At 59.2% G+C, this 115,343-nt stretch carries 101 protein-coding genes, 1 tRNA gene and 1 riboswitch (2 of these 103 cut by a window edge); of the genes, 77 read left to right on the top strand and 25 right to left on the bottom strand.

From position 1 onward, the window contains the following. From metF to BLP65_RS10880, 4 genes are all read right to left on the bottom strand, one after another. Positions 1-683, bottom strand: partial view of a methylenetetrahydrofolate reductase [NAD(P)H] gene (metF, locus tag BLP65_RS10895; RefSeq protein ID WP_092996791.1) — the 5' portion only. It extends 166 nt beyond the left edge of the window; 683 of the gene's 849 nt are visible here — the first part of the coding sequence; the start codon lies at positions 681-683; the stop codon falls past the left edge of the window. Between the two features lie 101 nt (positions 684-784). Next, positions 785-2,221 carry an adenosylhomocysteinase gene (gene ahcY / locus BLP65_RS10890; protein WP_092996788.1) on the bottom strand — a complete coding sequence of 479 codons (1,437 nt, stop codon included), beginning with the start codon at positions 2,219-2,221 and terminating at the stop codon, positions 785-787. 16 nt (positions 2,222-2,237) lie between these two features. Continuing rightward, positions 2,238-2,317: riboswitch (S-adenosyl-L-homocysteine riboswitch) on the bottom strand. Positions 2,318-2,421: 104 nt separating this feature from the next. Further along, positions 2,422-3,582, bottom strand: coding sequence for a methionine adenosyltransferase (gene metK / locus BLP65_RS10885; protein WP_092996785.1), 1,161 nt, complete (start codon positions 3,580-3,582; stop codon positions 2,422-2,424). Between the two features lie 396 nt (positions 3,583-3,978). After that, entirely contained in the window at positions 3,979-4,803 is an 825-nt protein-coding gene (locus tag BLP65_RS10880) for a phosphate/phosphite/phosphonate ABC transporter substrate-binding protein (protein WP_092996782.1), read from the bottom strand. 505 nt (positions 4,804-5,308) lie between these two features. On the opposite strand from BLP65_RS10880, the gene tkt reads away from it, so the two are divergent. The 5 genes from tkt to fba all read left to right on the top strand — a co-directional run bounded on the left by tkt (position 5,309) and on the right by fba (position 12,736). Beyond that, entirely contained in the window at positions 5,309-7,303 is a 1,995-nt protein-coding gene (gene tkt, locus BLP65_RS10875; protein WP_092996779.1) for a transketolase, read from the top strand. A gap of 72 nt (positions 7,304-7,375) precedes the next feature. After that, entirely contained in the window at positions 7,376-8,380 is a 1,005-nt protein-coding gene (gap, locus tag BLP65_RS10870) for a type I glyceraldehyde-3-phosphate dehydrogenase (RefSeq protein WP_092996776.1), read from the top strand. A gap of 167 nt (positions 8,381-8,547) precedes the next feature. Continuing rightward, a complete protein-coding gene (locus tag BLP65_RS10865) occupies positions 8,548-9,732 on the top strand; it encodes a phosphoglycerate kinase (protein WP_092996773.1) in 1,185 nt (394 codons plus the stop codon). A gap of 338 nt (positions 9,733-10,070) precedes the next feature. Next, a complete protein-coding gene (gene pyk / locus BLP65_RS10860) occupies positions 10,071-11,504 on the top strand; it encodes a pyruvate kinase (RefSeq protein ID WP_092996770.1) in 1,434 nt (477 codons plus the stop codon). Between the two features lie 167 nt (positions 11,505-11,671). Continuing rightward, positions 11,672-12,736: a class II fructose-bisphosphate aldolase gene (fba, locus tag BLP65_RS10855; protein WP_092996767.1), complete on the top strand. Its 1,065-nt coding sequence runs from the start codon at positions 11,672-11,674 to the stop codon at positions 12,734-12,736. Between the two features lie 291 nt (positions 12,737-13,027). Here the strand turns inward: fba and BLP65_RS10850 are convergent, their stop codons facing one another. After that, positions 13,028-13,993, bottom strand: a complete 966-nt coding sequence (locus tag BLP65_RS10850; RefSeq protein WP_092996764.1) for a LysR family transcriptional regulator — start codon at positions 13,991-13,993, stop codon at positions 13,028-13,030. Positions 13,994-14,182: 189 nt separating this feature from the next. Here BLP65_RS10850 and BLP65_RS10845 point away from each other — a divergent pair, with 189 nt between their 5' ends. The 11 genes from BLP65_RS10845 (at position 14,183) to BLP65_RS10795 (ending at position 27,161) form a co-directional block, all read left to right on the top strand. Then, positions 14,183-14,593 carry a hypothetical protein gene (locus tag BLP65_RS10845; RefSeq protein WP_092996761.1) on the top strand — a complete coding sequence of 137 codons (411 nt, stop codon included), beginning with the start codon at positions 14,183-14,185 and terminating at the stop codon, positions 14,591-14,593. A 210-nt stretch (positions 14,594-14,803) separates the two neighbouring features. Continuing rightward, positions 14,804-16,222 carry a form I ribulose bisphosphate carboxylase large subunit gene (locus tag BLP65_RS10840; RefSeq protein ID WP_092996758.1) on the top strand — a complete coding sequence of 473 codons (1,419 nt, stop codon included), beginning with the start codon at positions 14,804-14,806 and terminating at the stop codon, positions 16,220-16,222. A 145-nt stretch (positions 16,223-16,367) separates the two neighbouring features. Beyond that, positions 16,368-16,724 (top strand): ribulose bisphosphate carboxylase small subunit, encoded by a 357-nt coding sequence (locus BLP65_RS10835; RefSeq protein WP_092996755.1) that lies wholly within the window; start codon positions 16,368-16,370, stop codon positions 16,722-16,724. 96 nt (positions 16,725-16,820) lie between these two features. Then, positions 16,821-17,633 carry a CbbQ/NirQ/NorQ/GpvN family protein gene (locus BLP65_RS10830; protein WP_092996752.1) on the top strand — a complete coding sequence of 271 codons (813 nt, stop codon included), beginning with the start codon at positions 16,821-16,823 and terminating at the stop codon, positions 17,631-17,633. A gap of 194 nt (positions 17,634-17,827) precedes the next feature. Next, positions 17,828-20,170 (top strand): nitric oxide reductase activation protein NorD, encoded by a 2,343-nt coding sequence (locus BLP65_RS10825; RefSeq protein WP_092996749.1) that lies wholly within the window; start codon positions 17,828-17,830, stop codon positions 20,168-20,170. 485 nt (positions 20,171-20,655) lie between these two features. Then, a complete protein-coding gene (locus BLP65_RS10820; RefSeq protein WP_092996746.1) occupies positions 20,656-20,967 on the top strand; it encodes a hypothetical protein in 312 nt (103 codons plus the stop codon). 53 nt (positions 20,968-21,020) lie between these two features. After that, positions 21,021-21,419, top strand: a complete 399-nt coding sequence (locus BLP65_RS10815) for a hypothetical protein (RefSeq protein ID WP_092996743.1) — start codon at positions 21,021-21,023, stop codon at positions 21,417-21,419. 169 nt (positions 21,420-21,588) lie between these two features. Then, positions 21,589-21,990, top strand: a complete 402-nt coding sequence (locus BLP65_RS10810; RefSeq protein WP_092996740.1) for a hypothetical protein — start codon at positions 21,589-21,591, stop codon at positions 21,988-21,990. 169 nt (positions 21,991-22,159) lie between these two features. Beyond that, positions 22,160-23,554: a ribulose-bisphosphate carboxylase gene (locus BLP65_RS10805; RefSeq protein ID WP_092996737.1), complete on the top strand. Its 1,395-nt coding sequence runs from the start codon at positions 22,160-22,162 to the stop codon at positions 23,552-23,554. 319 nt (positions 23,555-23,873) lie between these two features. Beyond that, entirely contained in the window at positions 23,874-24,677 is an 804-nt protein-coding gene (locus BLP65_RS10800) for a CbbQ/NirQ/NorQ/GpvN family protein (RefSeq protein WP_092997122.1), read from the top strand. 258 nt (positions 24,678-24,935) lie between these two features. Beyond that, positions 24,936-27,161 carry a nitric oxide reductase activation protein NorD gene (locus BLP65_RS10795; protein WP_092996734.1) on the top strand — a complete coding sequence of 742 codons (2,226 nt, stop codon included), beginning with the start codon at positions 24,936-24,938 and terminating at the stop codon, positions 27,159-27,161. Positions 27,162-27,247: 86 nt separating this feature from the next. Here the strand turns inward: BLP65_RS10795 and BLP65_RS10790 are convergent, their stop codons facing one another. Continuing rightward, complete coding sequence (locus BLP65_RS10790; protein ID WP_092996731.1) at positions 27,248-27,997, bottom strand: rhodanese-like domain-containing protein; 750 nt, start codon at positions 27,995-27,997, stop codon at positions 27,248-27,250. Positions 27,998-28,018: 21 nt separating this feature from the next. Then, positions 28,019-28,396, bottom strand: coding sequence for a hypothetical protein (locus BLP65_RS10785; RefSeq protein ID WP_092996728.1), 378 nt, complete (start codon positions 28,394-28,396; stop codon positions 28,019-28,021). Between the two features lie 406 nt (positions 28,397-28,802). On the opposite strand from BLP65_RS10785, the gene BLP65_RS10780 reads away from it, so the two are divergent. Next, positions 28,803-29,207 (top strand): hypothetical protein, encoded by a 405-nt coding sequence (locus BLP65_RS10780; protein WP_092996726.1) that lies wholly within the window; start codon positions 28,803-28,805, stop codon positions 29,205-29,207. 8 nt (positions 29,208-29,215) lie between these two features. Here the strand turns inward: BLP65_RS10780 and BLP65_RS10775 are convergent, their stop codons facing one another. Beyond that, positions 29,216-29,776 carry an acyloxyacyl hydrolase gene (locus BLP65_RS10775; RefSeq protein ID WP_092996723.1) on the bottom strand — a complete coding sequence of 187 codons (561 nt, stop codon included), beginning with the start codon at positions 29,774-29,776 and terminating at the stop codon, positions 29,216-29,218. 567 nt (positions 29,777-30,343) lie between these two features. Here BLP65_RS10775 and BLP65_RS10770 point away from each other — a divergent pair. From BLP65_RS10770 to BLP65_RS10740, 7 genes are all read left to right on the top strand, one after another. Next, the gene (locus BLP65_RS10770; RefSeq protein WP_092996720.1) at positions 30,344-30,817 is read left to right on the top strand and encodes a c-type cytochrome; all 474 of its coding nucleotides are present in this window, start codon (positions 30,344-30,346) and stop codon (positions 30,815-30,817) included. 105 nt (positions 30,818-30,922) lie between these two features. Next, positions 30,923-31,309, top strand: a complete 387-nt coding sequence (locus BLP65_RS10765) for a DUF302 domain-containing protein (protein ID WP_092996717.1) — start codon at positions 30,923-30,925, stop codon at positions 31,307-31,309. Positions 31,310-31,334: 25 nt separating this feature from the next. Further along, a complete protein-coding gene (locus BLP65_RS10760) occupies positions 31,335-31,868 on the top strand; it encodes a Spy/CpxP family protein refolding chaperone (RefSeq protein ID WP_092996714.1) in 534 nt (177 codons plus the stop codon). A gap of 140 nt (positions 31,869-32,008) precedes the next feature. After that, on the top strand, positions 32,009-32,911 hold the full coding sequence (locus BLP65_RS10755; protein ID WP_092996711.1) for a TauD/TfdA family dioxygenase: 903 nt from the start codon (positions 32,009-32,011) through the stop codon (positions 32,909-32,911). Between the two features lie 206 nt (positions 32,912-33,117). After that, positions 33,118-33,561 (top strand): hemerythrin domain-containing protein, encoded by a 444-nt coding sequence (locus BLP65_RS10750; protein WP_092996707.1) that lies wholly within the window; start codon positions 33,118-33,120, stop codon positions 33,559-33,561. Then, positions 33,561-33,845 carry a DUF2249 domain-containing protein gene (locus BLP65_RS10745; RefSeq protein ID WP_092996704.1) on the top strand — a complete coding sequence of 95 codons (285 nt, stop codon included), beginning with the start codon at positions 33,561-33,563 and terminating at the stop codon, positions 33,843-33,845. The genes BLP65_RS10750 and BLP65_RS10745 overlap by 1 nt, the downstream gene beginning before the upstream one ends. Beyond that, positions 33,833-35,116: a hypothetical protein gene (locus BLP65_RS10740; protein WP_217631967.1), complete on the top strand. Its 1,284-nt coding sequence runs from the start codon at positions 33,833-33,835 to the stop codon at positions 35,114-35,116. The genes BLP65_RS10745 and BLP65_RS10740 overlap by 13 nt, the downstream gene beginning before the upstream one ends. 103 nt (positions 35,117-35,219) lie before the next feature. On the opposite strand, the gene BLP65_RS10735 is transcribed toward BLP65_RS10740, so the two are convergent. Continuing rightward, positions 35,220-36,401, bottom strand: coding sequence for an NAD(P)H-dependent flavin oxidoreductase (locus tag BLP65_RS10735; RefSeq protein ID WP_092996698.1), 1,182 nt, complete (start codon positions 36,399-36,401; stop codon positions 35,220-35,222). Between the two features lie 131 nt (positions 36,402-36,532). On the opposite strand from BLP65_RS10735, the gene BLP65_RS10730 reads away from it, so the two are divergent. From BLP65_RS10730 to BLP65_RS10715, 4 genes are all read left to right on the top strand, one after another. After that, positions 36,533-37,162, top strand: a complete 630-nt coding sequence (locus tag BLP65_RS10730) for a TatD family nuclease-associated radical SAM protein (RefSeq protein ID WP_092996695.1) — start codon at positions 36,533-36,535, stop codon at positions 37,160-37,162. Positions 37,163-37,400: 238 nt separating this feature from the next. Continuing rightward, positions 37,401-38,348: a tRNA modification radical SAM protein MnmL/YtqA gene (locus BLP65_RS10725; protein WP_092996692.1), complete on the top strand. Its 948-nt coding sequence runs from the start codon at positions 37,401-37,403 to the stop codon at positions 38,346-38,348. A gap of 173 nt (positions 38,349-38,521) precedes the next feature. Continuing rightward, complete coding sequence (gene ubiU / locus BLP65_RS10720; RefSeq protein ID WP_092996689.1) at positions 38,522-39,529, top strand: ubiquinone anaerobic biosynthesis protein UbiU; 1,008 nt, start codon at positions 38,522-38,524, stop codon at positions 39,527-39,529. Positions 39,530-39,692: 163 nt separating this feature from the next. Continuing rightward, positions 39,693-40,607 carry a U32 family peptidase gene (locus BLP65_RS10715; protein ID WP_092996686.1) on the top strand — a complete coding sequence of 305 codons (915 nt, stop codon included), beginning with the start codon at positions 39,693-39,695 and terminating at the stop codon, positions 40,605-40,607. A 226-nt stretch (positions 40,608-40,833) separates the two neighbouring features. Here BLP65_RS10715 and ubiT read toward each other — a convergent pair whose 3' ends face one another. After that, positions 40,834-41,352 carry a ubiquinone anaerobic biosynthesis accessory factor UbiT gene (gene ubiT / locus BLP65_RS10710; RefSeq protein WP_245688305.1) on the bottom strand — a complete coding sequence of 173 codons (519 nt, stop codon included), beginning with the start codon at positions 41,350-41,352 and terminating at the stop codon, positions 40,834-40,836. A gap of 411 nt (positions 41,353-41,763) precedes the next feature. Between ubiT and BLP65_RS10705 the strand changes: the two genes are divergently transcribed. Further along, positions 41,764-43,989, top strand: a complete 2,226-nt coding sequence (locus BLP65_RS10705) for a heavy metal translocating P-type ATPase (protein WP_092997119.1) — start codon at positions 41,764-41,766, stop codon at positions 43,987-43,989. Between the two features lie 515 nt (positions 43,990-44,504). Here the strand turns inward: BLP65_RS10705 and BLP65_RS10700 are convergent. Continuing rightward, positions 44,505-45,116, bottom strand: coding sequence for a 2OG-Fe(II) oxygenase (locus tag BLP65_RS10700; protein WP_175452536.1), 612 nt, complete (start codon positions 45,114-45,116; stop codon positions 44,505-44,507). A 164-nt stretch (positions 45,117-45,280) separates the two neighbouring features. Here BLP65_RS10700 and djlA point away from each other — a divergent pair, with 164 nt between their 5' ends. Next, a complete protein-coding gene (gene djlA / locus BLP65_RS10695; protein WP_092996680.1) occupies positions 45,281-46,087 on the top strand; it encodes a co-chaperone DjlA in 807 nt (268 codons plus the stop codon). A gap of 31 nt (positions 46,088-46,118) precedes the next feature. Here djlA and BLP65_RS10690 read toward each other — a convergent pair whose 3' ends face one another. Next, the gene (locus BLP65_RS10690) at positions 46,119-47,501 is read right to left on the bottom strand and encodes an alanine/glycine:cation symporter family protein (RefSeq protein ID WP_092996675.1); all 1,383 of its coding nucleotides are present in this window, start codon (positions 47,499-47,501) and stop codon (positions 46,119-46,121) included. 162 nt (positions 47,502-47,663) lie between these two features. On the opposite strand from BLP65_RS10690, the gene BLP65_RS10685 reads away from it, so the two are divergent. Both BLP65_RS10685 and BLP65_RS10680 read left to right on the top strand, forming a co-directional pair. Continuing rightward, the gene (locus BLP65_RS10685; RefSeq protein WP_092996671.1) at positions 47,664-47,945 is read left to right on the top strand and encodes an Lrp/AsnC family transcriptional regulator; all 282 of its coding nucleotides are present in this window, start codon (positions 47,664-47,666) and stop codon (positions 47,943-47,945) included. Positions 47,946-48,025: 80 nt separating this feature from the next. Further along, on the top strand, positions 48,026-48,307 hold the full coding sequence (locus tag BLP65_RS10680) for an Lrp/AsnC family transcriptional regulator (RefSeq protein ID WP_092996668.1): 282 nt from the start codon (positions 48,026-48,028) through the stop codon (positions 48,305-48,307). A gap of 104 nt (positions 48,308-48,411) precedes the next feature. Here BLP65_RS10680 and BLP65_RS10675 read toward each other — a convergent pair whose 3' ends face one another. After that, on the bottom strand, positions 48,412-48,867 hold the full coding sequence (locus tag BLP65_RS10675) for a CopD family protein (protein WP_092996665.1): 456 nt from the start codon (positions 48,865-48,867) through the stop codon (positions 48,412-48,414). A 239-nt stretch (positions 48,868-49,106) separates the two neighbouring features. Here BLP65_RS10675 and rpe point away from each other — a divergent pair, with 239 nt between their 5' ends. The 19 genes from rpe (at position 49,107) to BLP65_RS10580 (ending at position 73,347) form a co-directional block, all read left to right on the top strand. Next, complete coding sequence (gene rpe, locus BLP65_RS10670) at positions 49,107-49,799, top strand: ribulose-phosphate 3-epimerase (protein WP_092996662.1); 693 nt, start codon at positions 49,107-49,109, stop codon at positions 49,797-49,799. Positions 49,800-49,895: 96 nt separating this feature from the next. Continuing rightward, entirely contained in the window at positions 49,896-50,564 is a 669-nt protein-coding gene (locus tag BLP65_RS10665; protein WP_092996659.1) for a phosphoglycolate phosphatase, read from the top strand. 226 nt (positions 50,565-50,790) lie between these two features. Next, positions 50,791-52,263, top strand: coding sequence for an anthranilate synthase component I (gene trpE, locus BLP65_RS10660; protein ID WP_092996656.1), 1,473 nt, complete (start codon positions 50,791-50,793; stop codon positions 52,261-52,263). 371 nt (positions 52,264-52,634) lie between these two features. Further along, complete coding sequence (locus BLP65_RS10655; protein ID WP_092996653.1) at positions 52,635-54,830, top strand: polysaccharide biosynthesis tyrosine autokinase; 2,196 nt, start codon at positions 52,635-52,637, stop codon at positions 54,828-54,830. A 95-nt stretch (positions 54,831-54,925) separates the two neighbouring features. Next, positions 54,926-56,869: a polysaccharide biosynthesis protein gene (locus BLP65_RS10650; RefSeq protein WP_092996650.1), complete on the top strand. Its 1,944-nt coding sequence runs from the start codon at positions 54,926-54,928 to the stop codon at positions 56,867-56,869. 114 nt (positions 56,870-56,983) lie between these two features. Next, a complete protein-coding gene (locus BLP65_RS10645; RefSeq protein WP_092996647.1) occupies positions 56,984-58,036 on the top strand; it encodes a Gfo/Idh/MocA family protein in 1,053 nt (350 codons plus the stop codon). A 9-nt stretch (positions 58,037-58,045) separates the two neighbouring features. Continuing rightward, positions 58,046-58,609 (top strand): acyltransferase, encoded by a 564-nt coding sequence (locus BLP65_RS10640; protein ID WP_092996644.1) that lies wholly within the window; start codon positions 58,046-58,048, stop codon positions 58,607-58,609. Next, positions 58,606-59,673: a glycerol-3-phosphate dehydrogenase/oxidase gene (locus BLP65_RS10635; RefSeq protein WP_092996641.1), complete on the top strand. Its 1,068-nt coding sequence runs from the start codon at positions 58,606-58,608 to the stop codon at positions 59,671-59,673. Before BLP65_RS10640 ends, BLP65_RS10635 begins: the two co-directional genes overlap by 4 nt. A gap of 79 nt (positions 59,674-59,752) precedes the next feature. Beyond that, positions 59,753-60,862, top strand: a complete 1,110-nt coding sequence (locus tag BLP65_RS10630; protein WP_092996638.1) for a DegT/DnrJ/EryC1/StrS family aminotransferase — start codon at positions 59,753-59,755, stop codon at positions 60,860-60,862. 137 nt (positions 60,863-60,999) lie between these two features. Further along, positions 61,000-62,439, top strand: a complete 1,440-nt coding sequence (locus BLP65_RS10625) for a lipopolysaccharide biosynthesis protein (protein ID WP_175452535.1) — start codon at positions 61,000-61,002, stop codon at positions 62,437-62,439. Then, positions 62,436-63,587, top strand: a complete 1,152-nt coding sequence (locus BLP65_RS16745) for a hypothetical protein (protein WP_139181486.1) — start codon at positions 62,436-62,438, stop codon at positions 63,585-63,587. The genes BLP65_RS10625 and BLP65_RS16745 overlap by 4 nt, the downstream gene beginning before the upstream one ends. Before the next feature lie 231 nt (positions 63,588-63,818). Further along, entirely contained in the window at positions 63,819-65,237 is a 1,419-nt protein-coding gene (locus BLP65_RS10615) for a polysaccharide deacetylase family protein (RefSeq protein WP_092996629.1), read from the top strand. Positions 65,238-65,537: 300 nt separating this feature from the next. Further along, positions 65,538-66,848 (top strand): hypothetical protein, encoded by a 1,311-nt coding sequence (locus BLP65_RS10610; protein ID WP_092996626.1) that lies wholly within the window; start codon positions 65,538-65,540, stop codon positions 66,846-66,848. 65 nt (positions 66,849-66,913) lie between these two features. Then, positions 66,914-68,035, top strand: coding sequence for a glycosyltransferase family 4 protein (locus BLP65_RS10605; protein ID WP_092996623.1), 1,122 nt, complete (start codon positions 66,914-66,916; stop codon positions 68,033-68,035). Then, on the top strand, positions 68,032-69,405 hold the full coding sequence (locus BLP65_RS10600) for a glycosyltransferase family 4 protein (RefSeq protein ID WP_245688303.1): 1,374 nt from the start codon (positions 68,032-68,034) through the stop codon (positions 69,403-69,405). The genes BLP65_RS10605 and BLP65_RS10600 overlap by 4 nt, the downstream gene beginning before the upstream one ends. A gap of 184 nt (positions 69,406-69,589) precedes the next feature. Continuing rightward, on the top strand, positions 69,590-70,912 hold the full coding sequence (locus tag BLP65_RS10595) for a PKD domain-containing protein (protein ID WP_092996617.1): 1,323 nt from the start codon (positions 69,590-69,592) through the stop codon (positions 70,910-70,912). Between the two features lie 335 nt (positions 70,913-71,247). Beyond that, positions 71,248-71,496 carry a hypothetical protein gene (locus BLP65_RS10590; protein WP_092996614.1) on the top strand — a complete coding sequence of 83 codons (249 nt, stop codon included), beginning with the start codon at positions 71,248-71,250 and terminating at the stop codon, positions 71,494-71,496. Positions 71,497-71,545: 49 nt separating this feature from the next. Next, positions 71,546-72,708 (top strand): IS3 family transposase gene (locus tag BLP65_RS10585; RefSeq protein WP_139181485.1). Its coding sequence is split into 2 segments (ribosomal slippage): positions 71,546-71,795 and positions 71,795-72,708, totalling 1,164 coding nucleotides; the frame shifts between segments, so codons are not numbered across the junction. 15 nt (positions 72,709-72,723) lie between these two features. Next, positions 72,724-73,347: a TylF/MycF/NovP-related O-methyltransferase gene (locus tag BLP65_RS10580; protein WP_175452534.1), complete on the top strand. Its 624-nt coding sequence runs from the start codon at positions 72,724-72,726 to the stop codon at positions 73,345-73,347. A gap of 70 nt (positions 73,348-73,417) precedes the next feature. On the opposite strand, the gene BLP65_RS10575 is transcribed toward BLP65_RS10580, so the two are convergent. Both BLP65_RS10575 and BLP65_RS10570 read right to left on the bottom strand, forming a co-directional pair. After that, positions 73,418-74,110, bottom strand: coding sequence for a NeuD/PglB/VioB family sugar acetyltransferase (locus BLP65_RS10575; protein WP_092996605.1), 693 nt, complete (start codon positions 74,108-74,110; stop codon positions 73,418-73,420). An 11-nt stretch (positions 74,111-74,121) separates the two neighbouring features. Then, positions 74,122-74,775, bottom strand: coding sequence for a sugar transferase (locus tag BLP65_RS10570; protein ID WP_092996602.1), 654 nt, complete (start codon positions 74,773-74,775; stop codon positions 74,122-74,124). A gap of 188 nt (positions 74,776-74,963) precedes the next feature. Here BLP65_RS10570 and BLP65_RS10565 point away from each other — a divergent pair, with 188 nt between their 5' ends. The 6 genes from BLP65_RS10565 (at position 74,964) to trpC (ending at position 80,827) form a co-directional block, all read left to right on the top strand. Then, positions 74,964-76,190: a DegT/DnrJ/EryC1/StrS family aminotransferase gene (locus BLP65_RS10565; RefSeq protein ID WP_092996599.1), complete on the top strand. Its 1,227-nt coding sequence runs from the start codon at positions 74,964-74,966 to the stop codon at positions 76,188-76,190. Between the two features lie 440 nt (positions 76,191-76,630). Continuing rightward, on the top strand, positions 76,631-76,921 hold the full coding sequence (locus BLP65_RS16735; protein WP_139181483.1) for a hypothetical protein: 291 nt from the start codon (positions 76,631-76,633) through the stop codon (positions 76,919-76,921). Further along, positions 76,918-77,511, top strand: coding sequence for an anthranilate synthase component II (locus BLP65_RS10555; protein ID WP_092996593.1), 594 nt, complete (start codon positions 76,918-76,920; stop codon positions 77,509-77,511). The genes BLP65_RS16735 and BLP65_RS10555 overlap by 4 nt, the downstream gene beginning before the upstream one ends. Before the next feature lie 80 nt (positions 77,512-77,591). After that, complete coding sequence (locus BLP65_RS10550; RefSeq protein WP_092996590.1) at positions 77,592-78,806, top strand: multidrug effflux MFS transporter; 1,215 nt, start codon at positions 77,592-77,594, stop codon at positions 78,804-78,806. A gap of 117 nt (positions 78,807-78,923) precedes the next feature. After that, complete coding sequence (gene trpD, locus BLP65_RS10545) at positions 78,924-79,946, top strand: anthranilate phosphoribosyltransferase (RefSeq protein WP_092997113.1); 1,023 nt, start codon at positions 78,924-78,926, stop codon at positions 79,944-79,946. 89 nt (positions 79,947-80,035) lie between these two features. Then, the gene (gene trpC / locus BLP65_RS10540) at positions 80,036-80,827 is read left to right on the top strand and encodes an indole-3-glycerol phosphate synthase TrpC (protein WP_092997110.1); all 792 of its coding nucleotides are present in this window, start codon (positions 80,036-80,038) and stop codon (positions 80,825-80,827) included. A 206-nt stretch (positions 80,828-81,033) separates the two neighbouring features. Here the strand turns inward: trpC and crp are convergent, their stop codons facing one another. Continuing rightward, complete coding sequence (crp, locus tag BLP65_RS10535; RefSeq protein WP_092996587.1) at positions 81,034-81,672, bottom strand: cAMP-activated global transcriptional regulator CRP; 639 nt, start codon at positions 81,670-81,672, stop codon at positions 81,034-81,036. 127 nt (positions 81,673-81,799) lie between these two features. On the opposite strand from crp, the gene BLP65_RS10530 reads away from it, so the two are divergent. The 3 genes from BLP65_RS10530 to speD all read left to right on the top strand — a co-directional run bounded on the left by BLP65_RS10530 (position 81,800) and on the right by speD (position 83,685). Then, positions 81,800-82,216, top strand: a complete 417-nt coding sequence (locus BLP65_RS10530; RefSeq protein ID WP_092996584.1) for an OsmC family protein — start codon at positions 81,800-81,802, stop codon at positions 82,214-82,216. Between the two features lie 123 nt (positions 82,217-82,339). Further along, positions 82,340-82,738 (top strand): VOC family protein, encoded by a 399-nt coding sequence (locus tag BLP65_RS10525; protein ID WP_092996581.1) that lies wholly within the window; start codon positions 82,340-82,342, stop codon positions 82,736-82,738. 137 nt (positions 82,739-82,875) lie between these two features. Continuing rightward, positions 82,876-83,685 carry an adenosylmethionine decarboxylase gene (gene speD / locus BLP65_RS10520; RefSeq protein ID WP_092996578.1) on the top strand — a complete coding sequence of 270 codons (810 nt, stop codon included), beginning with the start codon at positions 82,876-82,878 and terminating at the stop codon, positions 83,683-83,685. 212 nt (positions 83,686-83,897) lie between these two features. Here the strand turns inward: speD and coq7 are convergent, their stop codons facing one another. Beyond that, positions 83,898-84,536 (bottom strand): 2-polyprenyl-3-methyl-6-methoxy-1,4-benzoquinone monooxygenase, encoded by a 639-nt coding sequence (coq7, locus tag BLP65_RS10515; protein WP_092996575.1) that lies wholly within the window; start codon positions 84,534-84,536, stop codon positions 83,898-83,900. 319 nt (positions 84,537-84,855) lie between these two features. Then, on the bottom strand, positions 84,856-86,091 hold the full coding sequence (locus tag BLP65_RS10510; RefSeq protein ID WP_139181482.1) for a (Fe-S)-binding protein: 1,236 nt from the start codon (positions 86,089-86,091) through the stop codon (positions 84,856-84,858). A 304-nt stretch (positions 86,092-86,395) separates the two neighbouring features. On the opposite strand from BLP65_RS10510, the gene BLP65_RS10505 reads away from it, so the two are divergent. The 13 genes from BLP65_RS10505 to BLP65_RS10445 all read left to right on the top strand — a co-directional run bounded on the left by BLP65_RS10505 (position 86,396) and on the right by BLP65_RS10445 (position 98,611). After that, complete coding sequence (locus BLP65_RS10505) at positions 86,396-86,710, top strand: (2Fe-2S) ferredoxin domain-containing protein (RefSeq protein WP_092996569.1); 315 nt, start codon at positions 86,396-86,398, stop codon at positions 86,708-86,710. Positions 86,711-86,809: 99 nt separating this feature from the next. Continuing rightward, positions 86,810-87,553 (top strand): alpha/beta hydrolase, encoded by a 744-nt coding sequence (locus BLP65_RS10500; protein WP_139181481.1) that lies wholly within the window; start codon positions 86,810-86,812, stop codon positions 87,551-87,553. Between the two features lie 230 nt (positions 87,554-87,783). Further along, complete coding sequence (gene rplM, locus BLP65_RS10495) at positions 87,784-88,212, top strand: 50S ribosomal protein L13 (protein ID WP_092996566.1); 429 nt, start codon at positions 87,784-87,786, stop codon at positions 88,210-88,212. A 24-nt stretch (positions 88,213-88,236) separates the two neighbouring features. Beyond that, complete coding sequence (gene rpsI / locus BLP65_RS10490; RefSeq protein ID WP_092996563.1) at positions 88,237-88,632, top strand: 30S ribosomal protein S9; 396 nt, start codon at positions 88,237-88,239, stop codon at positions 88,630-88,632. A 44-nt stretch (positions 88,633-88,676) separates the two neighbouring features. After that, on the top strand, positions 88,677-88,955 hold the full coding sequence (locus BLP65_RS10485) for a four helix bundle protein (protein WP_245688301.1): 279 nt from the start codon (positions 88,677-88,679) through the stop codon (positions 88,953-88,955). After that, positions 88,918-89,040 carry a four helix bundle protein gene (locus BLP65_RS17205; RefSeq protein ID WP_245688300.1) on the top strand — a complete coding sequence of 41 codons (123 nt, stop codon included), beginning with the start codon at positions 88,918-88,920 and terminating at the stop codon, positions 89,038-89,040. Before BLP65_RS10485 ends, BLP65_RS17205 begins: the two co-directional genes overlap by 38 nt. A 24-nt stretch (positions 89,041-89,064) precedes the next feature. Then, positions 89,065-89,138, top strand: a tRNA-Gln gene (locus BLP65_RS10480). Positions 89,139-90,036: 898 nt separating this feature from the next. Then, on the top strand, positions 90,037-90,999 hold the full coding sequence (locus BLP65_RS10470) for a porin (RefSeq protein WP_092996557.1): 963 nt from the start codon (positions 90,037-90,039) through the stop codon (positions 90,997-90,999). A gap of 962 nt (positions 91,000-91,961) precedes the next feature. After that, on the top strand, positions 91,962-92,327 hold the full coding sequence (locus BLP65_RS10465) for a hypothetical protein (protein WP_139181480.1): 366 nt from the start codon (positions 91,962-91,964) through the stop codon (positions 92,325-92,327). Between the two features lie 360 nt (positions 92,328-92,687). Continuing rightward, complete coding sequence (locus BLP65_RS10460) at positions 92,688-93,200, top strand: penta-EF hand family protein (protein ID WP_092996551.1); 513 nt, start codon at positions 92,688-92,690, stop codon at positions 93,198-93,200. 333 nt (positions 93,201-93,533) lie between these two features. Next, positions 93,534-97,385: a DUF3683 domain-containing protein gene (locus BLP65_RS10455; RefSeq protein WP_092996548.1), complete on the top strand. Its 3,852-nt coding sequence runs from the start codon at positions 93,534-93,536 to the stop codon at positions 97,383-97,385. Positions 97,386-97,584: 199 nt separating this feature from the next. Next, positions 97,585-98,103, top strand: a complete 519-nt coding sequence (locus BLP65_RS10450; RefSeq protein ID WP_092996545.1) for a GlcG/HbpS family heme-binding protein — start codon at positions 97,585-97,587, stop codon at positions 98,101-98,103. A gap of 301 nt (positions 98,104-98,404) precedes the next feature. After that, positions 98,405-98,611: an acetyltransferase gene (locus tag BLP65_RS10445; protein WP_092996542.1), complete on the top strand. Its 207-nt coding sequence runs from the start codon at positions 98,405-98,407 to the stop codon at positions 98,609-98,611. A 136-nt stretch (positions 98,612-98,747) separates the two neighbouring features. Here BLP65_RS10445 and glcF read toward each other — a convergent pair whose 3' ends face one another. The 5 genes from glcF to BLP65_RS10420 all read right to left on the bottom strand — a co-directional run bounded on the left by glcF (position 98,748) and on the right by BLP65_RS10420 (position 106,197). Continuing rightward, on the bottom strand, positions 98,748-99,965 hold the full coding sequence (gene glcF, locus BLP65_RS10440) for a glycolate oxidase subunit GlcF (RefSeq protein ID WP_092996539.1): 1,218 nt from the start codon (positions 99,963-99,965) through the stop codon (positions 98,748-98,750). A 20-nt stretch (positions 99,966-99,985) separates the two neighbouring features. Continuing rightward, positions 99,986-101,035: a glycolate oxidase subunit GlcE gene (gene glcE / locus BLP65_RS10435; RefSeq protein ID WP_092996536.1), complete on the bottom strand. Its 1,050-nt coding sequence runs from the start codon at positions 101,033-101,035 to the stop codon at positions 99,986-99,988. Further along, positions 101,035-102,516, bottom strand: coding sequence for an FAD-linked oxidase C-terminal domain-containing protein (locus tag BLP65_RS10430; RefSeq protein ID WP_092996533.1), 1,482 nt, complete (start codon positions 102,514-102,516; stop codon positions 101,035-101,037). Before BLP65_RS10430 ends, glcE begins: the two co-directional genes overlap by 1 nt. 107 nt (positions 102,517-102,623) lie before the next feature. Next, entirely contained in the window at positions 102,624-103,973 is a 1,350-nt protein-coding gene (locus BLP65_RS10425; RefSeq protein WP_092996530.1) for a four-carbon acid sugar kinase family protein, read from the bottom strand. Between the two features lie 4 nt (positions 103,974-103,977). Continuing rightward, entirely contained in the window at positions 103,978-106,197 is a 2,220-nt protein-coding gene (locus BLP65_RS10420) for a phosphoketolase family protein (RefSeq protein WP_092996528.1), read from the bottom strand. A 392-nt stretch (positions 106,198-106,589) separates the two neighbouring features. Here BLP65_RS10420 and BLP65_RS10415 point away from each other — a divergent pair, with 392 nt between their 5' ends. Further along, positions 106,590-107,348, top strand: coding sequence for an IclR family transcriptional regulator (locus BLP65_RS10415; RefSeq protein WP_092996525.1), 759 nt, complete (start codon positions 106,590-106,592; stop codon positions 107,346-107,348). Positions 107,349-107,789: 441 nt separating this feature from the next. Further along, on the top strand, positions 107,790-109,061 hold the full coding sequence (locus tag BLP65_RS10410; RefSeq protein WP_092996522.1) for a TlpA family protein disulfide reductase: 1,272 nt from the start codon (positions 107,790-107,792) through the stop codon (positions 109,059-109,061). Positions 109,062-109,115: 54 nt separating this feature from the next. Here BLP65_RS10410 and BLP65_RS10405 read toward each other — a convergent pair whose 3' ends face one another. Continuing rightward, positions 109,116-110,219, bottom strand: a complete 1,104-nt coding sequence (locus tag BLP65_RS10405) for a PstS family phosphate ABC transporter substrate-binding protein (RefSeq protein ID WP_092996519.1) — start codon at positions 110,217-110,219, stop codon at positions 109,116-109,118. Between the two features lie 229 nt (positions 110,220-110,448). Between BLP65_RS10405 and BLP65_RS10400 the strand changes: the two genes are divergently transcribed. Beyond that, entirely contained in the window at positions 110,449-111,210 is a 762-nt protein-coding gene (locus tag BLP65_RS10400) for an ion transporter (RefSeq protein ID WP_092997104.1), read from the top strand. Positions 111,211-111,440: 230 nt separating this feature from the next. On the opposite strand, the gene BLP65_RS10395 is transcribed toward BLP65_RS10400, so the two are convergent. Beyond that, positions 111,441-112,235 carry a M48 family metallopeptidase gene (locus BLP65_RS10395; protein ID WP_092996516.1) on the bottom strand — a complete coding sequence of 265 codons (795 nt, stop codon included), beginning with the start codon at positions 112,233-112,235 and terminating at the stop codon, positions 111,441-111,443. 221 nt (positions 112,236-112,456) lie between these two features. On the opposite strand from BLP65_RS10395, the gene BLP65_RS10390 reads away from it, so the two are divergent. After that, on the top strand, positions 112,457-115,343 hold the 5' portion of the coding sequence (locus BLP65_RS10390; protein ID WP_092996513.1) for an EAL domain-containing protein. It continues 641 nt past the right edge of the window; 2,887 of the gene's 3,528 nt are visible here — the first part of the coding sequence; its start codon is at positions 112,457-112,459; the stop codon falls past the right edge of the window.

The following is a 115,343-nucleotide window of genomic DNA, read 5'->3' as shown; positions in this document are numbered from 1 at the left end:
AGCCGCCATCGCAGCCAGCGCGGTATTTCGGCCCCACAGGCATCGGAAAAACGGGCCAACTGCGTAAAATTGACGATGGGCATTATGCCCGGGACGATCGGTAGTTCCAGTCCCCGCTTCTGGCAGTCTTCCACGAATCGCAGGTACGCATCCACGTTGTAGAAATACTGGGTAATCGCCGCATTGGCGCCTGCGTCGCACTTGCGCTTGAAATTGGCGAGATCATCCTCGGCGCTCTTTGCCTGGGGATGGAATTCCGGGTAGGCGGCGACTTCCAGGTGAAAGCGATCGCCTGTTTCCTGCCGGATGAATTCGACCAGTTCATTGGCGTATTGAAAGTCACCAGGCTCGCGCATTCCTGAAGGCATGTCCCCGCGCAGCGCAACGATGCGCTTGACTCCCATGTCGACGTAGCCTTGCAGCAGTTCGCGTATACTTTTGCGAGTCGCCCCGATACAGGAGAGGTGGGGAGCCGCATCCAGGCCGCGCTCCATCAGGTCGCGTACCGTTTCAATGGTGCCCTGTTGCGTACTGCCCCCCGCCCCGAAGGTGACCGACACGTAGCGAGGCTTGAGCACCTTCAGTTCGTCGACTGCATCGGCAAGCTTCGCCTTGCCCTGGTCGGTCTTGGGAGGAAAAAATTCGAATGAAAAGTGCCCGGGATTCTGATTCTGGGATTCCATGGCTCCAAACCCTCAAGTGATGCGTCAGCAGTTGCGAGCAGGGCCAGGAAAGTGGAAGCCGTTCCACCTCCCTGACCACTCGCTACCCGCTACTCGCCACTTCAATACCGGTAGTGATCCGGCTTGTAAGGACCTTCGGTAGGTACGCCGATGTAGTCCGCCTGTTCCTTGCTGAGCTGGGTAAGATGTACGCCGATCCGGTTCAGGTGCAGGCGAGCCACCTTTTCATCCAGGATCTTCGGTAGCACGTAAACCTTTTTCCCGTACTGGTCGCCCCGGCCAAACAGCTCCATTTGCGCCAGCACCTGATTGGTAAAGGAGGCGGACATGACGAAGCTCGGGTGACCCGTGGCGCAGCCGAGATTCACCAGACGCCCTTCAGCAAGGATGGTGATCTTCTTGCCGTTCGGCTCGTCCCCGGTAGGGGGGAAAATGATGTGGTCGACCTGCGGCTTGATATTCTCCCATTCGTACTTGCGTACCCCGGCAATATCGATTTCCGAATCGAAATGCCCGATGTTGCAGACGATGGCCTCGTTCTTCATGGCTGCCATGTGATCGTGGGTGATCACGGCCTCATTGCCGGTGGCGGTCACGAAAATATCACCGTGTGGGGCCGCTTCGTCCATGGTCACCACCCGGAAGCCCTCCATTGCCGCCTGCAGCGCGCAGATGGGATCGATTTCCGTTACCCACACCGTGGCCCCCAGTCCCCGAAAAGCCTGTGCACAGCCCTTGCCGACATCACCGTAGCCGAGCACCACGCAGGTCTTGCCGGCGATCATGACGTCGGTGGCGCGCTTGATGCCGTCCATCACCGACTCGCGGCAGCCGTAGAGATTGTCGAATTTGGACTTGGTGACCGAGTCGTTGACGTTCATGGCCGGGAACAGCAGGGTGCCGTCCTTTTCCATGTGATAGAGCCGGTGCACTCCTGTGGTGGTCTCTTCGGTGACGCCGCGAATGCCGGCGGCCATCTCGGTCCATTTGCTGGTGCTGTTGGCAAAGTGACGCTTGAGGACGCCCAGAACGGCGGTGTACTCCTCGTTGTCACCGGCCTGGGGCTCGGGCACCGCGCCCGCCTTTTCGAACTCGACGCCTTTGTGCAGCAGCAGGGTGGCATCGCCGCCGTCATCGAGGATCATGTTGGGTCCTTTGCCGTCGGGCCAGGCAAGCGCCTGTTCCGTGCACCACCAGTACTCCTCGATGGTTTCACCTTTCCAGGCGTAGACAGGGATGCCCTCGGCAGCGATAGCGGCAGCGGCGTGATCCTGGGTGGAGAAAATGTTGCATGAAGCCCAGCGTACCTCGGCTCCCAACTCCACCAGGGTTTCGATCAGTACTGCCGTCTGGATGGTCATGTGCAGCGAGCCGGTGACGCGTGCGCCCTGTAGCGGCTTGGCGGCACCATACTCCTCACGCAGCGCCATCAGACCCGGCATCTCGGTCTCGGCAATGGCAATCTCCTTGCGGCCCCAATCGGCCAGGGAGATATCGGCAACTTTATAATCCGAGAACTCGGAAGGAACAGCGTTCATGAAGCAAGCTCCATTGATTCGCTGAGCGCCGTTGTTCCAAGGAAAACCGCGAAAACCTGAGCCTGACGGAAAACCGCTGCAGCGCTCCTCAGGGTTACGGTGAATAGTTGCGAGTTGCGAGTGGCGAGTTGCTAGCCAGGAGAGGCAGTCCCACGCCCAGGTGGCAGTCACCGCCTCGCAACTAGCTACTAGCTACTGATTTAGAATCCGGCCGCTTCGCGGAGGGCGTCGGCCTTGTCGGTCCGCTCCCAGGTGAACTCCTCTTCCTCACGGCCGAAGTGGCCGTAAGCGGCCGTCTTGGCGTAGATGGGGCGCAGCAGATCGAGCATCGCCACCATGCCCCGCGGGCGCAGGTCGAAGAACTCACGCACCAGATTGACCAGCCGTTCATGGGTGACCTTTCCGGTACCGAAGGTCTCTACGGAGATGGAGGTGGGTTCCGCCACGCCGATGGCATAGGAAACCTGGACCTCGCAGCGGTCGGCGAGACCGGCAGCTACCATGTTTTTCGCCACGTAGCGGCAGGCGTAGGCGGCGGAACGGTCCACCTTCGAGGGATCCTTCCCCGAGAACGCGCCCCCGCCGTGGCGGGCCATACCGCCGTAGGTGTCGACGATGATCTTGCGTCCGGTAAGGCCGCAATCCCCCATCGGACCGCCGACCACGAAGCGGCCGGTGGGGTTGATATAAAAGCGGGTATCCTTGTCGAGCCACTCCTTCGGGAGCGTAGGCAGGATGATTTCGTCCATCACCGCCTCGTGGACGGTCTTTTCGGCGATGTCCGCGCTGTGCTGCGTCGACAGGACCACCGCATCGATACCGACCGGCTTGCCGTCGTCGTAGCGGAAGGTGACCTGGCTCTTGGCATCGGGGCGCAGCCACGGCAGGGTACCGTTCTTGCGGATCTCGGACTGGCGCTTGACCAGCCGGTGCGCAAAGGTGATGGGCGCCGGCATCAGCACGTCGGTTTCGTTGGTCGCATAACCGAACATCAGCCCCTGGTCGCCCGCGCCCTGTTCACGAGCTTCGGTCTCGTCCACGCCCATGGCGATATCCGGCGATTGTTTGCCCACCGCATTGAGGACCGCACTGGATTCCCAGTCAAAACCCATCTCGGAGCTGTTGTAGCCCACTTCCCGAACCGTGTTGCGTGCCACTTGCTCGAAATCCACCACTGCATGGGTCGTGATTTCACCGGCCACAAGCACCATGCCGGTCTTCACCAGTGTTTCGCATGCGACACGTGCCTGGCGATCCTGCGCCAGGATGGCGTCGAGCACGGCGTCAGAAATCTGGTCCGCAATCTTGTCCGGGTGTCCCTCGGATACCGACTCGGAGGTAAACAGATGCCTGTTCGACATGGCTTTCCTCAATGCTCCAATTAGGTGGGTTCAGATGAATGCGCGGATCTTACACGACCATCAGCGCAAATGCCCGTCACCGACTGACCATTCAATGGTAGAAAAGTTAAGGGCACTTCTATTAATCCAACACGGTTCTGCTCGCGGCCGTTTTGTCCGCTGGCAAGGCGCAGCGAGTGATGTGTGGCAGCTTCACATGAGCAAGCTGTAACGCAGTCCAGCGGCAAAACGGCCCCGAGCCCGAAGGGTTGGTCCAAAATCGCCGATCCCGGCGTTGCGCTGCTTGACAAGGGAGCCACCCTTGCCTGCGCAGCGCGCCTTGGCCTCGGCGATTTTGGACCCAACAGAATCCGCGTTGGATTAATAGAAGTGCCCTAAAGTCGTCCACAGGGGATCTCAGTAGCCCCAGGTATCCTTGAGGAGTTCAGCCTGCCCCTCGTAGTCCGCGTTTCCGGCGGGTTCGAAGGTCGGGATATTCAACGACTCCAGCGCGGCGAGTCCGTCTGTATGTTTGCCGGCATCGAGTAGCGCCTGACGAAGTGCATTGGCAACGATCTCATCCACATCGGGACCGACTGAGACGGCGGGTGAGGGCACCTGAGTGGTGGTAGTCACCGTGATGAGCGAAGGAAAGTTTCCCACCATTCCCGCAGGGATAATGGCACCAGCAGTCTCCCCCTCAACCGTCATCCGTGCAGCGGTCAATGAGTCTCCCGTCTCCACGATTTGTGGTTGGCGAAGGGGATTGGGGTAGAGTTGCGAAAGACGTAACGCCCCCAGTGCCGGTGACGGAGTGGTGGCAATACGCTCACCGACCAGTTCGGCCGGTTCCAGAATGAAGGAATCCGGACTCCCAACCAGCGTATAGCTTACTGCAGCCGGGAATTTGGCCAGTACCTGGTATCCCATCTTCTGCACGCGGTAATCGGTGAAGTGTGGGCCATCAAGGATGATGTCGTACTCCCCGCGTCTGAGCATCTGCCAGTGGACGAGGAAATTGCTGTTTACCACCAGTTCCAGCTCGTGTCCGGTGTTTTTCTCGAGGTACCTCAAGAGCGGCTGATAGGCCGTTCGGGTCTGTTCGGCTGGCAGGACCGGATGTACCGCAAAGGTCAGTTTGGCGGCCATGGCCGGCAGACCTGTCGTGAGCAGCACCAGGAAGGTCAGTATTCGGAAGCCTGGAACGGCACTCGTAAGCCTGTCCATCGATGAGTGTCCCATCTTTTTTCCCCACCTTATTTATGATTGTCCGAAACGCCAGGGAGCCTGCCGCTTCGGCGGGGCTTATCGTGGTATCCAGCTGAGTGTATTTGGCCGTCGTCAATCGATCAAGAAATGACTTTTCATTTCCTGCCCAATGGCTATTCTTAGTCAGATTGTTAGGTCTCCGACGCATCCTGGGAAACCGCTGCTTTCCCCATAAGTATCCTTTGTGGATATATAAGTAGCTGATTTGAAAGCGTTGTGTAAGGCTTTTATTATCTCGCCTATTGCCCCGGAGCTGTGAATCGGTGACAATCGGCGGTCCGGTTTACATCCTTGTCCCGGGCCGCGTGAATCCGGTTGGCTGTCTATCCCCCGTCCGGGCGCCGGTCATAGCGACGCATAATGAAAGGCAACCGCCTGCCGCAGGCGGGATAAACCGCCGAAACGAACAAGAACATCCGTGGTGCGCCGGGCGTGCCGCGATTACTTCAGCTTCGCAATACGTTTTAGGAGTACGCACATGCCAAGCCGCAAAGACTTAGCGAACGCTATCCGTGCATTGAGTATGGATGCTGTACAGAAGGCCAATTCCGGTCATCCGGGTGCCCCGATGGGGATGGCGGATATCGCCGAGGTCCTCTGGAACGACCATCTCAAGCACAACCCGACCAATCCCGACTGGCACGACCGTGACCGTTTCATTCTGTCCAATGGCCACGGCTCCATGCTGACCTACTCGCTCCTCCACCTGACCGGCTACGACTTGTCGATGGAGGACCTGAAGAACTTCCGCCAGCTGCACTCGAAGACCCCGGGACATCCGGAGTACGGCTACGCGCCCGGCGTTGAGACCACCACCGGTCCGCTGGGGCAAGGCATCACCAACGGTGTCGGTATGGCCCTGGCCGAGCGTACCCTCGGTGCCCAGTTCAATCGCGGTACCCACAAGATCGTCGACCATTACACCTACGTGTTTATGGGTGACGGTTGCATGATGGAGGGCATCTCCCACGAGTCCTGTGCCCTCGCCGGCACCTGGGGTCTGGGTAAACTCATCGCGTTCTGGGACGACAACGGTATCTCCATCGACGGCCACGTCGAAAACTGGTTCACCGACGATACGCCCAAACGGTTTGAAGCCTACGGCTGGCATGTGGTTCGCGATGTCGACGGCCATGACGCCGATGCCATCAACAAGGCGATTCACGAAGCCAAGTCGGTCAACGACAAGCCGACGCTGATCTGCTGCAAGACGGTCATCGGTTACGGTGCTCCGAATCTGTGCGGCAGTCATGACTGCCATGGCGCTCCCCTCGGTGGTGACGAGATTCAGGCCACCCGCGAAAACCTGGGCTGGAACCACGGCCCCTTCGAGATCCCGGACGACATCTACGGCGGCTGGAATGCGAAGGAGAAAGGTGCCTCCGCCGAATCCCACTGGCAGGAAAAGTTCGACGCCTACAAGAAGGAATTTCCCGAACTGGCGGCCGAATTCGAACGCCGCATGAAGGGCGAACTTCCGGCGAACTGGAAAGAGACCGTCAATGGCTGGATCCAGACCGCCAACGAAAAGGCCGAGAAGGTTGCCTCCCGCAAGGCTTCCGGCAACACCATTGCCGCCTTCGCCAAGGCGCTGCCGGAACTGCTCGGCGGCTCCGCGGACCTGACGCCGTCCAACAACACCTCCTGGCCGGAAGCCACTGCGATTACCCGCACCGTGGCCGACGGCAACTACATCTCCTACGGCGTGCGTGAGTTCGGCATGTCCGCCATCCTCAACGGCGTCGCTCTGCACGGCGGCTTCGTAGCGTTCGGCGGCACCTTCCTGATGTTCTCGGAATATGCCCGCAACGCCCTGCGCATGGCGGCGCTGATGAAGCAGCGCTCGATCTTTGTCTATACCCACGACTCCATCGGTCTGGGCGAAGACGGCCCCACCCACCAGCCGGTGGAGCAGATTGCGACCCTGCGCCTTATCCCCAACATGACGCTGTGGCGTCCTTGTGATCAGGTTGAAACCGCTATCGCCTGGCAGTCGGCGGTCGAGCGGATGGACGGCCCCTCCTGCCTGATCTTCTCGCGTCAGGGCCTTCCGCATATGGAGCGCTCCAACGAGCAGATCGCCGATATCGCCAGGGGCGGCTATGTTCTTCGTGACTGCGAAGGCACGCCGGAGGCCATCATCATCGCCACGGGCTCCGAAGTGGAGCTGGCAGTCCAGGCTTTTGATGAGCTCTCCGGCAAGGGCAAGAAGGTGCGTGTGGTCTCCATGCCCTCCACCAACCTGTTTGATAGCCAGGATCCGGCGTACCGCGAATCGGTTCTGCCGGCGGCCGTTACGGCTCGCGTGGCCGTCGAGGCCGGCGTCACCGACTTCTGGCGCAAGTATGTGGGCCTGAACGGTGATGTGATCGGTGTGGACCGTTTCGGCGAGTCCGCACCGGCCGACCAACTCTTCAAGGAGTTCGGTATAACGGCTGAGAACGTGGTCAAGGCCGTCGAAAACGTGCTCTAAAGCTGTTTCGGTTCGGGGAGGTCACCTCCCCGTGGCCCCGATTTGTTTTAAACGTACTTAGGGAGAACAACAATGGCTGTTAAAGTCGGTATTAATGGTTTTGGCCGCATCGGGCGCATGGTTTTCCGCGCTGTGGCGAAAGAATTCGGCGACGACCTCGAGATCGTCGGCATCAATGACCTGCTGGATCCGGAATACCTGGCGTACATGCTCAAGTATGATTCAGTGCATGGTCGCTTTGAGGGTGATGTGGCCGTCGACGGAAACAACCTCGTCGTCAATGGCAAAAAGATCCGTCTGACCGCCGAGAAAGATCCGGCCAACCTGAAGTGGAATGAGATCGGTGCTGAGCTGGTGATCGAATCTACCGGCCTGTTCCTCACCGAAGAGACCTGCCAGAAACACATCCAGGCAGGCGCCAAGAAGGTGGTCCAGAGCGCGCCCTCCAAGGACGCCACGCCGATGTTCGTCTATGGCGTCAACCACAAGGACTATGCCGGTCAGGCAATCGTCTCCGCTGCCTCCTGCACCACCAACTGTCTGGCGCCGGTCGCCAAGGTGCTGAACGACAAGTGGGGCATCAAGCGCGGCCTGATGACCACGGTCCACGCTGCCACCGCCACCCAGAAGACGGTTGATGGTCCCTCCATGAAGGACTGGCGCGGCGGCCGCGGCATCCTGGAGAACATCATTCCCTCCTCCACCGGCGCCGCCAAGGCCGTCGGCAAGGTGCTGCCCGAGTTGAACGGCAAGCTCACCGGCATGGCCTTCCGCGTCCCGACCTCCGACGTCTCCGTGGTCGATCTGACCGTTGAACTGAACAGCGACGCCGACTATAACGACATCTGCGACGCCATGAAGGCCGCCTCCGAAGGTGAAATGAAAGGCGTGCTCGGCTACACCGACGAAAAGGTGGTATCCACCGACTTCCGCGGCATGAGCGCTCCCTCCGTATTCGATTCCGGCGCCGGCATCGCCCTCGACGGTACCTTCGTCAAGGTCGTCTCCTGGTACGACAACGAGTACGGCTACACCTGCAATATGCTGCGCTTCGCCAAGCACGTTGCAGCTAGCTGAGTGGCTAGTAGCTAGCAGCTAGTAGCGAGGATGTGCCGGCGGCTTCAGCCGCCGGTACTCCTTTCCTAGCCACTCGTTACTCGCAACTAGCAACTGAATAAAGAGTCATCCGCCAAGGCGGTCCCTTGGCCGATGATTTTTCCGTAATACCTCAGGGAGCACTGACAATGGCTTTTATCAAGCTGACCGATTTGGATCTGGCCGGCAAGCGGGTGCTGATTCGCGCGGACCTCAATGTTCCGGTGAAGAATGGCAAAGTGACGTCCGATGCCCGCATTTCCGCCTCCATGCCCACCATCGAGCACTGCGTCAAAGCCGGTGCCAAGGTGATGGTGATGTCCCACCGGGGCCGTCCCGAAGAGGGTGTGGTGGATGAGGAGAACTCCATGCAGCCTATCGCTGACGACATGTCAGCGAAGCTCGGCAAAGAGGTGGCTCTGGTCAAGGACTACCTCGAGAAGGCACCTGAACTTGCTGACGGTGCGGTGGTTCTGCTTGAGAACGTGCGCTTCAACAAGGGCGAGAAGAAGGACGACGAGACGCTGGCGAAGAAATATGCCGCGCTGTGCGATGTCTATGTGATGGATGCCTTCGGCACCGCGCACCGTGCCCAGGCTTCGACCCATGGGGCCGGGAAATTCGCACCGACCGCCTGCGCCGGCCTGCTCCTGAGCAGGGAGCTGGAGGCACTGGGCAAGGCGCTGAAGGAGCCGAAGCGGCCGATGTCGGCGATCGTGGGCGGCTCGAAGGTCTCCACCAAACTGACCGTTCTCGAGTCTCTCTCCACCATTGTGGACCAGCTGATTGTGGGTGGGGGGATTGCCAACACCTTCATCGCCGCGGCCGGGCACAACGTGGGGAAATCACTCTACGAGAAGGACCTGGTTGCCGAGGCGAAGCGCTTGATGGAAGCGGCCAAGGCAAAGGGCGGCGAGATTCCGGTCCCGGTCGATGTCGTGGTCGGAAAGGAATTCTCCGAAACGGCCGAGGCCACCACCAAGAAGGTGGATGAGGTGGCTGACGACGATATGATTTTCGATATCGGGCCGGAAACCGCCAAACAGTATGCCGGGATGATGAAAGAGGCTGGAACCATCGTTTGGAACGGACCGGTCGGTGTCTTCGAGTTCGACCAGTTCGGCGGGGGCACCAGGGAACTGGGCCTGGCTATTGCTGAATCCAACGGCTTTTCGATTGCTGGCGGCGGCGACACGATCGCGGCCATCCAGAAATACGGCATTTATGACCAGGTGTCCTACATTTCGACCGCTGGTGGCGCTTTTCTCGAGTACCTCGAAGGCAAAACCCTGCCGGCCGTGGCGATGCTCGAAGCGCGCGCCAGCGAAAAATAATAATCATGATGGGGCGCACGGCGGGAGTCTCCGCGCCCTATCGAGTACACTGGAGCCCCCGGGTCCCGAATGCGAGACAGGCAGGAGTATTGATGACTGCCAAGTCGTGGCATGCAAGGACCGGGCAGGCTTCCGGCAGCGGCGAAAGAGCCGTGACGGGCGGGGCCCGTCGTGACGTGCGCTTGGGCGCCACGTCAAGGGCAGGATGGATAATTGGCGAACAGTGGCGGTGGTGCCCTGACCGGCCAGGGTAGCAGGCGTAGGAGCTCCGGTTGTGAAAGCATCGGGCCCCAGGCGCACCCGGACCAGGAGCAGTACCGCTCGAAGACAAAAAATTTATGCAAAGACGTACCAAGATCGTTGCGACCCTGGGTCCGGCGACGGACGACCCCAAGATTCTCGACAAGATCATCGAGGCGGGCGTCGACGTGGTCCGAATCAATTTTTCACATGGTACCCCGGAAGAGCATCTGGAACGGGCCGAGCGGCTCCGCAACCGTGCCCGGGCTCATGGCCGGCAGGTCGGCGTCCTCGCTGATCTGCAGGGGCCTAAAATCCGCATCGACCAGTTCAGAAACGGCCAGGTCACGCTTGCCGAAGGCGATACGTTTATTCTCGATGCCGCCTGTGGTCCACAGGACGGCGACCAGGAACGCGTCGGTATCACCTACAAACAGCTGCCCGATGATCTCAGCCGGGGCGACACCCTGCTGCTCGATGACGGGCGGATTGTGCTTTGGGTCGATCAGGTTGAGGGCCAGCAGATCATTTGCCGGGTCGTGGTAGGTGGGGACCTGAAGGATCGAAAAGGCATCAACCGTCAGGGCGGCGGCCTCTCCGCGCCGGCTCTGACCGAAAAGGATCGGCACGACATCAAGCTGGCGGCACGCATGCAGGCGGATTATCTGGCCGTGTCTTTCCCGCGTACCGCTGATGACATGGATCAGGCCCGTGCATTGCTTCATGCCGCCGGCGGGCGTGGTGGTCTGGTTGCCAAGATTGAGCGCGCCGAGGCATTGGATGTGGTCGACGAAATCATCGCTGCCTCCGACGCCATCATGATTGCCCGTGGTGACTTGGGGGTGGAGATCGGGGACGCGGCATTGCCGCCGGTGCAGAAGCGCCTGATTACCCGGGCTCGTGACATGAACCGGGTCGTGATTACCGCGACCCAGATGATGGAGTCGATGATCGAAAACCAGATCCCCACGCGGGCCGAGGTCTTCGATGTGGCGAACTCCGTGCTGGATGGTACTGATGCGGTCATGCTTTCGGCCGAAACCGCAGCGGGCAAGTATCCGGACAAGGCGATTGCTGCCATGGACCGGGTATGCCGCGAGGCTGAAAAACAGCGTGAGGCCACCACCTCCGCGCATCGCATCCACAGTGAATTCACCCACATCGATGAAGCCATCGCCATGGCTTCGATGTACACCGCGAATCATCTGAATGTAAAGGCCATCGCCTCCCTTACAGAGTCGGGTTCCACCCCCCTGTGGATGTCACGTATCAGCTCCGGCATCCCTATTTATGCGATGACGCGGCACGTGGATACCCGTCGCAAGGTGACCCTGTTCCGCGGCGTCTACCCGGTGAGTTTCGACGTGACCACCGCCGACCATGTGCAGGTCAACCGGGAGGCCATCGACGAGTTGCTGCGCCGGGGCGCCGTGCGCGACGGTGATTTGGTGATTATCACCAAGGGTGACCTGATGGGGGTCCATGGCGGAACCAATGCCATCAAGATCGTCAAGGTCGGTGAACTGGTTTGAACGAGCGATCGGGCGAATGCATGCTCGTTTGTTTCTGCATGCGAAAGTCCCGATCCGTTTTATGGCGGGGCACGCTACATCAGGGATCAACTACGATTGATGAATCCCCCGGTGTCCCGAAGGTCTGTTTGATTATCTGAAACCCGAGAACTTCAAGGAGCTTGAAAATGGCCCTGACTTCTATGCGTCAACTTCTGGATCACGCCGCCGAAAACGGCTACGGTCTGCCCGCTTTCAACGTCAACAACATGGAGCAGGTAAAGGCCATCATGGAGGCTGCCGACGCGACCGACAGCCCGGTCATCCTGCAGGGCTCCGCCGGTGCCCGTAAATATGCGGGCGAGCCTTTCCTGCGCCACCTGATCGAAGCGGCCGCCGAGGCTTATCCGCACATTCCCATTGCCATGCATCAGGACCACGGCGCCAGCCCGGCGGTCTGTGCCCGTGCTATCCAGTCCGGCTTCACCTCGGTGATGATGGACGGATCTCTGCATGAAGACGGCAAGACCCCGGCCTCTTATGACTACAACGCTGAAGTGACCCGCAAGGTCGTCGAGATCGCTCACGCCTGCGGCGTTTCTGTAGAGGGCGAATTGGGTTGCCTGGGCTCACTGGAAACCGGTGAAGCCGGTGAAGAGGACGGCGTTGGGGCGGAAGGCAAGCTGTCTGAAGATCAGCTGCTGACCCACCCCGATGAGGCGGCTGACTTCGTGAAGGCGACCGGAGTTGATGCCCTGGCCATCGCCATCGGAACGTCTCATGGTGCCTACAAGTTCACCCAGGCACCGACCGGCAAGGTCCTGCGCATCGATCGCGTCAAGGAGATCCACGAGCGCATCCCGACTGTCCACCTGGTCATGCACGGTTCCTCTTCGGTGCCCCAGGAGTGGCTTGAGATTATCAATAACTACGGCGGTGACATGGGCCAGACCTACGGCGTGCCGGTCGATGAAATCGTGCAGGGCATCAAGCATGGGGTTCGCAAGGTCAATATCGATACCGACCTGCGCATGGCCTCCACCGGCGCTACCCGCAAACACCTGAGCGAGAACACCGCCAACTTCGACCCGCGCAAATACTACAAAGCGGCCGAAGATGCGATGAAGCAGATCTGCAAGGACCGCTACGAAGCGTTTGGTGCCGCTGGTCAGGCCTCCAAAATCAAGACGATCTCCCTGGAAGGCATGATGGCCCGCTATGCCGCCGGCGAGCTGGCCCCGAAGGTCAAATAGTCCGGTTTTTCAATCGGAAGGGAAAGGGCGGCTTCGGCCGCCCTTTTTCGTTTCGCCTCGAGGTGTTAACCACGGGGGGCACGGGGATCACGGGGATCACGGGGTAAATAAAACCACAGAGAACGTTGCGAACGCAGAGAAAACAATGGACCTTGTCCAATACCGGTATACCAGTCGGGAAGCACGCAATGCCCCACCGGTACTCTTCACCATAAAACTCATTCCTCTGTGCTCTCTGTGTCCTCTGTGGCTAAAAACCAGAAAGAAACGTGCCCCCGTGGTTAGTTGCTCTCAGGCGCGGCGCCGTGCGCGAGACTGCCTGGTATTCGCCGGCGGGAATTCCACATCGCTACGCTGTCGGCCGAGCAGGTGCGCTGCCTCGGTCAGCAGGAAGGTCTTGAAGGATTCGGATACGGAAGAGAGCCGTTTGCCGCGCCGGTAGACCACGTACCAGTGACGCAGGATCGGGAATTCCTGGACATCCAGAATCACCAGCCGATCGAGTTCCAGCTCCATCTGGACGGTATCCCTTGACAGTAGTCCGAGGCCCAGGCCCGCCTGCACACTCTGTTTGATCGCCTCGTTGCTGCCGACCTCCATGCCGGTTGCGATGCGGACGTTGTATTCGTTGAAGAAGCGCTCCATGGCGATGCGCGTCCCCGAACCCGGCTCACGCACCAGGAAGATCTCCTTCTCGAGTCGTGCCAGCGGGATCCGCTGCTGTTGGGCCAGAGGGTGGTCGGGGGGAGCGACAATCACCAGGGGATTTTCCATGATCGCCGAGGCCTCCAGATCCATCTCGGCCGGGGGCTGGCCCATGATCACCAGGTCGACCTCATTGTCCGCCAGTTGCGTCAGCAGCTCCTCCCGATTGGTTACATCCAGGCTCACGGTAACATCCGGGAAACGACGACAGAACGTCCCAAGCAGGGTCGGAACAAAATAGTTTGCGGTACTGGCGACCGCTATTCGCAGGCGCCCGTGCCCCACGCCCCTGAGGTTCTGCAGGACGGTCTGCAGTTCGTCGAGTTGCTGCGTAATAAGGCGGCTGTATTGATAGACCTCCTGGCCGGCCTCGGTCAGATAGATCTTTTTGCCAAGCTGTTCGAAGAGTGCCACCTCCAGCTGCGTTTCCAGCTGCTTGACCTGCATTGAAACCGCCGGCTGGGTCAGACACAGCTCCTCGGCTGCCCGGGTGAAGCTAAGATTACGGGCAACAGCGGCGAAAACCTTGAGCTGTCGGAGTGTAATGTTCATACCAATATAAGTATTGCCTGATTATTTAGATACTGGATTATAGAGGAAATCTTATCGAAATCGCAGGATGTTGTCGGTATTTGACGCAGTTGTCAGCCGGAGATCGACCGGCTATTGATTACCTTGACTTATCGACTCTCTCGCAGACGAAGGGAATCGTCAGAACCCTCCAAGGACGGGAGCCTGGCCATGCGCTCGAAACTGCCCGATGCACCAGTTCTGAAGTCGATACCGACGCGGATTACCGCTGGTCACTACAACCGCGTTCAGATCGCACTGAAAAAACTGGGGCACCCACTCCACCTGATGTTACCCGGGATGCGGGGCTTTCAGGTCTATATAGAAGACGATGCGTGGATTTGCGCGGATCGCAACCTGAATAACCTGCCGATCCTCGCCTGGACCGATTTTCGCCCGGGGACTCGTGGTGGTCTGGATGATCCGGTGTCCTGCCAACTTCTTTATTATCACCCTTATGCCAACGTGGTGATACGTACCGTGCTGGATGACTCCGTAAAGATTCTGAACGCCCGGATGCGCCGGGCCCAAAGGGGCGTCAAAGGTCGCATCGTTGCATTTCCCGGCATTCATCGCCCGTAAACGGGCGGTCGAAATATCAACCCGGAAAAAGCCCGGGTTTTTTTACGTTCGATAATATATAGCTTATGCTTTAACAACATATTATAAATCCTTATGGATTTAATCAAAATTACTGAGTGGTATTTATAGCTGGGTCGGCTAGATTAACCAACACGGGGCATGGCGCAGCCCCTACCGAACCTAAACCAATCCCTGTGAGGAGACAAAAACATGGCCAAGAGCTACAGCGCGGGCGTAAAAGAGTACCGCGAAACATACTGGATGCCCGAATACACGCCGAAGGACACTGATTTCCTGGCCTGTTTCAAAGTGGTGGCCCAGGCGGGCGTGCCCCGTGAAGAAGCGGCTGCGGCGGTTGCAGCCGAGTCGTCCACCGGCACCTGGACTACGGTCTGGACCGATTTGCTGACCGACCTGGACTACTACAAGGGCCGTGCCTACGCCATCGAAGATGTACCCGGCGACGACGAGGCCTTCTACGCCTTCATCGCCTACCCGCTGGATCTGTTCGAAGAGGGTTCGGTGGTCAACGTCCTGACCTCTCTGGTGGGCAACGTGTTCGGCTTCAAGGCGGTTCGCTCGCTGCGCCTGGAGGACATCCGTGTACCGGTCGCTTTCGTCGTCACCTGCGGTGGTCCTCCCCACGGTATTCAGGTCGAGCGTGACAAGATGAACAAGTACGGTCGTCCGATGCTCGGCTGCACCATCAAGCCGAAGCTGGGACTGTCGGCCAAGAATTATGGCCGTGCCTGTTACGAGGGTCTGCGCGGTGGTCTGGATTTCACCAAGGACGACGAGAACGTCAATTCGCAGCCGTTCATGCGCTGGCGCCAGCGTTTCGAATTCGTCGCCGAGGCGATTCACAAGGCCGAGGCCGAAACCGGCGAGCGCAAGGGTCACTACCTGAACGTCACCGCCCCGACCCCGGAAGAGATGTACAAGCGCGCCGAGTTTGCCAAGGAACTGGGCATGCCGATCATCATGCACGACTACCTGACCGGCGGTTTCACCGCCAATACGGGTTTGGCCAACTGGTGCCGCGATAACGGGATCCTGCTGCACATCCATCGCGCCATGCACGCCGTGCTCGATCGCAACCCGCGCCACGGTATCCACTTCCGCGTGCTGACCAAGATGCTGCGTCTCTCCGGCGGTGATCACCTGCACTCCGGCACCGTGGTCGGCAAGCTTGAGGGCGATCGCGAGGCCACCCTGGGCTGGATCGACCTGATGCGTGACTCCTACATCAAAGAGGACCGCAGCCGCGGTATCTTCTTCGACCAGGACTGGGCACACATGCCCGGTGTGATTCCGGTTGCGTCCGGCGGCATCCACGTCTGGCACATGCCGGCACTGGTCTCCATCTTTGGTGATGACTCCGTGCTGCAGTTCGGTGGCGGCACCCTGGGCCACCCGTGGGGCAACGCCGCCGGCGCCGCTGCCAACCGCGTCGCCGTCGAAGCCTGTGTGCAGGCCCGCAACGAAGGCCGCGAACTGGAGAAGGAGGGCAAGGAGATCCTCACCGCCGCCGCCAAGCACAGCCCCGAGCTGAACATGGCGATGGAGACCTGGAAAGAGATCAAGTTCGAGTTCGACACCGTCGACAAGATCGACGCCGCCCACCGTTGATCAGTGGTGAGTAGCTAGTAGCGAGTGGCTAGGTCCTTTTTTCCTAGCTACTCGCAACTCGCCACTAGCTACTTGCCTGCTGAGGGCAGCGCACCGAACGATTACGACAGAGCTATTCGAAGCCAACTATTTGGAGCCCAATATCATGAGCGCAATGCAGGATTACACCTCGAGCCTGAGCGACCCGTCGAGCCGGAAGTTCGAGACTTTCTCTTACCTGCCGGAGATGACCTCGGAACAGGTCCGCAAGCAGGTGGAGTACATCGTCAGCAAGGGCTGGAACCCGGCAGTGGAGCACACCGAGCCGGAGAATGCCTTCGATCATTACTGGTACATGTGGAAACTGCCGCTGTTCGGCGAGACCGACGTCGACACCATCCTGGCCGAGGCCGAGGCGTGTCACAAGGCTCACCCGAACAATCACGTGCGTCTGGTGGGCTACGACAATTTCGCCCAGTCCAAGGGTACGGAGATGGTTATCTATCGCGGAATCGCCGTATAGCCGGGCAGACGTAGAACAAGGGTGCTCCCGGCCACGGAGGCTGGGGGCATCTTCCAACCGAATTTGAATGGTTGACCGAAAACCAGGTGACTACCCATGACCGATATCAGCAACGAGCAATACAAGATCAGTCAAGAGCCGTACTATCGGGCGGTCGGCAGAGAAGTGGAACTCTACGATGCGGCCTACGCACGCCGCATGCCGATGATGCTCAAGGGACCGACCGGTTGCGGTAAATCCCGATTCGTCGAATACATGGCATGGAAATTGGGCCGTCCCCTGATTACGGTTGCCTGTAATGAGGACATGACCGCCTCGGACCTGGTCGGTCGTTTCCTGCTCGACAAGGACGGCACCAAATGGCAGGACGGTCCGCTGACCACGGCTGCCCGAATCGGTGCCATCTGCTATCTCGATGAGGTCGTGGAGGCCCGCCAGGACACCACGGTGGTGATTCACCCGCTCACCGATCATCGCCGGACGCTGCCCCTGGACAAGAAGGGGGAGCTGGTGCATGCCCATCCCGATTTCCAGTTGGTGATCTCCTACAACCCCGGTTACCAGAGCCTGATGAAGGATCTGAAAGAGTCGACCAAACAACGCTTTGGGGCGCTGAATTTCGACTATCCGGAAGCGGAACTCGAGAGCGAAATTGTTGCCCGGGAGACCGGCGTCGACAGCGAGATCGCTTCGAAACTGGTCCAGATCGCCCACCGGGCCCGTAACCTCAAGGGACACGGTCTCGACGAAGGGATCTCTACGCGTCTTCTGGTTTACGCGGGGGAGCTGATCAACGAAGGCGTCGACCCGGCCTATGCCTGCCAGATGACCATGGTCACGCCATTGACCGACGACCCCGACATGCGCGAGACACTGGAGGCCGCCGTCGAGACTTTCTTCGTCAGCTGAGAGTTTGCGGACAGGTGGACGTCTGTACAGATATCTGAACAAGGGTAGGTCTGCCCCAGGGCGATTCGATATCGGGGAATTGCAGCGAGGGGCGCCCCCTGTTCCTGTTCCGACCGGGGGCCGACTCATCCGAGCCATGAGTCCATCCCCTGCGAGCTCTGCGCCTTTGCGGTGCAAAATGAAATAGGTGACCGATGAGCATCGATCTCGAAGAATATACCCAGTGCCTGAGCAAGGCGTCGCCCGAGGTGCGTGATACCCTGGCAGGCAGCTTTCATGAGGCCTCGCGGGTGATGTCCCCGGTCGGCCTGCAGGCTTACCTGGAAGGGGCCAAAGCACTCTGTGAGCTCGGGCGCGGAACCGACCTGGTGGTGACTTATCTTCAGGAGATGCCGCTGGTGGTCAAGGAGTGTGGCGAAGACGTTATTCGCGACTGCGTGAATGCGGCCTTGAAGCTCTCGTCGATGACCTCCGGTGAAGTGATCACCCTGCTGTTCGCCAGCCTGCCGACGGCCGCCCGCCGCCTGGGAGACCCGGAGCTGCTACGCGGCTACCTGCAGCTGATCCATCAGCTCTCCGCACGTGCGGCGCGGGGGCTGCGGCCGATGCTGCGTCACATCGACGAGCTGCTCACCAAGCTCACCCTGTCGGGTCTCAAACGCTGGGCCAATTTCGGGGCCGAGGCCTATCGGCGTGATTTCGACAACCTGGTGAAGTACTTTTCGCTGGAGAGTCCGGATAGCCGGAAGGTTCTGCAAAAGGAGCGTCGCGGGACCCTGTTTGTGGATACCCAGCGCAAGTTGAACTTCTATCTCCGTGCCTTGTGGGGCAGGGATTTCTTCCTGCGCCCCGCCGCCGCCGATCATGAGGGCTTCAAGCCCTACGTGGAGCACCTCGTGCTGCACCTGCCGGACGCGGTGGACAGTATCGGTGAAGTCACCGGGGCAGAGCTCTACCGAGCCCAGGCCGCCCATATGGCGGCGCACGTGAGCTACACCACATCGGCGATATCGGCCGAACAGCTTTCGCCGGCGCAGATGTTCTTCATCGGGCTGGCCGAGGACGCTCGTGTCGAATATCAGGCCATGAGGGATTTCCCGGGACTGCGCAAGCTCTGGCGTACTTTGATGACTACCGAGTATGCCGGAAGAGTCGAACATCCCAGTGTGGAGAAACTGGAGCACTTTGCCTTGATGCTCCTGGACCCCGCCGTGCACAGCGAAGATCAGCAGCTCAACGAGTTGGCGACCCGCTTTCACACCAACATCGAGGTGAATCAGCACGACAACGGGTTCTCCTGGCACTTCGGACTCGAGCTGTTCAACGTATTTGCTGCGCGGCGCGAGGTGCCGAGCCTGCGTATCCTCGAGTCCATTCGAATCCCGTATCGCGATGACAACCGCTTCGTCTGGGAGTTCGAGGAGTTCGACTGGGCACAGCATGGTGTCGAGTATATCCCGGCCAGCCAGCGCCAGGTGCGCAAGTACGTCAGTGCCATCGAAATAGCCAACGAGGTCGATTGCGAATTGGCCGGCGATGATGCTCAGGAAGTGTGGATCTGCGAAACCGAGTTTTTCCCCTATGAGGATGCCGGTGAAGCCACGCTCAGTTATAACCAGATGTGGGGCAAGGAGCCGATCTCCGATCCATTTCACTACAAGGAATGGGACTACCAGGTCCAGCTGTTCCGTCCCGACTGGGCGACGGTCTACGAAAGACGCCAGGCGAAGGGCGACCCGGAACTGGTGGACGATATCCTCAAGGAATACAAACCGATCGCCTATCAAATCAAGCGCATCATCGACATGCTGGCGCCCGAGGGGGTGCAGCGGGTGCGCAACATGGAAGATGGCGATGAGATCGATATCAATGCCGCCGTTGACGCGATGATCGCCATCCGCATGGGTGAGCACCCGAATCCGCGCATCACCATGCGCAATGTCATCAAAAAACGGGATGTGGCGGTCAGTGTCCTGCTCGACCTCTCCGAGTCGACCAACGACCCGGTGGAAGGAGCCGACAAGACCGTTCTGGAGCTGACCCGTGAGGCGGCAACGCTGCTGGCGACGGCCATCAACGGCATCGGCGACCCCTTTGCGATCCACGGGTTCGCCTCCGACGGGCGCCATGATGTTCAGTACTACCGCTTCAAGGACTTCAACCAGTCGTTCGATGATACCGTGAAGGCGAGGCTGGCCGGCATGAAAGGGGGGCTCTCCACTCGCATGGGCGCTGCCATGCGCCACGCCGGCAGCCACCTGCTGCGCCAGCCCGAGCAGCGCAAGCTGCTGTTGCTGGTGACCGACGGTGAGCCGTCGGACGTGGACGAGCGCGACCCGCAGCACTTGCGTTGGGATACCCGCAAGGCGGTCGAGGAGCTGGCCACCCGGGGAGTGCTCAGCTACTGCCTGACCCTCGACCCCAATGCGGACAGTTATGTGAAAAGAATCTTCGGGGCCAGCAACTATACTGTCGTCGACCACGTGCAGCGGCTGCCGGAGAAGCTTCCGACGCTGTTCGCCAGTCTCACGCGGTAGAACGGCATTAACCGCAAAGCTTCCGCTCCTGCTCACGCCCCTCACCTACATCCCTGTAGGCGAAGACGCAAAGAGCGCAAAGGAAACCGAACAGATACTCTCGATCTTCGGTGGGGGGAGATTACGGATCGGTAGGAGCCCACATGTGGGCGAAACGGCAAAGCCGTCATTTGAAATATTCGCCCGAAGGCTGGGCGGCGCTTGCGAGCGGGTTTTAGGTGTTGATTGACCGAGCAGAGGGCACCTTGAGCTCTAGCAGCCTGTCGGACTTAACCGATCGTAGCGAGGGTAAGCCGGTTTGGGACAGATTTTTCGATCTTTTGAGGCGAATACGACTGCATGGACGCAGTCGTTAGAGCGAAGCAGGATGCTCGAGCCGAGTAGATCAGCGTTAAGTCCGACAGGCTGCTAGAGTGCCAAGACGCACAAACACGCACTGCTTTGCGGCCTTCGCGCCCTTTGCGGTTAAAGCGAGGTAGGTACTGATGAATAGGGCTGACAAACGCTACGTTGGGATCCACAACGACCTCAACGGTGGCATGACCGATACCGCCAAGATCATCCGGGATGCCTGGGTATTCGGCCTGATTCCCGAAAAAGAGACCTGTGAAGGTTGGAATGCACAGGCCCTGGAGGGATTGTGGGCAAAAGTCGATGCCGAATGGGAAAAGTACGGATTTCGGGTTGGTAACCTGCCGCCGGATCTCCGGGCACGTTTCATGAGCATCCAGCAGAAGGCTTTTGACGAGGCCAGGGCGGCCGGGTGGGATGCCGAGAGAGACATTCAGGACGACTAGTGCATGGTGGCTTCTGCCGATGTACAGCCCCATAGAGTTGTGAGGAGTACTACATGTATACCCGTCACGAGGAGGTTCCGGTCCTCACCACTCGAGCGGGAAAAGTGGATGGGGCAGACTACAACCTTGTCCACCGGGCCCTGAGCCGCGACGGGCCGAGTATCCGGCTTGGCCTTCCCGGCCTGAAGACACTTGAGATGATCCTCCAGCACGATGCCTGGGTCGTCGTGGATGTCGCCTTTAACGATCTCCCTGTTCTGGCCTGGACTGATTTTGAAGCCAAGGGCCGGAGCACACTGCATGAGCCTGTTCCATGTCGGATAAGGCTTTACCACGGCCACGCCTCAATGGTCCTGAAACGGGCGCTGCAGATTGTCCGAAACGAGCTGAGTGAACGATACGGAGCTTCCGGAGCTCAGCCCGCTGTGCTTCCTTTCAAAAAGCGCGACTGAAGCGCACGCCTGACCCTGAAATGCCGGCAAGGTTGGAGGGGACCGGCAAACTTGCCTCCGTCACCTCTGGATGAGGGTCCATCCGTCTGAATACGCAACGAGCCGACGTACGCCTTGAAAGTTGACTATATTACTGGGTTAGAATGACTCCAAAAGAGGAGGAGTGCGAATGCCGATGAAACCGAGTCTGCCGTCCGAGCCAGCCATGGACGAACTCGCAGTCACCATTGAGCCGGAGGTGTTCAACCCGATCCGTTTGGCGCTCCTGCGTTTTGACCTGCCGATTCAACTGGTGCTCGGTGGGCGCGGGGTCGAACTGCATCTCTTCGAAGATGCCTGGCTCTGCTTCGACCTGCGGCTGGGCTACAAGCCGGTGCTGGCCTGGACCGGATTTGAAACAGCCCGTGCGGAAATTGCACGGCCGGTCAGGGCGCGGGCGCTTCTCTACAATTCCAATGCACAGTGGTTCGTCCATTCGGTGCTCCCCGAGCTTGCCCTTCGGATGCAGGGACAGCTTAAAGCGGCCTATCCGCCGGGGGCACGGATTGTGGCCTTTCCGGGGAGACGCTGATATTTGATGGTATCCCACCCGTTTATAACATCTATAAGGTAGACCTTATCTCTAAAATTTAACAGCAAGGTCTTTTCTTATGATATCGACTGGTGTATTGTGCCTCCATCGTGAGATGGCGGGCTGCCGCCGCACGCATATAAAAACCTAACAGCAAGGGTGTTCATCAATGGACCAGTCCAATCGCTACGCACGTCTTGATCTGAATGAAGACGAACTCATCAAGGGCGGCCGCCACGTACTTTGCGCCTACCTGATGAAACCGAAGGCCGGCTACTACGATTTCCTCGGTACTGCGGCGCACTTCGCTGCCGAGTCCTCTACCGGCACCAACGTTGAAGTCTCCACCACCGACGATTTCACCAAGGGCGTTGACGCTCTGGTTTACGAAATCGATGAAGCCAACGAGCTCATGAAGATCGCCTATCCGATCGAGCTCTTTGACCGCAACATCAAGGACGGTCGGGCGATGATCGTCAGCTTCCTGACCCTGGCTATCGGTAACAACCAGGGCATGGGCGACGTCGAATACGCCAAGATGCTCGATTTCTACGTACCGCCCGCTTACCTGCGCCTGTTCGATGGCCCCGCCATGAACATCCAGGACATGTGGCGCGTGCTGGGCCGTGACATCAATAACGGCGGCATGGTGGTCGGCACCATCATCAAGCCGAAGCTCGGCCTGCGCCCGCAGCCGTTCGCCGATGCCTGCTACCAGTTCTGGCTCGGCGGCGACTTCATCAAGAACGACGAGCCCCAGGGTAATCAGGTCTTCGCTCCGTTGAAGAAGACCATCCCGCTGGTGGCTGACGCGATGAAGCGCGCCCAGGATGAGACCGGCGAGGCGAAGATCTTCTCCGCCAACATCACCTCCGACGACCCGTTCGAGATGATTGCGCGCGGCGAGTTCATCCTGGAAACCTTCGGCGAGAATGCCGACCACGTCGCCTTCCTGGTGGACGGCTTTGTTGGTGGACCGATGGCGGTGACCACCTGCCGTCGCTATTTCGCCAATCAGTTCCTGCACTACCATCGTGCCGGCCATGGCATGGTGACCAGCCCGCAGACCCAGCGTGGCTACAACGCCCTGGTCCACATGAAGATGTCCCGCATGCAGGGTGCCTCCGGTATCCACACCGGCACCATGGGCTTCGGCAAGATGGAAGGTGACCCCACCGACAAGCTGCTGGCGTACATGCTGGAGAACGAAGAGGCCGAAGGCCTGTACTACCCGCAGAAGTGGTATGGCATGAAGCCGACCACCCCGATCATCTCGGGCGGCATGAATGCCCTGCGTCTGCCGGGCTTCTTCGACAACCTGGGCCACTCCAACGTCATCCAGACTTCTGGCGGTGGTGCATTCGGCCACAAGGACGGCGGTACCGCTGGTGCCAAATCCCTGCAGCAGGCTCGTGACGCCTGGATGAAGGGCGTCGATCTGGTCGAATACGCCAAGGAGCACCCGGAGCTGAAGGGCGCCTTCGAGACCTTCCACTGGGATGCTGATAATCTGTTCCCGGGTTGGCGCGAGAGCCTGGGCGTTTCTGCGGCTGCTCACAAGTAAGTCCGATAGACTGCCAGGGCAACCTGGAAGCCGTGAAAAACCCCTGCCGTTCGCGGCAGGGGTTTTTTAGGTTTGGGGTGATAGGTACGGTTCATACGGCTCTGGCGTATGCCGAGTAGGTGCATTCAAAGGGAGTGCGCCCGGCATCGCCCGCCGCCAGCCGTCCGGCCCGAGGGACCGGGTACCCCCAGTTGATAAAAAATTCCCTATCCAATTGATAAATAATATCTTCTTTACTTATACTCGCTCGGCCGGTAGGGTTTTGTCCCGAACCGAGAAGCCCACCTGAAGCGGGAAAATGAAACAAGAGGCGAGCACCATGAGCATCGATCGTGACCAGTACCTCATTCAGGACGAGCCGTTCTATCGTGAGTCCGGCGGCGAGGTGAAGCTGTTCGAGGCGGCCTATGCAGCGCGCCTGCCGGTGATGATCAAGGGCCCGACCGGTTGTGGCAAGTCCCGCTTTGTGGAGTACATGGCCTGGAAGCTGGGCAAGCCGGTGGTGACCGTGGCCTGTAACGAGGATATGACCGCTGCCGACCTGGTGGGACGCTATCTGCTCGATGCGCAGGGTACACGCTGGCAGGACGGACCCTTGACCATTGCTGCGCGTATCGGGGCTATCTGCTATCTGGACGAAGTCGTCGAAGCACGTCAGGACACCACGGTGGTCATTCACCCGCTGACCGACTACCGGCGCGCCCTGCCGCTGGACAAGAAAGGCGAGGTGCTTCACGCCCACGAGGACTTCCAACTGGTGATCTCCTACAACCCCGGTTACCAGAGCCTGATGAAGGATCTCAAGCAATCCACCAAACAGCGCTTCACCGCCCTCGAATTCGAATATCCCGAGTCCGATACCGAAACCGAGATCGTCAGCAGGGAGACGGGCATCGACGGTGCCATGGCACGCAAGCTGGTGGATATTGGCTGCCGCGGCCGTAATCTAAAGGGGCACGGCCTCGATGAAGGCATCTCCACCCGTCTGCTGGTCTATGCGGCTCATCTGATCCAGCACGGCGTTGAGCCGCGCCAGGCCTGCCGTATGGCGCTGATCCAGCCGATTACCGACGATACCGACATCCGCGACAACCTGGAAAGCGCGTTTGATCTGATTTTCTGATTTTGGGCTAACCGCAAAGAGCGCAAAGGATGGAATTAAAGTTGGTGGTGGGAGGCGCGCCCCCGCGGCGATTCTCCGGACGGTTGTATCGCGCCGAGGGCGGCCCTTCTACTGCAGATATCGACGGTTGTATCGTTCCTAAAAACTCCGCGCCCTCTGCGCCTCTGCAGTTAAATCAAACTTTCCTTTGCGCTCTTTGCGCTCTTTGCGCTCTTTGCGTCTTTGCGGTTAATCACCCCCTCTAAAGGGCACCCGACCATGGCTAATACCGAACTTCAGAACGCCCGCGCCCGGCTGCGCTGCCCGGTAGAGGCGGTTGATGACATCTTTCCCGCCTGTTTCGCCGAGGCGAAGGCGAACATGTCGGAGCAGGTGCTGGACGCCTGGCTGGATGGCGCCTTCAACTTCTGCATACGCGGACCTCGTGGCCAGGATCGGATCCTGACCTATCTCGAGACCCTGCCCCAAGTTGCCCGTATGGTCGGAGAGGGGGCCGTGACCTCCTGCATCGAGACCGGCACGATACTGCAGCTCGAGGTCCATGCCGCCCAGGTGGGGCCCTTCTTCACGGTGCTCCCCACAGTGGCCCGGCGTCTGCCCGAGCGGCCGCTGTTCGAGCAGTGGCTGGCGCTGGTCACCAGGGTAGCCAGGGAGGGGCGCTACGGACTGAAGCCGCTGATTGAGAAGACACCCGATCTATTATCTCAGGTGGACATCGGTGGCCTGGTGCGGTGGGCCGAGTCAGGCTTCCTGGCCCACGCCAGCCAGCCCAATAAGCTCGCCGACTGGTTCGCACTAACTGGCGCCGATGCCAAGGCCGCCCTGCAGCGAGAGCGTCGTGGCACACTGTTCGTCGATTATGAGCGCCGCATCGAGACCTTCGTGCGCGCCCTTTGGGACGATGAGGTCCCTTTTCATATCTACTCCGAGCGTTTTCACGAACTGCGCAAACCGGTGCCCTATCTGGACAGCCTCGGCTTCCATATTCCGGACATCTACACGGATGATAACGAGGTAAGCGGTCTGGACCGTTATCGCGCCGTCATTGCGCACATGATGGGGCATCGGCTCTACTCCGAGCCGTTCATCGCGGACAACTTCAATCGCTACCAGCATATCTTCATCGAGGTGTTCGAGGATGCCCGTGTCGAATACCTGCTGATGCAGCAATTCCCGGGACTGCGGCGCATCTGGAAGGCCCTTCACCCGGTCCCTGGACCGGACGATTGTCCCGAAGGCTGGGCGTGTATCCGCCACCTGGCCACCATGCTCTCCCGCGCCCTGCTGGACCCAGAAGACCACCCCTACCGGGACCCCACGCTGCTGGACTTTGTACAGCGCTTCCTGGAGCGGATGAAGACGGATCCGCACGACCGCAAGATCCCGACCGAGCTTGGAGTGCAGTATCTGGTGAAAGTCCACTCCGTGGATTTCCGATCGCCCAAAATTTACTTTGAAAACACCTTCATCAGTTATCGGGACGATAACCGCAATATCTGGATGTTCATGGAGGACACGGACGATGAGGATGAATTCCACTCCGAGCACCAGGCGGCCAATCCACGCACCGATGACGAGGAGGAACAGGTCCAGTTCGCCCGTCACCATCGCGAGTGGGATTATCACCAGGGGCGCTATCAGGCCGATTGGGCGACGGTATACGAGGCCATCCACCCGGCGGGCGATGCCGGTATCATCGATTCACTGTTGGAGGAGCACCGTCCGCTTGCCAAGAAGATCAAGCGCATGGTGGAATTTCTGAAGCCCCAGCAGCATGTGCGGGTGCGTTACCAGGAGGAGGGTGACGAGCTGGATCTGGATGTCGCCGTACGCGCCATGATCGACTACCGCTCCGGCAGCACCCCCGACTCGCGGATCCACCAGTTCTACAAACACGATGGCCGCGATATTGCCGTGCTGTTGCTGGTCGATCTCTCCAACTCGCTCAACGAAACCCCGCAGGGGGCCGATCGTTCCATCCTGCGACTCTCCCAGGAGGCCGTTTCGCTGCTCGGTACTGCGGTGGAAGCCCTGGGCGACAAGTTCGCCATCGCCGGCTTCGCCTCCAATACCCGTCACGAAGTGCGTTATCTGCACTTCAAGGGGTTCAGTGATGCCTGGGATGATCAGGTGAAGAGTCGGCTGGGAGCCATGGAGGGTGCCCTGTCCACGCGAATGGGCGCTGCCCTGCGCCATGGAGGCCAATATCTCGCCAGGCAAAAGGCCGAAAAACGCCTGCTGCTGCTGCTCTCCGATGGAGAGCCCCATGACGTGGACGAAGACGACCCGCTCTACCTCATCGAAGATACCAAAAAGGCGGTGGAAGAGCTGGGGGCCAAGGGTGTCGACACCTATTGCGTCACCCTCGACCCCCACGCCGACGAATATGTCGATCACATCTTCGGTTACCGCTACACGGTCATCGACCGGGTGCAGCGGCTTCCCGAACGCCTGCCGCAGTTGTTCATGGCCCTGACCCGCTGATTGCCAAAAGCCGGGTCGGGGGTCAGTAGCTGCCCTTCCGTGATTTATTATCCCGCATCGGCGACCGCCACAGGTTGGCGAGTGGCTTATTCGCCGCCCTGTTCGTTGAAAAAGAGCACTTCTTCCATCTCGGGGACAATGGTGCTTAGCCCCAGGAGCTGCCACATTTGCATACCGCCCCGGTAATACTTGATCTTGTCCACCGGGTAACCGAGTTTCGCCAGAGCACGAATCGCGTGGGGTGATTGGCCACACCAAGGACCGTTACACCATAAGACGACTTCTTTGGCCTTCGAGAAGTCCCAGTGCCCCGATTTCTTGTTGCTGTCACCAAAAACGCTATCGATCAGTCGGGTTATCGTGCCGTCTTCGCCTTTGGCTCCGACTCCCAGGAGATTCAGCGCCTCGATCAGATTCGGGTGATCGGTTTCGCGCTGGAAGACCGTGAAGGGAATATTGATCGACCCTGGAATCGTACCCCGCAGATACCAGTCCGGCAGTCGGGCATCGATGAGGAATCCATCTCCTGAATTGACCTTTTGCTCCATGAAGTTAAACAGATCGATTTCCGTAAACAGCTCTACCCCGGCGACCGGTGTAGAAGGCTGGATGCAAAATGGCGGGCAGTTCCGCGAGGTCTTTGCCCACATGGCATCCACCAGGTTGTCCCCGTCCTGGTCACGCTGGACATCGATCATCTTGTTGTGGTGGTTGACCCTGAGCGAAGCCTTGTCTTCGGTCAGGTTAACGTCCAGGGCGTTGGCTTGCGTGGCCATCACCAGACTACCGAACAGAATAAAAACACCGACAAGCCGGCTTGTGAGCGGCTGATACATGACTAATCCCCCTTTTGACAGTTACTGCTTAAGTAACTCGTTGATCTTTTCACGAATTTTGGTGATTTCCGCACCAGAGCGATAGAGCCGGTAAACGGCTCTTTTCTTGGGATCACTCAATTTCTGGTAAAACATGTAGCTCCCGACGTAGTTTGCCTTCAGCCAGCTTTCCATCTGCGGTTGATCGTCGGTACGCGGTGTTGGCCGTCCATCGTCATTCTCTTTTCCCTGGATGGTGGGCGTGATGGTCGGATTATCGCTGTTGGCTTCAGCTTTCAGCGCATTCAGGTACCCCCCGTCGGATGCCCGTGCCTGGGTCGCCGACGCGAGCAACAACACAGCGACCAGTGAGGTTAAAAGCAGCCCCTTGAAAGGGAGAGAATCGTTTTTCTCGCCCATACCAATCCCCCCTACACATCGAGTGTGTATCTGTTTTTCGGAAAAAAGTTTATCACCACCCTTTATCAGGACAATACCTCCATAACCAGCGGTAGATGCTCTGTAAAATAGCACGGTGCAGCGGAAGCGGATACCTCGCGCCGTTTGGAGCGTTGCCGCTATGGTTTTTTGGGCCAGGCGACCGTCAGCCCCGCAAAACGGGAGCAGTGGCTCGAGCCCGATGTGACCCCCGGAGCAACCGGGGATTAGGACGAAGGCTGCCGGCTGCCTCGGCCGTGACCAGCCTGCCAGCCTGTGTTTCACCGATGTACCCGGCGGGGAACGGATGCGCCACGGCTCAGTCAGAGTGGGTTGGAAGCACACTGTCCGTGTAGACTAGTGAAAAATCGGCCATGCATATCTGCCCATGATCACCAAGCTGCTCTTTACCGCCCTGATTGTGGCGGGCGTTATCTTCTGGACGCGCCATCGTGGTGAGGCCCGGCAGCGACGGTCGCGCAGGCCTGAATCGCGCGCCGCGCGCTCTCCGTGGTACTGGCGTATGGCTCCGGCAGGAGCCCTGCTTGCCGTTTTGGGAGTGAGTGCGTTTGTCTTCTGGCTCGAATGGGAGGCCGAGCACCAGGTGTTCACCGTGCGTGTCATCGATACCCGGAGCGGTGAGGTTCGTCAGTACCCCGTCTACCGTGACGCGGTCAGCAATCGCAGCTTCCAGACCATCGATGGCCGGCGGGTGACCTTGGCCGACGTGGAGCGCATGGAGCTGGTGGAGGGTGCGCCATCGGCACCCGAAACCTCGCTGCGTGAGCCCTGACGGTGAACTCAGTAACGATAAGCCAAATGCAGCAGGTGGTAGTTGAGGCCCGGGTTGGGTGTTTCGATGCCCGCATTCGACAGGTGCATGATCCGATAGCCGATTTCGAATCGGCCGTTTCTGCCGAAGCGTGATCCTAAGCCGGCAATGGACTGGAACTGAAAGTGGGTGGCGAGCCTTACGCCGTCCAGCTGTTTGTCGGAGAGATAGTGTGGTCCGACTCCGAGTTCGACATATGGGCCGCCTGCGTTCTGCCGATAGCGCGCCAGACGGAACATCCCGACCACGCCGCCTTCTATCACCTCGGTGATCCGCGCATTGTTGTCATCATCCTCCATTAGCGTCCCGGCGGTCACTTCCCACTGTCCGGACAGCTTCCAGTCGCCATCCTCGAACCATTGCCAGGGCCAGTCCCATGTCAGGCCGAGCCGGGTGGCGGTCCCCTCGTTGCCGGGTCCGAAGCCGGAGGCCCCCTTGCCGCCATCCAGCACCCATCCATCAACGGCCGCCGCCGAGCCCGTTCCCAAAAACAGCATGGCACCGACGAGCAGCCACTGGCCTCTTCTCATTGCTGAACTCCCTGTTTGGTTTCCTTTTTCCAATCCTAGCCTGAAGATCCCGGCAGGCCTACGGTTGCGGGTGGACGGTATCCCTTAACGAAACTGGCCGGAAGCGGGTCGTTGCCACCCCCGTACTTCGATGCATGCGTCAGTGCGTGCTCCGCCAGCCAGGCAATGCTAGACTTGGTCCAACTTCCATTGCCGGGAACCTGCGTGCGCGCACTGCCGCTCATTCTTTGTCTGTTGATACTGATGCTGATCTCGCCTGCGCCGGCCATGGCACATCCGGCCGATGGCGGTGGGATGGCCTGTCCCATGTGTGACGAGGTCGCCGGCTCGGTAGCCGCGCATCCTTGCGGTGGAGAGTGCCAGGGCTGCGAAACCTGGCACGTCAGTGCCGCGACTATTCTGCAGGGTGCATCCCCTGTCGTTCGTCTTGTGAATTTCTCCTCCGGCTATCGGGACACTCTCAGGGCGCCCCCGTTGCAACCGCCTCGATCCTGAATCTTTCCGCCCAACGGCGGTTATTTCCTGTTTCCAGGACTTACGATTCGGACTCAAATGAGAGGTGGCTCCATGCACTATCCTTATTCCATTGCGATCGTCTCGCTTGCCCTGCTGCTTTCCGCGTGCAGCAGCGAGACCGAAACCGGCACTTCCTTAGCTTCGGGAGAGGCGGTAGACGCTCCCGTCCGCGATATCGACTTCTCCCGTGTCGCCCGCGGCGGCAATCTGTATCAGCAAAATTGCGCCTCTTGTCACGGGGTGGATGGCGAAGGTGCCCCCAATTGGCGGGAGCGCGATGTACAGGGCTTCTTCCCGGCACCCCCGTTGAATGGCACCGGGCACACCTGGCATCACCCGCGCCGGATGCTTCAGCATGTGATCAAAAACGGCAGTCCCGGGGGCGGCCAAATGCCTGCATGGCAGGGGCGACTGAGTGATGAGGAAATCGATTCGATCATCGATTGGTTCCAGTCGCGCTGGCCTGACGAGGTCTATGCGGCCTGGCAGGAAATGGAGACCCGCTCCAGACAGGCTGCACGCTGAATCTCGGAGGGAGTGGTGCCGCCAAAGGCGCTGCTCCCCTTGGCGTTTAGAGAATTTTCCGCATGGCCCAGTAGGCTTTTACTATCCCTTGACCAGGAGAAAACGATGTACGGATTCACCATAAAAGTTCAGGGCAGCTTCGATGATGTCGTCCAGCGCACTACAGAAGCTCTGAAAGAGGAGGGATTCGGGGTACTGACCGAGATCGATGTGCAAGGCACTCTCAAGAAAAAGCTCGAAATTGATCGTGCCCCCTACAAAATCCTCGGAGCCTGCAATCCGCAACTGGCGAACCAGGCGATCGAGCTCGAGCCGGATATCGGCTTGCTGCTACCTTGTAATGTAATCGTTCGTGAGGAAAAGGACGGCATGGTGGTCGGGTTTATGGACCCGATGACGGTTTTGGGATTGGTGGAACGCCCCGAACTCGAGGAGTTGGGCCGCGAAGTTCGCTCTCGCATGGAACGGGTCCGGGATAGCCTGACGACCTGAAGAAACAAAAGGGAAAGGAGGCATCATGAAACAGCGAAATCTTTGGGCTTTGGCCCTGTCGGGGCTGATGGGAGTCCTTGCGGTAACCGGCGCATCGGCGCAGCAGCCCCAGCAACAGCGGCCCGGCCCCGGAATGATGCAGGGACAGGGGGCCGGCCCCGCAATGCGCGGCGGCCCAGGCATGATGCAGGGCGGACCCGGAATGGGTCCGGGTATGATGGGGCCCGGCATGATGCAAGGCTACGGCTACGGCACGGGCATCTGGTCGCTGAATCTCACTGATCAGCAACGCCAGCAGCTGGGCGAGATCATGCAGCAGCAGCAGAAGCAGCAATGGGAGCGTCGCAGTCAGATGCAGGAGGCGATGAACCAGCTGAATCAACTGTACGCCAAGGAGACCCCCGATGCGGAAAAAGTCGGTGAGGTCTACACCAGGATGGGAAAGATCCAGCGCGAGATCGCCGAGTCGCAGGTGCGGGCTCACAACCGTATGTGGGAGCTCTTGACCGAAGAGCAGCGTCAGCAGTTGCGCGGACAGGGCTGGAGGGGGCAGCCGTAGATTGAGCTGGTAGCCTGTCGGACTTGACAAGTCATGGTGGGTTGGCGTTAAGTCCGAAGGCTGCCAGGGCCCGCCCCAAACCCGGCGATGAGTCCACCTCCTCGGGGAGTGGAGGCGCGGGTCGCCATGATGGAGAAAGCATGTCTGAACTTGTCAGGTCCGCCGCGGCCTCTCCTTTTCTGCTCCAGAACCAGGCCGCCTACCGGAACTGGCGTGTGGCCAAGCTTGCCGACTACCCGCAAGGTGCAACCGATCTCGTGGTCGAGATCCGCGATCCCCGACACCTGAGTCGGGCCGAGCACGATGAACTCCTGCGCCGGATACGGAAAACGAATATGGCGGTGTACGCCAGCGATGTCGGTGGCGAAGCCGACAAGGGCATTGTGCTGGCACTCGGTGCTGCGCTTGGCCTCAATCGCCTGGATGCGAATTGGCTGGCCGATGATGACGGCATCACATCGCTGACCATCAATCCGGCCGGGCCGCGACCACAGTACATTCCCTACACCAACCGCCCGATCAGCTGGCATACGGATGGCTACTATAATCCCCCGCAGCGGCAGATCCACGGCCTGCTGCTGCACTGCGTCGAACCTGCGGCACGGGGAGGCGATAACGCGCTGCTGGATCCGGAAATCGCCTATCTGCTGCTTCGCGATGAAGATCCCGAATTGATCCGTGCGCTCATGCAGGATGATGCCATGACCATTCCTCCCGGCACCAATTCCGAGGGTGGATATCGTGCCTCGGCCGTGGGCCCGGTCTTCTCCATTCGACCCGACGGTAATCTCCACATGCGCTACACGGCCCGCAAGCGCAACATCGAATGGAAAAACGAGCCGGCAGTCCACGCAGCCGTCTCCCGATTGCGGGCGATTTGCGAGCGCGATTCGCCCTATATCTTCCGCGCCCGCCTGGAGTCCGGAATGGGGCTCGTTTCCAACAACGTGCTGCACGATCGCTGCGGTTTCGACGACCTGCCCGATGCCCCCCGGCGCCTGATTTACCGCGCCCGCTATTACGACCGCGTCAGCCGCACCTGAGCACTGGCGGTTCCCCGACGTGCAGTGCCTGACGCGCGCTGCCTGGCGCTTGCGCAGCACACACTGTTGACCAAGGTCAAGGGCATTTCGGCGACGCTCGGCTAGAGTATCTGCCACCCTGAATAGTCAGGGTGAACGCATACTTGCGCCTTTGGGTCTCCCGTATGCGGTTGCCCTATGAAGAACCAGTGTGCAGAGGTGAAGTCATGAGCAGTTTTTCCGATTTTATGGGCGGTGACCACAATGCCTGCGATGCCCTGTATGCCGAGGCCGAACGGGCGGTGGCGAACGGTGACTGGAGTGTCGCGGCGAAGGCCAACGACGACTTTCTGAGTGCAATGGAGCGTCACTTTGGCATGGAGGAGCAGGTACTGTTTGCCGCTTTCGAGGCGGCCCAGGGTTCGACCATGGGACCGACGCAGGTGATGCGCCATGAGCATAGTCAGATGCGCCAGCTGTTTCAGCAGATGCGTGATGCCGTGGCCGAAAAGGATGTGGACGCCTACCTGGGGGCCGGCGAAACACTGCTGATCCTCATGCAGCAGCATAATGCCAAAGAGGAGCAGATCCTCTATCCAATGACGGACCAGGTGCTGGCTGCGCAGCGCGAGGAGTTGTTCAGGCAGATGGAATCTGTTATCGCCGAGTGATGGCGAACGCGGTCGTACTCGATGTCAGTGAACTGGAGCCTCCGGAGCCCCTGGTACTGACCCTGGAGGGCGCGGCGCGCCTGCAACCGGGGGAATACCTGCGTATGCGGCACAGGCGGGTTCCTTACCCGCTATTCGATACTCTTGACCAGCAGGGCTTCGGTTACCTCAGCCGCGGCGGGCGGGATGTGGCGTGTGAAGTCCTGATCTGGCGGGAAGGCGATAGCGAGGCGGCCCGGGCCGCTGAAGCAATGGCAAGGGAGCTTCCAGAATGGCGAGAATGAACGCTGCCGCATTGTCCCTCGAACAGGCTCCGCCCATCTCGGTTCCCGTGCGCTTCTTTCTCACCGCTCCGGTGTTCGGGGCGGCAGCGGCATTGATCCTGTTGGTTTCCGGTGGTGAAGTACTGTCCAGCCGTTGGGCCCCTCTAACCCTGGCCGTAACCCACCTGCTGACCCTTGGATTTCTGGCCATGGTCATGATCGGTGCTGTCCAGCAGTTACTGCCGGTTCTGGTCGGATCACCGGTACCACGGGCAAAATGGGTGAGTCGCATACTGCACCCGTTGCTGACGTTGGGCGTTGTGTCACTGGTGGCGGGATTCGCGGGCGGTGGTACGGTGCTGATGCATGGCGCCACCGTCCTGCTCGGGAGCGGATTTCTGGTTTTCCTGGCGGTGACCGCCTTCAGCCTGCTGCGCGCCCGCTCCGGACACTTCACGGTTGCGGCCATGGCCCTGTCGACTTTCGCACTTGCGATTACGGTGGCGCTGGGGCTCTATCTGGCCCTTGGCTATGCGGGTGCGGTACCGATGGCGCGGCAGTATACCAATTTGCATCTTGGCTGGGGGCTGATCGGCTGGGTGGTGCTGCTGCTGGCCGGTGTGGCCTATCAGGTGGTGCCGATGTTCCAGATCACTCCCGACTATCCCCGGCCGCTGATGCGGCTCCTCGCACCCGGACTTTTTGTTCTTTTGGGCGTCTGGTCGCTGGGCCGGGCGATGTCGATGGTCCCCGACGCGATTGCCACCATCGCCGCCGGGCTGATTGCAGCGGGAGTCCTGCTGTTTGCCTTGGCGACGGTCTGCCTGCAGGTTCGCCGCAAGCGTCGCCTGCCTGACGTGACCCTGGATTTCTGGCGAATGGCGATGGCGAGCCTGGTGGTGGTGGTACTGGTCTGGGCGGTGGGTCAGGCCCTCGACAACATACCCGAACTGTTGCTGGGGGTGCTGTTTATTGCCGGGTTTGCGATGTCAGCCGTGAACGGCATGCTCTACAAGATCGTCCCCTTTCTGGTCTGGCTGCACCTCAACAATCAGCGCCAGAGCGCCGGCCTTTCGCTGGTTGGTGTTCCCAATATGCGCAAGATCATCCCCGAGCCGGCCATGCGCTGGCAGTTTCGCGTACAGGCGGGGGCTCTGGTGTTACTGGCGGCGGCGGCGGTATGGCCCGTGCTGACGTCGCCGGCAGGGTTGTTGCTGTTTATTTCGATGGTATGGCTGGGGTGGAATCTGCTGGGTGCCATGCGCCTTTATCGGCGGACCCTGCGGGCCTAAACCCAAACCCTTCGGGGGTCGGTTTTGTAGGTTGGGGTGAGTTATGCGAACTCCAACGCTGATTTGTTGGGCTTCGTTCCTCACCTACATTTTGGAGCCCAGGCTATCCTCGGACAGGATCCGAGGCCAAAGTCCTCGGATCGTTGCCGGTTAGCAGATAGGTCAGCAGGTCGTGCACCGAGCGCACCTGGTCGCCGAACGGCAGTGGCTCGGAGCCGCGGAAGAACAGGCCTTTGTCCACATTGCCCTGAACTGCCGCCTGTAACTGGGTATCGATACAGAACTGACCGGAACTCCCGTCGCCGTCCTTCAGGCCACAGTGGGTCAGGCATTCGAACCAGACCGCGCAGGTGCCTTTCTCGGGTGTGGCGCGGGATCGGACCTTCTCCTCACGGGCCAGATACTTCTTGAGCCAGGGCGTGAGTACCGCACGCGCCGGAAGGCCGGCGGTGCTCATGAAGGTGACGATATCCTTCGGTTTGGCCTCGAGCAGGACCTTCTTGAAGTTGTCGTGGGCATCGCCCTCTTCGGTAACCGCAAAGGGAGTGCCGATCTGCACACCACTGGCACCGAGGTGCAGAAGTTCCCTGATCTTCTGAAACGAGTTGACGCCTCCGGCTGGTAGCAGCGGTATGGCATCGAGTTTGAGTTGTTCGAAGACCTTGGGGATCTCGCCGAGCACCCGCTTGAAGTCGAAACGCGGGTCTTTGATGTTCTCGGGCCTGGGTGCCCCCAGGTGGCCGCCGGCAAATGCGGGATGCTCGAGGACGATGGCATCGGGCAGCACGCCCTTGCGTAACCAGCGCTTGAGTACCGCACGTACGCCCCGCTCTTCCGAAAGGATGGGAATGAGGGCAACCTGGTCTTCATAGCCCTTGATCATCTCCGGCAGATCAAATGGCAGGCCGGCCCCCATAATGATGGCATTGGCGCCGCTTTCACAGGCTTGGCGTACCAGATCCTGGTGGCGATCCACGGCTTTCATCACGTTGACGGCGATAAAGCCGTCGGGGCCCGAGATTTCCCGGGCTGAGCGGATCTCACGGTCCAGGGCCTCGAGGTTGGCTTCCTCGATGACATTGCGGTCGCGTACCCGGCGGGTCCGCTCCATGAGATCGGGATGGTGGACACGCAGGTCGATACTGGCAATCGTGCCTACAGCTCCCTCCCGGGCGACGGTGCCTGCCAGTCGATGGGCCGAGACGCCTACGCCCATCCCCCCCTGTATTACGGGCAGCAGCTCCTTGTCGCGGATCTTCAGGAGTGGAACGGGAATGTCAAACATGAAACACCTGCTTCAAGCCTTGGGAGGGAAACCGTATATGATACAGGACAGGTCGGAATTGATCTGCATCATTCGAGATTTCGAGTCAATTCGCCTACACTAATACGCCTTATTTCCGTGGGAATTCGGCAATGCAGGCTACCCCGCAGTATAGAGAAGAGCCGCACGACATCATAGCCTATGAGCTGCACGGTAACGGCTATCTGAATATCACCAGCCGCTGCACGCTGCGTTGCTCCTTCTGCCCCAAACACCAGAAGACCTGGGAAGTGCAGGAGTATGACCTGCGCCTGCACCGTGAGCCCTCGGTGGAAGAGGTTCTGGAGGCGGTCGGCAATCCGGCGAAGTACAAAAGCGTTGTCTTCTGCGGGCTTGGCGAGCCGACCCAGCGCCTTGATGCCTTGCTGGAGATCGCCCGGACACTCAAGCGTCAGGGGGCCCTGATACGGGTCAATACGGACGGATTGGCCAGTCTGATCAATGGTCGTGACGTCACCCCGGAGATGGCCGAGGCGGTGGACTCCGTTTCCATCTCCATGAATGCACAGGACGCAGAACTCTACGAACGGCACTGCCGTCCCAAGCGCCAGGGTACCTTCGGGGCGATGCTGGATTTCGCCCTTCGTGCCCGGGAGAGTGGCATTGATGTCACCATGACCGCCATTGACGGGTTGCCGGGCGTCGATATTGGCGCCTGTGAACGCCTCGCCCGTCAGCTCGAGGTCAAATTCCGCCGCCGCGTCCTCGACGTGGTTGGTTGATAAAGAAAGCTCACCGCAGCGCAAAGAAAAACAACAGACATATTGCACCGCAGAGACGCAGAGTACGCTGAGACTCGCGGAGCGGTGTGAATCGTTTCAGCGCAAGAGCCGTAACAGCTCTTGGTTTTTTTCTGCGAACCTCCGCGTACTCTGCGTCTCCGCGGTGCAATTCTTTTTGGCGTTCTTTGCGTTCTTTGCGTTCTTTGCGTTCTTTGCGGTTTGATCTAAAAAGGGTGATATGGCACTTTCGGATTACGTCAACATGTTCGGCCAGTGGCTCATCGCCCGCTATGGCGAACGCGTCCACAAGGTGTCGGTGGATGCGGACTTCACCTGTCCCAACCGTGACGGTTCCAAGGGTATCGGTGGCTGTACCTTCTGTAACAACAGCTCTTTCAGTCCCAACAGCCGGCGGCAATCCGTGCCGGTTGCCGAGCAGATCGCCGCTGGACAGGAGGTCATCGGCCGGAGGACCCGCGCCAAAAAGTTTCTCGCCTATTTCCAGGCCTATACCAACACGTATGCCGAGCTCGAGTATCTCAAAGGCCTCTATGACGAGGCCCTTCATCAGCCCGGGGTCATCGGCCTTTCGGTAGGAACGCGGCCCGATTGCGTGCCGGAGGATGTGCTCGACCTGTTGGCCGATTATCAGGCTCAGGGGAAGGAGGTTTGGCTGGAACTGGGCCTCCAGTCCGCCTTCGACAGCAGTCTGGAGCGGGTCAATCGTGGTCACGGCTTCGCCGAATATCGCGAAACGCTGCACGCCGCGCGTGCGCGCGGTCTGCCGGTCTGCACCCACCTGATCCTCGGACTCCCGGGTGAAACCGCCTGGCACAGCCGGGTGACACTGGAACGGGTGCTGGAGGAGGGCGTCGATGGACTCAAGCTCCACCCCCTGCATGTGGTCAAAGGTACCGCCCTGGCAAACGAGTGGCGGCGGGGTGAGTACCGGCCCTGGGGGTTCGAGCAGTACATCGAGACTGCAGCGGACCTCATCGAGATGACCCCGCCTGAGGTGGTGTATCATCGCGTCACCGGCACTGCATCAAAGAAAATCCTGCTAGCGCCCGAGTGGTGCAACTGGAAATGGCGGGTACTGAATGCAATCGAACATGAACTGGCGCGTCGGGGGACGGGCCAGGGCCAGGACGGGCCGAAGCAAACCGCGGGGGCGGAAAGGGCTTAGAAAATCCACGGATCCACCGCAAAGACGCAAAGAGCACAAAGGTAACTACGAAGACATGAAACCGCCGAATACGCCGATGGGTTCTTCGACGCCTTCGGTGTCTTCGGTTCCCTGTTTTTTCTTTGCGCTCTTTGCGTCTTTGCGGTGAATACTTTCATTTCAGGTGGCTGACAATGAACAACAAGGTCGAACTGGTCTGCCCGGCAGGCAGTTTCCCGGCCCTGCGCGCAGCGGTCGACAACGGTGCCGACGCGGTGTACATGGGCTTTCGTGACGGAACAAACGCCCGTAATTTTCCCGGGCTGAACTTCGACGAGCGTCAGGCCCGCCGTGGCATTGAGTACGCACGAAGCAAGGGCGCCAAGGTGTTGCTGGCGCTGAACACCTATCCCCAGCCGCAGACCTGGGGTACCTGGACCCATGCCGTGGATATGGCTGCGGATCTGGGGGTCGATGCCCTCATTCTGGCTGATGCCGGGTTGATGCGCTATGCCGCCACCACCCATCCCGACCTGCGTCTGCACCTTTCCGTACAGGGTTCCGCTACCAGTTACGAGGCCATCGAATTCTATCGGGAACAGTTCAATATCCAGCGGGTGGTGCTGCCCCGGGTGCTGTCGATGCCCCAGGTGCGCCGGGTTCTCCAAAACACCAGTGCGGAGATCGAGGTTTTCGCCTTCGGGTCGCTCTGCGTCATGGTGGAGGGGCGCTGTTACCTCTCCTCCTATGCCACCGGCGAATCCCCCAATACCTGTGGTGCATGCTCTCCGGCCAAATCGGTCGAGTGGTCCGAAACGTCCCGGGGGCGCGAAGTCCGGCTTGGCGGCGTGCTGATCGATACCTATAAGCCTGAAGAAAGCGCCGGCTATCCGGTGCTCTGCAAGGGCCGCTATCTGATTAATGACGATCTGCGCTACGCCATGGAGGAGCCCACCTCGCTGTCGGTGCTCGACATTCTTCCGGAACTGGTACGGATGGGGGTCTCCGCAGTGAAGATCGAGGGCCGCCAGCGCAGCCCCGCCTACGTGGCGCAGGTCACGCGGGTAATGCGTCAGGCACTCGATGCCTGTCAGGCGGACCCTGACAGTTTCGTTCCCCGCAACGACTGGGTTGCCGCCCTGGACAAAATGGCCGAAGGCAGTACCCATACCCTGGGCGCCCTCGAGCGTCAGTGGCAGTAATCCGGTGCGGGAAAAGAGCGGGATAACCACGGGGGGCACGGGGCGCACGGGGCAAAAAGTGTTGTTCGAGCCTCTCTCCCCCCGTGTGCCCCGTGATTGGAATTTAAAGGGTGGGCACGAGTCACCGATTGTGAACTCTGCGTTTTCCAGGAGTCATTGAACAATGAAGCTTTCCTTGGGTCCTCTGTTGTATTTCTGGCCGCTGGAGGATGTGCGGGCCTTTTACCGGGAAGCCGCCGGCTGGCCGGTGGATACGGTCTATCTGGGTGAGGTGGTCTGCTCCAAGCGGCGACCGCCGAAGCTCGAGGACTGGCTGGCCATCGGTGAGGAACTGGCTGATGCAGGCAAGGAGGTGGTGCTGTCGACGCTGGCACTCATCGAGGCAGAGTCTGAACTCATCACGCTTCGCAAGATCGTGGAAAATGGCCGCTTCAGCGTGGAAGCCAACGACTGGGGCGCGGTACGCCTGTGTGCCAAACACGAAATCCCTTTCACCGCCGGGCCGCACCTGAACGTCTACAACCAGGAAACCCTCGTACTGCTTGCCGGGCTCGGCGCGCAGCGCTGGGTCATGCCGGTGGAGTTGCCGAGGGAGACGCTGGCAGCGATGCAGGCCGGTCGTCCGGAAGGCATGGAGACCGAGGTTTTTGCCTTTGGCCGTATGCCGCTCGCCTTTTCGGCGCGCTGTTTCACCGCCCGGGCCCACAATCTTCCCAAGGATGACTGCCAGCTGCGCTGCATCGACTACGAAGACGGTCTGGTAATGCGCTCCCAGGACGAGCAGCCGTTCCTGACCATCAACGGCATACAGACCCAGTCCGATACCACCGCAGACCTGATCGCCGAAATCCCGGACATGCAGTCGCTGGATGTCGATGTGGTGCGACTCTCCCCCCAGGCGCACCACATGGGCCACATCGCCACTGTTTTCCACGCGGTGATGGCCGGCGAGCTCTCTCCGGAAGCGGCGGTACAAAAAACCACCCGGTTGACCGCCGGCACCCCCTGCAACGGCTACTGGCACGGCAAGGCGGGCATGAACTGGACCGCCCCGGATCTCGAAACGGTCGGGGAGTAACACAGCGGCGCAGGGTGCATACCCGGCGCACGCGCATTAGGGATGCTCGTCACAGCAAAATTACCGCCACCCGGCGCCGAATCAATGAACAACTGTAACCACGGGGTACACGGGGGCCACGGGGTAAAACAGGTTGTTCGGGTTTTTCCTCCCCGTGCGCCCCGTGTTCCCCGTGGTTCGAAATTCAAGGGGTGAGGTTCTTCCTCTGTGTCTCTGCGACGCAGTCTTAGATCTGCGGCTGGCCCGTAAGGCGGCGGATGCGTCGGTCGATGCCGGTGGTCTGCAGCAGGCGCTGGAGACGCGGGGCAAGGCGGGGGCCGAGCACGGCTTGCAGGTGGGCGTCCCAGTCGAAGTCGAGTGCGTCGAGCATGTTCTTGATGTAGAGCCCGGTTTCGGTCTCGCCTTCGATGGCGAGGCGGCGGCCGAAGAAGAGGGTATCGGGGTCTTCGGCGCGCGTGGCGAGCAGCCAGAAATCGGCCAGGTTGCCGCTGATGCGGACATCCCAGTTTTCGTTGATGTCCGGACCCGGCTGGCGCCTGAAACGCCGGTCCTGGATTCGGAACCGGAGCCGGGTGCCGGTGTCGGTAATGGCAATACAGACCCGTTTGCCCTGCAGCTCTTCGAGTTGTTCGGCCATCCACTGCCCCTTGAGCAGGTGGTTGAACAAGTGTCCCAGTACTTCACTGTGGAGTGTATTCGGCACGGCCTTGAGGAAAAGGCTGAGCGGCAGCATCGGTGGTTTCACGATCAGTCTCCTGCGGGTACGGCCTTGAACCATCGGGTTTGGGCCATACTTTAACATCTGGAAGATGCACCCGATTATAACCCGAATTCCCGCGGCAAACGTCTGGAACGACTCTAACTGTGATGAATCGTAGGGAAACCGAGAGTCGTCAGGCAACTGGTTTTCACCAGAGGGGTACAGAGGGCTTTGAATTGATCCTGGGCGGCCTTCCCGCAGGTTGTCCTACCAAAGGTCGCTGACGGGCTGAAGCCCGACCTATAGCTTTCGTCGTAGGTCGGGCTTCAGCCCGTCAATAAAAAGCTTTTTGAGATTCCAACTTTCAGCGAAGTTTGCGCCGCTGTGTCATTGGCCTGAAGCTCTGTGTCCTCTGTGGTTGTACGCTTTTTAAGAATAGGAGCATCTGTGAACAAGATTCAGGAACATCGCCTTTCGGTGGGCGGTATGAGTTGCGCCGGTTGCGTCGCCTCGGTCGAGAAGGCCCTGAATGCGGTCCCGGGCGTGGAGACGGCCTCCGTCAGTTTCGCCGAGCATGCCGCCCAGGTGAGCGGGAGGGTGGATGCCGACACCTTGATCAAGGCTGTGGTCGACGCAGGCTATGAAGCGGCCGAGGTCAAGGACCTGGATCGGGAACAGGAGGAGCGCGAGGCTGCGGAACGCGAAGCCTATCGCGGCCGGTTCCGTAAAGCTGGAGTAGCGGCGCTGGTAGGTACCCCGCTGATGGTGGGGGAGATGGCCGGCTGGTTTCCCGCGATCGCCGATGCGCCCCTGTTCTGGCTGCTGATTGCGGCAGTGGCAGGGGCCACCATGTACTATGCGGGACGGCACTTCTTTATTGGTGCCTGGAAGCAGTTCCGCCACCACAATGCCAACATGGACACCCTCATCGCCATGGGCACCGGGGCGGCGTGGCTCTACTCGCTGGCGATTACGCTGTTTCCAGACAGTGTCCCTTCCATAGCCCAGCACGCCTACTACGAAGCAGCAGTATTTATCATCGCCTTCATCAACTTCGGGCAGGCGCTGGAGATGCGGGCGCGAAGCCGCACCTCGGAGGCCATCAAACGGCTCATTGGCCTGCAACCGAAAACGGCCCGGGTGGTCCGTGAGGGGAAAGAGCTGGATGTGCCCATCATCGAGGTGGGGGTGGAAGAGTCTGTCCGGGTTCGCCCTGGCGAGCGCATCCCGGTCGATGGGGTGGTAATCGATGGCCAATCGAGCGTCGATGAGGCCATGCTCACCGGTGAGCCGTTGCCGGTGGAAAAGCGAATCGGGGATGAGGTGGTGGGTGGCACCATCAACAAGACCGGCTCCTTCCTCTATCAGGCCAAACGCATCGGCAAGGATACCGTTCTGGCGTGTATCATCGATATGGTGCGCCAGGCGCAGGCCAGTAAACCGGCCATCGGGCGGCTGGTGGACCGGGTGGCTGGGGTATTTGTCCCCTCGGTCATGATCGTTGCTGTGTTCACCTTCCTGGCCTGGCTGAACTGGGGTCCGGATCCGCGGATCTCGTTCGCCATCGTCGCTACCGTGACGGTGTTGATTATCGCCTGTCCCTGTGCGCTGGGGCTCGCCACCCCGATTTCCATCATGATCGGGGTCGGCAAGGCGGCCCAGTACGGAGTCCTGATTCGAAACGGCGAGGCGCTGCAGCAGGCCGGGAAACTCACCACGATCGTCCTTGACAAGACCGGTACCGTGACCGAAGGGCGCCCCACGGTGACCTCGGTAGTACCAACAGAGGGCTGGGAGGAGGATGAGCTGCTGCACGCGGCCGCCTCCGTGGAAGCCGGTTCCGAGCATCCGCTTGCCCAGGCCATCGTCGAGGCCGCCAAGGAGCGCGGCATGCAACCGGAAGCGGTCGAAGGTTTTGCGGCCCTCTCCGGGCGTGGTGTTAGCGCCGAATGGCGCGGTCAAACCGTACTGTTTGGCAACCTGCGCCTGATGGGAGAGCAGGGAGTGGGTTTGGGCGGACTTGAAAGCCGTTTCGGCGAACTGGCGGCCGAGGCACAGACGCCGATGCTGCTGGCGGTCGCCGGTCGGGCGGCCGGTATCATCACCGTCGCCGACCCCGTCAAGAGTGACTCGGCCGGGGCGGTAAGCCGCCTCAAACGCGAGGGTCTGAAGGTCGTGATGATTACCGGCGATTACCAGGCAGCGGCCGATGCGGTGGGTCGCCAGGTGGGCATCGATCAGGTGATTGCCGAGGTCCTGCCCGAGCACAAGTCCGATGCCGTTGCAAAGCTTCAGGCGGAGGGTGAAATTGTCGGCATGGTGGGTGACGGCATCAATGATGCCCCGGCCCTGGCCCGTGCCAACGTGGGCTTCGCCATCGGTTCGGGCACCGATGTGGCCATCGAAAGCGCCGACGTCACCCTGATGCGCGGCTCCCTCCACGGCGTCGCCGATGCCATTGCAATCTCCCAGGCCACAGTGCGAAATATCAAACAGAACCTGTTCGGGGCGTTTATCTACAATACTCTGGGTATTCCCGTGGCCGCCGGTGTGCTCTACCCCTTCATCGGTCTGCTGCTCAACCCGATGATTGCCGGTGCTGCCATGGCCGCCTCCTCGGTTACCGTGGTCACCAACGCCAATCGGCTGCGCTTTTTCCGCGCCGGGGAGGACTCGAAATGATGTGGGTCAATCTTGCGGGTCTGGTCGTGATCGGATTGATCATCTGGTGGTTCTGGCTGAGCGACTGAGTGAATCTTTGAACCGTAAAGAGGAAACGATTGCACCGCAGAGGTGCGGAGTTCGCTGAGGATTGAAGCAGGCAGCGCACGATATGCGGGGACCATGGGATAAACCGGGTAGGTCGGTCCCCCGGCGCCCCGTCCCGTGGGTCGGAGTAATCACCTGGTAGGGTGGATAAGCGAAGCGCATCCACCCAGCGACTCGAGAGAACGCGGACGTCATTGCGAACCGTACCACCTGCTGTGCAGGCCCGAATCAAGGGAGAACTGGTAACCACGGGGTACACGGTGACCCCGGGGTAAAACAAGCTATCGGGTTTTTTCCTCCCCCGTGCGCCCCGTGTTCCCCGTGGTTCAAAATTCAATGGTTCGTTAAGTTCTTCGGAGGCTCTGCGCCCTCGCGCCTCTGCGGTTTAAATATCTGTTCGAAGCAGAGGATATCCGCGCAGTAGCTCCCTATATCCGTTTTCGGTACCACCCGGTCAGGCTCATTCGTTGGCGTCCGGCCGGGAGGACTTCGTGGAGGAATGTGCCTGAGAGGAAGCTGACCAGTGTACCGGCCTCGGGCAGGATATCGACGTAGGGGCTCTCTTCGCCGGACTGCAGATAGAGGCGTAGTTGGCCCCCATCGTCCAATCTCCAGTCCTCGTTGAGGTAGAGAATGGTAGTGATGGTGCGCAGCTCGTTCTCCCTGAACTGGTCCCGGTGGCGCCTGTAGAAACTGCCAGGCGGATAGATCGCGAAGTGTCCCTCGTAATCGGCGAGCCCAAGATAGAGGTCGCGGTTGATGGCCAGCCTCAGCTTCTCCAGACGCCCATGCCAGCGAAGCTGGGCCGGGGTGGCGAATTCAGGATCGAGCCACATGATGTGATCCGTGCGCACATCAGCGTTGACATGAAGGACCTCGCCCCGCCCGACTCCGGCATGGCGAAAACCTCCGGCATCCCACTGGGTTCGGCACTCCCTCGCCAGTTCCCGCACCTCTTCTCGCTCCACGAAACCGGGAAAGGTGCCCCACCCCCGATCTGCCAGGGCATCCACTACCGCCTGACAGGGTTCAAGGTCCAAATCGTCGCTCCCAACCGTTCATCGACCAGCTTCTCCTTAAGGATGGTCGATATATACCCGCTTTCGACCTCGCTGTAACCGGAAGGATCGTTTTTCATGCTCTCGCGCCGGCGCCGGCGGCACGCTACCATGGTCCGGTCACGAGCCGAATGGCGGAGAATTCGATGAGTTGGTGGGGTAAGGTGCTCGGCACGGCCTTTGGTTTTGCCCTTGGCGGCCCTCTGGGTGCGCTGCTGGGCACCGTGGTGGGGCACCAGTTCGACAAGGGACTGAAGCTGGTCACCGGTCAGACCATGGATCGCGAGCAGATCCAGATGGCGTTCTTTACGGCGACCTTTTCCGTCATGGGGCGCCTTGCCAAGGCCGATGGCCGGGTCAGCAGGCAGGAGATCAGTTTCGCCCAGGCAGTGATGCAGCAGATGGCGCTGCAGCCCGAACAGAAGCAGGTGGCCATCGATCTGTTCCGGCAGGGCAAGGAGGATGATTTCGACCTGGAAGGTGTGCTGGAACAGTTCCGGTCAGTGGTCGGGCGTCGCTCCACGCTGATGCGCATGTTTCTCGAGATCCAGCTTCAGGCCGCCTATGCCGACGGTGCACTGCATGCCGCGGAACGGGAATTGTTGATCGAGATCTTCCGCTTGCTGGGCTTTTCCCGGGCCGAATTCGCGCATCTCGACGCCATGACGCGGGCTGCCCGCGATTTCGCCGGGCGTGGCCCCGGTGCCGCCGGCGGAATGGGACGGGCGCCTCGCAAGGACCTCGTAAAAGAGGCGTACGAAGTGCTGGGCGTCAAAGCCGACGCATCCGATGCCGAGATCAAACGCGCCTACCGTCGCCTGATGAGCCAGCACCATCCGGACAAGCTGGTCTCCCGCGGACTGCCCGAAGAGATGATGAAGATCGCCACAGAGAAGACGCAGGAGATTAAAAACGCCTACGAAATGATCAAGGAGACGCGGGGCACCCGTTGAAGCAGTGGTTTGGAACTGCAACCGCGTGCCGTCAATCGAGGGCTCTCCTCTCTCTGGGGTGGCGGGCAAAATAGTCAGCTGTGGCGGCCCTGACCCTGGGCGCAAGTAACAGCGCTGAGGTCATGGTCGGAATGGCCATCAGCCCGTACATGCCGTCGATCAGGCTGATTACCAGTTCGAGCGACCCCACCGCACCGAGCAGCACCAGTCCCGTATAGATCCAGACGTAGTGGTGCTGGCGCTCGGCACCCGCCAGAAAGCCCAGGCACTTGCTGCCGTAGTACCAGAAGCTGAATATGGTCGAGAGCGACAGGAATAGCACCATGATGGTCAACAGATAGGCGCCAGTCCCTGGAAGGGCATGTTCGAAGGCGCTGGCCGTGAGGCTCACGCCGTCCGCCTCGCTACCCTGCCAGACGCCGGTGGTAAGAATGGCCAGTGCAGTGCAGGTGCAGACGATCAGGGTATCGATGACCGGCCCCAGCATCGCCACGAGCCCCTCGCGGATCGGCTCATTGGTCTTCGCGGCGCCGTGGGCCATGGACTCGGTGCCGATGCCCGCCTCGTTGGAGAAGGCGCCGCGCCGCACCCCCATCAGGATCACCGTCCCGACCGCGCCGCCCGCCACCGACTGGCCGCTGAAGGCATCCTCCAGGATCAGCGCAAAGGCACCGGGAATCGCGCCGGCATTATCGAAGAGCACCCATACCGTCAGGGCCATGTAGAACAGTACCATTGCGGGCACCAGCCGTGAGGTGACCCTCCCCACCCGCTGGATGTTGCCCAGAATTACGGCGAGCACCACCGCTGCGATCAGCACCCCGAGGGTGAGGTCAAAGCCGAAGTGGTCCGCCTCGGAGGTCCAGCCGTTCGGTATCGCCACCACCTCGCGGACGATCTGCACCAGCTGATTGACCTGAAAGACCGGTAGTGTCCCGAACAGCCCCGCCAGTGCGAAGAGTCCGGCCAGTGGCAGCCAGCGCCGCCCCAGCCCCTCGCGGACTACATACATGGGGCCACCCTGGAGGTGGCCGAGACTGTCCCGCCCCCGGTACATGATGGCCAGCGAGGCGGTGAAGAACTTGGTGGCGATCCCGACCACGGCCGTGATCCACATCCAGAAGATGGCGCCCGGCCCTCCCATGGTGATTGCCACGGCAACCCCGGCAATGTTGCCCATCCCGAGGGTGCCGGAGAGGGCGGTGGTGAGCGCCTGGAAGTGTACGATGTGACCCGGGTCGCCGGGGTCGTCGTAGCGGCCGCGCAGGATGGCGATGGCGTGCCGAAAGTGCCGGTAGGGCAGCAGGCGGGAGTAGAGCAGAAAGAACACGCCGCCCCCGACCAGCAGAATAACCAGCGGCATGCCCCAGACAAACCCGGCGAATGCGACCAGGGCGTTTTCCAGTGATTCCATCGGTAAAGGGGGGCTTTTGGACTCCGTGTCACCTTAACACAGCAAACAACAGCGACCATGCTTACAGCGCCGTCTCGACCCCCGACGCGCCAGGTGCGCTCTTTGCGTTTTGCGGTGAATATCCCAACCTATGAAAGACACAGCAACCGGAGAGTGAAAGCCATGGTTACGGCAATCGTACTGGTCAAGGCGGAGCGCATGCGGGTCAACGATGTGGCCGCCGAACTGGCGGAGATTGAGGGTATCAGCGAGGTCTACTCCGTCGGCGGCCGTTATGACCTGGTGGTGATGATTCGCGTTCGCAGCAATGAAGCCATGGCCGACGTGGTGACCAATCACATGCTCAAGGTCGACGGCATCATCGAAACGGAAACCATGCCCGCCTTCCGTACCCAGTCCCGGCATGACCTTGAAACCATGTTTTCCATCGGCATGGACGAGTAGGATCGCCCGGAAAGGCGAGGGCGTTTTGACCGCACAGCTGGCGTCTATCCTTTGAGAAGGACGTCACACGGAGGCTCGTCATGGAAAACGCAGTCGTATTGTTGAAGGTGGACCAGAATCGCATCGATGCCATTGCCGATCGTATTTCGCGACTGCCGGGGGTCGACCAGGTCCATGCCGTCGCGGGCATCTACGACCTGGTCGCGCTCATCAAAGCCACCACGGCAGAGGGCGTGGACAACCTCGTGAACAGGCACATGGCGAAGATATCCGGAGTTCACGAGGCCCATACCCTGGCTGCCGAACGGACCTTTACTCGACGGGATGTGGACCCGCTCTATTCAGGTGGGCTCGGGCCTTAGAGACTGAATTCACCATGGAGGACACGGAGATGTAATGCCTAAGCCCGATCGCGTGTCTCTCTGTGTCCTCCGTGGTTGGAAGCTGTAGTTACATCAGTTCCCGCCTAGAAAAGGCGTCCCCCGCTGCCGATCGCAGCGGTGATGAGGCCCAGCAGGAGGTTGATGCCGACGATGGCGCGGATACGGTCCAGATGCTGTTTGCCGTCGGGCCAGCGGCGTTCGGCCACCGCCTGCCTGAAGCCGCGGTACGGGACGAAAAACAGAAAGACGAACAGCGCGATCATCACCAGGCCGATGCCGTTCATGATGTGGACGTATACGCCCACGTTCGCCATGCCTCCATAGACGGCAAAAATAAGCCAGTATCCCGTCACCAGAATCAGGATGACCGCCGCCCAGACCCAGGCGAAGAAGCGCCGGAATACACCATTCCAGAGAACCTGCCGTTCGGGTGGCTCAAGCTCCACTGCGGCCACCGGGCGCAAGACCTGGTGGGCAAAAAACATCCCGCCCACCCAAACGATAACGGCCAGGACGTGTAGTGCGAGCATAATGCTCATGGTGTCTTCTCCTGCTTCTGCAACTGGTCAAGGTAGGCTGCCGCTTCGGCTGAAGGGCATTCACAAACCATTGGTATGGGACTCTAACAGGTCGAAATCAAGAGGTTAGGGTGATTTCGCGCTATTCTATCCGCTCCCGAGTCGCATTCGGCCGGGACAGCGGGTAAAATTCCGGGTTCTTTTTTCGGGCGCTTCGCCGAATGCGGGCGTGCAACGGACATAATCAGAGGCAAAGAACTATGGCGGACTATTTGATTGCTCCCTCGATCCTGTCGGCGGATTTTGCCCGGCTGGGCGACGAGGTCAAGAAGGTCCTCGATTCCGGTGCCGATATCGTGCACTTCGACGTCATGGACAACCACTACGTCCCCAACCTGACCATCGGCCCGCTGGTATGCCAGGCATTGCGCGATTACGGTATCACCGCCCCGGTCGACGTGCACCTGATGGTCAAGCCGGTGGATCGGATCATTCCTGACTTTGCGGCAGCCGGCGCCACCTACATTACCTTCCATCCGGAGGCCTCCGAGCATGTCGATCGGACCTTGCAGCTGATCCACGACGAGGGCTGCAAGGCGGGTCTGGTGTTCAACCCGGCGACTCCGCTCTCCTATCTGGACTACGTGATGGACAAGGTCGACATGATCCTGCTCATGTCCGTGAACCCCGGCTTCGGCGGCCAGAGCTTCATTCCGGCGACCCTGGACAAGCTGCGTGAGGCGCGCAAGCGCATCGATGCAAGCGGTCGCGACATCCGTCTTGAGATCGATGGTGGCGTGAAGGCCGACAACATCCGCGAGATCGCCGAAGCGGGCGCCGATACTTTCGTCGCCGGCTCGGGCATCTTCGGCAAGGCCGAGGCCTCCGATCCGAACAAGTATGATTCCATCCTGGAGACCTTCCGCGCCGAGCTGGCCAAGGCTGGTAAATAGAGAAAAAACCACGGAGAGCACGGGGACACGGGGGCTTGTTGATTGGGGTCCCCGTGCTCCCCGTGTCCGCCGTGGTTGATAACCGAGGCCGGAGAAATGAAACTACCCCGGATGGTCCTGATTGACCTTGACGGCACCCTGGTGGACAGCGTGCCGGATTTGGCCTTCTGCGCCGACGAGATGAACAAGGTGCTCGGTCTCCCGGTGCGTGGTGAAAATCGTGCCCGCAACTGGGTGGGTAATGGTGTAGAACGGTTCGTCAAACGAGCACTGACCGATTCGCTGCATGACGAGCCTGAGCCGGCGCTGTTTGAAAAGGCGCTGCCGATCTTCATGGCGCTTTATGCAGAGAACACCAGTGCCCGCAGCCGGCTCTATCCAGGTGTGCGTGAGGGGATCGACTATCTGCAAGCGGAAGGAATTGCCCTCGGGTGCGTAACCAACAAGGCAGCGCGTTTTACCGAGCCGCTCCTGCAGGAGCTCGGCATCTACGACTGTTTCGGCATCGTGGTCAGTGGCGATACGCTGCCGCAAAAGAAGCCCGACCCCGCGCCCTTGCGGCATGCTGCTGATTTCTTTAAAGTTCCTGCAGAGGCATCATTGATGATCGGCGATTCCATGCACGACGTGGAAGCCGCCCGCAATGCCGGGTTTTCGGTAATCGCCGTGACCTACGGCTACAATCACGGCCACGACATCCGCGAGGCAAACCCGGACGCCGTGGTGGACTCCCTGGCGGAGTTGCCTCGAGTGTTGGAAGACTGAAAAGACATCAACCACAGAGGACACGGAGCTCACAGAGATTTTTAAATTGTCCTCTCTGTGTACTCTGTGCTCTCTGTGGTTAATAACTGGATCCAGTAAATAGCAATGACCCCGACGTTGAACAAGGCATGGCCCGGGAAACGATGGCGCAGCTAGGTCGCCATTGAGCCCGAATGATAAACATCCGGGCTAAGCCATCGCCTTTTTCATCTGACAGGGGAATGCCATGACACCCGAATACTTCGCCCGGCTTGCCGCTGAGGGCTACAACCGAATCCCGGTGATGCGCGAGGTCCTCGCCGACCTCGACACGCCGCTCTCCACCTATCTCAAGCTGGCCGACGGACCCTACACCTATCTGTTCGAGTCGGTTCAGGGCGGGGAAAAATGGGGCCGCTACTCCATCATCGGCCTGCCGTGTCGCACCGTCCTCAAGGTGTTCGGCCACGACATCGTGGTGGAGGAGGGCGGCCGGCCGGTCGAGCAGGCCACGGCCGACGATCCGCTCGCCTGGATCGAGGATTTCCAGGGCCGCTACCACATGGCAGAGGTGCCCGGATTGCCCCGCTTCACGGGCGGTCTGGTGGGTTATTTTGGCTACGACACGGTGCGTTATGTCGAGCCCCGCCTCGGGGACAGCCCCAATTCGGACCCGCTGGGCAATCCCGACATCCTGCTGATGGTTTCCGATGAGGTGGTCGTATTCGACAATCTTTCGGGCAAGCTCTACGTCATCGTCCACGCCGATCCAACCGCCGGCGGTGCGCTGGAGCGGGCGCAGCAGCGGCTGGACCGGCTAGTCGAGCGCATGCGGGCCATCACGCCCGTGCAGCGGTCCGGCATCTCGACGGAAGTGACCGAAAAGGATTTCGTCTCCGGCTTTACACAAGAGGGTTTCGAGGCCGCAGTTGCCCGGGCCAGGGAGTACATCGCCGCCGGCGACATCATGCAGGTAGTGCTCTCGCAGCGGCTCTCGATCCCCTACCATGCCCGACCGCTGGACCTCTATCGCGCGCTGCGCAGCCTCAACCCCTCGCCTTACATGTACTATCTCGATCTCGAGGGATTTCAGGTGGTCGGCTCCTCGCCGGAGATCCTGGTTCGCGCGGAGGATGGCAAGGTAACCGTGCGGCCCATCGCCGGCACCCGTCCGCGCGGCAAGAGCGAAGAGGAGGACCGTGCGCTGGAGCAGGAGCTGCTGGCTGATCCCAAGGAACTCGCCGAGCACCTGATGCTTATCGACCTGGGGCGCAACGACGTTGGCCGCATCGCCGAGACCGGCTCGGTGCAACTGACCGATAAAATGGTCATCGAGCGCTACTCCCATGTGATGCACATTGTTTCCAACGTTGTCGCGGACCTGCGGGACGGCCTCACCGCCATGGATGCCCTGCGCGCCACCTTTCCTGCAGGTACCGTGTCCGGTGCGCCCAAGATCCGGGCCATGGAGATCATCGACGAACTGGAGCCAGTCAAGCGCGGTGTCTACTCGGGAGCCGTCGGCTATCTCGGCTGGAACGGCAACATGGATACTGCCATTGCCATCCGCACCGCGGTCATCAAGGATGAAAAGCTGCACATCCAGGCCGGTGCCGGCATTGTCTACGACTCCGTCCCGAGCAAAGAATGGGAAGAGACCATGAACAAGGGTCGCGCGATCTTCCGCGCCGTCGCCATGGCGGAGGCGGGCCTGACTTAGGAGCCAGCCGCAGGCCCTCTCCCTGGTATGACAGCCGGGAAATTTCACCGTTGGCCCTGGAAACTAGCGGTGTTATCCACTACTGATTAGCTAACGTAGCGACCTTTGCAATTACAAGGACGGCGGAGGATGGCTCCTGGTTTAGCCGAACTCAAGCATGGACGTTTGCGTTGGGTCATCTGACGGTACGAAGCCACAATGGCACTATACTGACTCGCATGCGACACGCGGTCCGACCGGGCGCCTGCTTTCAATCAAATGCCTCGGCTCTAGACTCGAAGATGCCAATCCGCCCGGGTATGACGCATGGGCGGGCAGCCTTGTCGCTGCCGATATCCTCTTAAATCATTCACGCGCCAACGGAAGGTAAGATGAGTGACTTCAAACAAAGCCCGCCATTCAACGCAAGCGAAAACGTTGTCGATTTGAGGGAGTATGTTGTTGAACTCTGGCGCGCGAAACACGTTGTGTTCGGTATTGCGCTGCTCGTCCTGACCGTGGTCGGTCTCTATACGTTCACTGCACGACCAATTTATCAAAGCGATGTCCTCATCCAGATAGACCCGGCGCAAGCTGATTCCGAAAGCACCCGGGAGCTTTCTTCGATTTCGGCAGGCGATAGTCCGGTGGAAGCCGAGATGCAGCTCTTTCGTTCCCGGTCCGTGGTGGGCGCAGCGGTTGACGAGCTGAATCTTGCGATCGTTGCCGAACCGACGTACTTGCCGGTTGCCGGCAGAGCAATAGCAAAGATGAGTCTCCCTGTGCAGGAATTATCGGCTGCCTGGGAGTATCTGAAGCCTTACGCATGGGGAAAAGAGAAAATTACCGTCGACCGGCTGGAGGTACCCGACTACCTGACAGGCCAGGCCATGTCCCTGGTTGCGATGGGTAATGACTCTTACGAGATTCACGACGACTTGGGTAACAAACTCGCGGAGGGGCGAGTCGGCGAACTGCTAAGTCAGGACCTTGGCGATGAAGACTCGCTGGAAATTCTCGTTTCCGAATTGAGAGCACATCGGGGGGCACAGTTTTCGGTCACCAGAAGCTACCGCTGGCACGCCGTGAACAAGTTGCGCAACGCCCTCCATGTATCGCAACAGGGGGAGGAAACAGGAATCATAAGGCTGGCTTTGGAGGGCCCCGATCCTGAACTTCTGCAGCGCATCCTCACCACCATCACAAGTGCCTATCTTCAGCACAATGTCGCACGTCGAGCCCAGGAAGCCGAGAAGACCCTCGAGGTGCTCAATAAACATCTGCCTGCGTTGAGAAAGAACCTGACGGAGGCCGAAAATCGCCTGAATGACTACCGCTCCAGTGTGGGCAGTGTGAACGTTACGCTGGAAGCGGAAGCCCTGCTGGAGCGTGCAACGTCACTGGAAACGCAACTCTCCGAGTTGAAGATCCGGCGTGATGATATTGAAAACAAGTTTACTCCGGAGCACCCCCTGTTCAGCGAAATCAATCAGCAAATCCGATCGCTTGAAAATGAGCGGGCCAGCCTCAATGCAGAGATGCGTAAGTTGCCAGACGAGCAGGAAAAGTCCATCCGACTGGAACGCGATGTGACGGTGGCTAATGAGCTTTACCTGCTTTTGTTGAACAGGGCACAGGAAATGCGTGTGATGCGCGCGGGTACTGTAACCAATGCCCGGGTGATCGACCCGGCCGACCTCCCGATAGAGCCGACAAAACCAAAGCCATCACTGATGCTGTCCCTGGGCGCTATTCTCGGGACAACACTCGGGATCTTTGGCGTCGTGCTGCGGAATGGCTTTCGTCAAGGCATCGACGATCCCGAGGTTGTTGAAAAAAACCTCAGTCTTCCGGTGTATGCCTCCATATTACACAGCACCAGTCAGGCCAAACTGGAGAAGTCGAGAAAGTTCAAAGGGAGGGAGCGGCTCCTCGCGATCCTCGACAGGGATAGTCCGACAGTAGAAGCCTTGCGAAGTCTTCGAACCAACGTCTATTTTGCCGCCCAGCATGTCGAACATCCGATTGTCGCCATCACCGGCCCGGCTCCGAATATTGGCAAGTCATTCGTGGCTTCCAACCTCGCCGTGGTGCTTGCTGACAGTGGCAAACGCACCCTGCTGATCGATGCCGACATGCGCAAGGGACATCTGCATGATGCGTTTGCGATTCAGCGCGGATACGGTCTTTCCGGGGTGCTGCGGGGGCAGGTTCTGCCCGGAGATGCAATTCACCAAACCAGACAACAGGGACTGGATTTTCTTCCTTGTGGGGATATGCCTCGGAACCCTTCCGAATTGCTTCTTCACGAGCGTTTCGCCGCACTTCTGGAGCGGCTACGGCAGCACTACGACATGATCATTGTAGATAGTCCACCAACCCTTGCCGTCACAGATGCTGTTGTCATCGCTCGACACTCTGATGTGAACCTGATGGTCCTGCGCGCAGGTCAACATCCGATGGGAGAAATCAGGGCGGCGATGCGAGGATTTCAACAGAGTGATTTGAGTATCGATGGCTTTATTGTCAACGACGTGTCAGCCACGAACTCCTATTACGTGCGCTACTATCACCAGTACGCCAGTTGAGCTCCGGAGGCTGAAACGACGTACAGGCAGGGTTCTGAATCAAGGCCGTTTGGGTGATCCGGCCAGGACGTCATGCAACATAGCAAGGATGCTAAATGAAACTGCCGCAGACATTGGCAAGGAGCGCTGGACGCGCCCCTTTATTGATTGTCGACATGTGGCTGATTCCTGTTTTGTTGTGGTGTGCGTTTGCACTTCGATCCGGCACTCTTCCGCCGGATCTGACCGACGACAGGAAGTGGCTTTTACTCTTTTCAGTAGTCGCAAGCGTTGTCCCTTTTATCCGCCTGGGACTCTATCGTGCGGTCACGCGCTACATCGGCCAGGAAGCCGCGTTTGTAATCATCCAGGGAGTGACCACTGCCGCACTGCTGCTGTTTGGTTTGGCCTGGCTATTTCAACTCGAAGCCGATCCGGCCGTGTTCATTATTTTTTGGGCAATAGTGTTGATTTATGTGGGCGGAAGTCGCTTTGCGATTCGGGCCTATTATCGCCACAGAGCGGCCAGAAGAGCGAAGGCGGTGGGGATTTATGGCGCCGGTGATGCAGGACGCCAACTCGCTGCGGCGATTAACAGCGGAAATCAGTGCCACGTAAGGGCATTTTTTGATGATGATCCATCTTTGGACGGAGTGATTATCGATGGCACTCCGGTCTTCAATACCCATGATATTCAGCATGTTGTCCAGCAAAGGGGATTGCACGAGATCTTCCTCGCTCTGCCTTCAGCCAGCCGACACCAGAGGCAGCAGGCACTCCGCCGCGTTGAATTTCTTCCTGTTCGAATCCGCACCGTGCCTCATCTGGGGGAGTTGGTCGTCGGTCTGGCCCGCGTCGATGAACTGCGAGATATCGACCTGGAGGACCTGCTGGAGCGAGCGCCCGTCGAGGCGAAGATGGCCCTGCTGACCAGTTCCGCCAACAAAAAAAATGTCATGGTGACGGGTGCCGGTGGCACGATCGGATCAGAACTCTGCCGGAAAATCATCGACCTCAACCCGGTTCGGGTCGTGCTCTATGAAATGTCCGAATATGCGCTTTACGCCATAGAGAAAGAGTTGAGAGAGGCCAACAAATACGCGAAAACGACCATCGCTATTCATCCAGTCTTGAGCTCGGTCAGAGACAGCCAGCGGGTTGCGGCTGTCATGGCAGAGTATGGAATCGACCTTGTCTTTCATGCTGCGGCATACAAGCACGTTCCCATGCTGGAGGAAAACATTGCGGAGGGTGTGCTCAATAATGTGATCGGGACGTGGAACGTCGCCGAAGCGGCTGTGGCTGCACAGGCAGCCACCTTCGTGCTGGTATCAACGGACAAAGCCGTGCGGCCGACAAACTTGATGGGGGCGACCAAGCGCATGTCTGAACTGGTGGTTCAGGCAATTCAGGAGCGGGAACGGCAGGGAGAGAGCAAGACGGACCTCTGTATCGTTCGTTTTGGCAATGTCCTCGGAAGCTCCGGATCGGTGGTTCCCCACTTTAAAGAGCAGATTCGCAGGGGCGGTCCGATCACTGTGACTCATCCCGAGGTGATCCGGTATTTCATGACAGTCCCCGAGGCGGCCCAGTTGGTGCTGCAGGCCAGTGCCATGTCACGCGGAGGAGACGTGTTCCTTCTGGACATGGGCGCACCGGTCAAGATTCATGACCTGGCAAAGAAGATGATCCACCTGATGGGATTTATCGAGAAAACCGACAACAACCAAAGCGGGGACATTGCCATCGAGTTTACCGGTCTTCGTCCGGGTGAAAAACTCTATGAAGAACTCCTGGTCGACAGCGAGGCGTACGCTACAGAGCATCCGAAGATCATGCGTGCACAGGAAGGGGGTGTTGCCTGGAACGAGATTGAAGAGCCTCTGCATGACCTGTGGCGGGCAGCCGATGAGAACCGGATTGAAGAGGTGATCGAAATTCTGAAGGCTTGCGTCCCCGAGTATACGCCGGGAGAAGGTGTTTGCTCCCAATGCAGCGCGGAACAGGAGTATACCGGTGGCCTGGATCGCTCGTTTGCAGCAGGAAACGGTATTGAGTAGAACTTACCCAGGGCGTCGGACCTGGTTTGCAGGAGATCTCCTTACGCAAACGTTGAACGCAAGCACATCCGGCGACAGACCTTACACGAAAACTGACCCAGGGATGGGATTGAAATGGCATCAAAAATCAACAATCGAAAATTGCGTATCGGGATCGTGGGGTGCGGGCGGATCTCCCGGAATCACTTCGATTCGATTGACGTCCACAGCGAACACATGGAGCTGGTATCCGTTTGCGATGTGGACGAGGATATTCTCGGAAATCATACCGAAAAGTATAAAGTGCCCGGCTATAGCAATATGGAGGCGATGCTCAAAAATGAATCGATGGATCTGGTGGCACTATGTACTCCCAGCGGGCTCCATCCCGACCAAACCGTTCGAGCGGCGCAACACGGGGTCAATGTGGTCACCGAAAAACCGATGGCCACACGGTGGCAAGATGGTCTGCGTATGGTCCGGGCCTGCGACCAGGAGGGTGTGCGACTTTTCGTTGTAAAGCAGAACCGAAAGAATACCACCCTTCAGTTGTTGAAACAGGCCATCACCGAAAAGCGGTTCGGGAAAATTTATATGGTCCATATCAACGTATTCTGGAATCGCCCGCAGGAGTACTACGATTCGGCCAAGTGGCGCGGGACCTGGGAACTCGATGGCGGCGCTTTCATGAATCAGGCGAGCCACTATGTGGACTTGCTCGACTGGCTGATCGGTCCCGTAGAGAGCATTCAGGCGATGAACGGCACCCTGGACCGGGATGTCGAGGTCGAGACCAGCGGAGTCCTTAATGTTCGCTGGCGGAGCGGATCGCTTGGATCCATGAGTGTGACGATGCTCACTTATCCCAAGAACTTCGAAGGTTCGATAACGATACTCGGTGAGAAGGGAACCGTGCGCGTGGGTGGCGTCGCCGTAAACGAGATCCAGCATTGGCAATTTTCCGATGAGCGGGAGTACGACAGCCAGGTACAGGCCGCAAACTACGAAACCACATCGGTTTACGGCTTTGGGCACCCGGGGTACTACAAGAATGTCATCGACGTGATGCGTGGTGAGGCGGAACCGGAGACCGACGGACGTGAGGGATTGAAGTCGCTGGAGGTACTGATAGCCGCCTATCTCTCTGCACGTGACGGACGCACGGTGTCACTCCCATTGGAGTATTGAAGGTGAGCCATGACGTTTAGTGTACATGCGACTGCGATTGTTGATGAGGGGGCGACCATCGGCGAGCACACGAGGATTTGGCATTGGGTACACGTCTGCGCCGGGGCGCGTATTGGCCGTGACTGTTCACTGGGGCAGAACGTTTTCGTGGGCAACAGGGTAACGATCGGAAACAGCGTAAAGGTACAAAACAATGTTTCCATTTACGACGAGGTTCACCTCGAGGATCACGTGTTTTGCGGGCCCAGCATGGTGTTCACCAATGTGGTAAACCCACGCTCTCACGTGGCCAGAAAACTGGAGTACCAGAAGACCCTCGTGCGAACTGGCGCCACCATCGGGGCGAATGCGACCATCATCTGCGGGCATACCATCGGGAAGTACGCCTTCATCGGTGCAGGCGCAGTAGTGACGAAGGATGTGCCCGATTATGCACTTCTGTTGGGAAATCCCGCTGTTCGCGTCGGCTGGATGTGTCAGTGCGGTGTGCGGTTGCCCAATGAGGGCCAGGTCTCCTGCGATGCGTGTGGCCAAGCCTATGCGATCGACGAGGAGGCGTGTCGCCCTTTATGAAACGGGTTGCAGTGATTGGCGGTGGCATTAACGGTGTAATGACGGCCTGGGAACTGTCGAAAAAGGGACATACCGTCCAGTTGTTCGAAAAGGGCACGCTCATGTCGGCCACCAGCAGTGCCTCAACCAAGTTGCTGCACGGGGGGCTGCGTTATCTGGAGCATGGTCAGTTTTCCCTGGTTCGTGAAGCGCTGGCGGAACGGGCCTGGTGGATAGAGCAGGCGCCACATCTGGCACGCCCGCTGCCGATCCTGTTGCCGATTTATCGAAAGAGCAGCCGATCGCCTTTGAAGATGAAGATCGGATTGACGATCTATGACGGACTTGCCGGAAAAGCTTGCCTGGGTCGACACCAAAAGTTGATGCCGTCTGAGCTGCTGGCCTTGCTGCCGGAGTTGAAACCGGAAGGGCTCGTTGGCGGATATCGGTTTTTTGACGGACAGATGGATGATCGGGCGCTCGGTCTGTGGGCCGCGGAACAGGCCAGCAAAGCGGGAGTAACGATTCGAGAGAATGCCGCCGTCGACAGGGTGACGAGTTCGGGTCAGGTGATCGCCGGTGGCGATTGGGAGCGCTATGATCTGGTATACAACGTTACCGGTCCCTGGGCAGAGCAGTTGCTGATCCAAAGTGGTATCGAAAGCAGCGTTCGACTCCGCCTTGTAAAGGGGAGTCATCTGGTTTTCGACTTCCCGATCGCTCATGGCGCGATTCTTGAAGTACCGGGGCAGCGCCGGGTGGCATTCATTCTTCCCTATCAAGGCCATACCCTGGTGGGGACCACCGAAGTGGCCCAGCGGCTAAACGAGCCGGTCGAGTGTTCTGCAGAGGAGACTTCATACCTGATCGGATTTTGCCGGAGCTATCTGCATCGCAACATCGGCGAAGCAAACATTAAAACGCATTTCGCAGGATTGCGGCCGTTAGTGCAGTCCGCACGGGATGCCGGCAGCAACAGCCGGGAATCGGCTTTCGAGCAAACAGATAGGGTAATCACTGTTTTCGGGGGCAAATGGACTGCATCAAGGGTACTGGCATCCCGCGCCGCAGCCATGAGTATGTAACTGTACTGTGTATTCCTGTTCCCCTACATAGTCATGCGGACGGAAGCGCAAGGATAATGATAATTCTCAGGAAGAGCCCATGCAATTTATCGATCTTGAATCCCAGCAAAAGAGCATTCGCCCCCGATTGGAGGCGCGTATCCGGCGAGTGCTGGACCACGGCCGGTACATCATGGGGCCGGAAGTGGCCGAACTCGAAGAGCGCTTGGCTGAATATGCAGGCGTAAAGCACTGTGTTGCCGTGTCCAGTGGTACCGATTCACTTCTCATTGCCATGATGGCGTTGGGCATCGGTCCGGGCGATGAAGTGATCACGACTCCATTTACCTTTATTGCGACCGGCGAGGTAATTGCCTTGCTGGGTGCGATGCCTGTCTTCGTCGACATAGACTTCCGCACCTATAATATCGATCCGGAAAAAATAGAGACGAAGATCACGTCGAAGACCCGGGCCATTATGCCTGTCAGTCTTTATGGCCAGTGCGCCGATTTTGACACCATCAATGCTATCGCCGCCCGATATGGACTCCCGGTGATAGAGGACGGTGCACAATCCTTTGGCGCCACTTACAAGGGGCGCAAGTCCTGTGGGCTTTCCACCGTCGGTTCGACGAGCTTTTTTCCGAGCAAGCCGTTAGGGGGCTATGGAGATAGCGGGGCGCTGTTTACCGACGAAGATGAACTCGCGCAGGCAATGCGGGAGATCCGGGTGCATGGGCAGGATCGGCGCTATCACCATCCGGTGATCGGCATCAACGGGCGCATAAATACGATCCAGGCCGCGATCCTGCTGGAAAAACTCGAAATCTTCCCGCAAGAAGTGGTGAACCGGGCCAGAATCGGGGCGGAATACGGGCGGCAATTGGCTGCGCTCAGCGGCATAGCCCCGCTCTATATCGAGCCCTATCACACCAGTGTATATGCACAATATACGGTACAGGTGGAGGACCGCGATCAAATTGCTAGGCAACTGAAATCGCGCGGTATACCCACCGCCGTGCATTATCCCGTTTCCCTTTGCCGGCAGCCGGTGTTTTCCGGACTTAACCTCGATCCCTCTGCATGCCCCCAGGCGGAACAGGCGAGTGCGCGTGTTTTGAGTCTGCCCATGCACCCGTATCTGGACCCAAAAGAGCAGCATTCGGTGGTCGATGCATTGGCTAGCGCAACACAGCTGTCCGTGAGCTAGTGCCGGCGCGATGCTGTGGCCCAGGCGCACCATTCGGCGGCTACTCCCAAGAAATGAGATGTCAGACATAGTCGTGAGATTGCCATTCCACGCATACATGTTCGGCAAAGACACAGTCACGGCCGTGGGTGCACACAGTGCTAAGTAAAGCCAAAATACTTCTCCCAACTAGTCCGTTTGCTCGCGGTGTCAGTATTCTGGTCAGCGGTACGGCCGGGGCTCAAACGTTAGTCATTCTATCTGTGCCTTTGCTGACTCGCCTTTATACACCGGACGATTTTGGGCTTCTCGCAGTCTATGGAGGCGTATTAACCTTGTTTGCGGGCGTCGCAAGCCTTCGTTATGAGCTCGCCATACCTTTACCCAAAAACCAGCACGAATCGGCCAATGTGCTGGTACTCAGCTTGCTGCTCGTATTATTTATGACTGGTGTTTCAGCCGTAATAGTGCTGATGGCCGGACATCAGATCGCCGACCATTTGGGCGTACCCACACTAGCAAGCCACTTCTGGTTGCTACCTGTTGGTATTTTTTTTTCCGGTTGCTATAAGGTGTTTAGCTACTGGGCGGTACGCAACAAAGCCTTCTCAGTTATTGCTAAAACCCGCATAAGCCAAACCTTTGTGACACTGGCTGTTCAGATGATGGGCTTTAATTTGGGGGGGATAACACTCGTCCTAGGGCAGGTCGCCGGACAAGTTGTTGGGATGGTCCGACTGACTAAAACCGCCCTTATGCACTCTGATGCCTTGCAATGGAGCTGGTTAGGTGTATGGGAAGCAGCCCGACGCTATAAACAGTTCCCGATCTTCTCAACTTGGTCCGGTCTGTTCCGTACTGCGGGCTCACAACTCCCCCCGGTCATGTTTGCTGCGTTGTTTAATGCCAGTGCCGCAGGCTTGTATTCTTTGGCTCACCGAGTTCTGGCCCTCCCTATGTCAATGGTCGGTGGCGCCATCGGCCAGGTATTTTTTTCCAATGCTGCCGAAGCCTACAGAGAAGACCGTTTAGCGCCGCTAGTAGCGCGAGTGCATGAAATACTGGCAAAAATTGCTATGCCGCCGGTGTTAATGCTTATTATTGCCGGACCAGAGCTCTTTGCGCTGGTTTTTGGTGAGCAATGGCGTCAAGCGGGTGACATGGCTCGCTGGATGGCCCCTTGGCTGTATTTTGCATTCATTACATCACCCCTGGATAATCTTTTTTCCATTTTGGAAAAGCAACGGCAGGGAGTGGTAATTAACGGAATTTCATTAGCATTACGAGTCTTATCTATTGGGGCAGGCGCGTGGTATGACGATCTAATGACAGCGGTGATCTTGTTTGCTGCATCAAGCGCGCTTTGCCGTGCCGGTTTACTGTTGTGGATAGCAGTAGTTACTAAAAATTCCGCTAGCGTCATCTTAATGGCCACATTGAAACCTGTGGTTTTTAGCATGCTTTCCTTGCTTCCCATCACTCTGGCATTTAGCTCACAAACTACTACGATAACGTGGTGGCTTTTAGCCGCGACTCTGAGCGCTGTTTTGTTGGCGGGCTATTACTGGCCTCTTGTTCGCAATGTTTATGCACAATGAATATCGGTTTTGGTAATCGGAGGCATGAAGTGACTAATTTATTGTTATTTGGTGATGCTAATTCGCGCGCTTGTATTGCAAGCATCAGAGCGTTAAAAGGCAAGAACTGCCGAATACATATTGCGGTGCAAGGTGGCGGATTGAGTTGGATGTATCGTGTTTTGCCTTATGCGTATTATTGGCTCACCAGAAAAGTTCGAGTGTTTAGTTACTCATCAACAACAGAGGCGTGTTTTCTCGCGTCTCTTGACTCCTTGAGGCGTCTTATTGGTGCTTTTTCCGTGCTTCCAATGGGGGAAAGTCTGGTTCGTACTATGCTAAAAAACCACGAAAAGCTAAGTAAAAAAGGTATTTTTCTTATTAGTCCGGCAATCACTTACAATGAGTATTGTCAGCTTTCCAATAAAGAAAGCTTCTGTAGACTATGTGAGTCTTACGGGATTGCTGCCCCTAAAATAATTAAAATGCCTAGCAGGTTTGCGCAATCATACCTATGTAAACCAAAAGAATATGGTGTACACAAAACTGTATTAACTGCGCCAATGCTTGTAAGGAACGGCGCCGAACATGACTGCCTGATAAATTCCGAAATTGATTTTAACAGGCACTTTTTTCAAGAGTATATCGAAGGCGAAAGTTATTATTACTGTGCGTTATTCAGAAAAGGCGCTAAGCAATTACATTTTTCTCAGAAAAACCTTATACAGCAGCCTAAAGGGAAATCTATAATCAAAGCAATACCTTATGATCTTGATGCTGGTGTAATTGATAAAATTGATAGTATGATGAGAGGTATTTCTTATGATGGCGTAATGATGTTTGAATTGCGAAAGACAAATAACACAGGTCAGTTTGTCGCGATTGAATGTAACCCAAGGTTGTGGGGCCCACTTCAGCTTCCGTTGGATAACAACGTTAATTTCGTAACCGGGTTAGTGTTTGGGAAGTTTGATGAGCCGGCTGAACGTTATAAGTATGGCTACGTATGGAGTGGAGGGCTCCCTATATTTAAGAATAGCTTTGATCAATACGGATATCAGGTATGGGTTGGCGGCGCGAATGGTTTAAGATTCTTAGATATATGGAAGCGTTTCGATACATTAATTTATTATTTAATAGATAGGATTCATGGCCTAATAAAAAAATAAAATCGAGCAAAAGCAGATTTACCGACGGGTGAGTTTAACAAAACGCCGCTCTATTATGGCTTAGATTTATTCGCATGTTTTAGTAGAGTAGATTGTTTACTGATTAATTTTTTTACCAATCAACATGTTGTGAGCATCCTTAGGCAAAAATTATAAAACCATAATCTATGAAAGCTGATAGCAAGATTTTCGGTAATACAAAATGCAAGCAACTGTCGGAAATGCCAGCTTATGACTGTGATTGTTGAAGCTCCTGGAATACGCAGAGCTGAGCGAGAATATATTATAAGTACCGTATTGGGTGATTTTCTCGGACTTGATTGGAAGCTCCAGGTTCACGGTCGCGCGGATGTGCGTATTACGTTATCGGATCAGCCAGGGAAGGAGCTCAGTTTTCCGGATTGTCTATTAGGCATCGATCCTGAATCTTGGCTAACCGCAGCCTCTTTACCAGAGCAGCCATTGGGTGCTTGGGATGTCAATGAGCTAAGGCTGGAGATTCCGCTTACAGAACCTGTGGTACCGATTATATACGGAGATGCTGCATCTGTAGCGTTGTGTAAACATAATCTAATTAAACTGCCCGTCGATATTTTTGGATCGGCGTTCTTTATGATTACACGTTATGAAGAATTGGTAACTCCAGACCGAGACGATCATGATCGCTTTCCCGCTTGGGCTTCGCTTGCATATAAAGAGGGATTTCTTGAACGCCCGATAGTTGATGAGTATGTTGAGATTCTGTGGTCCGCAATGAACTCGCTGTGGCCTGGATTGTTTCGAAAAACAAGGAGTTTCGAGATCAAGGTGTCACATGATGTGGATCGGCCAAGTCGCTATTTATTTGGGTCCGTAAATAGATTTATGCGTAGCATCGTTGGCGATCTCATCAAACGTGGTGATATTCGGCGAATGATGTATGCGCCGTTGGTTCGATGGGGGACTCCTGAAAATCTCCATCCTGCAGACCCGTTCAATACTTTCGAGTGGATTATGGATGTCTCGGAAGATTACGGCTTGCAAAGCGCCTTTTATTTCATTTGCGGCCGGACCGATCAAACCATGGACGCTGACTACGACGTGGAGCACCCGGCGATCCGAGCTCTGATTCGCCGTATTCATGAGCGGGGCCACGAGATCGGTCTGCATCCAAGCTATAACACCTACTTGGATCCCGCTGCCCTCGAAGCCGAGGCTAAGCGCTTGTGGGCTGTCTGTGAAGACGAAGGAATTCAGCAGCAAGCCTGGGGCGGACGTATGCATTATTTGCGTTGGCGTCAGCCAACCACGTTAGCTGCCTGGGAATCTGCCGGAATGGCCTACGATTCTACTATGGGCTATGCCGATCATGTTGGATTCAGGTCTGGTGTATGCCGGGAGTACCCGGCTTTCGATCTTATTGCACGGAATAAGCTAAGACTAAGAATAAGACCCCTAATCGTTATGGAGTGCACAGTACTTTCGCCTAAGTATATGGCTACTGTTTCGCCTGAAGCTGCTGCTCAGCGTATCGTTCGTTTAAAAGAAATATGCGAAAGATTTTCGGGAGAGTTTACGATGCTTTGGCACAATTCGGAACTGGTTACTCCGCGAAGGAAAGGCGTCTATCGACAATGTTTGCGCGGCATAAGCGGGACAGTGGAAGAATGAACGACTATTCTTCCTCAGTGCCGGGTAAAAAGTTGATATTGGATGGCAGTCACGGTGCAATCGGGATCGCTATTTAGCTACTATTGTTTTGGAAGCTTCCTGTAAGGCGTACGTGAACGCCACATTGGCTGATACAGCACCAAGCTGAGGGAATATGCTAGAACTGGCTTTTTGCAATTGAATGCGATTTGCTCAGAAAAATTGCTTTTGGGGATCCTGCTCCGATCTCCACCATAAGTGCAGAAAATTTCAGGATCTTGCCGCGCCTCGTGTGACGCGGGGCAAAGGCTAGGGAATAAAATGGCATCGCCAGTAGAGAACATTTACAGCACGCATGTCGACGACGATGCTGATTTGTTCAGACGTCAGTCTATGAGGGATATGCCGACGCAGAGATTCGACCCTTGGCGTGTGGCCCAGTTCGTATCGGTGGGTGGGTTGATTGTTCTTTTTCCCGGCTTCGTGTTTGTTCACTACTCTGTGGCGGCGTTCGGCGTCACTCTTCCCGCTATTCTGGATGGGCTGTTCGGATTCTCATCTGCATTGCTGGTGGTGATCTTTGCCGCCTTGTTTCCACTAATCCTACGGGGATATGCCAATGTCATCAGCCCCTATATACTGGCCGTTTTCGGGTTTATCACCTTTACTCTTATCTGGGCTTTTACACACACCATTGTTCTGGACGGTGCTTATGTAAAAGTGGCTTTCATTCAGTCGGTTGAGACTGCAGTTCTGTGGTCAGCGCTGTTTTTTGTGGGAATGTTTTTGCCTGAATATTCATCAACGCTATACCGCACTCTCGCGGGTTCCTTTCTACTTATTCTCGGATTCCTGCTGCTCTATGTCGTCCAGACGGGCGAACTGACGTTCAACGCCAGTCGCATGTATAACGCAGATCATGTTGCGAGCTATCAGGGGTTTGCGCGAAGCACCCTTGTAATTCTGATTATCCTCCTAACCGTCGCCAGCACTATCAAACAGCGTACTGTGCTCCTGTTGGGGGGCCTTTTCATCCTGTTCCTGCTCGGAGCTCGCTCGGAGTTTTACGCATTTGTGGCTACCGCCTTGTTGATGGTCTCCATGCTGATGCTAAAGGATGGACGTTACGCGCTGCTCATGATCGCAACCATTGGTGGTACTTCGGTTACGATTTCCCTCGGGTACGAATCCTTGATCCAGAGCCGACAGTTGGAAATTCTTGATTTGCCTTCCTCTAGCTCGTGGCAAAGTAGGCAGTGGTTAAACGAAATTGCGATCCGACAGGTGTTGGATACACCGGTGTTCGGCTACTTCGGAGGACATGTGGTTGAAGGTGGGGGCACTGGTAGCTATGCCCACAATATGCTTTCCGGTTGGGTTAATTACGGCGTGCTCGGGTTCTTCTGGTACTTGTTGCTATCCCTGTCGCCTTTGCTGATTTCTATTAAGCGCCTGGTCGCCATAAAAACACAAGACCCTGTGTGGATGTTGGCGTTCACCACAAACTTCTGCTCTCTGCTACTAATGACTGCCGCCAAGCCGGTATTTTGGCCAATAGCAGCACTCGGATGGGGTTTCTGCGCGAGAGCAATATTGCTCTCTTCGAGAAGAGTTCACGTAACAAATACGTAGCAGCAGTTTGACGATGAATATTGGTTTCGGTCCGCTCCTTACGACCGGCGCCGTGGGACACACATATGCAGCACGACTTCAAAATTTGCCATCTTACATCGGTTCATGCCCGTTATGACACTCGCATTTTTATAAAAGAAGCGCAGTCCCTTGCCAGGGCGGGTTATTGTGTGGCACTGGTGGTGGCCGATGGAAAGGGGGATGTGACGAAAAACGGGGTTTTGGTCTACGACGTTGGATTACCGCAGGGGCGCAGGGACCGGTTTACCCTCACGACGCGAAAAATGCTGAAAAAGGCCAAGGAAATAGATGCGGATGTCTATCACCTGCATGATCCTGAGCTGCTTCCTGCCGGACTGAAGTTGAAGCGAATGGGCAAAAAAGTGATCTTCGATTCACATGAAGATGTGCCCATGCAAATCCGGGGGAAGTCGTATCTGAACAGACCAGCCAGATGGCTTTTTTCGAATGCGTTCAGGAGGTACGAAGCCTGGGTTTGCAGACAACTCGATGCTGTCGTCGCGGCGACGCCATTTATCCGCGACAAGTTTCTGGCGATAAATGCAAATTCTGTCGATATCAACAACTTTCCGATACTCGGAGAGTTGGCTGAAGACGAGGTAAATTGGTCGCTGAAGCAACATCAGATATGTTATGTCGGCGATATCACGGCTAGTCGTGGCATAAAAGAAATGGTGCGTGCAGTCGGGCATGTGAAAAGTGGAGCTCGTTTGCAGTTGGGTGGGCGGTTTTCCGACCGGCAAACCGAACTGGAGGTGAAATCTTACGCAGGTTGGGAAGGTGTCGACCAATTGGGATGGCTCAACCGGGATCAAATTCGTCAGGTTCTGGCAAGGTCCATGGCAGGCCTGGTGACACTGCATTCGACGATCAACTATGTGGACGCACTACCGGTAAAGATGTTTGAGTACATGAGCGCAGGTTTGCCGGTAATCGCTTCCAGATTTCCTCTGTGGCAGGAAATCATCGAGGGAAACCAATGTGGAATCTGCGTTGATCCCAGCAGCTCGCAGCAGATCGCGGCTGCCATAGATTCGCTGATTGACGATCCCGAGTGGGCCCGACAAATGGGCGATAACGGACAGCGTGCGGTTCGGGATCACTACAACTGGCCGAATGAAGAGAAAAAATTGCTCGGCCTCTACGGAGGTCTGTTCGGCGGTTGAAACCCGGAAGTGGATTCAGAGGTTTTAACTTCATATTCGATAAATGCGGGCTTTTCAATGGATTGGGTGAGCTTATGCGAATTACCTACATACACCAGTACTTCAATACTCCTGACATGTCCGGTGGCACCCGGTCCTACGAGATGGCACGCCGTCTGGTGGATAAGGGGCATCAGGTCAACATGATTACCTCGTGGCGCCACAATGATGTTAAAACAAGCCCATTTGAAACCGTCGAAGATGGAATTACCGTGCACTGGGCCCCTGTTCCCTATTCCAATTACATGAGCTACCGGCAGCGTATCAATTCATTTTTGCAATTTGTGGTTAGCGCGGGCCGGAAAGCAGCTTCACTTCCCAGTGATTTGATACTGGCCACCAGCACACCGCTCACCATCGCTTTACCGGCTGTATATGCCGCCCGCCGACACTCTGTGCCGATGGTATTCGAAGTCAGGGATCTATGGCCGGAACTACCGATAGCCATAGGCGCGCTGAAAAACCCCGTGTGGCAGCATTCAGCCCGCTGGCTGGAACGTTGGGCGTACAGGAACTCTGAAGCAGTTATTGCGCTATCTCCGGGCATGCGTGACGGAGTATGCAGAACCGGATATCCGTCTGACCGCGTGGCCGTAATACCGAATAGCAGCGACAACGATTTGTTTCACGCGGCAACGAGATCCGGAGCGGCCTTCCGGCGTGCCCGAGCGTGGTTGGGTGAACGGCCGCTTATCGTCTACGCGGGCAGTTTCGGTCGAATAAACGGGGCGGGCTACTTGGTGGATATTGCCGCCCGACTGCTGAAAACTGCCCCTGATATCAGGATCCTTCTGGTTGGGGATGGACAGGAGCGGACCAAAATCATTGAAAAGGCAAAGGCCCTCGGTGTCTACGAAACGAATCTGTTCCTGGAGGACCCGGTCACCAAGAGAGAAATGCCTGATGTCCTCGCAGCAGCGGACTTGGCTTGCAGCCTTTTCGTTGACCTGCCCGAAATGCAGGCCAATTCGGCGAACAAGTTCTTCGATGCACTGGCATCGGGCACTCCCGTCTTGCTGAACTATGGAGGCTGGCATGCAGAGTTGGTGACCAGGGAACAGGCCGGGCTCGTCGTGTGGGGTAAGTCGACCGAAGAAGCCGTCGCTCAGATTGTGAGTTCACTGCGTGATCAGGTCTGGATGCGAGAGGCAGGCGAGAATGCACGAGCCACCGCGGAACGTCTGTTCGACCGAGACGTGCTCGCAAACCAGCTGGAGCATGTGCTTGTGATGGCCTATGAGAGACAGGGAAACCGCGTCGCAACCATCAAGGCACCGTCCGAGACGTCCGCTCCGGCTCCCATGTCAACTGCCGGCCCGCGGCAAGCGTGACACAGGTACGCTCATTGCAAGTACGCCGAGGCGCATTCACAAACTTGCTCCGGGTTGCGACGAGGGCCAAATCAATCTTGCAACACGGCTCACAGCGCTCGCAGGCAAGCCCCATTTAAGCTACACGACATCTCCGGCCGCAGATGCCGGAAGCTCGAAATAACTTTCAAGTGGGGTTAGGCGCATGCAAGGCAGACATATATTGTCGGCTATCCTGGGACTTGGTCTTGCGATAGGCGGTATTGCAACAGTCGTTGCAGCAGAAGCAACCATCTACGTGGGGAAGCAGCAACAGAGTGGGGCAACCATCTCATTCGACGGAACACAGTCCACGGGTCGGAATCCCATGGGCGATGAAGGGGATAAGTTTGGTATCGAACACTATGCTTGGGATTTTGGTGACGGAACATCATCTTCCGGCACATACCTGAGTTCTACTACACATATCTATGAGCAGCCAGGCACCTACACAGTAGCCCTGACGGTCACGGCGTACGACGGTACCACCGGTAAGACGAGCACGAGTGTTGATGTGGGAACACTGCCAATGGTTACTGTATCCGGAACCACAGGGTCTGCTATTCAGACGGCGATCGATTCATTACAAGGTGCTGCCGGCATCGTCGATATTCCAGCAGGAGACTACGCGGTTTCCCAACAGATAGACATTCCGTCGGGCGTTATTTTGAAAGGACAAGGCCCGAGTAAGACAATCCTCAAGAACACCTCTAGCTCCGATCAGTATATTCTTAAAGCTGCCGGAAATAACGCACGTATTTCTGCACTTGCGATAGTCGGGCCCGGAGAGAGTAATTATGGTGTTAGGAATTCCGGATATAAAAATCTTTACATCGATAATTCGGACATTTCCGGATTTAAATACGCAACTTCGGTCTCTGGCGGCTCAACGACCTACGAAAACAACATAATTCACCATAATATTCGTTCTGGGTCTGGGTACGGTATTATAGTGACGAATGCTGCGTATGCGGTGGTTCGAAACAACGAATTTTCCCACAACCGACACAATGTTGCAGCAAACGGCGACGGGAGCGTTATCGCAAACACTGGTTATGATTTTGTGGGTAATCATGTTCAGTATGATTACGATGCTGCAGTGGGAGCGGAACTTGACGCGCACGCCTCGGCTAATGGCCGCTTCAGGATTGTCGACAATGTGATTGAAGATATTAGTTATGGCGGACAATTCATGGATGGATGGGGTGAAATACGCGGCAATACCTTCCGGAATGTCAGCGGTTACATCTGGCGGCTCGGGACGCCGGTGAGAAGTGGTGTGGCCGTGGCGGGTGCAGGAGTTCGCCATCTGGATATTTCTCACAATGAAATCATAGACAGCAGCCCGAGATTTTGGCTTCAGTACGGGACGGACATCCAGATCAACTGCCGTAAAGTTGATGATCTAATCCCAATCGATGATCTCCAGCTGAACTGGGATGATTGTGCGGCGGCACCCAATCCCCCCACGGGACTAACTGTCGATTAGCGAATAGTGTCAGCGGCTTCCCGGCTTGAAAAGCCTGGAAGCCGCTGACGTTCCGTCTAAATGTCTCCTGCTGCGGTTTGCTCCCTCACCTTGGACCAAAATTGAAGCTGCATTGTTTTTGTGGTGTTCTCCGTTCCGGTAGCCATGTCCGTCGTCTTTTTTTTGCGCCGGGAAACGGGTCCTGTGCGAAGTGGAAGAAGACACAATTCTCACCGGAAATTCCCGGCTATGCCGGCGCGTAATAGACCTTCGCGATTCTTACCGCTGCGTCTTTTAAACACCACAATACCGCCTACCCTTTACCTTAAGCGTTCAGGTAAGACAGGGAGAGTCGTGTGGAGCGTGCGAACATTCCGAAGCTAGGGAAGATCGCAAGGAAACCCTGGTATGGCCTCTGGAGGTGGATCGAATCGCATATCTACGCCGGGAAAGAGTACACACTGCAAGTGCCTTTTGGACGTCGGGTGTTTACACCCTGGTTCATCGGCCAGGGCGAAGATGAGTTCGCGACACTATTGAAGTCGATGCGCCAGAACGGTGCGTTGATGGCATCTCCCGATCGGACCTACCTTGAAGTGGTCTAATGATTCTGGACACCGCGTTAAGGCGTAAAATGCCATGACGAGGTGAACGATGACAGAGAAGAACACAAGGCGTCGTTATAGCGACGATTTCAAGCGCGAAGCCGTAGCGCTGGTAACTGAGCAGGGGTACAGCGTCAGTTCGGCAGCAAGAAGCCTGGACATCAATGCCAATATGCTGGGGCGCTGGAAAAAGGATTTTCAGGCACAGGCCAGCGGAGAGGCCCTGAGCAGCGATGAACACGAGGAGCTGAGAAAGCTTCGGCGCGAAAATCAGCAGCTGAAGATGGAGAAGGAAATCCTAAAAAAGGCCAGTGCCTTCTTCGCGAAAGAAATGAAGTGAAATACCGCTTCGTGCGGGATCATGCCGCTCGTTATCCGGTCACGATTCTATGCCGGGTGATGGGCGTACAGCGCAGCGGCTATTACGGCTGGAAAGCCCGAGGGGCCGAGGTGGTCTGCGCCACCGAACTGCGCCTGAGACAGCGAATGAAGGCGCTGTTTGCGGCCTCCAGGCAGAGCCTGGGCAGCCGAGGCATGGTCCATAAGCTCCGTGAAGAAGGCTTCAAGATTGGTCGCTACCGCGTCCGTAAGCTAATGAAATCGATGAACCTGGTCGTGAAGGCAAAGCGTCGATTCAAGGCCACGACTGACAGCAAGCACCGGTATCCGGTTGCGGACAATATTCTGAACCGGCAGTTTGCTCCGGAAGCGCCCAACCGGATTTGGGGCACCGACATCACCTACCTGTGGACGCAGGAGGGTTGGCTGTACTTGGCCGTGGTCATCGACCTGTACTCGCGCCGGGTCGTCGGCTGGGCCATCGACAAGCGTATGACCACGGCGCTGGTCACACGGGCATTATTGATGGCCATGAACTTGCGGCGACCACCGAAGGGGCTGATTCATCACTCCGACCGAGGCAGCCAGTATGCGAGCCACTGCTACCAGAAGTTGCTAAAGCAGCATGAGATGGTTTGCAGCATGAGCCGCAAAGGGAACTGCTGGGACAATGCGCCGGTGGAACGCTTTTTCAGTAGCCTGAAGCGGGAATGGACGGGCGACCGCCTGTATCGCACTCGGCAGGAGGCGATAGCTGACGTCCGTGAATACATCTCGGTGTATTACAACTCAGTGCGATTACATTCGACGCTGGGTTACCGGACGCCGCTCGATTTCGAGAAAGGCCTTAACAAAGTGTCCGGAATCGGTTGACCACAACACTACCTGTTGCATCAGCTGGTACGGCGGGCATCTCGCCTGGCCGGGGGTGTAGCTGAATGTGGAGTCTATCAGGGGGGCTCTGCACATGTGATCGCATCGACGTTGGCAAGGAACGCTTCGCCGGCGCGCCTCGATCTTTTCGATACCTTCGAGGGGGTTCCTTCCATTGCGGTTGCCGAGCGCGATTATTGTTCCCCGGGCAGTTTCTCGAATACCTCCCTGAAGAGGGTCAAAAAGCGCCTAAGCGAACATCTGCCTCGGTGTCGGTTTTACGCGGGACTGATCCCGGATACCTTTGCCCAGGTTCGGGAAGATGCGCAGTATTCACTGGTGAATATCGATGTGGATCTCTATCCCACCAATCGGGCTTGCTGCGAGTGGTTCTGGCCGCGAATGGTTCCGGGCGGAGTCATGCTGTTCAATGATTATGGATTCTATCCCTATCGTCATTCGACTCGACGCGCAGTGGATGAATTTTTTGCGGAAATTGATGAACAGTCGCTGGTGTTGCCGAACGGGCAAGCACTGGTTATAAAGGCCACTGCCGCAAACGTGACCATTCCTCCTCTCGCCGCGCAGGGTGATTCGATCATCGCGGCCGATTCCCTGTTTACGCCGCTCGATGACTGAGTGCCTCGCACGAGGGGTGCTATCCAGACGGATCGATTTCTTGTGAAGAACTGACGAAAAGGGCTACCGGTTATTTTTCGAAACGGCGGAAGATTCGGGAACCTGGACTCATAATATAGTGCCGCTCGGGGGCGGAACGGTTTGCAACACTGCCGGCACTTACTATCGAATCCTGCCCTATTGCAACGTTCGGCAACACGCATCCACCAATGCCGATCAGGCAGCGCTCACCCAGGTTGACGCCCCCGGCCAATACGGCATTTCCACTGACGTGAGAATAGTCCCCAACGACCGAACCATGTCCAACCACGGCCCCGTTATTGATGATGCAATGGGCACCCACCCTTGCACCGTTTTCGATGATGGCACGTGGCATGACGACCGTCCCTTCACCCAACGAGACGTTCGTACCGATGTGCGCGGTCGGGTGGACCAGCACCGGAAATTCCCGGCCTCCCAAAGACCGGGCAATCCGGGCCCGCGTAAGGTTATCCCCGATTCCGAGGAATATCGCCATCGTATCCAGGCCATTCATGTAAAGCTGCTGGCGGCCACCGATAACCGTGCTCCCGAAAAGACACTTGCCCTGCAGCGATGGTGAATCATCGATCACCCCCGAGATGTTGAAATCTTCAATGTCCCTGATGACATCCGATACGGCAGCTGCGTGCCCGCCGGCTCCGAACATGAGTATGTCGGTAACTGTTTTTATGCCGGTCACGGCCTTTGCCCGGTAAACATTGCCGGTTGCCTGAATATGCATGATGTCCTCTCCTAGCTGCCGGTCGCTTCATCACTCGCAAGAGAGCGACGGTGGAGTCGAGAGCGTCGCTCCTCATCCAGATCGGGCAGTCCCGCCATTGTCGGGTCGGCCAATGAATCCTCCTTGGTGATCACCTTGAACGCGGTGCGCCAGAGGATTTTGAAATCCAGCATTATCGACCAGTTTTCCACGTACCATACGTCCAGTTGAAGCCGGTGATCCCAACCGAGCAAATGCCGGCCATTGATCTGCGCCAGTCCGGTAATACCGGGACGGAAATCGTGGCGTTTGTTTTCCAGCGGGGTGTAGTAGGGGAGATAACGGATCAACAAAGGTCTGGGGCCGACCAGGCTCATATCCCCCTTCAATACATTATAAAGCTCCGGTAATTCGTCCAGGCTGGTGGTCCTCAGAAAGGCACCGATTCTGGTCATACGTTCTGAGTCGGACAGCACATTCCCGTTGGCATCACGCGCGTCGGTCATCGTGCGGAATTTGTAAAGCGTGAAAGGTTGGCCGTGCAACCCCGGGCGGATGTGAGAGAACAGAATCGGCCGTCCGATCGACATGCGTATGGATAGTGCGATGAAGGCCAGCAGGGGCAGGAGTAGTAAGAGAAATAAAGTCGCCAGCAGAACATCCAAGATTCGCTTCCGTGCGAGCATCCCGGCTCTCCAATATGGTGGTTTTGACAACAGGAACAATAGACCCGCATCAACCGTAAGGCAAAGGGTGGTCGATGCGTGCAGGCCGGGTCGTGTCCCAGTGAAGTCTGAAATCCATTTGATAGCGATTGGCCGCTTCACTATGCTCGTGCAGAGGGACCGCGTAGTTAACTCAAGGAGCGAGTTAGATGCTGAATACCCCTTTCGCTGATTGGCCCAGCTTTACCCTGGAGGAGGCTGCGGCCATCAAGGAAGTATTGCTTTCCAATAAAGTCAACTACTGGACGGGGCAGGAGTGTAGGCGATTCGAGCAGGAGTTCGCGGCGTGGTCGGAGAGTCGATACGCCGTCGCCCTGGCTAACGGAACCATGGCGCTGGAAGTGGCACTGCAAGCCGTCGGTATCGGCCCTGGAGACGAAGTGGTGGTCTCGCCCCGCAGCTTTATCGCATCTGCCAGTGCCATTATCAGGAACGGCGGCACGCCTGTTTTCGCCGACGTGAATCGCAACTCCCAGAACATAACGGCCGAGAGCATCGAAAAGGCCATTACCTCCCGGACCCGGGGGATTGTCTGTGTGCACCTGGCTGGCTGGCCGTGCGATATGGAATCGATCATGGCAGTGGCGGACCGGTATGGACTCTATGTGATTGAGGATTGTGCCCAGGCCCATGGCGCCCGCTACAAGGGCAGGTCCGTAGGCAGTTGGGGACATGCCGCGGCGTGGTCGTTTTGCCAGGACAAGATCATGACCACCGCAGGTGAAGGTGGAATGCTGACCACGCAGAGCGAGGAAATCTGGTCCAGGGTCTGGTCCTATAAAGACCACGGGAAAAGCTTCGACGCGGTGTACAACAAAGAACATCCACCGGGGTTTCGCTGGTTGCATGATTCGTTTGGGACAAATGGCCGCATGACCGAAATACAATCGGCGGTTGGCCGCATCCAGCTGACCAGGATGGAACAGTGGCATCAGTCACGTGACCGAAATGCGCGGACTATTCTCGAAGCAGCAGGGGAGTGTCCGGCACTGCGTGTTCCGGACATTCCGGACGAGATAGAGCATGGCTGGTACAAGTGCTATGTCTTTGTCGAACCCGAACTGTTGGCCTATGGATGGAATCGGGATCGCATAATGAGCGAGATGAATCGCCTCAGTGTTCCCTGCGGTTCGGGATCATGTTCCGAGATCTATCGGGAAAAAGCTTTTGAACAAATCGACTGGGAACCTGGAAAGTCGTTGCCGAATTCAAAAGAGCTCGGTGAGACGAGCTTGATGTTCATGGTTCATCCCACGCTAACCGAATCACAGATAAGCCTGACCTGTGATGCACTGCAGGACGTAATGGCGCGTGCCGCAATAAAAATGCTGGCAACCCCGTACGACCGGCAGCACCATCACCCCGGCCTGTTGTAACCAGTGTACTGTTGCATGCTTGGCGGTGCTTTCAGCGAGTCCGCTGGCCAGCCAGACCGCTCCTGCGCATCCATGCGACCGCGGCATTTGTGCATCCATGCACATCATGCAAGGCGCGTTTCGCAGGGAATGGCGCGCCCTTTGCAAGAAACGCAACGCCGCAGATGGCCGGTCAGCGGCTCGCCCGAAGGGAGCCCCCCAAAAACGCCATGACGGCATTGCAGAGCGTGACAAGGGAATAACCATTGCTTGGGCGCTGCGCCTTGTCCTGACGCTTTTGGGGGACTTTGAAAGTATCGCCAAGCATGCAATAGTACACGAGACCTGTCCGATTCATCCGGTCCAAGCCAATTCCTGAGTGCTCGTGGATGGAAGGGGGAGAAATGTGAGCCCCGGGTTGATTGTGGAAGGTACTAATCCGGGACTCGGAAAACAGCCCAGTGGCAAGCGGCCCCATTGGAATGGGGCAAAGTACTTTCCTCACGGGGCGGCTGAGCTGGAAAATCAATCGTTGGACTCCACGTCATGCCAACGATGGCATTCCGGAGAACGGTTCCTGCCGTCACAGAGCCAAACGCGTTATCATTGCCCATCGGCGTGCCGCGAAAGGCGGCATGCCGAACCACTGGCAGGCCGCTGAAAACATCCATCCCCTCAGGGAGAAGGGAAAAGAATCTTTTTCAACAGCCTGCCAGCGCTCGATGCATTTGAAACAGTGGGTTCCGTCATGATCCTGATGATCGACAACTACGATTCCTTTACCTACAACCTAGTGCAGTATTTCGGCGAGTTGGGGGCGCAGGTGGAGGTGCACCGCAATGACCAGATCTCGATCGAGGCGATTGAGCGTCTGGTGCCCGATCACCTGGTGATCTCGCCGGGACCCTGTACGCCAACGGAGGCGGGGATTTCGGTCGAGGCGATTCGGCACTTTGCCGGGAAGTTGCCCATCCTCGGTGTCTGCCTGGGACATCAGTCGATTGGACAGGCATTCGGCGGCCGCATCGTCCGCGCCGGGGAGATCATGCACGGCAAGACCTCTCTGGTGTATCACAAGGACATCGGCGTTTTTGCCGGACTGGACAACCCTTTTGTGGCAACCCGCTATCATTCGCTGGTGATCGAACAGGCCTCACTGCCGGCGGTGCTGGAAGTTACCGCATGGACCGGTGACGCCGGCGGTAACATGGAGGAGATCATGGGTATACGTCACGTCGAGTACAATCTCGAAGGGGTCCAGTTCCACCCCGAGTCGATTCTCACCTGCCACGGCCACGACCTGTTGGCCAATTTCCTCAAACAGTCCGGCGGCGTGCGATAGCCCGAGGCGAAGATATCGAACGTTTTCCCCTTCGCTTGTGAAGCCGGAAACGAGTACCTCCGTCCAGGCAGAAAAACTCCATGCCCTTCGTCCACCCTGAAAAAGGCCCTTACGCGCGCCGACTGGCCCTGATCGTTGCGGCCGTCTCGATGGTGGCGCCGTTTTCCATCGATGCCTATCTGCCTTCGTTCCCGGATATCCAGCGGGACCTCGGTGTCAGCGCCGCCGCGATGCAGCAGACGCTGAGCTTCTATCTGCTCGCTTTCGCCGTGGGAACACTGGTGCACGGCCCCTTATCGGACAAATTCGGCCGCCGCCCGGTGATTCTGTCGGGACTCGGGCTCTATGTGCTCTGTTCGGCGGCCAGTGCGCTGGTTGCCGACTTTTCCACACTGTTGCTCCTGCGCATTGGCCAAGGCCTGACCGCGAGCGCGGGACTGGTCGTGGGACGTGCGGTGGTGCGCGATGCCTTTGGCGGTGCCGAGGCGCAGCGGGTGATGTCGCGGGTGATGCTGATTTTCGCTCTGGCCCCGGCCGTTGCACCGATCGTCGGCGGCATCCTCCAGGAGGTCAGCGGGTGGCGTTCCGTCTTCTGGTTCCTGACGGCAATGGGGGCAGTGGTGTGGCTGCTCGCCTGGCGCAATCTGCCCGAGACGCTTGCACCGGAAGCGCGTCGCTCCATCCGCCCGGTCAACGTTACCCGCGCCTACCGGCGAGCCTTTTTCCACCCGGGCTTCATGGCCGTGGTGCTCTGCTTCACTTTTGCATTTGCGGGAATGTTTCTCTACGTGGTCGGGGCGCCCCGACTGGTTTTCGTGCACCTGGGGCTGGGCGCCGCTGACTTTGCCTATGTCTTCGTGCCGATGGTGAGCGGGGTGATGCTGGGTTCATGGCTGTCCGGACAGCTAGCGCAGCGGCTCGGGGCGGTGCGCACTGTAAACGCCGGGTTCATCGTCATGACCGTTGCCGCACTGCTGAATGCGGGAAGCCTCCAGTTATGGCCGCCCACCGTGATTGGCGTGGTAACCCCGGTGTCCCTCTACGCGACCGGCATGGCGCTGGCTTTGCCGGCCATGCTGGTCGTGGCCCTGGATTATTTCCCTCGCAACCGGGGCACGGCTGCAGCTGTTCAAAGCTTCATGCAGACCACCGGCAATGCCCTGGTTGCCGGTCTTGGCGTGCCGTTACTGGGTGGGACCGCCCTGATAATGGCCTTCGGGCAACTGGGCTTTGCGCTGGTAGGGTTGGCCATCTGGTGGGGCTGGCGACGTTTTGCCGCCATCGCCGCGCCTTGACCACTTATCCCATCAACGCGACAATCCGATTCCACCGATGAGCGGCGGAAGCCGGGAAAAGGTGTGGCAGGAGCGGTGAAAGCCGCAAAAAAACACTCGAAAAAGGTTTATCCCACCATGGATATGCAGGCGGCCATCCGTGCAGTGACCGAACGGCGGGACCTCTCCGAGGCCGAGATGCACGAAGTAATGCGCATCGTCATGACCGGAGAGGCGACACCGGCCCAGATCGGCGGTTTTCTCGTGGGACTCCGCATGAAAGGCGAGACCATCGACGAGATCACTGCCGCCGCTGCAGTCATGCGCGAGTTGGCAACCGGCGTCGAGGTGGGCGGTCCTCACCTGGTGGACACCTGCGGCACCGGGGGTGATGCCATCGGCACCTTCAATATCTCCACCACGGCAGCCTTTGTGGTTGCCGCAGCCGGCGGTCGGGTAGCCAAGCATGGTAACCGCTCGATCTCCGGCAAGTCGGGTAGTGCCGATGTGCTGGAGGCCGCGGGGGTCAATCTCGATCTCACCCCTGCCGAGGTCGCGCAGTGCGTCGAGGATGTCGGGGTCGGTTTCATGTTTGCTCCGCATCATCACAGTGCGATGAAGCACGCGATCGCTCCGCGCCGCGAGATGGGTGTGCGCACGATTTTCAATGTACTCGGTCCGCTCACCAATCCTGCCGCCGCGCCTCATCAGGTGATCGGCGTCTTTTCCAACAACTGGGTCGAACCCCTGGCCGAAGTGCTTGGCAAGCTCGGCAGCCGCCATGTTCTAGTGGTGCACGCCGAAGACGGCATGGACGAGATCAGCATCGGCGCACCGACCCTGGTTGCCGAGTTGAAGGATGGCGTGGTCAGCACCTATCGCATCACGCCCGAAATGTTCGGAATCGAGCAGTGCGGTATCACCGCACTCGCGGTCGAGGGACCGGAACAGTCGGTGGTGGTAATGCGCAGCGTCCTGGATGGTGTGCCGGGACCGGCACAGGACATCGTGCGCCTGAATGCCGGCGCCGCCATATACGCGGCCGATCTGGTCGACAGCCTCCAGGCCGGCGTCGACAGGGCCACCGAAGTGATCGCCTCCGGTGCCGCCCGTGAAAAGCTCGATGCGCTGGTGACCTTTACCCGTGGTCTGAAGAGGTAGCGCCTGACGCTTGCCCGTCCCGCCTGATCGCTTCGTGGCTGCTGCCGCTCCCACCCATTCGACAGACGTATGGAACCAAGATGGCTGAAGTGCCGGATATTCTGAAAAAGATCATCGCCCGCAAGGCTGAAGAGGTCGCCGAGCGGGTCCGTCAGGTGCCGCTGGGGCTGCTGGCCGAAAGAATCGAGAGCACGGCCCCCGAACGGCGCGATTTCGTCGCGGCGATCGAGGCACGCCTCGCCGCAGGGGGCCCGGCGGTCATCGCCGAGGTGAAGAAGGCCTCTCCCAGCCAGGGCGTCATTCGCGAGGATTTCCACCCCGACATCATTGCCGCCTCCTACGAGCGGGGCGGGGCGGCTTGTCTCTCCATCCTGACCGATATCGATTTCTTCCAGGGCGCCGATGAGTATCTGCGTCAGGCCCGGGCGGCCTGTTCGCTGCCGGTGCTGCGAAAGGATTTCATCATCGACCCCTATCAGGTCTACGAAGCCAGGAGCATCGGCGCCGACTGCATTCTGCTCATCGCCGCCGCCCTCGGTGACGATCAGATGAGCGAGCTGGCCGGTACCGCGCGGGAACGGGGTATGGATGTGCTGGTCGAGGTGCACGATGCCGAAGAGCTGGCGCGCACCCTGCCGCTGCAACTGCCGCTGGTGGGGATCAACAACCGCGACCTGCGCACCTTCGAGACCCGCCTGGAGACCACCCTGGAACTCCTCGACACCATCCCGGACGACCGCATCGTCGTGACCGAAAGCGGCATTCACACCGGGGAGGATGTCCGGCTCATGCGCAACCACGGCGTCAACACCTTCCTGGTCGGTGAGGCCTTCATGCGCGCAGAGGATCCGGGGAAGAAGCTGGCAGAGCTGTTCGGGTAAGGCGAGGGCGAGTGGCTAGTAGCGAGTGGCGAGTTGCTAGGCAGTGCCTCTAAAACAGCCTGCCGGCTTCACTGACCTATTTGGCTCGGGAATCCTCGAGAATAGGTTCCAGACATTCTCTACTACCGCCATACTGGCGGCATGCTTCAAATGGTCCTAGCCACTAGCCACTCGCTACTCGCCACTTGTCGCCACTAGCCACTGAACTATCGCGTGCCGTAGACGACGATGGTCTTGCCCTTGACCCAGACCAGCCCCTGCTCCTCGAGGGCCTTCAGCACCCGGCCGGCCATTTCGCGGGAGCAGCCGACGATTCGGCCCAGTTCCTGACGGGTGACACGGATCTGCATGCCGTCGGGGTGTGTCATGGCATCGGGCTGCTTGGTCAGGTCCAGCAGGGTTCGGGCGATGCGGCCGGTAACGTCCAGGAATGCCAGATCGCCCACCTTGCGGCTGGTGGCCCGCAGGCGGGTAGCCATCTGGGCGGCGAGGGCGAAGAGGATTTCGGTGTCTTCAGCTGCCAGCTGCCGATAGCGGGCGTAACTGATTTCAGCCAGTTCGCATTCGGTCCGGGCCCGAACCCAGGCGCTGCGGCCCTGCTGTTCGTCGAACAGGCCCATTTCGCCGAAGAATTCCCCTTTGTTCAGGTACGACAACACGATTTCGCGACCCTCATCATCCTCGATGAGAACCGAAACGGAGCCCTCCAGGATGTAATAGAGCACGTCCGGTTTGTCGCCGGCACAGATGATCGTGCTTTTGGCCGGATAGCGGCGGCGATGACAATGCTGGAGGAAACGATCGATTGAGGGGTTGCCCGTCCCTTTTGTAGGGGTAACCTTCATGACTTTCCTTTACTTTTTAACAGAGTATTCTCATACGTATACCAGCCTGCCTATGGCCAGGCAAGCGCATGGGTTAATATAGATCGCTTATACGTAAGCGTAGACCGTCACAAACGGGGGCAGTTCAATGAAGGCGCGCATCAAATGGGTCGAGCAGGCGACGTTCCTTGGCGAGGCGGACAGCGGCCATGCCGTTGTCATGGATGGCCCGCCGGAGCACGGTGGCCGCAATCTGGGCGTACGCCCCATGGAGATGCTACTCCTCGGTATGGGCGGATGTACCGCATTTGACGTGGTTCACATTTTGAAGAAAAGCCGTCAGCCGGTGAGTGATTGCGTCGCCGAAATCGAGGCCGAGCGGGCCGACAGCGACCCGAAGGTCTTTACGCGAATCCACGTTCACTTCGTGGTGACGGGACAGGATCTGGACCCCGGACGCGTCAAGCGGGCCGTCGATCTCTCGGCCGACAAGTACTGTTCCGCTTCCATCATGCTCGGCAAAGTTGCCGAAATCACCCACGGATTCGAGATCGTGGAAGGATAATTGCAGGTCTTTCGGTGCCGCAGGCTGGAGCGGCAGAAGTCGCGAGGCCGGCTGATCCGCTCTGCTAACCTTCAGGTTCGACGCAACTGAACCCGCAAGTCGTACGCAAGGTCGAATCCCCACATGCAAAAACCCGCTCCGACCATCGGTATGCACCATATTGCCCTGTTTGTGGCTGATCTGGCCGCGTGCGAGCGTTTTTATACTGAGCTGATGGGCATGGAGGTGGAGTGGCGGCCTGATGAGAACAGCGTCTATCTCTCCTCCGGCAGCGATAACCTGGCGCTCCACCGGTTGGACAAGACCTTCGACGGGCCTCAACGGCTGGACCACCTCGGTTTTGTGCTCGGGTGCGCAGAAGATGTGGATGCCTGGTTCGGCTGGCTCAAGGGTCACGGTGTCCCGATCAAGACGGAACCGCGAACCCATCGTGACGGCGCCCGCAGCTTCTACTGTCTCGACCCCGCGGGCAGCACCGTACAGTTGATTTTTCATCCCCCTCTGGCTGGAAATCTGGGATAATCGCCGCCCGCCGCGACCGTAAGGGGAGGGGTGTGGTCGCCCGTGGCTCGGCCTTCAGGCCGAGTGTCAGTCGGGCTCAAGCCCGTCTTGAAACGGGTGCTAATTTCGAGAAGTGCATTCAAGTACTGGAGTCGTCGATGAAGCGAATCAAGCTGCATGGGTTCAATAATCTCACCAAGACCCTGAGCTTCAACATCTATGATGTCTGCTTTGCGCAGAATGAGGCGCAACGCAAGGAGTACATCGAGTACATCGACGAGGAGTACAACGCCGAGCGTCTGACCAAGATCCTCACCGATGTCTCCAACATTATCGGCGCCAATATTCTCAACATCGCCCATCAGGACTACGAGCCGCAGGGTGCGAGTGTCACCATCCTCATCTCGGAGGAGCCGGTGATGTCGGAGGAGCTGCTTAACAATGAAGGCCCCGGTCCCTTGCCGGATGCGGTCGTCGCGCACCTCGACAAGAGCCATATCACCGTGCATACCTACCCGGAGAGCCATCCGGCGAACGGCATCAGCACCTTCAGGGCCGATATCGACGTGTCCACCTGCGGCCGTATTTCACCGCTGAAGGCACTCAACTACCTCATCCACAGTTTCGAATCCGACATCGTAACCATGGATTACCGGGTGCGTGGCTTTACCCGGGACGTGCGCGGCAAAAAGCACTTCATCGACCACAAGATCAGCTCGATACAGAATTATCTCTCCAAGGACACCATCGACAGCTATCAGATGATCGACGTCAATGTCTATCAGGAGAACATCTTCCATACCAAGATGATGCTCAGGGAATTCGAGTTGAACAATTACCTGTTCGGGGTCGACGAAAAAGAGCTCTCCCCACAAGAGGCGAAGAAGATCCGCCGCCGCCTGCAGCGCGAGATGCTGGAGATCTTCTATGGCCGCAATATCGCCAAGATGCCGGGAGCTAGTTCTTAGTGGCTAGTAGCGAGTGGCTAGTTTTCAGTGGCTAGTAGCGAGTGGCTAGTAGCGAGTGGCTAGTTGCTAGGACAACTCCGGGGCACTTTTGGGATCGGGCTAAACCCGCTCGCCCTTGCCACTCGTCTTTCGCCTTTCGCCTTTCGTCTCTCGTCTCTCGTCTCTCGTCTTTCGTCCCTCGCCACTAGCCACTAGCCACTAGCCACTGCCCTTCAGATCCAATACGCCGCCTGCGTCATCACCTTCGACGTGAACTGCATGAGCGTTCTGACCGGGAGGGGCAACTCGGTACCGCCGGCGCGTTTGGCCATGCCGGCGTGGCGGGATTCGTCCGCCTTCATCTGTTCGAGGATGGCGCGGCTTTTTCGGTCGTGTTCGGGCAATCTCTGGAGATGCCCCTCCAGATGGCTCACCACCTGCCGTTCGGTCTCCGCGACAAAACCGAGACTCCACCGGTCCCCGGCGGCGCCGGCAATCGCCCCGATGGTTACCGAACCGGCGTACCAGAGCGGATTCAGGTAGCTGACATGGCTCCCCACCTCCCGGGCGCGGCGCTCGCACCACTCCAGGTGGTCGTTCTCCTCGAGGGCCGCCCGTTCCATCTCCTCGCGTACCTTCGGCAAACGAGCGGTCAGCGACTGCCCCTGATAGAGGCCCTGGGCCGAGACCTCTCCCGCATGATTGACCCGCATCAGACGTCCGGCCAGCTCACGTTCGGGCCGGCTTAGCTCACCCTCCGACTCGGACTCGGAGGGATTGGGGCGTTCGGTGACGATCGGCTTGCCAAAGAGGGTCCGCACGCCGACATCCACGTTCATGAGAACACGATCCAGAGGAGTGTAATTGCGCATGGTCGCTGGTATCCGTAGAGATTCAGAAAATGGGTCGCTATCCGATTAGGATAAGCCACTGCACGCCCGTGAGCACCACCCCGGCCCCGCGGGGCGGCCTTCTTAGCCGTACAGCGGAGACAGAGACCCGGTAGGAGGCGCGCCCCCGCGGCGATTTCCGTCACAACGGCATCGCGCCGAGGGCGGCCCTCCTACCAGGTACAGCAGAGGCACAGACCCCGGTAGGAGGCGCGCCCCCGCGGCGATTTCGTCGGATATCATCGCCTGTGGCGGCCTTCCTGCCGGAAGAGAGGGTCGCTGTCTCCGTAACCCTCGCGGCCTATGCTTCCTCTCGCTCGGCCTCCGCCAGCAGGCGTTCGGCCAACACTACCGGGTGCAATACCTCGGCCACCAGGTCCACCTCGCGGGCGCCCGCGGCGATGTGCAGGGCGCAGCCTATATTGGCGCTCACCAGATAGCGGATTCCCTGTTCCTGCAAGCTCTCCACCTTGGGCTGCCGCAGCGCATCTGCGCTCTCCGGGTGGGTGAGCATGTATTCACCCGCCGCACCGCAGCACTGGTCATTGCCCGGCAGGGGGGTGGCGGGAATGCCGAGGCGTTCCAGGAAGCGCAGGGTACAACCGGCGCCACGCAGCACGTTGCGCTGACTGCACGGCTCATGAACCGCGATCTGTCCCTCCGGGGGAGTCGCCTGCAGCTCCCCGAGGTCCTGCTCGGCCAGAAACGCCGTGATTTCATGGACCCGCCCCGTGAGGGGCTTCGCCTCGGGACCAAGCCAGCTCTCCAGCTCGTTCAGCACGCCGGTGCAGCCGCTGGCGATGCCGATTATCGCGTCGGCATCGTATGCCGCCAGCAATTCCGCGCTCCGGCTCATCGCCTTTTCGGCTCCGGCCAACTCTCCCGCGTGCAGGTCCAGTGCCCCGCAGCACATCGCTGCCTTCGGCAGATGTACGGCATAGCCGGCCCGGTTCAACAGCCGTAGCGCCGCGCCGAGGGTGCCGGGTTCCAGCACCCGCCCGGTACACCCGGCGAACAGGACCACCCGGCCGCGTTCAGTGCCGCGTGCGGGGCTGAATTCGGGCAGCGGCCACTCCATCCCGGCATCCGGAACCAGGCGATTGAGCCGGCCGAGGACGCTGTCGCCCAGCAGGCGATTGGCAATCGGCTTCAGGCCGCTGGCCCGGTAGGCCCGCATCGCCCCTCGAAGTGTGCGCCCGGTCAGGTTGTCCCTGCCCAGCAGCATGGCACGGGAACGCTCGTCGCCCCGGTGCTGTTCCCGCAGCAGGGCCCGCCCCGCCACGATGAGGCGCCCGTAGCGCACCTCCGAGGGGCACATGGCTTCGCAGGCGCGGCACGTCAGACAGTTGTTCAGGTGAAGGGCCAGTGTGGCATCGGCCTCCAGCTGGCCGCGGGCCAGGGCGAGAATCAGCGAGATCCGCCCGCGCGGCGACTCCGCCTCCCGGTGACTCGCCCGGTAGGTGGGGCAGTGCGGCAGGCACAGGCCGCAGAGCACGCAGCGGTCGGCCAGCTTTTCGATGGTGGATTTCGGGTCCAAGATGTCCGTGAACGTTTGTGGTGGCCGGGGCGGGATGCCGAATGGCGTGATAGACTCGCCGGATTTTAACGGATTCGCCGTGTCACGTGCAGTGGGGCCGGATAGGTCCTGCCCGAAGATTTCATAAATTCGTGCCGATAACGCGCAGGATATTGGTTTCACGAGGAAATTTTCGAAAGAGTGGCGTATCGGCCAGGTCTATGGACGGGCCTGTTAGGGCGAAGCAGGATGCCCGAGCCGAGACTACGGCCGACTGAGAACATATTTCTTGTGGAATCAAGAGACAAGCGAGATCGGTGAGTTTATGAAATCTTCGGGCTATTACAAACACCACGTTTTCTTCTGTACCAACCGCCGCGAAGAGGGCGGCTGCTGTGCCGAATTCGGGGCGCAGAAGCTGCGCGACTACGCAAAACAGCGAGTGAAGGCGCTGGGGCTGTCCGGGAAGGGCGGAATTCGCATCAATACGGCCGGTTGCCTGGACCGTTGCAGCCAGGGGCCGGTGATCGTCGTCTATCCCGAAGAGGTCTGGTACACCTATGTGGATCGGGAGGATATCGACGCAATTATCGATCAGCACCTGGTCGGCGGCCAGCCGGTCGAACGGCTGAGGATCTAGGAAAGACCCGTCTTTTCTCGGCCTGTTCACAACACATCCACCCCGAATGAACGACAATCAAAACATCAGGAGCGACGCCGAATCATCGGCGCAGATATTATGGCGGACGACTTTTACTTTTCGGAACTCCAGGAGCGCCATCTCTATGACGGCCTGGAAGAGGATGTCTGTTCCGGCGAAGAGCTGCTTATTGACGGCCCGGCCGGCCCCCTTGAGGTACTGACCTCTTGCCCCGACTGCTACGAGGATACCCGACCTATCGCGGTGATCTGCCACCCCCATCCGCTCTATGGCGGCAGCATGAAAAACAAGGTGGTGCACATCCTGTCGGAGACCTTCAATGACATGGGCCTGCTCAGCGTCACCTTCAATTTTCGCGGTGTGGGCAAGAGTGAGGGCCGATTCGACCACGGACGCGGCGAGACCGGGGACATGCTCGCGGTGGTCCGCTATTTCCGGGAGCGTTATCCCCGGGCCCCGTTATGGCTGGCAGGGTTCTCGTTCGGGGCCTATGTGGCCGTTCGCGGCCATCGCGAGGCCGGAGCCGAACGTCTCCTGCTGGTAGCACCCCCGGTGAACATGTTCGACTTCTCGGATGTGCCGACGGTGGAGGTCCCCTGGATGGTGGTGCAGGGCGGGCGCGACGACATCACCGAACCCCGGCAGGTTTCCAAATGGGTGCACGATCAGCCGGCACGCCCGGAGTATCGCTGGATGGCCGACGCCGACCATTTCTTTCACGGCCGTCTCAATCGCCTGCGGGACGCGGTCATGAATCGCTGGTCCGGTGAAGTGGCGCCAAAAGAGGAGTTTGGCGCCCGGGCCGGGGCCACAAAAAGGTGAATTACGATGTTGACTCAACATGAGTATATCGCTATATTAGCGCCAACTGATTGGCTCACGGCCAATCGCAAGACTCCTCCATCCTCCTTTGGTGGAATCTTCGGCGCGGCATACTCCCCCTTGAGCCGCGCCTTTTTTATTTCAGGGCCGCGCTTGAAGCGCGGCCCTTCTTCATGTAGGATTCCGCTTCTTTTTTCGGGACCGTCTCGATTTTTGCTGGAGCATTTGGGATGAAGACGTTTAGTGCAAAGCCGCAGACCGTGGAACGCGACTGGTATGTGGTCGATGCCGACGGCAAAACGCTGGGTCGACTTGCGACCGAAATCGCGAAGCGCCTGCGGGGCAAGCATAAGCCGGTATATACGCCACACGTGGATACGGGCGACTACATTGTGGTTGTCAACGCTGAAAAGGTGCGCGTGACCGGCAACAAGACCGCCAACAAGATGTATCATCATCACACCGGATATCCGGGTGGCCTCAAGTCGATCAACTTTGAAAAGCTGGTCGTGAAGGCTCCCGAGCGAATCATTCAGCGCGCCGTCAAGGGTATGTTGCCGAAGAATCCGCTTGGCCGTGCTATGTTCAGCAAGCTGAAGGTTTACGCCGGACCCGAGCACAAGCACACCGCCCAGCAGCCGAAGACGCTGGAACTCTAAAGAGTACGGGAAGAAGTCAGAGCTATGGCAGAAAAACAGAATCAAATCAGCACCGGGCGTCGCAAGACCTCGAACGCTCGCGCCTTCCTGGTGCCGGGCAGCGGCAACATCACCGTCAATCGCCGGGGACTCGATGAGTACTTCGGTCGCGAAACCGCTCGCATGATTGTGCGTCAGCCGCTCGAAGAGGTCGAACTGCTCGAGAAATTCGACGTCAACGTCACCGTTCGCGGCGGCGGCGGCAGCGGCCAGGCCGGTGCCATTCGCCACGCCATCTCCCGTGCGCTGGTGAAATACGACGAATCCCTGCGCGGCTCGCTACGCAAACGCGGCTTCCTGACCCGCGACGCCCGCGAAGTCGAACGCAAGAAAATCGGCCTGCACAAAGCCCGCAAGCGCCCGCAGTACTCCAAGCGCTAACTAGTAGCGAGTTGCTAGTCGCGAGTAGCTAGGAAAAACAGGGCATGGACGCGCTGAAACGATTGGAAGTCTGGAAACGAGGGTGCAGGCTCTCGGTGGACGTTTACAAAGCGTTGCGCGCATGCCCCGAGTGGGGATTTCGAAATCAGATCTCCAGTTCGGCCCTTTCGATTCCTTCGAATATCGCTGAAGGCTACGAACGTGAAAGCGCTAAAGAGCGGCTACAGTTTCTGAAAATTGCCAAAGGGGTCGTGCGGCGAACTCTGGACCCAGTTATGGATTGGAATGGAAGCCGGTTTTCTGGAGCAATCCACAGGCCGTGAACTAGCGAGCGAAGCTGAGGAACTATCGAAAATGCTTCATGGTTTAATGCAGCACTTTCGAGATGCTACGTCGCCTCGCAACTAGCCACTAGGAACTAGCAACTGTTCTTGGGGGATCGTCTAACGGCAGGACAGCGGACTCTGACTCCGTCAATCAAGGTTCGAATCCTTGTCCCCCAGCCAATACAAAACCCGCCCAAGTGGCGGGTTTTTTATTGCGCGTCCGAATCAATGCAGAACTGATAACCACGGGGTGCACGGGGGCCACGGGGTAAAGCAGTTGTTGGGTTTTTTCCCCCGTGCGCCCCTGTTCCCCGTGGTTCGAAATTCAAGGGGATGAACTTTCCCGTCGCTGTGATTGCGAGCACTACCCGCCGCTCCGCAGCCCCGAATCAATGATGAACTTTCCCCCTGCCATTGCGAGGAGCCCCAGGCGACGCGGCAATCTGGGGTTTGGAGCAGGAGATTACTTCGTCGCTCAGGCTCCTCGTAATGACAGCGGGGGCACGTTCATCAGGAGGAGCCCCGGCGACGCGGCAATCTGGTGTGTCGCACTTCGGGATTGCTTCGTCGCTGGGGCTCCTCGCAATGGCAGGGGGGAAGTTCGTCGTTTGGTTCGCGGCCGCGAAGCGGCGGGTTGGACTCGCCACGATCTCCTATCAACTACCCTTCATCTCCCGTCCCCCGTCTCCCGTCTCCCGTCTCCCGTCTCCCGTCTCCCGTCTCCCGTCTCCCGTCTCCCGTTTCCCGTTTCCCGTTTCCCGTTTCCCGTTTCCCGTTTCCCGTTTCCCGTTTCCCGTTTCCCGTCTTTCGTCTCTCGTCTCTCGTCTCTCGCCCCTCGTCCCTCGCCACTAGCCACTAGCCACTAGCTCGTCGCCACTCGCCACTCCTTTTCCAGATAGTTGCGCCAACTGTATGACGGCCCTTTGTTTTTCCCGTTGTGGCAAAAAGACAACGCATGATGTTTTTTTCGCAAAAAGGTGTTGCATTCAGGTTCTGCTGTGGTCTATCGTTACGTTGGCTTCGGAGTAAGCCCGATTAATTAATCGCACAACCAACAACCACTTGGGAGATCCTATCAATGAATAAAAAGCTGATTGCTCTGGCTATCGCCGGCGCTATGGCTGCCCCGCTGGCAGCCCACGCAGAACTGACCATCTCCGGCAAGCTCCAGGCTGAGGTCGTGAACGTTGACGGCGACGGCGCTACCCTCGAGGGCATCCAGGTCGTCGACGGTATGGAAGGTTCCACCGCCAACTCCGGCAACGCAAGCGCTATCAACTTCGCCGGCTCCCAGGACCTGGGCAACGGCCTGAAGGGTATCGTCAAGGCGGGCTTCAATCTCAAGCCGGCCGACCGGGTCGGTATCGACATGCGTGACGGCTATGTCGGCCTCGCCGGCGGCTTCGGCACCGTGCTGGTCGGCTCCATGAACTCCCCGTACAAGGCCTCCACGGTCGGTTGGGATCCGTTCCTGGCCACCTCGCTGCAGGCTCGCGGCAGCACCGGCATGAGTGGCCTGCATAACGGCTACCTCAGCAACACCATCGCCTACGGCAACACCTTCGGGGCCGCCAAGTTCTCCGCCGCCGTCGCTGTCGACGAGACCGACGATGGCACTGGCGACACCCAGGGCGATCACACCATCTCCGCCTCCCTGAACGTCCCGGTCGGTCCGGTCGAAGTGGCCGTGGCCTACCAGGACGAGGGCGGTGATAACGAAACCGCCGTCAAGGGTGGCGTCAAGTACTCCACCGGCGTGTTCACCGTTGCCGGTCAGTACGAGACCCTGGATGAGGGACTTAGCGACGGCGATCACATGTACCTGACCGGGTCCATGGCTATGGGTGCCAACACCTTCTCGCTCTCCGCAGGTAGCTTCACTGACGACAGCGCTACCCCGAACGATGCGGACTACGTGGCCCTCGGCGTGAAGCACGCCTTCAACAAGGCGGTCAGCGCTCATGTGGGTTACCGCATGAACGATGACGACGCTGGAGCTGACGTGAATGTTCTGGCTGCCGGTATGCGCGTAGGCTTCTAAGTCGAAGCAGTAGCAGTAGCGTAAAAAGAACGGGGCCCCAGGGCCCCGTTTTTTTTTACGCCTGCGTAGGGTGCATTCTTCCAACCGCTCGCTCCACAAGCAAACGGAGATCGCCCGGCCGCGAACTGCCACCGGAGCATCTGAATCCTCCAAATGCACCGTTTTTCCAAACGCTCGGGATCGCGGCGCATTTGGTTCCGGGCCTCATAATGGTAAGGCGGATCGGTTAATGTGCGGCTTTATGGGTGCGTCGGGGGCGTATCGAGAATGCGCCCTACCTGTCCGCACCACCGGCGGCCGGGGACGCCCACATCACGAATCCCCCCGAAACTGCCAGATTCTCCCAAATGCACCGTTTTTCCAAACGCTCGGCGTCGCGGCGCATTTATTTCCGGCCTCATAACGGTCGGGGAGCCGGTAGCTGTGCGACTCTATGGGGGACTTCGGAGGTGTGTCGAGAATGCGCCCTACGGCGCTCGCTCCACAAGCGAACGGAGATCGCCAGACCACGAATCGCCCCCGAAACGGCTAGATTCTCCAAATGAACGTTTTGTTGAAACGACCGGAGTCGCGGCGCTCACGACGGTATGGCGGAGTCGGTTGATGCGCGGCTTTATGGCGTGTCGGCGGCGTATCGAGAATGCGCCCTACGGCCCCCTTTTGCCAACGATCGGAGTCGCGGCGAATTTTTGCCGGGCCTCACAGCGGTATGGCGGATTCCGTAAATGCACGGGCTTCTCTGGAGACTCGCTCGGCCAGCTTCTGTGGCATCCGGGAAGGCAGCTATCCCTGCGCCATATCGACGCCATTCGCGGACCGGCCCGGGTGGACGGGCTTTATATATTTGGGCTGGAAAAGAGTCTATATAAGAACTTTTGCGGATAGCCAACGCCTCCGGTGGGTTATAAACTTGACTATAACAGTCGGGTAAAGCGACTTACCAGTAAACGGAGGAAATGGTCATGACTACATTACGCACAATGATGGGAGGGGCACTCCTTGGGACATTCCTGATCTATCCCCTGGCAGCCCCGGGTGTCGAAGGTGAGCCCTACGACTCGGGTGATGAACTGCGCGGCGAGATTGCCACGGATGTGGTGGAAGGCAACATCCCGGTGCTCGGCGAAGGTGAGCGTGAACTGGAGATTACCAGGGATGAAGCCGAACCGGAACGCCGGTTTGTCGCCGGTGGCGAGGAGGAAAGCGTACCGGTGCAAAGCGAGTTCAGTGCCTTCGAGATCGAGGAAGAGGGGGCATTGCCCGCCCATACGGAAGGTCTGGATCTGCACCAGGGAGAGGAGGTTTCAATACCGACGCTGGATAGATAGCGGCCGGGTTGAAGCCTCTGCGGTGGCGTGTGGCCGGTCCCGGAAGGTATCCGGGGACCGGCTATGCGCCTGTCCGTTCCTGCGCGGCGTAGTTATTACCGGGCCTCTCAATGGTATGGGGATCCCGTACATGCGCGACTTTATGGCACGTCGGGGGCGTATCGAGAATGCGCCCTACGGATTGCATGGCAGGGATGGCTCGGCAATCCCTGCATCCTCACGTCGGCTGCGGAAGGAAAAAGATGCAGGAAATGAGAAGGGGGCCTGTGGGGGATTTTGCGGATAGCGGGTTTCCCCGATTCGTCTTATACCTAGCGCAAACGTTGATTGAAAACGTCCCACAGGGAACGGAGGAACGCCATGAACAGAGTACGGACGATTGCTATCGGGGCACTCCTCGGGGCATTCCTGGTCTATCCGGTCGTGGCCCCGGGTGTCCAGGGCGAGCCATACGATAAGGGTGACGCCCTGCGCGGCAAGATTGCCACGGACGTGGTGGAAGGCAACGTCCCGGTCCTCGGTGAAGGCGAAATCGAGGAGATGATGAGGGCTGAAGCCGAACGGCGGCGGCTGGTCATCGATGGCGAAGCGCAGAATGTACCGGTACTACCGGACCCCAGGCTTACTGAAGAGCAGGTCCGTGACTTCCAGCGGCTCGATCAGGACCGGAGCGGTTACATCAGCCGGTTCGAGGCGCGGCGGAACCAGATGGAGCGCGAGTTTGAAGTCATGGACAGGGATGACAACCGGAGAGTGGACTTGACCGAATTCAGCGCCTTCGAAGTGGAGGATGAGGGTGACTTGCCCGCCCACACGGAAGGCCTGGACCTCCACCAGGGAGAGGAGGTTTCAGTACCGACGCTGGAGGATTAGCGCTCGGTCCGGTTTATCGTCGCGTTCGGCCGGTCCCGGAAAAGAGACCGGTCGTGCGCTCGTTCATCGCCAGCCGTACCCCCCTGCTGCGCAGGCCAGAATCACTGAAGAACGGGTAACCACGGGGTACACGGAGACCACGGGGTAAACAGGTTGTTCGGGTTCTTTTCCCCGTGCGCCCGTGTTCTCCGTGGTTCGAAAGGGGTGAATCGCGGCAAGCGGACCATGCAACTCCCCGGAAAAGGACGCTGTCCATAGAGTTACCTTTCATCACTGATGGCCCGTGTGTGTTAAAATCCCCGCTCTTTCCCCTCCACCTACGCACAGGTTTCGATGACTGACTTCGGCACCGCGCGCATCCGCGAAATCCCCTATAACTACACCTCGTTTTCCGACCGCGAGATCGTAATCCGTTTTCTCGGCGAGTCCATGTGGGAGGTGCTGAACCGTCTGCGTGCCGAACGGGTAACGGGTCGCTCGGCACGCATGCTGTTCGAGGTATTGGGGGACATGTGGGTGATCACCCGCAATCCCTTCATCCAGGACGATCTGATCGAAAACCCCAGACGTTGGGGGTCTCTGGCGCATGCGCTGCATCACCGCCTGGACCAGATCATCGAGCGGGCGCAGGGAAACGAGCAGGCGCTGCAGCTGGCGGAGGCGGCCCGCGCGGCGGTGCGCGATTTCGAGGCCTGGCTTCCGCGGCAGAAGGACCTTCGCCAGCGGGCGCAGAGGCGCCTGGCCCGGGTTACCCGCAAGGACAATATCGATTTCGGCGGACTCGCCCGGGTCTCTCACGCCACCGATGCCACTGACTGGCGGGTCGAGTTTCCCTTCGTGGTCGTCACCCCCGACAGCGAGGCGGAAATGGCCCGGGTGGTTCGCACCTGTGTGGAGCTGGGATTGACCATCGTTCCCCGCGGCGGCGGCACCGGCTATACCGGCGGTGCGGTACCGCTGCACGCCGAGTGCGCGGTGATCAACACCGAAAAACTGGACTGGGTGGGTGAGTTCGCCATGACCGAACTGCCGGGGGTGACCGGGTCGGTACCCACGCTGCACGTCGGTGCCGGTGCGGTCACCCGGCGCGTATCGGAAAGGGCCGAGGCAGCGGAGCATGTGTTCGCCGTGGACCCCACCTCCCAGGATGCCTCCTGTATCGGCGGCAATATCGCCATGAACGCCGGCGGCAAGAAGGCGGTCATGTGGGGCACCACCCTGGATAACCTCGCCTCCTGGCGCATGGTGACACCTGATGCCAACTGGCTGGAGGTGGAGCGAATCGGTCACAACCTGGGCAAGATCCACGAGGTGGACTTCGCCGAGTTCCGGATTACCCGCTACGAAGCGGATGGTAAAACCACAGTTGGTGAGCCGGAGACCCTGAAAATCCCGGGGCCGGAGCTTCGCAAGAGCGGGCTCGGCAAAGATGTCACCAACAAGTTTCTCGGCGGCCTGCCCGGTGTCCAGAAGGAGGGCTGCGACGGACTCATCACCTCGGCCTGTTTCGTGGTCTATCGCATGCCGGCTCATACCCGGACCGTCTGCATGGAGTTCTTCGGCTCGGACCTGCGCGAAGCGGTTCCCGCCATCCTCGAGACCAAGGAGTATCTGGACGACAGGGAGGGCGTCCTGCTGGCCGGACTGGAGCACCTCGATGAGCGCTATGTGAAGGCGGTGAACTACAGCACCAAGGCGCCTCGTCCCGATCTGCCCAAGATGGTGCTGATCGCCGATATCGTCGGTGAGGAGGAGGACCGGGTAGCGGAGGCCGCCTCCGCAGTAGTCCGCATGGCCAATGCCCGCCACGCCGAAGGCTTCATTGCCACCAGCCCGGAGGCGCGCCACCGCTTCTGGCAGGACCGCGCCCGTACCGCCGCCATCGCCGTTCACACCAATGCCTTCAAGATCAACGAGGACGTGGTGATCCCGCTGGATAAACTGGCCGAATACAGCGAAGGCATCGAGCGCATCAATATCGAGCAGTCGACCACCAACAAGCTCCGGATGATCGATGAGGTGCTCGACTATCTGCAGGGGCCGCTGGCGGAACGGCGCCGCGATCCCGACTATGAAGACAGTGACGAGAGTGCCGCCATCCTGGCGAACAAGACCGAGGCCGCCAGCCTGCATCTGCAGGCGGTCCGGGAGCGCTGGCGGGCACTGCTCGAGCATCTCGATGCCGTGGTCGCGGAACAGCGGGATCTGGTCGGTGAGGAGGCGTTCACTAACCGTCGTCAGGGTGACAGCGTGTTTTCGCTGCTCCAGCGTCGTGAACTGCGCATCTCCTATCGCCGCGAGGTGGAGAAGCCACTCAAGGAGATCTATTCCGGCCGGGAGTTGGAGGGCGTCCGCGAGAAGCTGGATGCCATCCATGCCCGCATCCGCGCCAGCCGTCTGTTTGTCGCCACGCACATGCATGCCGGTGACGGCAATGTGCACACCAACATCCCGGTCCATTCCAACGACTATGCCATGCTGCACGAGGCCGAGCGGGTGGTGGACCGGATCATGGCGCTGGCCCAGTCCCTGGGCGGGGTGATCTCCGGCGAGCACGGTATCGGCCTGACCAAGTTCCAGTATCTGGCTCCGGAGGTGGTCGAGGCCTTTGCCGACTACAAGCGGCGTATCGACCCGGAGAACCGCTTCAACCGCGGCAAGCTGCTGCCGGGCTCGGGGCTGGCCAACGCCTGGACCCCGTCCCTGCGGCTGGTACAGCAGGAGGCCCTCATCCTGGAGGCCAGCGAGCTCGGCGAGCTCAATGACATGGTCAAGGATTGCCTGCGCTGCGGAAAGTGCAAGCCGGTCTGCACCACCCACGTGCCGCGCGCCAATCTGCTCTATTCGCCGCGCAACAAGATCCTCGCCACCGGCCTCATCATCGAGGCGTTTCTCTACGAGGAGCAGACCCGGCGTGGTATCTCCCTGCGCCATTTCGATGAGATGAACGACGTGGCGGATCACTGCACCATCTGCCACCGTTGCGAAAAGCCCTGTCCGGTGAACATCGACTTCGGCGATGTCTCGGTGCGCATGCGAAACATCCTTCGCACTCGGGGTAAGAAGCGCCGCAATGCCGGGACCTGGCTCTCGATGGCCTTCCTCAATGTCACCGACCCGGCCACCGTGCGCGCCATGCGCAAGGGCATTGTCCAATGGGGCTATGCCGCCCAGCGCCTCGGCTACCGCACCGCCCGATCCCTGAGGCTGATCCGGGACGGACAGCCCCCGCGGGCGACCACCGGCAAAATGGCTGTGACCGAGCAGGTGATCAACTTCGTCAAGCGACCCCTGCCGGATGAGATGCCGACCCGTACCACCCGGGCCCTGCTCGGCGTGGAAGACGACAAAGTGGTGCCCATTCTGCGCGACCCCGCCAGGGTGACCGACGACTCCGATGCCGTCTTCTATTTCCCGGGCTGCGGCTCCGAGCGGCTGTTTTCACAGGTGGGGCTGGCGACCCTGGCCATGCTCTACGACACCGGCGCGCAGACCGTATTGCCCCCCGGCTACCTGTGCTGCGGCTATCCGCAGAGCGCCTCGGGTGAGAGTGACCGCGGCCACCGTATCTCGGTGGACAATCAGGTGCTGTTCCACCGTGTGGCGAATACCCTCAATTACATGGATATCAAGACGGTCCTGGTCTCCTGCGGGACCTGCATGGACCAACTGATGAAGTACCGCTTCGAGGCGATCTTCCCCGGTTGCCGTCTGCTGGATATCCATGAATACCTGATGGAAAAGGGCGTCAAGCTGGAGGGTGTCGAGGGCAAGCAGTTCCTCTACCACGACCCGTGCCACACGCCGATGAAGCAGTACAACCCGGTGAAGGTGGCCGCCAGCCTGATGGGACAGGAGGTGGCGCTTTCGGATCGCTGCTGCGGCGAATCGGGCACCTTTGCCGTCTCGCGGCCCGACATCGCCACCCAGGTCCGCTTCCGCAAGGAGGAGGAACTCCACCAGGATATCCGCGCCCTCACCGGCCGTGAGAATAGCGAGGGTGACGTGAAGATCCTCACCTCCTGCCCCTCCTGCCAGCAGGGCCTGTTGCGCTACACCGACGTTACCGGCCTGGACAGCGACTACATCGTAGTGGAGATGGCCAACCGGCTGCTGGGCGACGGGTGGCAGGAGCGTTTCGTCGAACAGGCACGCGCCGGTGGTATCGAACGGGTACTGCTGTAGGAGCGGCGGAAGCCGCGATGGAATCTTTCCTGGTACTTCGCGACTTCCGTCGCTCCTACAGGTGAATGCCTCGGTTTCTCTTCTTGCGTTGATTTCCGCCTGTGACCACCATAACGACACGGGGGCCGGCTTTGCCGCCCCTTTGCACCGCTGATGTGCTATACAGTCAGTTAGGTTGGATAGAGGAGAGAAAATAACAATGCGCAAATCCCATAAGTTGCTGAAACCCCTTGTCGCCTGCTTTGCCCTGGCCGGCCTGTCGTCGACGCTGCAGGCCGAGGAGCAGCCCCTGATGGTCGACATCAAGCGCCTTTCGATGGAAAGTGCCCTGACCATTGCCCAGGCCACCATCGACCAGTGCCGAAAGGAAGGCGTGCAGGTGGCGGTTACCGTGATGGATCGCGGCGGGCATCCGCAAGTCGTATTACGTGATGTGCTGGCGGGGGACCTGACCCTGAATATCAGCCGCCAGAAGGCCTATACGGCGCTGTCGTTCAACATGGCGACCTCGGACATGGAGGGGCGATTCACTTCGCCCTTTTCCGTCGGCAAGGTGGACGGGTTGGTGATGAGTGCCGGCGGTCTTCCCATCACCGCCGGGGGCACGATTATCGGCGGTGTCGGCGTCAGCGGTGCTCCTTCGGGCGAGACGGACGAGAAGTGCGCGCAGGCCGGAGTGGATGCCATCTCCGATGAGCTGGAAATGGCGGCGTTTTAGTAAGGATCCGCTAGATTTACAGTACCTACTCACCCCCTCCGTCATTCCCTGTCACCCCCCCCGCCTGCGCGGGGGTGACAGGGGATGACGGATTTCCCGGGCCGTGTGCGATCACCCGGGCGAGTAACGTACCGAAAGGCTCAGGAGTTACTGCCTTTCACCCGGCATCAGCCAACCACCGATGCACTGAACACACCGATAAGGTGAATCGGCATGTGTGTTCCCGGGGTGGCTGGCCTGCGCGGGGCCGGAGATGGGGTGAAAGGCAGAGTAGCGCGGAAAATCCAGCGAAGGAGACAGTATGTACCTCAAGAACAAAGCCAATGGCGACCTGGTCGAAATCCTTGATATCAGCTCCATGATCGACCCGTTGCGTAGCCGTGTCGCGGGCCGTTATCACTCCGGCGAAGAGCTTCAGGACCCCGCCACTTTCGACAAGACCGACCTGATCTTCCCCTCGGGGGAAAATCTCCCGCGCTGCTGGGTCGATCCGCATTACAGGGACTAGTGGTCCATGCGGAAAACATGAGTGGCGCTCAGACTCCCGTTAATGGGCCAAGGCAAGCAGCGCACGAGGTTCAGCAAACGCAATCCGCTGACGGTGGCATGGCGGGAGGTTTAGGGGCGCAAACCGCGACTGCGAATCAAGTCAGCGCCTGATCGATAAGTTCAATCCAGTGGCAAACCGGTGTCTCTGTACCGCTTTGCAGATGGAGTTGGCAACCGATATTGGCGGTGGCGATGATTTCCGGATCGCTACCGCTAAGCGCGTTGAGCTTACGCTGGCGAAGGGTGCCGGCAATCGTCGGCTCCAGCAGCGAGTAGGGGCCTGCCGACCCGCAGCACAGGTGTGGCTCGGAAACCGGGGTGAGCTCATAACCCGCGGCTACTAGTAGTCGCTCAATGACACCCGGGAGTTGCTGTCCGTGCTGGAGACTGCAAGGAGAGTGAAAGGCGATCCGCTGTCTCTTGTGCTCAGAGCTCAGTGCTTCTATTCCCTCTTTGGCAACCACCTCACCGAGGTCCTTCGCCAGCGCGGCGATTCTGTGCGCACGGGCGCGGTAGTCGGGGTCGTCTGCCAGCAGTTCGCCGTACTCCTTGAGCATCGTTCCGCAACCGCTGGCGGTTACCAGTATGGCTTCGGCTCCGTCCTCGATGGCGGGCCACCAGGCGTCGATATTGTTGCGCGCCATCGCCCTGGCCTCCGAGTGGGCGTCCAGGTGGTGGCTGAGGGCACCACAGCAACCGGCCCGTTCGATTCGCGTCAGGGTGATCCCAAGGCGGTCGAGTACACGGGCGGCGGCAGTGTTGGTTCGCGGCGTGCCGCGGGACTGTCCGCAGCTCTCCAGCAGGAGCATGGTGCGCGGATGCCAACCGCTCTTTGGCCAGTGAAAATGGGTTTTGGGAGGTATCCGTCGTGCCCACGGGCGCGGAAGCAGCGGTCGCATCGCCTGTCCGATCCGAAGCAGGCCATTGAACCGCCTCGGGTGCGGTATCAGGGCACGCAGGGCGGCCCGTTTTATCCGCTCGTCGGCAGGGCGTGGCAGCCGACGAGCGAGTTCCGAACGGCCGATATCCAGCAGACGGCTGTAGCGAACCCCTGAGGGACAGGTCGTTTCGCAGGCGCGGCAGCCCAGGCAGCGATCCAGATGGCGCCGGGTTTCACTGGTGACCTGCTCCCCCTCCAGCAGGGCCTTGATGAGATAGATCCGTCCACGCGGACCATCGAGTTCGTCGCCGGTTACCTGGTAGGTCGGGCAGGTTGCCGTGCAGAAGCCGCAATGGACGCAACTGCGCAGGATCCGTTCGGCCTCCTGCCCGACTGGCGTATCACGCAGCGGCGCGATGATGGCGGTCTGCATGGCTGATTCCTCGTCCGGTATTACAGGGTGGCGTAGAGGCGGCCGGGGTTCAGGATCCCGACGGGATCGAAGGCCGCCTTCAGTTTCTCGTGCAGCCGCATCACGGCAGCGGCCGGAGGCTGAAAGCTCTCCTCCCGATCGCCGCCCCGAAAGCGCTGGGCATGCCCCCCCATTGCGACCGCGGCGGCGTGAATCTCTTCGGCCGGCGCATCGCTCCGGACCCAGCGCTGGGCGCCGCCCCAGTCGATAAGACAGCCGTCAGTGAGAGGGTGCAGCGGTGCATCGGCGGGCACCGAAAGGCGCCACAGAGGAGCATCCCCAGCGAAAAACGGTAGCCGCTGCTCGCGCAGATCGGACCAGAACGAGGTACTCTCCCCCACATCGCCGCCGATCGCATCTCGGGCGGCATGCACCGCCTCAGGGCTGCCGGAGAGCCGAACCCGCAATTGCCCCTCGGTATGACAGGCCGCCGAGATCGGCAGAGGCGACGCGCTCCACCGATGGATGCATTCCAATCCCTCTTCGGGTGAGCAGCTCCGTGCCAGCGTAATCTCCTGTTCGGGTCGGGGGAGCACCTTGAGGCTGACCGACAGCAGTACTCCCAGGGTCCCGAGTGCGCCGGCCATGGTCCGGGAGAGGTCGTACCCGGCGACGTTCTTGATGACCTCGCCGCCGAAGCATAACCGCTGCCCCCGGCCGTTGACGATCTCGGTGCCGAGCAGGAAGTCGCGCACGGCACCGGTATAGGGGCGCCGGGGCCCGGAGAGGCCGCAGGCCACGCTACCTCCCAGTGTTGCATTGCCAAAGTGGGGCGGCTCGAAGGGCAGCATCTGACCCTCCCTCTCCAGTATCTCTTCGATTTCACTCAGCGGGGTGCCTGCACGGGCGGTAATGACCAGCTCGCGCGGCTCATAACCGATGACTCCCCGATGGGCAGATACCGATAGCGGTTTGCCTTCGGCCCTGCGCCCGAAAAAGCGCTTGCTGCCGCCGCCCTCGATGGCAAGCGGCTCACCCGTCTCATACGCGAGCCGAACCCTGGCTGTGATGCTCTCGGCAACATCCGTCATCAGAATCGCTCCAGTTCCGGGAAGGGGAGTTCGCCGTTATGCACGTGCATGGCCCCGAATTCGGCACAGCGATGCAGCGTCGGTATGGCCTTGCCCGGGTTGAGAATCCCCTTGGGATCCCAGGCGCGTTTCACCGCGTGGAACTGCTCGAGCTCGGCCTCACGGAACTGCACGCACATCTGGTTTATCTTCTCCATGCCGACCCCGTGCTCGCCGGTGATGGTGCCCCCATGGGCCACGCACAACTCCAGGACTGCCCCGCCGAAGGCCTCCGCCCTCTCCAGTTCACCGGGGCGGTTGGCATCGTAGAGGATGAGCGGATGCAGGTTGCCGTCGCCGGCATGGAAGACATTGGCCACCGGCAGACCGTATTCATCTGAGAGCTCCTGGATCTTCCGGAGCACGTTCGGCAGGTGCTTGCGGGGAATGGTGCCGTCCATACAGTAGTAATCGGGGGCGAGTCTCCCGACGGCCGGAAATGCGGCCTTGCGACCTTTCCAGAGCAGGGCGCGCTCCTCGGGATCGCTTGCGGTGCGGATGTCGCAGGCGCCGCAGTTGCGGAGGATGTGATGCACACGCTCCGCCGCTGCGCCCACCTCGCCCTCGGTCCCGTCGACTTCGCACAGCAGGATCGCCTCGGCGCGCGGATAGCCCGCCTGCACGAAGTCCTCCGCCGCCTGAATCGCAAGACGGTCCATCATCTCCAAACCGGCCGGCACGATGCCGCCGCCGGCGATGATCTCCCCCACGGCGCTGCCGGCCTGTTCGATGTCATCGAAGGCGGCCAGTATCACACGGACCTGTTCGGGGCGCGGCAGCAGCTTGACCGTCGCCTCGACTACGATGCCCAACATCCCCTCGGAACCGGTCATCAGTGCCAACAGGTCGTAGCCGGGGCTATCGAGGGCATCGCTGCCGATGACCATCCGTTCGCCGTCGGCGGTAACCACATCCAGTTTGAGCAGGTTGTGTACCGTCAGCCCGTACTTCAGGCAGTGAACGCCACCGGAGTTCTCCGCCACATTGCCGCCGATAGTGCAGGCGATTTGCGAGGAGGGATCGGGGGCGTAATAGAGGCCGTAAGGCGCCGCGGCCTCGGACACCGCCAGGTTTCGCACACCCGGCTGCACACGTGCGCTGCGCCGGACGGGATCGATATGCACGATCTGATTAAAACGCGCCATGTTCAACAGAATCCCGTCCTCAACCGGCAGGGCGCCGCCGGAGAGGCCGGTGCCGGCACCCCGGGCGACGACCGGCACACCGATTTTGTTGCACAGGCGCAGCACGGCCTGCACCTGTTCGACGCTGGTCGGCGCAACAACCGCGAGTGGAAGCTGACGATAGGCCGATAGCCCATCACACTCGTAGGGACGCATTTGCTCCCGTGTCTTGAGCACCGCACCGGGCGGCAGCATGCTCTGCAGGTTTGCCAGCAACTCGTCCTGCGGTAAGCCCCCTGTCCCCAATGCCTCGCTCATAGGCTCAGTTTCCGTATAGTTGATCGGGCAGCCAGGTAATCAGGCCCGGGAACAGCACGCACAGAGCAGGCAATGCCCGCCATTGGGGGGCTGTCTGAGCCCCGCCCTCATGCCGTGCCCGCCCTCTCTTCCACAACGGGAACGTCCGCCATTCGACGATAGCCCCGGGCCAGTGCGTTGTCGTCGCCGACATTTCCGGGGAAAATCACTACCGGAAGCCCCGGGAAACGGTCGTGGTCGGCGGGGCAGCGCACCACCGAGCAGCCGGGAAGCACCTGTCCCAATACCCTTGAGGTGCGCAACTCCAGTCCGCTATTGAGCACGTCGTTGGAGGTGATTCCGCCCTTGCTGATCAGATAGCCCAGGGTGGGGGGAAGCCCCCGCACCACATCCGTCAGGAAGTCCGACACGCGCTCACCGAAGGCGAGGCGCTTCGATTCGGAATCAAACACCTTTTCCGTGCGGCTGGTGTAGATGATCGGCGTCTCACCCCGTTTGTGAATGGCCGTCGCCCGGCTCAGGATGTCGCGCAACAGGGCCTCGCGGTCGCTGTCGATGGCGTCGACATCCGCTTCGATGCCGACGGTCCCCGCCTCATCCAGGAGCCGTTGCAACTGCAGCGTGGCCTTGCGTACGTGGGAGCCGACAAGGACGGCGCCGGGGCGCCCATTCCGCACAAAACGGAACATTTCCTCTGCGGGGACGGGCTGGGGCGACAGCTTCGCCAGCGACTTGAGCAGGCTGGCAGCGCTTCGGAACAGAAAGCGCTTGCCATCGGCCGTCGCGTTCAATACCTGATCGGCAAAGCTGTCCAGGTCCGACTGGGCCTCACCATCCACACAGCCGCAGGTATTGCCCTTCAGGCTGGAAAGCCGCACACGGCAGCCGCGACGGACATCGTCGAGCAGAAAACGCTCGACCTCCTGAGCAGAGATCCGCCCATCGGTTTTCTCCTCAACATAATCCGGCAGATAGCTGTGCGTGAAGCCGAACACCGAATCTTTGGCAAACTCGGTGCGATGCACGGGAACCGGCTCGCCGTCGACCATCAGGTAGTGAACGGCGTCGCGGGTGATGCGTCCGCCTTCGAAAAAGGCCGGGACCAGAAAGTGGGCGTCAAACGGCCCGAGTTCTTCGGCGATGATGTCCGTCTCCACCGGGTAGTGACCCCGCAGGGTGGAGTCGGAGCGGCTCACCAGCAGCGGATTGACGGGATTACCCGCTTCGGCGAACTCATCCAGCGCCTGTCTGAGATTTCGGCACACCTCCCGAGTAATGGCGGCGGCCCGCACGGCATCCATGCCGCGGGTATTGGTCAGCACGAAGAACAGCGGTGCACTGTCCTCCAGGGCCTCACGCAGGGTTGCCGGATCCCACCGGGTCAGAAGCAGACAGCTATGCACTGTCTGCGAACCGGTGGGATCATCGTCAAGGGCGATGATTTTGGTTCTGGCCATGGTTCTACTCTTCCATCAACTGCTGGATACGGGAGGCCATGGCTTCGGCGGTGATGCCGTTGAATGCCATGATTTCACCCGGGGAGGCGGTGGTTTCTCCACGCTTCCAGGCGAAGACGTCGCGCGGCGCCCGGCTGCGCAGCATCACCGGTTCCAGGCATGCGCTGGGACCACCGGAGACACCCAGCAGTGCATCGCCAGCGAACAGTGCATTGAAGGCATCAGGCTCCATGAATTGCGAATCGGGCTCGGCCACCGTATCCCAGGCGACATCGCCCGGCCGGAACAGACGGCGGGGATTGACCACCGCCACGATGCGTACGCGATAGCCTTCGGCCTCGAGCCTGTCCCTGGCCTCGAAGATCGGCAGGAACACCATGTCGCCGGTGGCTGCGATCACCGCCACAGGGCCCGAGCCGGAGTCGCTCTCGTAGAGCGTGATGGCACCCTGTTCCATCGCCTGCCGTCCCTCCTCCAGGGTGGTGCGAACCGGCAGGGGGCTCTTGGAGGCGAAGATTGCCACGCCCTTGTTGTAGCTGTTGACGGCCCAGTCATAGGCCACCTGGATCAGGTTGGCGTCACAGGGGAACAGCGGATAGACATTGCCGTTTCGCATCATCGCGGCGAAGTAGTTCTCCACCTCGGGTCGTTGGTGGGTCCATCCGTTCCGCCCCTGCTCCAGGGCACCGGCGGTGAACATGGTGACCACCGAAGGGGTGCGACGCCGCAGTTCCGCCATGGCCTGGGTAACGGTCTGCACGATGGGCAGCCCGTTGATGGCGAAGCTTTCATAGGACAACCACAGTGAACGCGAACCGAACAGCGCAAGGCCCGCCGCAAGCCCTGCGCAGGCATCCTCGTTGAGCGGCTCGTAGACCTGACCGTCCGGCCCCTGGTTGTAGAGGTCGTCGCCGGTGGGGTGGCGGATGGTGAGCGCTTCGTTGATGTTCTTCATGGCGGAGGCTTCATTGCCGTCCGCGTTGGTTACGACAAAGCGCGAGTCGGCCTTCCCAACCGCGCCCACGAGGGCACCCATGGCGGTCGACGGCACCTGCTTGTCGCCGGTTTCGAACTCCTGGAGCGGCAACTCGCCCAGCGGTTCCAGGTCCAGAATCGACTCGGTCACCGAGGTTCGTGCCGCCGGGCCGCCGCCGGCACGTTGTAGATTGGTGCGGACCAGATCCCAGGCCCCTGTCGGCAATGCACGGCGCTGCAGCGCCTCGGCGATATGGGGTGTGTCCAGCGTATCCCCCGGATACAGGTTGTGGGATTTGGAGCCGACGGTGTGCACGCCGGTGCCTTTCATCTGTTTGATGATAAACACGGTTCGGGTCCCGCCCAGCGCCAGCTTTGCGGCACGGTCCGCCTCGCTCAGTACCGCACCGGCAAAGGCGACGCGCTGCCCGAACGAAAAGCGGCTGCTGTCCGCATAGGCGCCCTCCTGGGCGCAATCGTCAAACGCCTTGGCGTCGACCAGCACTACCTCCTCGAAACCGTGGCCGCGCCAATAGGCGGTCATCTCCGCGTTGTTCATCCGGGAGACCATGGAGTGGTGTTCCTGGCTGTAACCGTTCCAGACCAACACCGGCAGGAAATTGGTGATCTTCGGATAGGCGGTATGGAAGTGCATCATGGAGGAGAGCACATAGGGCTCGCCCATCCCGCCGTCGCCCAGGGTGAAGGGAAAGAGTTTGTTCGGATGGAGCATGGCACCGGCCATCGCGAAGTGCTGCCCCTGGCCCAGCGGACCGGCGGGGGAGAGCAGGCCGGGAATGGCGCCGGAGAGGTGACCAAGCAGTCCGTCGCGCTCACGGAAACGCTCGCACATCTGTTCGACGGTAGTGATGCCCATCTCCTCCAGGGAGCCGTCGAGAAACATGGCGCTATAGAAGCCGGGGGCGTGGTGACCGACTTCGGTGACAATATTGGTGTGGCCGAGCAGCGCCAGCGCGGCGTAGGCCTCGGCGCTGCTGGCGAAGCCGCCGGGGTGACCCGAAGCCTTCGAACCGGTCAGGTGCAGGGTCAGGTAGCGCAACGCATCGGCTGCCAGCAGGGTCTGATAGGCCGCCCGTGTGTCCTGCGGATCGGAAATGGCACTCTGGCCATCGGCAATGACGGGTTGTTGGGCATGGCGATCGAAATCGGGCCAGCTTTCACCCGAATGCTGAATACCCTGGCAAAACTTCGGGAGTCGGTGAATGGCTTCTGCTGCGACTGTGCTCATTGTTGTCTCCTGTAAGGCGCAGTTAGAAAAAAGCCGTCTAGTGGGCCATGCGGAAAATAATGTGACACTCAGAGCCCCACCAAGGAGCCAAGGCAAGGCGCACTCCGCAGGGAATGGCGAGCCCTTTACAAGGAGTGCAACGCGGCATTGGCTCCTTGGCGGGGCTCCCTCTGGGCCGTTCCACAAAGCCCATAGTCGGCGTTGCACTCGCTTGAATTAGCCCGCTAGTCCTGCGCTCGTGCGCCTTGCCTATGGGCTTTGTGGAACGGCTGAGAGTTATATTATTTTCCGCATGGCCCACCAGCTGCCGGCTCGTTTCGGTCGTCTGTGTGGATTAAGCCTAGACAGCGACTAAACTTTCACCATGTACAATCGTTTTCACGATGTGAAAAATGCCATCAAATACTTCCATTCAGGTCGTCGAACGCATCTCGCACCTGCTCGATGCCATCGTCAGCAATGACGGCCGTAGCACTCTGAAATTCCTTTCGGCCGATACTGGACTGCATCCCTCTACCGCGTTTCGGATCCTCAAATCGCTTGCCGATTACGGCTTCGTGGAGAAGGATGGCGAAGGCTATCGGATCGGAAGAAAACTCCTGCATCTCAGTCGCCATGTGCGGGGCGGGAAAGCACTCGATACCGAGGCCGAGCCGGAAATGAAGTGGCTTCGCGATGAAATCGGTGAGACGGTCAATCTCACCATCGCCCAAGGCGATGAAGTGATCTATATCGGGCGTGTTCTTTCGAAACGGATGATGCGCGTCGAGCAGATTATCGGCAGCCGCGCCCCGCTTCACGTAACGGCCGTGGGTAAGCTGATGCTTGGTGAAAGCGGAGAACAGGGCTGCCGTGCGTACGCGGCACGCAGTGGGCTCGTCGAACTGACGCACAACACCATTACCGATGTGGATACCCTGGTGCGCTGCGCCAACGAGGTAAGGGCGGCCGGCTATGCGTTGGACAACGAGGAGGCGGAGCTGGGTGTCGGCTGTATCGGGGTTCCTATTCGTGACGGCAGGGGCCAGATGGTGGCGGGGCTCTCCGTCTCCTCGCCCATCGAGCGCCGGCGTGACGAATGGATCCCGAAGGTCATTGCGGCGGGACAAAGGATTTCCGAGCGCATTGGCTCTTCCGGGGATGTCGGTTGAATCGTTTTGTGCCGTCGAGAGCTGCAACGTGAAAGCTATAACCGCAAAGGACGCAAGCACCCCCTCGCCGCGGGACGGTACGAGCAGAGCGAATCTCACCTTCCGGCGCTAACCACCTGATGGAGTTGGTTTTCACGCAGCGCCGCCTCCGCCTCGGGATGCCCTTCGATCCGTGCCCAAGCCAGGGTGCGGCCGCGGGCCGGTCCAGCTCGGCCGGGCCATCGTCAGTATCGGCTCGAACGCCGCCCATGCAGATGGCGGCCTATTGCGCCCCCATCCTGATCCTCTTCGTCGCGGGGGGGACGACAAAAAACCTTTTTCAACAAGCCCCTGGAAAAACAGAATTCAGCGGTTTTCCTGTTTACCTTCCGCACACGGCTGTGGTCCGCACGGTTCCTGTTATAAACTGCATCCCTTCGAATCTGATCTTCACGAGAGAACATGCGGTTTTATCTCTGTCTGCTTTCCCTGCTGGTGGCGCCGGTGTTTGCATCCGAGCTTGCGGAGCCGCTGTTTCTGGATACCGGCGCCGAGATCCCGATCGAGCGCTACTCCGGCGCGGATGCTGCTCATACCCGCGTCCTCTGGTTGCCTTCGGAGGAGGGCCTGCAGTCGCGGGAACTGGCTGTCGCCCGTGAACTGGCCGCCACCGGCCCGTCGGTGTGGGCCGCCGATCTTCACACCGCCTATTTCCTCGCCGCGGCGCGGACCAGCCTCGAACAGGTGCCGGTGGAGGACGTGGTGTCGCTCATCGAGGCCGCGGCAGCGGATGTGCAGCAGCTGTTCCTGTTCACTTCCGGCAGAGGCGCTGCCCTGGCGTTGCAGGCCGCCCGTGCCTGGCAGCTGGAGCACCCCGGTTCCGAACGTCTGGCGGGCGCGGTTCTGGTCCATCCGAATCTGCAGAAAGGGCTGCCGGAACCGGGGGAACCGCCCAGCTACCGCCCCGTGACCACGGCCACCAACCTGCCGATCTATCTCTTCCAGCCGGGACTCTCCGCCAAGCGCTGGCACCTTTCTGATCTCGCCCGGGGCCTCGCCTCGGGGGGGAGTGATCTCTTTCAGCACTTCCTGCCCAGTGTCAGCGACGGTTTCATGAATCGTGAGCAGCCCGATGACGCAGAGCGTGCCATGAATCAACAGATGCCGGCACTCATTGCCCGCGCCGTCAGGCTGCTTGAGCCCTATGCCGGCCCCCGCCAGGCCCCGGCCCTCGTCGGCAGCGATGATGTGGACGCCGAGGCCGGGCTGGCAGCCGGCCTGCGCCCCTATACCGGGGACCCCGCACCTCCGGAGTTGAATCTGCCGGGCCTGCAGGGGGAGACCTTTGACCTGCAGAGCTACGAGGGGCGTGTCGTACTGGTCAATTTCTGGGCGACCTGGTGTCCGCCGTGTGTGCACGAAATCCCCTCCCTGGGACGGCTGCAGGAGCAATTTGAAGAGCAGGGCTTCAGTGTTCTCGCGGTCGATGTGGGCGAAGACGAGGTGACGGTACGCCGTTTCCTCGAAAAACGGCCGGTTGCTTTTCCCGTGCTGCTCGATCTCGCCGGCGAGGCGGTCAATGCCTGGAACGTCAGCGCCTTTCCGACCAATTTTCTTATCGATGCGCAGGGACGGATCCGCTACAGCTACTATGGCGCACTGGAGTGGGATGCTCCCGAAGTGGTCGCTATCGTGAAAAAGCTGTTGGCGGAAATGCATGAGCCCGCCCGCTGAACCGCCCCGGTTCAGCGGCGCTATTCTGCAGGTCGGCTTTCAGGCCGACACGGCTCAGCGCTCCGCGGAGGGGGATGTAGCCAGCAGCACGTCTTCGGGCGTCAGGCTGATCTCCCCCCGCTGCAGTTCACTGACCGCATGCAGTGCCGAAATGGGCACCATGCCAAGCTCTGCAGCCAGGTGCTGGCCGGTCTGGCTGTAGACGAAGCGCACCAGTTCCCGCTGCAGGGCGTCAAGGGCAACTCCCGGGCGGTGATTGATATAGAGATAAAGAGGCCCGGGCGAGAGTGGATAAAGTGATTCGAACAGGTTGTCAGCGGTCGGCAGGATGGGAGTCTCACCTGTGGCGCGAATGACCGGAACCGGGGCGACGGGACCTCTGAAAGCACTTAGACTGGCGTAACCGATACCCCCGGCGGTCCTGGACACCTTGGCCACCACGGCTTCCGAATCGGGCACCCGTTCCGTCTCCGGCTGGTAATCGCTGCGATGCAGGACCTGTTGCCGGAACCACAGTTCCAGAGGGCCTCCGTCCTCCTGTCCGTACGCGCTGATGTCTCGCTGCGACCATTCCGTGCCGAGTTCGAAAGCACCCCACTTGCGGATCGGGGTGTGATCATTGCGGGGGCGATGCGAAAAGATCGCCTCCAGTTCTGCCAGTGAAATCCCGCGGTGAACCAGCGGATTGCCTTTTCGGACCACGACCACCATCGGGTCCATGGCAACGACGATTCGCTGCGGTGGATACCCCCATTCTGTTTCAAAGGCAGCCTGCTCTTCGGGATCCATGGCCTCTTTTAGCAGAGCGACGCGATGGGTCGGCCCGGCCTGCCACCAGCGCACCATAGCTTCTGGCGGTAGTTCCAGGGCGTGGACCTGGAGGCTTGCCTGCCCGTTGCTGAGCGTGGAAGCCCAGAGCTGGGCCAGCTGCAGGGTTTCCCGTTCGGTGACGATGTGCAGATTGCCCAGCTGTGGAGCGATCGCCGCTTCGTAGTGAGGGAACCGGGGATCAACCGGCGTAGGGACCGTCGTTTCCGGCAAACCTTCCCGGATGGGGAGGGTGATCGTCTCCGGTTCGACCGGTTCTTCGCACCCGGTCAGAAGCAGCAGGGCCGCCACCAGAATGCCTCCCGTCCTGCTAGTTCGATGCATGTTCATGTCACCCCTCCCTTCCGTGGAATGGGCTGTTTGCGTTAATGCTAGCACCCGGTTTCTTTTCCTCTCGACAAGAATCCCCGGACCGCGGGATCTGCATCTACGTGTACAGCGAGTGCATCGGGTAGAATTGCCGCCTATCGAAGAGGCGGAGAACTAAAACGTGAGTGAGCAGGGCCTGAGGGCCCGGGTTGGTGCCCGGGTCGAATCGGTGTTCGTACAGCGCACCATCATGACGCTGATCGCCATTAATGCGGTCACCCTGGGACTGGAGACCTCGCCGGAGGTGATGGCAGCGTTCGGTGAGGTGCTGCGCACGATCGATCATTTCGTGCTGACCATATTCGTGGCGGAGATCGGCGCCAAATTGTTTGCCAAAGGCCTGCGATTTTTCCGCGACCCCTGGAATGTCTTCGATTTCACCGTGGTGACCATTGCGCTGATACCGGCGAGCGGTCCGCTGGCGGTGCTGCGCACGCTGCGCGTGCTCCGTGTGCTGCGGCTGGTGTCGGTCATGCCCCGCTTGCGGTTTGTGGTGGAGGCGCTGCTGCGCGCGGTACCGGGGATCTCCGCCATCGGTGGTCTGATGCTGCTCCTGTTCTACGTGGCGGCGGTAATGGCGACGGGGCTCTTCGGTGCGGATTATCCGGAGTGGTTCGGCAGCGTGGGGGCCTCCATGTATTCGCTGTTCCAGATCATGACGCTGGAGAGCTGGTCGATGGGTATCGTCCGGCCGGTGATGGAGCAGTATCCCTATGCCTGGCTGTTCTTTGTGCCGTTCATACTGATCGCCACGTTCACCATGCTCAACCTCTTCATCGCCATCATCGTCGATACCATGCAGACCATGCATGAGCAGGAGATGAAGGAGGAGCACGAAGTGATCGGAGAGGTGGTCCACACCGAATCCGAGTCCATAGAGGGCGAATTGCGCGCCATGCGGCAAGAGCTGCGCGCCCTCCGGCGCGAGATCTCCATGGAAAACCGAAGCTAACCACGGGAAACGGGGGAAAACAGGCTCCTGTGGGCATCCCCCCGAATACCGTAGGATGGGGTGAGCCTGCGAACCCCATCATTGCTCGGACGGTGGTTTCTCGATGCGGTTCGCGGGGCTCACCCCATCCTACTTTCTGACAAAGCTTTGGGAGAGCGGCCGGGCGTGGTGCAGGCACAGGATCCGATGGCGAGACCGGATGAGCGTTACACCATTTTCCGCATGGACCACTAGCGCCCCGGCGGCTGGCAGTCGGGCCGGACCCCCTGGGCGCGGGCCTGCCGGTAGATCTCCATGGCGGCCGGGATTCGCGCCTGGAGATCACTCATGCGGGTCTCACCGGAAGGATGGGTGGAGAGGAACTCCGGTGGTGAACCGTTGCCCCGGGTTTCCATGCGTTGCCAGAACTTCGTGCTTTCGCGGGGATCGAAGCCGGCCCGCGCCATCAGATCCAGGCCAAAAAGGTCGGCCTCCTGCTCCTGTTTGCGCGAGAACGGGAGAATCACCCCCACCTGAGCTCCCATCCCCAACAGGGCAAAAAGCTGTTGGCGCTCGCCGCCCGCGCCGGTAATCGCCTGCAGCAGGTCCAGTCCGGTCTGGGTGGCGTATTGGGTGGAGACCCGCTCGTTCGGGTGGTCGGCCAGCACATGGGCTATCTCATGGGCGACCACTGTCGCCAGCTGGGAGGGATTTTGTGCAATATCCAGGATCCCGGTATTCACCCCCATATTGCCGCCCGGCAATGCGAAGGCATTGGGTTCCTCATCTTCGAAAACCGAGAGCTGCCACTGTTGCGGAGCAGAGGGTGGCAACTGTCGGGTAATGGCTTCGGCCACGCATTGGACATAGTTCGTGGTGGGGCCGGGTCCCGCGGTGGGCTTCTCCCTCTGGATCTCCTGGAAGGCTGTAGCACCCATCTCGGTCATTTGCGCCTCGGGCAGCAGGATGAGCTGCTGGCGGCCAAGCGGCGAGGTGGTACAGGCCACGACAAGAAAACTGACCACGATTACAGTGATTGTGCGCACGGGGTTTCTCCAGGCCTTTTAAGAGAAAGGTAGCCCCGTTTAGCGCTGTCGACATAGCGGAGCCGGGACGGAAAGCCGGAATCGCGGCAGCAGTAGCAGATGGCTTCTCTATACTCCGAAAAGAAGTGGTCGCGTTGCGGAAGGAAATCCACAGGCGCAGGGTTGCTGCCGCGAATCTTCCTGACTCGACCAACCCCCTACTCAACCGTGGCCAGAGTGCTATGAGCGAACAGAACCGGGCCAGGCCCATCTCGCTTGAGACGCGTATTCGGTCCGTTTCACGGCAGCTTGCCGATGCCGAAGGCGGATGGGTTGGAAAGTCCGGAGGAGTCGATCCCGCAGAAGCGATATCGTTGCTGGGGCTCGCCCGAAAAACCCTGAAGGCGTCCGAGGACCGGTATCAGCGATTGGTGGCTCGCGCCGGGGCCATTGTGTGCGAAGTGCAACCGGACGGGACACTGCTGTCCCTGAATGATGCGGTGGCCAAGGCCACAGGGTTTCGCCCCGCCGAACTCATCGGCCAGGCTTGGTGGGACAAGCTCTTTCCGGGGGAATACCGGCGTGGTCTGTGGCGGCTTTATCGAAGACTGTGCCGGGGCGACGTCGAGGGCTGGGAGATCCGGGTGCAGAGCAAGCATCGCACCCCGGTCGTCATCGAGTTGAGCACGGCGAATACCTACGACGGTTCACACCTGAAACTGATCTCCGCCTTTGGCATCGATGTGACCGCGGAGCGGGTTGCACAAGCGGAAGTCGACCGCATTCGCGCTGATCTGCAGGAAAAGATTTGGGAACGCACCGATGCTCTGGAGCGCATCAATGCCGAACTGCAGATCGAAATCATCGAGCGGGAGCAGTTCGAAAAGGCGCTACGAACGAGCGAGGAGAGGTTTCGCCGTGCAGTCAACAACCTCCCGGCGCTGGTGGCCCTCTACGATGCACAACTACGTATTCGGTTTATCAATACCCGTGCCCTCGAGTTGTGGGAACTATCCGAGCGCGAAGTGATTGGCAGTAGGGACGAGGAACTGTTTCCTCCTTCGGTCACTGAAAGTTATCTTCCTACCCTGCATCGCGCCCTGCGTAGCCGGCGTCCCCAGTTCGTGGAGGCGCACACGGATATTCGTGGTCAGCCATTTACCTTCGTCTTCACCTATGTGCCACTACTCGACAACAAAGGCGATATCGAGGAGTTGCTCGGTATTGCCTACGACGTGACCGAGCGCCGTCAGATCGAGGAAGACCTGCGCATTCGGCACCGCGAACTCCAGACGCTTAACCGCATCTCGGAAATCGCCTTGACTCGTCGCTCTCTGTCGGCAGCCTATAAAGACATCGCACTTGTTCTTCGGGAAACCACGGAGTTCTCCACCGTCCTTATAGAAACCTACGATGCCGAACACGACCGGCTGGTGGCGCAGGTGGTGCAGGGACTCGAGCTCTTGCAGGAGGAACGGAAGCCCGACCACACGGCGCGACAGGTGCTGCGCCAGCGGAAGATACGGGTGCAGCACCGCCAAGGGGGGAGGGGTGGTGTATTGGGGCCGGAGCTCCGGACGGTGTTGACGGTCCCGATGGTGGTCCGTGAATCCGTCGTTGGCCTAATCTCGGTTGCCGCTCTTGAGGAGATGGCGGTGGATGAGCGTCAGACGCAGTTGATGACGGTTACGGCCAACTACATCGCCGTGATGACCGATCGCCAGCGGGCCGAGGAGGCGCTGCGCGAAAGCGAGGCACAGCGGGAGCGTGCGGAGCAGTTCTCGTTGATCATGGTCGTCCGCACCGGACTCGATGGTCGCTGGCTGCGCACCACCCCGCGACTTTCGGAGTGGCTTGGCTACAGCCCGACGGAGCTGGAGAAACTGCGGGTCCAGGATGTGACACATCCGGAGGACCTCCCGCAGACCGAGGCGGCTTTCCAGCGGTTGTGGAACGGGGAGGCGCGCTCCGTTGAATATGAAAAACGGTACGTCACCAAAGACGGCCGTACCGTGTGGGCATCAGTCAACATATCGGTGGTCACCGATGGGGATGGCAAGCCATTGCACTTCCTGGCCTACATTCGCGATATCACCGAACAGAAACACACGGAAGAGGAGTTGCGGCTCGCCGCCCGGGTTTTCGAGAGTAAGGCCGAAGCCATCATGATCCTCGACACCGAAAAGTGCATCGTCAATGTCAATGGCGCCTTTTCGGAAATCACCGGTTATCGACGTGGTGAAGTGGTGGGTCGATCACCCCGGCTGCTTGACTCCGGTCGACATTCCGAAGAGTTCTTTCGTCATATGTGGGAGCATGTCGAGCACCATGGCCAGTGGCAGGGAGAACTCTGGGGGCGCCGCCGTAATGGCCAGATTTTTCCGGCCCTGCTTAACATGGGCGACGTACTGGACGAACAGGATCGCGTGATCAATTACGTGGGGATATTTCGTGACATTACCGAAATCAAGCAGAGCCAGGAACAGCTTGAACGCCTGGCCAACTACGACAGCCTTACCCGGCTTCCCAATCGAAACCTCTTTTACGACCGGCTCAAACACGGGATTGATCGTGCACGGCGGGTGAAGAAGCGGGTTGCCATTCTTTTCGTGGATCTCGACAACTTCAAGGTGATTAACGACACCCTGGGGCATGATGCCGGAGATGATCTGTTGAAAAAGGTCGCCGATCGACTGGGGCAGAGTATTCGCTCGGAAGATACGGTGGCGCGAGTGGGAGGTGATGAGTTCATCATTCTTCTGGAAGAGGTCGAGGACATCGCCTCGGTTGCCGAGACGGCTCGGCGTATCAACAGTTCGCTGTTCATGCCGATGCACCTCCATGGTGAAACGGTGGACATCACCGGAAGTATCGGTATCAGTGTCTATCCGGACGACGGTGAAGAGATCGAGGTGCTGCTCAAGAACGCCGACACGGCCATGTACGTGGCCAAGGAGGAGGGCCGCAACAACTATCGTTTTTTTACGGGCGGAATGAATCAGAAAGCCATCGAACGCCTCAGCATCGAGAGCGCACTGCGCCGGGCGTTGGAGCGCGACGAGTTTTTCCTGGTGTATCAGCCTCAAATCGAGGTCAGCACCGGTGCAGAGATCGCGCTGGAAGCGGCCA

The sequence above is a fragment of the Thiohalomonas denitrificans genome, assembly GCF_900102855.1.
GTDB classification, from domain to species: domain Bacteria; phylum Pseudomonadota; class Gammaproteobacteria; order Thiohalomonadales; family Thiohalomonadaceae; genus Thiohalomonas; species Thiohalomonas denitrificans.
The sequence above is the reverse complement of the archived record's forward strand: the minus strand, read 5'-3'. Positions and strand labels throughout refer to the sequence as shown.

Coding starts and splice junctions, on each gene's coding strand:
- BLP65_RS10425 (WP_092996530.1), bottom strand. CDS start 103,973: ATGGCCAGAACCAAAATCATCGCCCTTGACGATGATCCCACCGGTTCG.
- BLP65_RS10570 (WP_092996602.1), bottom strand. CDS start 74,775: ATGCTCGCACGGAAGCGAATCTTGGATGTTCTGCTGGCGACTTTATTT.
- BLP65_RS10525 (WP_092996581.1), top strand. CDS start 82,340: ATGCAAAAACCCGCTCCGACCATCGGTATGCACCATATTGCCCTGTTT.
- BLP65_RS10485 (WP_245688301.1), top strand. CDS start 88,677: ATGGACGCGCTGAAACGATTGGAAGTCTGGAAACGAGGGTGCAGGCTC.
- BLP65_RS10690 (WP_092996675.1), bottom strand. CDS start 47,501: ATGGAATCACTGGAAAACGCCCTGGTCGCATTCGCCGGGTTTGTCTGG.
- BLP65_RS10550 (WP_092996590.1), top strand. CDS start 77,592: ATGCCCTTCGTCCACCCTGAAAAAGGCCCTTACGCGCGCCGACTGGCC.
- BLP65_RS10800 (WP_092997122.1), top strand. CDS start 23,874: ATGAGCATCGATCGTGACCAGTACCTCATTCAGGACGAGCCGTTCTAT.
- BLP65_RS10610 (WP_092996626.1), top strand. CDS start 65,538: ATGGCATCGCCAGTAGAGAACATTTACAGCACGCATGTCGACGACGAT.
- BLP65_RS10785 (WP_092996728.1), bottom strand. CDS start 28,396: ATGGGCGAGAAAAACGATTCTCTCCCTTTCAAGGGGCTGCTTTTAACC.
- BLP65_RS10635 (WP_092996641.1), top strand. CDS start 58,606: ATGAAACGGGTTGCAGTGATTGGCGGTGGCATTAACGGTGTAATGACG.
- BLP65_RS10410 (WP_092996522.1), top strand. CDS start 107,790: ATGCGGTTTTATCTCTGTCTGCTTTCCCTGCTGGTGGCGCCGGTGTTT.
- BLP65_RS10755 (WP_092996711.1), top strand. CDS start 32,009: ATGTCTGAACTTGTCAGGTCCGCCGCGGCCTCTCCTTTTCTGCTCCAG.
- BLP65_RS10740 (WP_217631967.1), top strand. CDS start 33,833: ATGGCGAGAATGAACGCTGCCGCATTGTCCCTCGAACAGGCTCCGCCC.
- BLP65_RS10850 (WP_092996764.1), bottom strand. CDS start 13,993: ATGAACATTACACTCCGACAGCTCAAGGTTTTCGCCGCTGTTGCCCGT.
- BLP65_RS10880 (WP_092996782.1), bottom strand. CDS start 4,803: ATGGGACACTCATCGATGGACAGGCTTACGAGTGCCGTTCCAGGCTTC.
- speD (WP_092996578.1), top strand. CDS start 82,876: ATGAAGCGAATCAAGCTGCATGGGTTCAATAATCTCACCAAGACCCTG.
- BLP65_RS10450 (WP_092996545.1), top strand. CDS start 97,585: ATGCGCAAATCCCATAAGTTGCTGAAACCCCTTGTCGCCTGCTTTGCC.
- BLP65_RS10845 (WP_092996761.1), top strand. CDS start 14,183: ATGCGCTCGAAACTGCCCGATGCACCAGTTCTGAAGTCGATACCGACG.
- metK (WP_092996785.1), bottom strand. CDS start 3,582: ATGTCGAACAGGCATCTGTTTACCTCCGAGTCGGTATCCGAGGGACAC.
- BLP65_RS10815 (WP_092996743.1), top strand. CDS start 21,021: ATGTATACCCGTCACGAGGAGGTTCCGGTCCTCACCACTCGAGCGGGA.
- BLP65_RS10445 (WP_092996542.1), top strand. CDS start 98,405: ATGTACCTCAAGAACAAAGCCAATGGCGACCTGGTCGAAATCCTTGAT.
- BLP65_RS10835 (WP_092996755.1), top strand. CDS start 16,368: ATGAGCGCAATGCAGGATTACACCTCGAGCCTGAGCGACCCGTCGAGC.
- BLP65_RS16745 (WP_139181486.1), top strand. CDS start 62,436: ATGAATATCGGTTTTGGTAATCGGAGGCATGAAGTGACTAATTTATTG.
- BLP65_RS10830 (WP_092996752.1), top strand. CDS start 16,821: ATGACCGATATCAGCAACGAGCAATACAAGATCAGTCAAGAGCCGTAC.
- BLP65_RS10565 (WP_092996599.1), top strand. CDS start 74,964: ATGCTGAATACCCCTTTCGCTGATTGGCCCAGCTTTACCCTGGAGGAG.
- BLP65_RS10730 (WP_092996695.1), top strand. CDS start 36,533: ATGCAGGCTACCCCGCAGTATAGAGAAGAGCCGCACGACATCATAGCC.
- crp (WP_092996587.1), bottom strand. CDS start 81,672: ATGAAGGTTACCCCTACAAAAGGGACGGGCAACCCCTCAATCGATCGT.
- BLP65_RS10745 (WP_092996704.1), top strand. CDS start 33,561: ATGGCGAACGCGGTCGTACTCGATGTCAGTGAACTGGAGCCTCCGGAG.
- BLP65_RS10760 (WP_092996714.1), top strand. CDS start 31,335: ATGAAACAGCGAAATCTTTGGGCTTTGGCCCTGTCGGGGCTGATGGGA.
- BLP65_RS10555 (WP_092996593.1), top strand. CDS start 76,918: ATGATCCTGATGATCGACAACTACGATTCCTTTACCTACAACCTAGTG.
- BLP65_RS10675 (WP_092996665.1), bottom strand. CDS start 48,867: ATGAGCATTATGCTCGCACTACACGTCCTGGCCGTTATCGTTTGGGTG.
- BLP65_RS10405 (WP_092996519.1), bottom strand. CDS start 110,219: ATGAACATGCATCGAACTAGCAGGACGGGAGGCATTCTGGTGGCGGCC.
- BLP65_RS10470 (WP_092996557.1), top strand. CDS start 90,037: ATGAATAAAAAGCTGATTGCTCTGGCTATCGCCGGCGCTATGGCTGCC.
- fba (WP_092996767.1), top strand. CDS start 11,672: ATGGCCCTGACTTCTATGCGTCAACTTCTGGATCACGCCGCCGAAAAC.
- BLP65_RS10505 (WP_092996569.1), top strand. CDS start 86,396: ATGAAATCTTCGGGCTATTACAAACACCACGTTTTCTTCTGTACCAAC.
- BLP65_RS10680 (WP_092996668.1), top strand. CDS start 48,026: ATGGAAAACGCAGTCGTATTGTTGAAGGTGGACCAGAATCGCATCGAT.
- BLP65_RS10630 (WP_092996638.1), top strand. CDS start 59,753: ATGCAATTTATCGATCTTGAATCCCAGCAAAAGAGCATTCGCCCCCGA.
- BLP65_RS10770 (WP_092996720.1), top strand. CDS start 30,344: ATGCACTATCCTTATTCCATTGCGATCGTCTCGCTTGCCCTGCTGCTT.
- BLP65_RS10645 (WP_092996647.1), top strand. CDS start 56,984: ATGGCATCAAAAATCAACAATCGAAAATTGCGTATCGGGATCGTGGGG.
- BLP65_RS10805 (WP_092996737.1), top strand. CDS start 22,160: ATGGACCAGTCCAATCGCTACGCACGTCTTGATCTGAATGAAGACGAA.
- BLP65_RS10655 (WP_092996653.1), top strand. CDS start 52,635: ATGAGTGACTTCAAACAAAGCCCGCCATTCAACGCAAGCGAAAACGTT.
- ahcY (WP_092996788.1), bottom strand. CDS start 2,221: ATGAACGCTGTTCCTTCCGAGTTCTCGGATTATAAAGTTGCCGATATC.
- BLP65_RS10400 (WP_092997104.1), top strand. CDS start 110,449: ATGACGCTGATCGCCATTAATGCGGTCACCCTGGGACTGGAGACCTCG.
- BLP65_RS10765 (WP_092996717.1), top strand. CDS start 30,923: ATGTACGGATTCACCATAAAAGTTCAGGGCAGCTTCGATGATGTCGTC.
- BLP65_RS10725 (WP_092996692.1), top strand. CDS start 37,401: ATGGCACTTTCGGATTACGTCAACATGTTCGGCCAGTGGCTCATCGCC.
- trpD (WP_092997113.1), top strand. CDS start 78,924: ATGGATATGCAGGCGGCCATCCGTGCAGTGACCGAACGGCGGGACCTC.
- BLP65_RS10780 (WP_092996726.1), top strand. CDS start 28,803: ATGATCACCAAGCTGCTCTTTACCGCCCTGATTGTGGCGGGCGTTATC.
- BLP65_RS10595 (WP_092996617.1), top strand. CDS start 69,590: ATGCAAGGCAGACATATATTGTCGGCTATCCTGGGACTTGGTCTTGCG.
- pyk (WP_092996770.1), top strand. CDS start 10,071: ATGCAAAGACGTACCAAGATCGTTGCGACCCTGGGTCCGGCGACGGAC.
- coq7 (WP_092996575.1), bottom strand. CDS start 84,536: ATGCGCAATTACACTCCTCTGGATCGTGTTCTCATGAACGTGGATGTC.
- BLP65_RS10750 (WP_092996707.1), top strand. CDS start 33,118: ATGAGCAGTTTTTCCGATTTTATGGGCGGTGACCACAATGCCTGCGAT.
- BLP65_RS10790 (WP_092996731.1), bottom strand. CDS start 27,997: ATGTATCAGCCGCTCACAAGCCGGCTTGTCGGTGTTTTTATTCTGTTC.
- BLP65_RS10460 (WP_092996551.1), top strand. CDS start 92,688: ATGAACAGAGTACGGACGATTGCTATCGGGGCACTCCTCGGGGCATTC.
- BLP65_RS10640 (WP_092996644.1), top strand. CDS start 58,046: ATGACGTTTAGTGTACATGCGACTGCGATTGTTGATGAGGGGGCGACC.
- BLP65_RS10420 (WP_092996528.1), bottom strand. CDS start 106,197: ATGAGCACAGTCGCAGCAGAAGCCATTCACCGACTCCCGAAGTTTTGC.
- gap (WP_092996776.1), top strand. CDS start 7,376: ATGGCTGTTAAAGTCGGTATTAATGGTTTTGGCCGCATCGGGCGCATG.
- BLP65_RS10430 (WP_092996533.1), bottom strand. CDS start 102,516: ATGAGCGAGGCATTGGGGACAGGGGGCTTACCGCAGGACGAGTTGCTG.
- BLP65_RS10825 (WP_092996749.1), top strand. CDS start 17,828: ATGAGCATCGATCTCGAAGAATATACCCAGTGCCTGAGCAAGGCGTCG.
- BLP65_RS10650 (WP_092996650.1), top strand. CDS start 54,926: ATGAAACTGCCGCAGACATTGGCAAGGAGCGCTGGACGCGCCCCTTTA.
- BLP65_RS10820 (WP_092996746.1), top strand. CDS start 20,656: ATGAATAGGGCTGACAAACGCTACGTTGGGATCCACAACGACCTCAAC.
- djlA (WP_092996680.1), top strand. CDS start 45,281: ATGAGTTGGTGGGGTAAGGTGCTCGGCACGGCCTTTGGTTTTGCCCTT.
- BLP65_RS10795 (WP_092996734.1), top strand. CDS start 24,936: ATGGCTAATACCGAACTTCAGAACGCCCGCGCCCGGCTGCGCTGCCCG.
- rpsI (WP_092996563.1), top strand. CDS start 88,237: ATGGCAGAAAAACAGAATCAAATCAGCACCGGGCGTCGCAAGACCTCG.
- BLP65_RS10685 (WP_092996671.1), top strand. CDS start 47,664: ATGGTTACGGCAATCGTACTGGTCAAGGCGGAGCGCATGCGGGTCAAC.
- BLP65_RS10865 (WP_092996773.1), top strand. CDS start 8,548: ATGGCTTTTATCAAGCTGACCGATTTGGATCTGGCCGGCAAGCGGGTG.
- tkt (WP_092996779.1), top strand. CDS start 5,309: ATGCCAAGCCGCAAAGACTTAGCGAACGCTATCCGTGCATTGAGTATG.
- BLP65_RS10500 (WP_139181481.1), top strand. CDS start 86,810: ATGGCGGACGACTTTTACTTTTCGGAACTCCAGGAGCGCCATCTCTAT.
- BLP65_RS17205 (WP_245688300.1), top strand. CDS start 88,918: ATGGAAGCCGGTTTTCTGGAGCAATCCACAGGCCGTGAACTAGCGAGC.
- BLP65_RS10415 (WP_092996525.1), top strand. CDS start 106,590: ATGCCATCAAATACTTCCATTCAGGTCGTCGAACGCATCTCGCACCTG.
- BLP65_RS10665 (WP_092996659.1), top strand. CDS start 49,896: ATGAAACTACCCCGGATGGTCCTGATTGACCTTGACGGCACCCTGGTG.
- rplM (WP_092996566.1), top strand. CDS start 87,784: ATGAAGACGTTTAGTGCAAAGCCGCAGACCGTGGAACGCGACTGGTAT.
- BLP65_RS10605 (WP_092996623.1), top strand. CDS start 66,914: ATGCAGCACGACTTCAAAATTTGCCATCTTACATCGGTTCATGCCCGT.
- BLP65_RS10715 (WP_092996686.1), top strand. CDS start 39,693: ATGAAGCTTTCCTTGGGTCCTCTGTTGTATTTCTGGCCGCTGGAGGAT.
- BLP65_RS10735 (WP_092996698.1), bottom strand. CDS start 36,401: ATGTTTGACATTCCCGTTCCACTCCTGAAGATCCGCGACAAGGAGCTG.
- trpE (WP_092996656.1), top strand. CDS start 50,791: ATGACACCCGAATACTTCGCCCGGCTTGCCGCTGAGGGCTACAACCGA.
- BLP65_RS10465 (WP_139181480.1), top strand. CDS start 91,962: ATGACTACATTACGCACAATGATGGGAGGGGCACTCCTTGGGACATTC.
- rpe (WP_092996662.1), top strand. CDS start 49,107: ATGGCGGACTATTTGATTGCTCCCTCGATCCTGTCGGCGGATTTTGCC.
- BLP65_RS10810 (WP_092996740.1), top strand. CDS start 21,589: ATGCCGATGAAACCGAGTCTGCCGTCCGAGCCAGCCATGGACGAACTC.
- glcF (WP_092996539.1), bottom strand. CDS start 99,965: ATGCAGACCGCCATCATCGCGCCGCTGCGTGATACGCCAGTCGGGCAG.
- BLP65_RS10615 (WP_092996629.1), top strand. CDS start 63,819: ATGACTGTGATTGTTGAAGCTCCTGGAATACGCAGAGCTGAGCGAGAA.
- BLP65_RS10840 (WP_092996758.1), top strand. CDS start 14,804: ATGGCCAAGAGCTACAGCGCGGGCGTAAAAGAGTACCGCGAAACATAC.
- BLP65_RS10530 (WP_092996584.1), top strand. CDS start 81,800: ATGAAGGCGCGCATCAAATGGGTCGAGCAGGCGACGTTCCTTGGCGAG.
- BLP65_RS10775 (WP_092996723.1), bottom strand. CDS start 29,776: ATGAGAAGAGGCCAGTGGCTGCTCGTCGGTGCCATGCTGTTTTTGGGA.
- ubiU (WP_092996689.1), top strand. CDS start 38,522: ATGAACAACAAGGTCGAACTGGTCTGCCCGGCAGGCAGTTTCCCGGCC.
- BLP65_RS10575 (WP_092996605.1), bottom strand. CDS start 74,110: ATGCATATTCAGGCAACCGGCAATGTTTACCGGGCAAAGGCCGTGACC.
- glcE (WP_092996536.1), bottom strand. CDS start 101,035: ATGACGGATGTTGCCGAGAGCATCACAGCCAGGGTTCGGCTCGCGTAT.
- BLP65_RS10455 (WP_092996548.1), top strand. CDS start 93,534: ATGACTGACTTCGGCACCGCGCGCATCCGCGAAATCCCCTATAACTAC.